The organism is Neolewinella litorea, from assembly GCF_004803465.1.
GTDB classification, from domain to species: domain Bacteria; phylum Bacteroidota; class Bacteroidia; order Chitinophagales; family Saprospiraceae; genus Neolewinella; species Neolewinella litorea.
On sequence record NZ_SRSF01000001.1, the window covers coordinates 1,268,438 to 1,374,567 of the forward strand.

The 106,130-nt window shown below is 60.2% G+C and carries 86 protein-coding genes and 5 tRNA genes; 47 read left to right on the top strand and 44 right to left on the bottom strand.

Going from position 1 to position 106,130, the window contains the following annotated elements; all coding sequences use genetic code 11:
• Positions 1–16: 16 nt before the first annotated feature.
• Positions 17–1,129: an MBL fold metallo-hydrolase gene (locus E4021_RS05280; RefSeq protein ID WP_136457033.1), complete on the top strand. Its 1,113-nt coding sequence runs from the start codon at positions 17–19 to the stop codon at positions 1,127–1,129.
• A 49-nt stretch (positions 1,130–1,178) separates the two neighbouring features.
• Positions 1,179–2,513, top strand: a complete 1,335-nt coding sequence (ffh, locus tag E4021_RS05285) for a signal recognition particle protein (RefSeq protein ID WP_136457035.1) — start codon at positions 1,179–1,181, stop codon at positions 2,511–2,513.
• Positions 2,514–2,969: 456 nt separating this feature from the next.
• Here ffh and E4021_RS05290 read toward each other — a convergent pair whose 3' ends face one another.
• A complete protein-coding gene (locus E4021_RS05290) occupies positions 2,970–6,125 on the bottom strand; it encodes a VPS10 domain-containing protein (protein ID WP_136457037.1) in 3,156 nt (1,051 codons plus the stop codon).
• A 136-nt stretch (positions 6,126–6,261) separates the two neighbouring features.
• Here E4021_RS05290 and E4021_RS05295 point away from each other — a divergent pair, with 136 nt between their 5' ends.
• Both E4021_RS05295 and E4021_RS05300 read left to right on the top strand, forming a co-directional pair.
• The gene (locus E4021_RS05295; protein WP_136457039.1) at positions 6,262–7,107 is read left to right on the top strand and encodes an amidohydrolase family protein; all 846 of its coding nucleotides are present in this window, start codon (positions 6,262–6,264) and stop codon (positions 7,105–7,107) included.
• A gap of 2 nt (positions 7,108–7,109) precedes the next feature.
• The gene (locus tag E4021_RS05300) at positions 7,110–8,576 is read left to right on the top strand and encodes an alpha-L-fucosidase (RefSeq protein ID WP_136457041.1); all 1,467 of its coding nucleotides are present in this window, start codon (positions 7,110–7,112) and stop codon (positions 8,574–8,576) included.
• A 41-nt stretch (positions 8,577–8,617) separates the two neighbouring features.
• Here the strand turns inward: E4021_RS05300 and E4021_RS05305 are convergent, their stop codons facing one another.
• The 20 genes from E4021_RS05305 to E4021_RS05400 all read right to left on the bottom strand — a co-directional run bounded on the left by E4021_RS05305 (position 8,618) and on the right by E4021_RS05400 (position 28,480).
• On the bottom strand, positions 8,618–10,264 hold the full coding sequence (locus E4021_RS05305; protein ID WP_136457042.1) for a hypothetical protein: 1,647 nt from the start codon (positions 10,262–10,264) through the stop codon (positions 8,618–8,620).
• A 207-nt stretch (positions 10,265–10,471) separates the two neighbouring features.
• Entirely contained in the window at positions 10,472–10,819 is a 348-nt protein-coding gene (locus tag E4021_RS05310) for an L-rhamnose mutarotase (RefSeq protein ID WP_136457044.1), read from the bottom strand.
• Positions 10,820–10,830: 11 nt separating this feature from the next.
• The gene (locus tag E4021_RS05315; RefSeq protein ID WP_136457046.1) at positions 10,831–11,607 is read right to left on the bottom strand and encodes an L-fucose dehydrogenase; all 777 of its coding nucleotides are present in this window, start codon (positions 11,605–11,607) and stop codon (positions 10,831–10,833) included.
• Positions 11,608–11,675: 68 nt separating this feature from the next.
• Positions 11,676–12,611, bottom strand: coding sequence for a D-2-hydroxyacid dehydrogenase (locus E4021_RS05320; RefSeq protein WP_168797472.1), 936 nt, complete (start codon positions 12,609–12,611; stop codon positions 11,676–11,678).
• Positions 12,612–12,729: 118 nt separating this feature from the next.
• Positions 12,730–17,085: a DNA-directed RNA polymerase subunit beta' gene (rpoC, locus tag E4021_RS05325; RefSeq protein ID WP_136457050.1), complete on the bottom strand. Its 4,356-nt coding sequence runs from the start codon at positions 17,083–17,085 to the stop codon at positions 12,730–12,732.
• Positions 17,086–17,300: 215 nt separating this feature from the next.
• Positions 17,301–21,125 (bottom strand): DNA-directed RNA polymerase subunit beta, encoded by a 3,825-nt coding sequence (rpoB, locus tag E4021_RS05330; RefSeq protein ID WP_136457296.1) that lies wholly within the window; start codon positions 21,123–21,125, stop codon positions 17,301–17,303.
• Positions 21,126–21,407: 282 nt separating this feature from the next.
• Complete coding sequence (rplL, locus tag E4021_RS05335; protein WP_136457052.1) at positions 21,408–21,788, bottom strand: 50S ribosomal protein L7/L12; 381 nt, start codon at positions 21,786–21,788, stop codon at positions 21,408–21,410.
• A gap of 192 nt (positions 21,789–21,980) precedes the next feature.
• A complete protein-coding gene (gene rplJ, locus E4021_RS05340; RefSeq protein ID WP_136457054.1) occupies positions 21,981–22,511 on the bottom strand; it encodes a 50S ribosomal protein L10 in 531 nt (176 codons plus the stop codon).
• An 18-nt stretch (positions 22,512–22,529) separates the two neighbouring features.
• A complete protein-coding gene (gene rplA, locus E4021_RS05345; RefSeq protein ID WP_136457056.1) occupies positions 22,530–23,222 on the bottom strand; it encodes a 50S ribosomal protein L1 in 693 nt (230 codons plus the stop codon).
• A gap of 80 nt (positions 23,223–23,302) precedes the next feature.
• On the bottom strand, positions 23,303–23,746 hold the full coding sequence (gene rplK / locus E4021_RS05350) for a 50S ribosomal protein L11 (RefSeq protein WP_136457058.1): 444 nt from the start codon (positions 23,744–23,746) through the stop codon (positions 23,303–23,305).
• Between the two features lie 78 nt (positions 23,747–23,824).
• Positions 23,825–24,370, bottom strand: coding sequence for a transcription termination/antitermination protein NusG (gene nusG, locus E4021_RS05355; RefSeq protein WP_099105035.1), 546 nt, complete (start codon positions 24,368–24,370; stop codon positions 23,825–23,827).
• Positions 24,371–24,388: 18 nt separating this feature from the next.
• A complete protein-coding gene (secE, locus tag E4021_RS05360; RefSeq protein WP_136457060.1) occupies positions 24,389–24,580 on the bottom strand; it encodes a preprotein translocase subunit SecE in 192 nt (63 codons plus the stop codon).
• Between the two features lie 79 nt (positions 24,581–24,659).
• Positions 24,660–24,732 (bottom strand) — tRNA-Trp (locus tag E4021_RS05365).
• 192 nt (positions 24,733–24,924) lie between these two features.
• Positions 24,925–26,121, bottom strand: a complete 1,197-nt coding sequence (gene tuf / locus E4021_RS05370; RefSeq protein WP_136457062.1) for an elongation factor Tu — start codon at positions 26,119–26,121, stop codon at positions 24,925–24,927.
• A gap of 109 nt (positions 26,122–26,230) precedes the next feature.
• Positions 26,231–26,302 (bottom strand) — tRNA-Thr (locus tag E4021_RS05375).
• 49 nt (positions 26,303–26,351) lie between these two features.
• Positions 26,352–26,424: transfer RNA gene (locus E4021_RS05380), tRNA-Gly, on the bottom strand.
• Positions 26,425–26,549: 125 nt separating this feature from the next.
• Positions 26,550–26,631, bottom strand: a tRNA-Tyr gene (locus E4021_RS05385).
• 38 nt (positions 26,632–26,669) lie between these two features.
• Positions 26,670–26,742 (bottom strand) — tRNA-Thr (locus tag E4021_RS05390).
• A gap of 195 nt (positions 26,743–26,937) precedes the next feature.
• Positions 26,938–27,858 (bottom strand): tyrosine-type recombinase/integrase, encoded by a 921-nt coding sequence (locus tag E4021_RS05395; protein WP_168797473.1) that lies wholly within the window; start codon positions 27,856–27,858, stop codon positions 26,938–26,940.
• A gap of 115 nt (positions 27,859–27,973) precedes the next feature.
• Positions 27,974–28,480, bottom strand: coding sequence for a hypothetical protein (locus E4021_RS05400; protein ID WP_136457066.1), 507 nt, complete (start codon positions 28,478–28,480; stop codon positions 27,974–27,976).
• Positions 28,481–28,499: 19 nt separating this feature from the next.
• On the opposite strand from E4021_RS05400, the gene E4021_RS05405 reads away from it, so the two are divergent.
• From E4021_RS05405 to pckA, 7 genes are all read left to right on the top strand, one after another.
• Positions 28,500–29,495, top strand: coding sequence for a long-chain-fatty-acid--protein ligase (locus E4021_RS05405; protein ID WP_136457068.1), 996 nt, complete (start codon positions 28,500–28,502; stop codon positions 29,493–29,495).
• Positions 29,496–29,602: 107 nt separating this feature from the next.
• Positions 29,603–30,649, top strand: coding sequence for a LacI family DNA-binding transcriptional regulator (locus E4021_RS05410; protein ID WP_136457070.1), 1,047 nt, complete (start codon positions 29,603–29,605; stop codon positions 30,647–30,649).
• A 213-nt stretch (positions 30,650–30,862) separates the two neighbouring features.
• Positions 30,863–31,960, top strand: a complete 1,098-nt coding sequence (locus tag E4021_RS05415; protein ID WP_211096965.1) for an endo-1,4-beta-xylanase — start codon at positions 30,863–30,865, stop codon at positions 31,958–31,960.
• 30 nt (positions 31,961–31,990) lie between these two features.
• Positions 31,991–33,469, top strand: a complete 1,479-nt coding sequence (locus tag E4021_RS05420) for an MFS transporter (RefSeq protein ID WP_136457074.1) — start codon at positions 31,991–31,993, stop codon at positions 33,467–33,469.
• 25 nt (positions 33,470–33,494) lie between these two features.
• Positions 33,495–34,505, top strand: coding sequence for a glycoside hydrolase family 43 protein (locus tag E4021_RS05425; protein WP_136457076.1), 1,011 nt, complete (start codon positions 33,495–33,497; stop codon positions 34,503–34,505).
• Positions 34,506–34,532: 27 nt separating this feature from the next.
• Positions 34,533–35,348: an SDR family oxidoreductase gene (locus E4021_RS05430; protein ID WP_136457078.1), complete on the top strand. Its 816-nt coding sequence runs from the start codon at positions 34,533–34,535 to the stop codon at positions 35,346–35,348.
• Positions 35,349–35,476: 128 nt separating this feature from the next.
• Positions 35,477–37,042, top strand: a complete 1,566-nt coding sequence (gene pckA, locus E4021_RS05435) for a phosphoenolpyruvate carboxykinase (ATP) (protein WP_136457080.1) — start codon at positions 35,477–35,479, stop codon at positions 37,040–37,042.
• 69 nt (positions 37,043–37,111) lie between these two features.
• Here the strand turns inward: pckA and E4021_RS05440 are convergent, their stop codons facing one another.
• The gene (locus E4021_RS05440) at positions 37,112–38,068 is read right to left on the bottom strand and encodes a lysophospholipid acyltransferase family protein (RefSeq protein ID WP_136457082.1); all 957 of its coding nucleotides are present in this window, start codon (positions 38,066–38,068) and stop codon (positions 37,112–37,114) included.
• A 20-nt stretch (positions 38,069–38,088) separates the two neighbouring features.
• Complete coding sequence (locus E4021_RS05445) at positions 38,089–38,427, bottom strand: MerR family transcriptional regulator (protein ID WP_136457084.1); 339 nt, start codon at positions 38,425–38,427, stop codon at positions 38,089–38,091.
• 153 nt (positions 38,428–38,580) lie between these two features.
• Here E4021_RS05445 and pxpB point away from each other — a divergent pair, with 153 nt between their 5' ends.
• Both pxpB and E4021_RS05455 read left to right on the top strand, forming a co-directional pair.
• Positions 38,581–39,255, top strand: a complete 675-nt coding sequence (gene pxpB / locus E4021_RS05450; protein ID WP_136457086.1) for a 5-oxoprolinase subunit PxpB — start codon at positions 38,581–38,583, stop codon at positions 39,253–39,255.
• The gene (locus E4021_RS05455) at positions 39,252–40,112 is read left to right on the top strand and encodes a 5-oxoprolinase subunit C family protein (RefSeq protein ID WP_136457088.1); all 861 of its coding nucleotides are present in this window, start codon (positions 39,252–39,254) and stop codon (positions 40,110–40,112) included. The genes pxpB and E4021_RS05455 overlap by 4 nt, the downstream gene beginning before the upstream one ends.
• Here E4021_RS05455 and E4021_RS05460 read toward each other — a convergent pair.
• A complete protein-coding gene (locus E4021_RS05460; RefSeq protein WP_136457090.1) occupies positions 40,096–40,305 on the bottom strand; it encodes an AtpZ/AtpI family protein in 210 nt (69 codons plus the stop codon). The genes E4021_RS05455 and E4021_RS05460 overlap by 17 nt on opposite strands.
• A 51-nt stretch (positions 40,306–40,356) precedes the next feature.
• Entirely contained in the window at positions 40,357–41,403 is a 1,047-nt protein-coding gene (locus E4021_RS05465; protein ID WP_136457092.1) for a PorP/SprF family type IX secretion system membrane protein, read from the bottom strand.
• Between the two features lie 321 nt (positions 41,404–41,724).
• Here E4021_RS05465 and E4021_RS05470 point away from each other — a divergent pair, with 321 nt between their 5' ends.
• Positions 41,725–42,615, top strand: a complete 891-nt coding sequence (locus E4021_RS05470) for a bile acid:sodium symporter family protein (RefSeq protein ID WP_136457094.1) — start codon at positions 41,725–41,727, stop codon at positions 42,613–42,615.
• Here the strand turns inward: E4021_RS05470 and E4021_RS05475 are convergent.
• From E4021_RS05475 to alaS, 4 genes are all read right to left on the bottom strand, one after another.
• On the bottom strand, positions 42,602–45,346 hold the full coding sequence (locus E4021_RS05475; protein WP_136457096.1) for a gliding motility-associated C-terminal domain-containing protein: 2,745 nt from the start codon (positions 45,344–45,346) through the stop codon (positions 42,602–42,604). The genes E4021_RS05470 and E4021_RS05475 overlap by 14 nt on opposite strands.
• Positions 45,347–45,460: 114 nt before the next feature.
• Complete coding sequence (locus E4021_RS05480) at positions 45,461–45,757, bottom strand: SCP2 sterol-binding domain-containing protein (protein ID WP_136457098.1); 297 nt, start codon at positions 45,755–45,757, stop codon at positions 45,461–45,463.
• 60 nt (positions 45,758–45,817) lie between these two features.
• On the bottom strand, positions 45,818–46,549 hold the full coding sequence (locus tag E4021_RS05485; RefSeq protein WP_136457100.1) for a class I SAM-dependent methyltransferase: 732 nt from the start codon (positions 46,547–46,549) through the stop codon (positions 45,818–45,820).
• A gap of 7 nt (positions 46,550–46,556) precedes the next feature.
• Entirely contained in the window at positions 46,557–49,202 is a 2,646-nt protein-coding gene (alaS, locus tag E4021_RS05490) for an alanine--tRNA ligase (RefSeq protein WP_136457102.1), read from the bottom strand.
• A 259-nt stretch (positions 49,203–49,461) separates the two neighbouring features.
• Here alaS and E4021_RS05495 point away from each other — a divergent pair, with 259 nt between their 5' ends.
• The 9 genes from E4021_RS05495 (at position 49,462) to E4021_RS05535 (ending at position 58,391) form a co-directional block, all read left to right on the top strand.
• Complete coding sequence (locus E4021_RS05495; RefSeq protein WP_136457104.1) at positions 49,462–50,499, top strand: rod shape-determining protein; 1,038 nt, start codon at positions 49,462–49,464, stop codon at positions 50,497–50,499.
• Positions 50,499–51,317 (top strand): rod shape-determining protein MreC, encoded by an 819-nt coding sequence (gene mreC / locus E4021_RS05500; protein WP_136457106.1) that lies wholly within the window; start codon positions 50,499–50,501, stop codon positions 51,315–51,317. The genes E4021_RS05495 and mreC overlap by 1 nt, the downstream gene beginning before the upstream one ends.
• Complete coding sequence (locus E4021_RS05505; RefSeq protein WP_136457108.1) at positions 51,314–51,838, top strand: hypothetical protein; 525 nt, start codon at positions 51,314–51,316, stop codon at positions 51,836–51,838. The genes mreC and E4021_RS05505 overlap by 4 nt, the downstream gene beginning before the upstream one ends.
• Before the next feature lies 1 nt (position 51,839).
• Complete coding sequence (gene mrdA, locus E4021_RS05510; protein ID WP_136457110.1) at positions 51,840–53,720, top strand: penicillin-binding protein 2; 1,881 nt, start codon at positions 51,840–51,842, stop codon at positions 53,718–53,720.
• A gap of 143 nt (positions 53,721–53,863) precedes the next feature.
• Positions 53,864–54,322 carry a ferritin-like domain-containing protein gene (locus E4021_RS05515; RefSeq protein WP_136457112.1) on the top strand — a complete coding sequence of 153 codons (459 nt, stop codon included), beginning with the start codon at positions 53,864–53,866 and terminating at the stop codon, positions 54,320–54,322.
• Positions 54,323–54,438: 116 nt separating this feature from the next.
• On the top strand, positions 54,439–55,296 hold the full coding sequence (gene purU, locus E4021_RS05520) for a formyltetrahydrofolate deformylase (RefSeq protein WP_136457114.1): 858 nt from the start codon (positions 54,439–54,441) through the stop codon (positions 55,294–55,296).
• Position 55,297: 1 nt separating this feature from the next.
• Positions 55,298–55,948, top strand: coding sequence for an ABC transporter ATP-binding protein (locus tag E4021_RS05525; protein WP_136457116.1), 651 nt, complete (start codon positions 55,298–55,300; stop codon positions 55,946–55,948).
• On the top strand, positions 55,948–57,390 hold the full coding sequence (locus E4021_RS05530; RefSeq protein WP_136457118.1) for a DUF389 domain-containing protein: 1,443 nt from the start codon (positions 55,948–55,950) through the stop codon (positions 57,388–57,390). The genes E4021_RS05525 and E4021_RS05530 overlap by 1 nt, the downstream gene beginning before the upstream one ends.
• 44 nt (positions 57,391–57,434) lie before the next feature.
• Entirely contained in the window at positions 57,435–58,391 is a 957-nt protein-coding gene (locus E4021_RS05535) for a mechanosensitive ion channel family protein (RefSeq protein ID WP_136457120.1), read from the top strand.
• 38 nt (positions 58,392–58,429) lie between these two features.
• Here E4021_RS05535 and E4021_RS05540 read toward each other — a convergent pair whose 3' ends face one another.
• The 6 genes from E4021_RS05540 to E4021_RS05565 form a co-directional block, all read right to left on the bottom strand.
• Positions 58,430–58,837 carry an Hsp20/alpha crystallin family protein gene (locus E4021_RS05540; protein WP_136457122.1) on the bottom strand — a complete coding sequence of 136 codons (408 nt, stop codon included), beginning with the start codon at positions 58,835–58,837 and terminating at the stop codon, positions 58,430–58,432.
• Between the two features lie 211 nt (positions 58,838–59,048).
• Positions 59,049–59,447 carry a LysM peptidoglycan-binding domain-containing protein gene (locus E4021_RS05545; protein WP_136457124.1) on the bottom strand — a complete coding sequence of 133 codons (399 nt, stop codon included), beginning with the start codon at positions 59,445–59,447 and terminating at the stop codon, positions 59,049–59,051.
• Positions 59,448–59,496: 49 nt separating this feature from the next.
• Positions 59,497–61,125, bottom strand: coding sequence for a carboxypeptidase regulatory-like domain-containing protein (locus tag E4021_RS05550; RefSeq protein WP_136457126.1), 1,629 nt, complete (start codon positions 61,123–61,125; stop codon positions 59,497–59,499).
• 60 nt (positions 61,126–61,185) lie between these two features.
• On the bottom strand, positions 61,186–61,893 hold the full coding sequence (locus tag E4021_RS05555) for a CDP-alcohol phosphatidyltransferase family protein (RefSeq protein ID WP_136457128.1): 708 nt from the start codon (positions 61,891–61,893) through the stop codon (positions 61,186–61,188).
• Positions 61,894–61,912: 19 nt separating this feature from the next.
• On the bottom strand, positions 61,913–62,788 hold the full coding sequence (locus E4021_RS05560; protein ID WP_136457130.1) for a hypothetical protein: 876 nt from the start codon (positions 62,786–62,788) through the stop codon (positions 61,913–61,915).
• Positions 62,788–63,075 (bottom strand): hypothetical protein, encoded by a 288-nt coding sequence (locus E4021_RS05565; protein WP_136457132.1) that lies wholly within the window; start codon positions 63,073–63,075, stop codon positions 62,788–62,790. The genes E4021_RS05560 and E4021_RS05565 overlap by 1 nt, the downstream gene beginning before the upstream one ends.
• Before the next feature lie 128 nt (positions 63,076–63,203).
• Here E4021_RS05565 and E4021_RS05570 point away from each other — a divergent pair, with 128 nt between their 5' ends.
• From E4021_RS05570 to E4021_RS05580, 3 genes are all read left to right on the top strand, one after another.
• Positions 63,204–64,457 (top strand): acetyl-CoA C-acyltransferase, encoded by a 1,254-nt coding sequence (locus E4021_RS05570; protein WP_246050229.1) that lies wholly within the window; start codon positions 63,204–63,206, stop codon positions 64,455–64,457.
• Positions 64,454–66,595: a 3-hydroxyacyl-CoA dehydrogenase NAD-binding domain-containing protein gene (locus E4021_RS05575; RefSeq protein WP_136457134.1), complete on the top strand. Its 2,142-nt coding sequence runs from the start codon at positions 64,454–64,456 to the stop codon at positions 66,593–66,595. The genes E4021_RS05570 and E4021_RS05575 overlap by 4 nt, the downstream gene beginning before the upstream one ends.
• Positions 66,596–66,668: 73 nt before the next feature.
• Complete coding sequence (locus tag E4021_RS05580) at positions 66,669–68,477, top strand: sigma-54 interaction domain-containing protein (protein WP_136457136.1); 1,809 nt, start codon at positions 66,669–66,671, stop codon at positions 68,475–68,477.
• Here E4021_RS05580 and E4021_RS05585 read toward each other — a convergent pair.
• From E4021_RS05585 to E4021_RS05595, 3 genes are all read right to left on the bottom strand, one after another.
• Positions 68,449–71,739, bottom strand: coding sequence for a CheR family methyltransferase (locus E4021_RS05585; RefSeq protein WP_136457138.1), 3,291 nt, complete (start codon positions 71,737–71,739; stop codon positions 68,449–68,451). The two genes, E4021_RS05580 and E4021_RS05585, sit on opposite strands and share 29 nt — an antisense overlap.
• A 179-nt stretch (positions 71,740–71,918) precedes the next feature.
• A complete protein-coding gene (locus E4021_RS05590; protein ID WP_136457140.1) occupies positions 71,919–72,281 on the bottom strand; it encodes a hypothetical protein in 363 nt (120 codons plus the stop codon).
• A 156-nt stretch (positions 72,282–72,437) separates the two neighbouring features.
• A complete protein-coding gene (locus E4021_RS05595; protein ID WP_136457142.1) occupies positions 72,438–73,502 on the bottom strand; it encodes a chemotaxis protein CheB in 1,065 nt (354 codons plus the stop codon).
• Between the two features lie 108 nt (positions 73,503–73,610).
• Here E4021_RS05595 and E4021_RS05600 point away from each other — a divergent pair, with 108 nt between their 5' ends.
• From E4021_RS05600 to E4021_RS05630, 7 genes are all read left to right on the top strand, one after another.
• A complete protein-coding gene (locus E4021_RS05600) occupies positions 73,611–74,711 on the top strand; it encodes a mandelate racemase/muconate lactonizing enzyme family protein (protein WP_136457144.1) in 1,101 nt (366 codons plus the stop codon).
• A complete protein-coding gene (fumC, locus tag E4021_RS05605; RefSeq protein WP_136457146.1) occupies positions 74,708–76,090 on the top strand; it encodes a class II fumarate hydratase in 1,383 nt (460 codons plus the stop codon). Before E4021_RS05600 ends, fumC begins: the two co-directional genes overlap by 4 nt.
• Before the next feature lie 67 nt (positions 76,091–76,157).
• Complete coding sequence (locus E4021_RS05610) at positions 76,158–78,176, top strand: BatA domain-containing protein (protein WP_136457148.1); 2,019 nt, start codon at positions 76,158–76,160, stop codon at positions 78,174–78,176.
• Positions 78,177–78,231: 55 nt separating this feature from the next.
• The gene (locus E4021_RS05615; protein WP_136457150.1) at positions 78,232–79,500 is read left to right on the top strand and encodes a dihydroorotase; all 1,269 of its coding nucleotides are present in this window, start codon (positions 78,232–78,234) and stop codon (positions 79,498–79,500) included.
• Positions 79,485–80,438 carry a glycosyltransferase family 2 protein gene (locus tag E4021_RS05620; protein ID WP_136457152.1) on the top strand — a complete coding sequence of 318 codons (954 nt, stop codon included), beginning with the start codon at positions 79,485–79,487 and terminating at the stop codon, positions 80,436–80,438. The genes E4021_RS05615 and E4021_RS05620 overlap by 16 nt, the downstream gene beginning before the upstream one ends.
• Positions 80,431–80,874 carry a nucleoside deaminase gene (locus E4021_RS05625; RefSeq protein ID WP_136457154.1) on the top strand — a complete coding sequence of 148 codons (444 nt, stop codon included), beginning with the start codon at positions 80,431–80,433 and terminating at the stop codon, positions 80,872–80,874. The genes E4021_RS05620 and E4021_RS05625 overlap by 8 nt, the downstream gene beginning before the upstream one ends.
• Before the next feature lie 78 nt (positions 80,875–80,952).
• Positions 80,953–81,486 (top strand): hypothetical protein, encoded by a 534-nt coding sequence (locus E4021_RS05630; protein ID WP_136457156.1) that lies wholly within the window; start codon positions 80,953–80,955, stop codon positions 81,484–81,486.
• Here E4021_RS05630 and gmk read toward each other — a convergent pair.
• Positions 81,483–82,064: a guanylate kinase gene (gene gmk / locus E4021_RS05635; protein WP_136457158.1), complete on the bottom strand. Its 582-nt coding sequence runs from the start codon at positions 82,062–82,064 to the stop codon at positions 81,483–81,485. The two genes, E4021_RS05630 and gmk, sit on opposite strands and share 4 nt — an antisense overlap.
• The gene (locus E4021_RS05640) at positions 82,054–82,947 is read right to left on the bottom strand and encodes a YicC family protein (protein ID WP_136457160.1); all 894 of its coding nucleotides are present in this window, start codon (positions 82,945–82,947) and stop codon (positions 82,054–82,056) included. The genes gmk and E4021_RS05640 overlap by 11 nt, the downstream gene beginning before the upstream one ends.
• Positions 82,948–83,207: 260 nt before the next feature.
• On the opposite strand from E4021_RS05640, the gene E4021_RS05645 reads away from it, so the two are divergent.
• The 3 genes from E4021_RS05645 to E4021_RS05655 all read left to right on the top strand — a co-directional run bounded on the left by E4021_RS05645 (position 83,208) and on the right by E4021_RS05655 (position 86,572).
• Entirely contained in the window at positions 83,208–83,525 is a 318-nt protein-coding gene (locus tag E4021_RS05645; RefSeq protein WP_136457162.1) for an HU family DNA-binding protein, read from the top strand.
• The gene (locus E4021_RS05650; protein ID WP_136457164.1) at positions 83,526–84,320 is read left to right on the top strand and encodes a tetratricopeptide repeat protein; all 795 of its coding nucleotides are present in this window, start codon (positions 83,526–83,528) and stop codon (positions 84,318–84,320) included. It begins immediately after the preceding gene.
• A 698-nt stretch (positions 84,321–85,018) separates the two neighbouring features.
• Positions 85,019–86,572 carry an Rne/Rng family ribonuclease gene (locus tag E4021_RS05655; RefSeq protein WP_136457166.1) on the top strand — a complete coding sequence of 518 codons (1,554 nt, stop codon included), beginning with the start codon at positions 85,019–85,021 and terminating at the stop codon, positions 86,570–86,572.
• A 41-nt stretch (positions 86,573–86,613) separates the two neighbouring features.
• Here E4021_RS05655 and mscL read toward each other — a convergent pair whose 3' ends face one another.
• Positions 86,614–87,036 (bottom strand): large conductance mechanosensitive channel protein MscL, encoded by a 423-nt coding sequence (gene mscL / locus E4021_RS05660; protein WP_136457168.1) that lies wholly within the window; start codon positions 87,034–87,036, stop codon positions 86,614–86,616.
• Positions 87,037–87,100: 64 nt separating this feature from the next.
• Positions 87,101–87,532, bottom strand: coding sequence for a DUF4293 domain-containing protein (locus tag E4021_RS05665; RefSeq protein WP_136457170.1), 432 nt, complete (start codon positions 87,530–87,532; stop codon positions 87,101–87,103).
• Positions 87,533–87,610: 78 nt separating this feature from the next.
• Here E4021_RS05665 and E4021_RS05670 point away from each other — a divergent pair, with 78 nt between their 5' ends.
• From E4021_RS05670 to rsmA, 4 genes are read left to right on the top strand one after another with little or no spacing between them, the layout of a single operon-like run.
• Complete coding sequence (locus E4021_RS05670; RefSeq protein ID WP_136457172.1) at positions 87,611–89,611, top strand: peptidylprolyl isomerase; 2,001 nt, start codon at positions 87,611–87,613, stop codon at positions 89,609–89,611.
• A 10-nt stretch (positions 89,612–89,621) separates the two neighbouring features.
• Entirely contained in the window at positions 89,622–90,308 is a 687-nt protein-coding gene (nfi, locus tag E4021_RS05675) for a deoxyribonuclease V (RefSeq protein WP_136457174.1), read from the top strand.
• A gap of 33 nt (positions 90,309–90,341) precedes the next feature.
• Positions 90,342–91,520, top strand: coding sequence for a M20 metallopeptidase family protein (locus tag E4021_RS05680; RefSeq protein WP_136457176.1), 1,179 nt, complete (start codon positions 90,342–90,344; stop codon positions 91,518–91,520).
• 36 nt (positions 91,521–91,556) lie between these two features.
• A complete protein-coding gene (gene rsmA / locus E4021_RS05685; RefSeq protein WP_136457178.1) occupies positions 91,557–92,339 on the top strand; it encodes a 16S rRNA (adenine(1518)-N(6)/adenine(1519)-N(6))-dimethyltransferase RsmA in 783 nt (260 codons plus the stop codon).
• Between the two features lie 80 nt (positions 92,340–92,419).
• Here the strand turns inward: rsmA and E4021_RS05690 are convergent, their stop codons facing one another.
• On the bottom strand, positions 92,420–96,025 hold the full coding sequence (locus E4021_RS05690; RefSeq protein ID WP_136457180.1) for a M4 family metallopeptidase: 3,606 nt from the start codon (positions 96,023–96,025) through the stop codon (positions 92,420–92,422).
• A 564-nt stretch (positions 96,026–96,589) separates the two neighbouring features.
• On the opposite strand from E4021_RS05690, the gene E4021_RS05695 reads away from it, so the two are divergent.
• The 4 genes from E4021_RS05695 to E4021_RS05710 are packed head-to-tail and all read left to right on the top strand — an operon-like array spanning position 96,590 to position 100,832.
• Positions 96,590–97,051, top strand: a complete 462-nt coding sequence (locus E4021_RS05695; protein ID WP_136457182.1) for a hypothetical protein — start codon at positions 96,590–96,592, stop codon at positions 97,049–97,051.
• A gap of 60 nt (positions 97,052–97,111) precedes the next feature.
• Positions 97,112–98,269: an HlyD family secretion protein gene (locus E4021_RS05700; RefSeq protein ID WP_136457184.1), complete on the top strand. Its 1,158-nt coding sequence runs from the start codon at positions 97,112–97,114 to the stop codon at positions 98,267–98,269.
• A gap of 4 nt (positions 98,270–98,273) precedes the next feature.
• Positions 98,274–100,451, top strand: a complete 2,178-nt coding sequence (locus E4021_RS05705) for a peptidase domain-containing ABC transporter (protein WP_136457186.1) — start codon at positions 98,274–98,276, stop codon at positions 100,449–100,451.
• A 48-nt stretch (positions 100,452–100,499) separates the two neighbouring features.
• A complete protein-coding gene (locus E4021_RS05710) occupies positions 100,500–100,832 on the top strand; it encodes a hypothetical protein (RefSeq protein ID WP_136457188.1) in 333 nt (110 codons plus the stop codon).
• Between the two features lie 805 nt (positions 100,833–101,637).
• On the opposite strand, the gene E4021_RS05715 is transcribed toward E4021_RS05710, so the two are convergent.
• Complete coding sequence (locus tag E4021_RS05715; protein WP_136457190.1) at positions 101,638–102,699, bottom strand: flavin monoamine oxidase family protein; 1,062 nt, start codon at positions 102,697–102,699, stop codon at positions 101,638–101,640.
• 1,090 nt (positions 102,700–103,789) lie between these two features.
• On the opposite strand from E4021_RS05715, the gene E4021_RS05720 reads away from it, so the two are divergent.
• The 3 genes from E4021_RS05720 (at position 103,790) to E4021_RS05730 (ending at position 105,803) form a co-directional block, all read left to right on the top strand.
• On the top strand, positions 103,790–104,026 hold the full coding sequence (locus E4021_RS05720) for a hypothetical protein (RefSeq protein ID WP_136457192.1): 237 nt from the start codon (positions 103,790–103,792) through the stop codon (positions 104,024–104,026).
• A 55-nt stretch (positions 104,027–104,081) separates the two neighbouring features.
• Positions 104,082–104,870, top strand: a complete 789-nt coding sequence (locus E4021_RS05725; protein ID WP_136457193.1) for a CPBP family intramembrane glutamic endopeptidase — start codon at positions 104,082–104,084, stop codon at positions 104,868–104,870.
• Positions 104,871–105,014: 144 nt separating this feature from the next.
• The gene (locus tag E4021_RS05730) at positions 105,015–105,803 is read left to right on the top strand and encodes a CPBP family intramembrane glutamic endopeptidase (protein WP_136457195.1); all 789 of its coding nucleotides are present in this window, start codon (positions 105,015–105,017) and stop codon (positions 105,801–105,803) included.
• Positions 105,804–106,130 lie beyond the last annotated feature (327 nt).

Consider the following 106,130-nt stretch of genomic DNA (forward strand, 5'->3'; position numbering starts at 1 on the left):
CCCGAGATTCCCAACCATGAAACCACACTGGCTCGTTGGCCTGGCGCTGCTGCCCGTCGGCTACGTTGCGCGAAAGCTCCGCAACGACCCACAGTTCGGGGCTACCTTGGAGGATATGCTGCGGGACGACTACCAGGGTACGGTAGCGTGGAAGATGGGGCGCTTCCGCAACCTCGACAAGACGCGGCTGCAGGAAGACCTGGGCAGTTTGCTCGGCGACCTTCTGGGGTATCTGCAGGCCAAGAACACCCAACCGACCGCTCCGCTCCCCGTGGCGGTCGCGGAAACCCTCGACGTGACGGATAAAGAGGGCGACTACCTGACGTGGTACGGGCATTCGGCCCTCCGCCTGGAGTCCGGGGGGCAGATCATCCTTATTGACCCGATGCTGGGGGAATGGGTGGCGCCGGTTCCCTTTCTGGGGCACCGCTTTCCTTACCGTGATTATCACCCCCTGGAGGCCCTGGGCGAGATCGACTGTATCCTGTACTCGCACGACCACTACGATCACCTCGACTACGATACGCTGATGGCCCTGAAGGACCGGACGAAAGCCTTCGTGGTGCCCCTGGGTATCGGCGCGCACCTCCGCAAGTGGGGCATTCCACCGGAGCAGATAACCGAGATCGACTGGTGGCAAACCACCCATGTGGGCGGACTGAGCATCACCGCCGCGCCGGCCCGCCACTTCAGCGGGCGCAGCCCCTCCACCCGCAACAAAACGCTCTGGTGCTCCTTCGTGATCCAGACCCCCATGCACCGTCTGTTCTTCGGCGGTGACAGCGGATACGGACAGCACTTTGCGCAGATCGGCGAACGGTTAGGGCCGTTTGCGTTGACCATGCTCGACTGCGGGCAGTACCACGACCGCTGGAAGAATGTGCATATGCAGCCGGAAGAAGCGCTGGTGGCGCACCGGGAACTAAAGGGACGTTGGCTGATGCCCATCCACTGGGGCGGCTTCAGCCTGTCGGACCACCCCTGGGCCGAACCCGTGGAACGCCTGCTGGCCGCCGACCGACAGGAATGCGTACTGACGCCGATGATCGGACAACGATTTGCCGTCGGCGATCCTTCGCCGTGTCGGGAGCGCTGGTGGGATTGGGAAGAGGTAGTAAGCAACACCTGACGGCTCGGGCCACCGGTATTTTGTACCTTCGCGGGTAAAATTTACCGACATGTTCGATAACCTTAGCGACCGCCTCGAAGGAGCCTTTAAATCATTGACCGGTGACAACCGCATCACCGAGATCAACGTAGCCACCAGCCTGAAGGAAATTCGCCGGGCACTGGTAGCGGCCGACGTCAACTACAAGATCGCTAAAGAATTTACCGACAAGGTTAAGGAAAAGGCTCTCGGCACCGAGAACGTGCTAAAGGCTGTTAAACCCGGTCAGCTGATGGTGAAGATCGTCCAGGACGAACTTACCGAACTGATGGGCGGACAATCCGTCGGCATCAATGTCAAAGGAGATCCGGCCGTGATCCTGATCGCGGGATTGCAGGGTTCCGGTAAGACCACCTTCAGCGGCAAACTGGCCAAGTTCCTGCAGGAGAAGCGTAAACTAAAGGTACTGCTCACCGCCGGCGACGTTTACCGCCCGGCGGCCATAGATCAGCTGACGGTACTGGCCGGACAGGTCGGCGCCGAGATCTACAAGGAACCCGACAACAAGAACCCGGTAGAGATCGCCCTGAAGGCGATCGACCACGCCCGCAAGAACAAGTTCGACGTCGTCATCGTGGATACCGCCGGCCGCCTTTCGGTCGACGAGAAGATGATGCAGGAGATCAGCGACGTGCGTCAGGCCATTAACCCCAACGAGACGCTCTTCGTCGTGGACTCCATGACGGGACAGGACGCGGTCAATACCGCCAAGGTGTTCAACGAGCGCATCGACTACGACGGGGTGGTCCTGACCAAACTCGACGGCGATACCCGCGGCGGTGCGGCCTTGTCAGTGAAGTACACGGTGGGCAAACCCATCAAATTCGTCAGCACCGGCGAAAAGATGGACGCCCTGGACGTCTTCTACCCCGACCGAATGGCCCAGCGCATCCTGGGCATGGGCGACATCATCTCCTTCGTGGAGCGCGCTCAGGACCAGTTCGATGAGGAAGAGGCCAAGCGCCTCGAGAAGAAGATGAAGAAGAACAAGTTCGACTTCAACGACTTCCTCAGCCAGCTGGCCCAGCTCAAGCGGATGGGCGATATGAAAAGCCTCCTCAACATGATTCCCGGTATGTCGAAGGCGATGAAAAACATCGACATCGACGATACGGCCTTCTCCCGCGTAGAGGCCATCATCTACAGCATGACCCCCGAGGAGCGCGCCAGCCCGGAACTCCTGAACCTGAGCCGCAAGAAGCGCATCGCGCGGGGCTGCGGACAGGGGATGGACGACGTCAACCGCTTCGTGAAGCAGTTCGATCAGATGCGCAAGATGATGCATAAGCTGTCGAATAACCCGATGATGGCCCAGATGGCCGGCAATTTCCGCGCTAAGCGGTAATTGCCTCACCCGCACCACAAGATTTTTTTGAAAAATGTCCCCACCCGGTGTATACCGGCGTGGGATGCTTTCTCACGCTTTGTCCGTTGATCGTAAGGGTCGGGAATGAGTAAGGATATCCCAAGGCCCCCGAATTTTTGACACTTTGGGAATAAATGTCAAAAACACAGGCCTAGTTGACAACCTGCTTAACCAACTGTTAAACAGTCAGTTACACCCTATTTTTGATTGCTGGCGGAACATCGTGGCATTTTAACACTAAGAGTCTTTCTCCTTTGCAAAATAAAGACCCTAAGCGCCCGTTCTAAGTACAGATTTTGCAAATGTGGAATCCGGTTACTGAGCAAATGCTGCAGTAACCACGTGTTTTGTTCATAGTGTCTCTCTATAGTGTCGATGCTCTATCCAGCTTAAGATTAGCGTTAGTTTTCCTGGATCAGAGCATCGACCCCACTACTACTCCAACACCCACAGGGCTCCGATGCCCGCCTCCCACAATTTCCGGTTCAGTTCCGCCACCCGCTCATCACGCAGCGTGATTCCCTGCTGTCGCAGCGTTTGCCACCGGGCCTCCATCTCCTCCATCTCCTGCCGTGTCGGCTCATTCACCCTGGGCAACCCACTTTCTGCGTGGTTCAGCACGAAGAGGTAATCGGCGGTAAACTTGTTGGGGAAATTCTCGACGTCGTCGTAGGCCTGCGATTTGCGCTGCACCATTTTCTCGTCCCAGCTCCGCAGGTCCTCCAATAGGGAACGGGTCGCCTCCTGCACCTCAGTGTTCCCCTCCTCGTCGAGGCGTTCCGACAGCTTCTCCAGTTGTTCCCGAACCGCCAGCAAATCGTTGACCAGCTTATGCATTTCGTCTACCGACGCTTCCCCCTTCCGCATGAAGGCGTGATAATCGGCATAGTCGGCGTCCGTGAGTTCGTAAAGTGGGTTGGGCAGGATGGTCATGGATTCCGTTAGCGTTGTCCCGCCGGCTGAGAGCGTCGCGCGGTATTTACCCGGTGCCACCCGGTGGCCGCGGAAACTAGCCTCGATGTACACTGAGGGTACCCCCGTGAGATCACCGTGCCGCATATCCCACACGAAGCGGTTCAGACCAGGCTTGGCGGGAATCACCGTCTGGGCCGGGGGCCCACCGGGATAATCATGCCGGTCTTCGTCCTTCTGATTGCTCAGCGTACGCACTACCTCGCCCGCTTCGTCGGTGATGGTCAGGATGACCTCGGTGGAGTCTCCGACTTCAGGCAGGTAGTAGTACAGCACCACCCCACTGGCGGGATTCACTCCTTCCAGCGTCTCGGTACCGTCAAACTCAGCATTGCTGGAATTGAGCGGGCTGCCCCCACCCCCAATGACTGCATCATCCGGAGCGAAGAACCGCGCCTCCCCCGCCGGCTTACGGTACTGCCGCACCAGTTCGAGATCGTCCAGCACCCAGAAGGCCCGGCCGGAGGTAGCGACGATGAGATCGTCGTGCGCCACCATGAGATCGGTAATGGGCGTGATGGGTAGGTTCAGGTTGAAGCGCTGCCAGTTGGCGCCGTCGTCAAAGGAGATAAAGATGCCCGTTTCCGTCCCGGCGAACAGCAGCCCCTTGCGCTCGGTATCCTCGCGCACTACGCGGGTGTAGGAATCCATCGGCAGGTTCCCGGTGATCTCCTTCCAGGTAGTGCCATAGTCCGTTGTTTTGAGCAGGCGCGGACGGTGGTCGTTAAATTTATACCGGGTCGTGGCCACGTAGGCGGTGCCGGCGGCGTGGGGCGATACATCAATGGCGTTGACCAGGGTTTCCCCCTGCCCGGACGGCGTAACGTCGGTCCAGGTTTCGCCGCCGTCGCGCGTTAGTTGTACGCGTCCATCGTCGGTACCCACCCAGATCACCCCGGCGGCGTGGGGAGAGTCGGTGACGTAACTGATGGTACCGTAGTTCTCTGCGCCCACGGCTTCGTTGGTGTACGGACCGCCCCCGAGGCCTTGCTTGTCGTCCTGGTCGCGGGTGAGGTCCGGACTGGCTTCCTCCCAGGTCTTGCCCAGGTCACGGGTGCGCAGCAGGTGCTGGGCGGCGTGGTAGTAGGTATCCGGCTCGTGGCGCGACCAGATGATGGGCGCGTTCCAGTTGAAGCGGTATTTCATGTCGCGGGCTGCCCGGCCCAGGTACTGGATGGGGGCGGCCATGATGTTGGTGCTGGCTCCGGACTGGTTGTCGAGCACCTCGATCGTCCCCAGGTAGCTTCCCCCCAGCACGTAGCGGGGATCGTCGGGATCGAAGGCGAGAAAGGCGCTTTCGCCGCCCGCGGAGGCTTCCCAGTTGGAAGCGGAAATACCGGAACCGTTCAGGTTACGGCTGGCGATCTTTACGGAGGTGTTGTCCTGCTGGCCACCGTAGATGTTGTAGGGGAATTCGTTGTCGACGTTGATGCGATAGAACTGACCCGTGGGCATATTATCCTGGGTGGACCAGGTCTGGCCGTAGTTGAAGCTAATCGCTGCCCCACCGTCGTTGGCGATGCAAAGGTTGCGGGGATTGTCGGGATTGATCCACAGATCGTGGTAATCGCCGTGGGTTCCCCCCAGGGTTTCCCAGCTCTTTCCGCCGTCGATGCTCCGCAGCGGAGAGGCGCTGAGTACATACACCACGTCGTCGTCCGTGGGGTCCACGAATACCTCCAGGTAATACCATGCGCGCTGTACGAGCCGGTGGTCCTTGCTCACGCGCGACCAGGTGGCACCCGCGTCGGAAGATGCAAAGAGTCCGCCCTTCTCAGCGTTGGAGTCGCTTTCGATGAGGGCGTACACCTTGTCGGGGTTCGATTGGGCAACGGCGATGGCCATCTTGCCCTTCTCCTCGGGCAGCCCCTCGGTCATCTCCTCCCAGTTTTCGCCGCCGTCCGTCGATTTATAGAGTCCGCTGCCGGGGCCACCGCTCATCACCTGCCAGGGGAAGCGCTGGTGCTCCCACATGGCGGCGTACAGTACGTCTGGGTTGGAATGATCCATGCTCAGTTCCGCAGCCCCGGTGAGGTCGTTGACGTACAGTACGCGTTCCCAGCTGGCACCGCCGTCGGTGGTGCGGTAGACCCCCCGCTCCTCGTTGGGCCCGAAGAGTTGTCCCTGCGCCGCCACGTATACCAGGTCGGGATTGGTGGGATGAATAATGATGCGCGAAATGTGCTGGGTTTCCTTCAGCCCAAGGTGTTTCCAGCTTTTGCCGGCGTCGTTGGAGCGGTAAACGCCGTCGCCGTGGGAGGTCATGACACCGCGCGGCGCGTGTTCTCCCATACCCGCGTAAACCACTTGCGGATTACTGCGCGAGACGGCCACTGCCCCCACCGATCCGGTGCCCACGTATCCGTCGCTGACGTTCTCCCAGCGCTGGCCCGCGTCGGTCGTTTTCCAAATGCCGCCGCCCGTGGTACCCATATAATAGGTGAGCGGATCGTTGACCACCCCGGTGGCCGTGACCGAGCGCCCACCCCTAAACGGACCGATGTTGCGGTACTTCAGCGGGGAAAAAAATCGGGTCAACTCGGATGTGTCGACCGGAGCCTGGGCCGTAGCGGCAAAGGAGCAGAAAACGAAAAACAGGAGAAATAGCTGGTAACGCATGGGCGGCAATGGTTTGGGCCGATAAGGTAACCTAACCACGGTAATTCGTGTACCATTTGCGGACGGCGCGCGGGTGCCATATTTTTCAAGGCCACCGTGCTTCCCGGTTACTGCCCAAAAGCGTATCCTTGGGGGCATGACCATCGACGCCCACCAGCACTTCTGGAAATTTGACCCCGTGCGCGACGCCTGGATCGATGAATCCATGACGGCCCTGCGCCGCGACTTTCTGCCGCATGATCTGGCCCCCGCATATGCCGCCAACGGCATCGACGGCTGCATCGCCGTACAAGCCGACCAGTCGCTGGCCGAAAACGACTTCCTGCTGGATCTGGCCAACCGTCACTCCTTCATTCGTGGCGTCGTAGGCTGGGTTGACCTGTGCGACCCGCAGGTGGAGGAGCAGTTGGAGCGCTACGCCGCCCACCCCAAGTTCGTGGGCGTGAGACACATTGTCCAGGCGGAACCGTCGGGATTCCTGGCCCGCCCGGCTTTCCGCCGGGGCATTGGGCGACTGCTACAGTACGGACTGACCTACGATCTCCTCGTCTATCACCACCAGCTGCCGGATGCCCTCGAGCTGGTACGGGCCTTTCCCGGTCAGCCCTTTATTCTCGACCACCTGGGAAAGCCGGTCATCCAGGGGGTGCCCGACCCGGATTGGGTGGCCAACCTGCGCGCGCTCGCCCAATTGCCGAACGTGCATTGCAAACTGTCTGGTCTGGTGACAGAAGCCCCCGGTTATCATTGGACGGTGGATGGTATGCGACCCTATCTGGAAGAAGCGGTACTGGCCTTCGGTACTCGCCGGCTGCTTTACGGCTCGGACTGGCCCGTGTGTCTGCTGGCAGCGGACTATGCCTCACAGCTGGAAGTATACCGCCAGCTGTTTTCCGGATGGCCGCCTTCGGAAATCGACCATTTTTTCGGTTCCAACGCACGCCACATCTATCGCCTCCCACTTTCGACCCCCAACGCATAAATATGTCCCTGCTCCGCCCCCCCGTACCGCCCGCCTGCCTGGCACTATTGCTCAGCCTGGGCACCTGCGCGCCGCCGCCCCCGGAACCGCCCGCCCCCTTTGGTCCCGTACCCACCGAAGCCCAGCTCGAGTGGCACGAGATGGAAATCAACGCCTTTATCCACTTCACCACCAATACCTTCACCAATAAGGAATGGGGCTACGGTGACGAAAGCCCGGATATCTTCAACCCCACCGACCTGGACGTGGATCAGTGGATCACCACCCTGAAAGAGACCGGGTTCCGCGGAGTTATCCTAACGGGTAAGCACCACGACGGCTTTACGCTCTGGCCCAGCGCCTACACCGACCACTCCGTAGAGCAGAGCCCCTGGGAGAACGGTGAGGGCGACATTGTCGGCCTGGTAGAAGACGCCTGCCGGCGTCACGGACTGAAATTCGGGGTGTACCTCTCCCCCTGGGACCGCAACCGCGCGGATTACGGGGATTCGACCTACATCACCTATTACCGCAATCAGCTTACGGAAATCTTTGAGCGCTACGGGCCGATCTTCGAAATGTGGTTCGACGGGGCCAACGGTGGCGACGGGCACTACGGTGGGGCCGACGAGAAGCGCAGCATCGACGGTCAGCACTACTACGACTGGCCAACCACCATCCAGATGGTCCGCGAACTGCAGCCGGATCCGAAAACCATCATCTTCAGCGACGCCGGGCCCGATATTCGCTGGGTCGGCAACGAGCGGGGCTACGCCGGCGAACCGAACTGGAATACCATCGACCCCGATACACTCTACGCCGGCAAGGCGGGGATCACCGAACTTCTGAACCACGGCACCCCCGGCGCGGACACCTGGATGCCTGCGGAAGTGGACGTTTCCATCCGGCCCGGCTGGTTCTACCACGCCGAGGAAGACAGCCTGGTAAAAACCCCCGATCAGCTGTTCGAAATCTACCTTACCTCCGTAGGCCGCGGATCGGTGCTGTTGCTCAACGTACCGCCCGACCGCCGGGGACGCATCCACGAGACCGACGTTGCCGCCCTGCGCGACTGGCGCGCCAGGATCGATTCCACCTTCGCCACCGACCTGACCGACGGCGCCACAGCCAGTGGTGAGCTTTACCGCGGACAACACGACGACTACTCGCCCAGCCGCGTCCTCGACAATGATTCGGACACTTTCTGGGCCACCGACGACGGCGAAACAACGGGCACCCTGACCCTGACGCTAGCGGAGCCCAGGGAGGTGAATTACGTGCTCCTGCAGGAAAATATCCGCCTCGGCCAACGCATCGCCCGCTTCCGCGTGCTCGCGAAAACCGACGGTGGTCTGAGGGAAATCGGCAGCGCACAAACCGTGGGCTACAAGCGGATTTTACCTGTAGAGCCGGTGGTGACCGACAAGCTGGTGATCGAAGTGACGGAAGCCCTGGCGCCCCCTACCCTTTCCAGGGTAAGTCTGTATTAAGTAGGGGGCGCGGTGGGACTTCCTGGTAACGGTGCGGCGCATTAGAGTAAGGACCTTACGGTGCCCATCTGACGTTTAAAGCTATCCTTGCCCAGGTCAATGCCACGTTGGGCACCCTCAAGGAACACCCGGCGGATCTCTTCGTCCTCGATTTGGTCCGGCTCAAAACCCCGGTCGTTGAACTTCTCGCGGATAGCCAGCAGCCCCGCACCTATGATGATCCCGTACAGCGGTTCTAGGTTGATCCAGGGCAGCAGCGGGTCCTCTTCCTCGTCCTGGCGGAAAACCCAAGGATCGATAGAGGGAATGAGGTCGCGCAGGGGATCGAATTCGTAAAAGATTTCAAAGATCAGTTCCAGGCGTCGACACTGCCCGGCCCTCCGGCCAAGGACGTCGATGGCATGGGTGCCGATCTCGTAGAGCAGGCTGGGTTTGTACCGGTCGAAGGGAAGGTCGGCATAGTTGGTTGTGGCCTCAATGACCCGGTGGTGGAAAGTCAGGTGCCAGAGATAGTGAGAATTAAAGCACCGCCGCTGGGCCTTGCGCGCCAGCCAGACCGCGGTATTGATGAAATAGTGCTTGATCTGCTGAAGGTGTTGCTGGCCGCTGGCGGTGCTCAGGAAGCCGGTCAGCTTGCTGGGGTGCTCGGTGGTGCCCCGGTTGCCCTCGATGTCGGCTTGTTCTCCGATCAGGTTAACGTTCACGTTGTGATGCCAGGTAGCATCAGTAACCACCCGCCCTACGTCGGCCAGATATCCGTCGTAGGCGCTGATGGCACCGAAACTGTGGTGCTGGGTAGCCTGCTTGGAACCCGAGGTATTACCGGCGGGGACGGTGGAGTGGGCAATAACTTCGGGGGCTATGCCACCGGGGAATTCGGCCGACCCGTCGATGTAAGTCGTGGATAAATCAGTCGGGGCAATACACTCCCCCTCGTGCGGGTGATCCGGCAGTACCGTAATGCGGCCCAGGGGGCTGCAGAGAATGGGATGGGGATAGGTTTCTTTCCAGAAGAAATTGAGCCGATTGCTGTACAGCTTAGGTGCAATAGTCTGCGGAATATCGTCGGACTGATCATCGAACTGGGAACCAACATCGTGGCCGAGGCGGTTGGTGTCGTTGCGTTCGGGATCGGTCATTCCTACCTTTCCGCTTGTGTTGCCCCACAGGCGCATGGCCCGTACCCGCAGGACGTTACCGCAGAGGCCCTTGCCGAGGCTGCCGTGGTCCCCCGTAGCAAAGACGCCGCCACCGCCGTTCATGAAGGCGGCCAGGGCAAGCAGTTCGTTGTCGTCAAGCGGATTGGATCCGGAATCGGCCCCGAACAGCCACACTTCGTCGTACATGTCGGCCGCAAAGTGGTCGGCAGTGGTAAAGCGGAAATCCGGGATGCTGCGCTCCACAGCTACGCCTGGGTCTCCCACAAAACTGCTGCGGTGGGCCAGCGTAATCTCGAAGCGGACGTAGTACCGCTGGTCATTCACCAGCATATTAACGAAGGTCGACAGGCCAAAGTCTCCGGTTCCAAAATCCAGGAAGCTATCGGTAACCAACAACAGCCGAACGCGGCAGGGGAACCGCCACCAGGGATAGATCAGTCGGGGGTTTTCGGCAAAGATTTTGTCGCGGTATCCCAACTGCTCGATGAGCGCGGCATGAGGGGTGTAGGAAGGGGTGATGGTAGGCATGGGAAGGTGTGTTTTAGGTAGTGATCACGGTCGTCTGGCCTGGCCCACAAGAGGGCCGGCCACGTACCGCGTATTCCCGGTTTATCTACCTGCCGACATTCGAGTTACGGTCGCCCAAACATTGTTTTTATCGCTATGTCCTCCACCCTCGTGCACACGTCATTACTTCCGCCAATTCAGAAAAATATGACCCCAAAAGGGGTGACTTCAAGGCTGATCGCGCAGGCTGAATATCTGGTGCAGGCGAACCCACTTTTGCCCGGCTTCGGCAAAGGGCAGCCGTTGCTGGAAGGTATCCATCAGCGTCTCCCATTGCTGCACGACGGGGTTCTCTGCGTCGGCTGTGGCCTTCTGTTCCCCATCGTATTCCGGGCCAGTTTCCATAACCATGACCAGCCGGTTGCCTGCCCGCAGAATCTGCATGTCGCGAATCCCCGCGCTACGGATACTCTCGACGACCTCCGGCCAGACGTTTCCCGGAGCATGGTGGGCTTCGTAGGCAGCGATTGCCGCGGCATCATCCTTTAGGTCGCACAGAAAATAATGTAGGGGCATGCTGTTCTGGTTTACAGGGCGCGGTCGAGGTGAACGTAACCACCGTCCACGAAGATCCACTGCCCGGTGGTATGACTGCTCCGCGGGGAAAGCAGGAAAGCGGCGGTGTCCGCTATCTCTTCAGCGGTGGTCATACGCTGTCCCAGGGGGATACGACCGACGATCTCCTCGCGCTTCCGTTCGGGGTCGTCGAAGGTCGCCAGCCAGTTTTCGTACAGCGGCGTCCTCACTTCCGCCGGCACGATGGCATTGACGCGGATGCCAAAGGGAGCGAGTTCCGCGGCCCATTCCCGCGTGAGCGCCAGCTGCCCGCCCTTGCTGGCCGCGTAACCCGAGGTACCGCCCTGGCCGGTAAGGGCCGTTTTGGAAGCGATATTCAGGATGGCACCCCGGCTTTCCTTCAGGGCCGGCAGGGCGTAGTGGGCCATATCGAAATAATGGAACAGGTTCCGGCGCAGGGAGCTGCGGAAGGCTTCGGGACCGTTGGCAAGACCGGCCCCGTCGTTCACTCCAGCGTTGTTGACCAGCCCGTCGAGGCGGCCGAAGCGGTCGTCCACTTCCCCTAAGACCAACTCGCAGTCGGCCGGGGTACCCAGGTAGCGTTTGATATAGTAGCTGCGCCCCCCAGCGGCGTTGATTTCCCGGACCAGAGCCTGGGCTTCCTCCCCCGCATCGCCCACGATCGCGGCTATTGCCCCCTCACGGGCCAGTACGCGTACGATGGCCGCGCCGATCCCTCGGCCACCGCCGGTGACGACTATTACCTTATCCTTCAGTTCGAGGTCCACGGGCCGGGGGCGTTGATCATGACACCAAGTATAGCAATTTCGCTGCTGCCTACCGTATCCACTGCTGGTTAGTAGCCGCGCTCTAGTTCGATAACGTGCTTGAGGGGTTGGCCGGACCGGTACCGCACCAGGTTATCCACGAAGCGATCTATGATGCGCCGGTTTTCATCCCAGGCACCTCCCGCACTGTGCTGGGTGAGCAGCGTGCGGGGTGCCCGCCACAGCGGATCGTCGGCCGGTAGGGGTTCTTGTCGCGTGACGTCCAGTACGGCCCCACCCAGCCGCCCGGCCTGCAGTTGAGCCAAGAGCGCTGTCTCATCGACCAGGCTACCCCGTCCGACGTTCGCAAATATGCAGGTAGGGGAAAGCAGCGCGAGGCGTTGCGCATCGAAGAGCCCTACGGTTGCTTCGGTTTCCGGCAGGGCCGCCACCACGATATCCGCGGTTGGCAGACGGGCGTCCAGTTCATCCCGGGTATAGAAATCTGCATCCCCGCGGCGCCCCATGGTTTCGATGCGGCAATCAAAACCGGAGAGTAACTTCCGGAACGTGCCGCCGATGGAACCCGATCCGAGAATGATCACCCAGCTGCCGGTAAGCTTCCCGAGTTGCGGCCGAATATCGGCACCCCGCCACCGCTGCATATACTTGTCCTGGACGAAGGTGGGAATCTCCCGCAGTAAGGAAAGGATGCCGGCCAGGGCCGTTTCCGCGACCGGCACCCCGAAGAGGCCCGTGCAATTGGTGATTGTAAAGGGCAGATCCGCTTCTTGTAGTTCGGTGTATTCGCTGAACCCGGCCGACTTCAGCTGCAGCCACCGCAGCCGCGTAGCCTCTCGCAGCCATTCCACGGGCGGGTTACCCAGAATGATGTCGGCTTGCAGGGCCAGCCGATGCTCACCTTCAGACGCACTTTCCGCACCAAGGTTAAAGGTCTCGGGGCCCAGGCGCTTACGGAGGTAATCGGCATCGTCGTTTTCGAGGGGCAGGTGAACGTAGATCATGAGTGGCGTTGAAGCTGGATAACGCATCGGCGCCGACCAGCGTTCTCTCCCGCACGCAAGAACGCCCCGCCGGACAGGTCCGACGGGGCGTTCAATATATCAATGCAACGGAATCGGCTTATTCGGCCGGCTCCTCGGAGGCCAGTTCGGCTTCCTCGGCGGCGCGGGCGGCGGCTTCCTCCTCGGCGAAGGCGGCTTGCCGGGCTTCCCAGGCCTCTTGCTGCTCCTTCGTGGTGACGAAGAGGCGGTCGTAGCGACGCATACCGGTACCGGCGGGGATCCGCTTACCGACGATGACGTTCTCCTTCAGGCCTTCGAGGTAATCGCGCTTGGCGGCGATGGCGGCCGTAGAGAGCACCTTGGTCGTCTCCTGGAAGGAGGCGGCACTGATCCAGCTCGGTGTACCGAGGCTCGACTTGGTGATGCCCTGCAGCAGCGGGAAGCTGGTAGCGGCCTGGGCGTCGCGGTAGGCCACACTCTTCAGGTCGTTGCGCTTCAGGTAGCTGTTCTCCTCGCGGACCTGACGCATGGTCACGATCTGACCTTCCTTGAGCTTCTCGCTTTCACCGGCGTCGGTGATGACCTTCTTGTCGAAGATCCAGTCGTTCTGCTCGAAGAATTCGTAGCGCTCGACGGCTTCTCCTTCGAGGAAGCTGGTATCGCCGCTGTCCACGATCTGCACCCGGCGCATCATCTGGCGGACGATGGCTTCAATGTGCTTGTTGTTGATCGTAATACCCTGCGAACGGTACACTTCCTGCACGCCGTTGACCAGGTGGGTCTGTACGGCAAAGGGGCCCTTGATGTCGAGGATATCGCGGGGAGCGATAGCACCGTCGGACAGGGGCATACCAGCGCGCACGAAATCCTGATCCTGTACCAGGATGTGCTTGCTCAGGTTAATCAGGTACTTGCGCTTCTGTCCGTCCTTCGCTTCGACGATCAGCTCGCGGTTACCGCGCTTGATCTTCTTGGAGAAAGTGACTACACCGTCGATCTCGGAGACTACGGCCGGGTTGCTGGGATTACGGGCCTCGAAAAGCTCCGTTACCCGGGGCAGACCACCGGTGATATCCGCAATCTTACCCAGCTTCCGGGGGATCTTGACGATCTTCTCGCCCACGACCACTTCGGCACCGTCTTCGATGCTGATGTAGGCACCGACGGGCAGGTTGTAGCTGCGCAGTTCTTCACCGTCCTTGCTGAGGATCGAGATGGTCGGGATCTTCTTCCGGTCGCGGGTTTCGATGACCACCTTCTCTTCGAAGCCGGTCTGGTCGTCACGCTCGGTGCGGAAGGTCACGCCCTCGTCGATGTCGGTAAAGCGGGCAATACCCTTGAATTCGGAGATGATCACAGCGTTGTAGGGGTCCCACTCCACGATCACGTCGCCTTTCTTGATGGTCTGACCGTCCTTGACATGGATGGTACCGCCGTAGGGCAGGTGATGGGTAGCGAATACCTTACTGGTTTCGGGATCCACGATCTTGATCTCGCCCGAACGGGAAAGAACAACATCCTGCTTGTCACCCATATCATTCTCAGCGGTTACGATGCGTACGCCGTCGAAAACGAGCTTGCCGTTGAATTTCGAGACCAGCTCGCTTTCCTGCCGGGTCACCGAAGCAATACCACCGACGTGGAACGTCCGCAGGGTAAGCTGGGTACCGGGTTCACCGATCGACTGGGCTGCGATGATACCAACGGCGTCGCCGATTTCCGCTTGCCGGCCGGTGGCCAGGTTCTTGCCGTAGCACTTGGCGCAGACACCGCGCTTGACCTCACAGGTGAGGACCGAGCGGATGGTTACTTCCTCGATGCCTTCGTCGTCGATGTACTTGGCCGTGCGGTCGTCGATGTATTCGTCGGCTTTGACGATGACCTCGTCGGTGACGGGGTGCACGATTTCGTGGAGGGCAAAGCGTCCGGCGATACGGCTGGACAGGCTTTCCACCACTTTGTCGTTCTCCTTCAGGGCCGAGGTGTCGATGCCACGGAGGGTTTCACAGTCGTTTTCCATAACCACTACGTCCTGGGCCACGTCGACGAGTCGACGGGTGAGGTAGCCGGCGTCGGCCGTCTTGAGGGCCGTATCCGCCAGACCCTTACGGGCACCGTGGGTGGAGATGAAGTACTCGAGTACGGAGAGTCCGTCGACGAAGTTGGAAAGGATCGGGTTCTCGATAACGGCGGGGCCGCTGTCGTTCGATTTCTTCGGCTTGGCCATCAGACCCCGCAGTCCGCAGAGCTGCTTGATCTGCTGGGTGGAACCACGGGCACCGCTGTCCAGCATCATGTATACGGAGTTGAAGCCTTGCTTATGCGTAGCCAACTCCTGCATGAGGGTGTTGGTAATCTGGTTATCCGCGTACGTCCACTTGTCGATGATCTGGTTGTAGCGCTCGTTGTTGGTGATCAGACCCATGTTGAAGTTGTCCATCACCTCGTCCACTTCCGTACGGGCCTGGGCCAGTACGTCCTGCTTGACGGAGGGGGAGATCAGGTCACCGAGGTTGAAGGACAGACCGCCCTTGAACGCCCAGGTGAAGCCCATATCCTTGATCTTGTCAAGGAAGGTGGCGGTGATGGCGAAGTTGGACCGCTCGAGGATATCGGCGATCACGAGCTTCAGGTTCTTCTTGGTCAACAGCACGTTCTGGAAGGGCATGCCCTCGGGAACTGCGGAGTTGAACATTACGCGACCCGTGGTGGTCTCGATGAGCTTCATCTTGAGCGAACCGTCTTCCTGCTCTACCGGTACCCGGCAGTGGATGACGGCGTGGAGTTCGAGTTTGCCCTCGTTGTAGGCAATCATGACCTCCTCGGAACTGTAGAACTTGCGTCCCTCGCCCTTAACCTTGATATCGCCTTCACTGCGACGCTGCTTGGTGATGTAGTACAGACCGAGTACCATGTCCTGGCTGGGCAGGGTCACCGGCGTACCGTTCTGGGGGTTCAGCATGTTGTGGGCCGAGAGCATCAGCACCTGGGCTTCCAGGATAGCGGCCTGGCTCAGGGGCACGTGCACGGCCATCTGGTCACCGTCGAAGTCGGCGTTGAAAGCCGAACACACGAGCGGGTGCAGCTGGATCGCCTTGCCTTCAATCAGCTTGGGTTGGAAGGCCTGGATCGAAAGACGGTGCAAGGTAGGGGCCCGGTTGAGCAGCACGGGGTGGCCGCGCAGGATGTTCTCCAGGATCTCCCAGATAACGGGCTCTTTGCGGTCGACGAGCTTCTTGGCCGACTTTACGGTCTTAACGATGCCGCGCTCGATGAGCTTGCGGATGATGAACGGCTTGAAGAGCTCGGCGGCCATGCCCTTGGGCAAACCGCATTCGTGCAGTTTCAGCGTGGGACCAACCACGATCACCGAACGACCGGAGTAGTCTACCCGCTTACCGAGCAGGTTCTGACGGAAACGGCCCTGCTTGCCTTTCAGGATATCGGACAGCGACTTCAGCGCGCGACCACCTTCGGCCTTTACGGCGTTGGATTTGCGGCTGTTGTCGAACAGACTGTCGACGGCCTCCTGCAGCATCCGCTTCTCGTTGCGCAGGATCACTTCGGGAGCCTTGATCTCGAGCAGGCGCTTGAGGCGGTTGTTCCGGATGATGACGCGACGGTAAAGGTCGTTGAGGTCGGAAGAAGCGAAGCGGCCACCGTCCAGGGGAACCAGCGGACGCAGTTCCGGTGGAACTACGGGCAGGTACTGGATGATGGTCCATTCGGGCTTGTTGGTCACGTTAGACTGGGCGTCCCGGAAGGCCTCGACCACGCGCAGGCGCTTCAGCGCTTCGCTCTTCCGCTGCTGGCTGGTTTCGGTGTTGGCCTGGTGGCGCAGTTGGAAGCTGAGCTCGTCTAGCTTAAGTCCTTCCAGCAGGTCGCGGATGGCCTCGGCACCCATCTTGGCGACAAATTTGTCGGGGTGGCCGTCTTCCAGTTGCTGGTTCTCGGCGGGCAGGGTCTCGAGGATATCGAGGTACTGCTCCTCGGTCAGCAGCGTCTTGTGCATGATCTCCTCACTCTCCCGGATGCCGGGGTTGATGACCACGTAACGCTCGTAATAAATGATGCTCTCCAGGTGCTTCGAGCTGAAGCCGAGGAGGTAGGCGATCTTGTTGGGGAGGCTCTTGAAGAACCAGATGTGCACCACGGGTACCACCAGACGGATGTGTCCCATGCGCTCGCGACGCACCTTCTTTTCGGTCACCTCGACCCCACAACGGTCACATACGATGCCCTTGTAACGGATTCGCTTGTACTTACCGCAGTAGCACTCGTAATCCTTCACCGGGCCGAAGATCCGCTCACAGAACAGACCATCTCGTTCCGGCTTATAGCTGCGGTAGTTGATGGTCTCGGGCTTCAATACCTCACCGTAGCTGCGCTCCAGGATATCGTCCGGGCTCGACAGGCTAATGGTGATCGCATCGAAGTCCTGCTTCTGGAGGTTGTTACTCTTCTTAAATGCCATAGTTAATTTTATAGGGAAGTTTCAGGCGGCGGTGCGCGGGTGCCGGGCCACGGGACTGGGCCGGGCTTTGGTGGTTACCACCCCCGGTACTCAGCACCGAAAGCAGTAACCCCGGAGCGGGGCTGGACCGGGAAATCCCGGCACCTGCGCACGCGCCTAAAACTTGATTTTCAACATATCGCCGGCCGCGTTCGGACGACGGAGGGATCAGGTGACTAGTCGAACTTGACGTCCAAAGCCAGGCCGCGAAGCTCGTGGACCAGTACGTTGAACGACTCGGGGATATTCGGCTCGGGAAGGTTATCTCCCTTGACGATGGCCTCGTAGGCCTTGGCCCGTCCCTGAATATCGTCAGACTTGATCGTGAGCAGCTCCTGGAGGATATTGGAAGCTCCGAAGGCCTCGAGGGCCCACACTTCCATCTCACCGAAGCGCTGTCCACCGAACTGCGCCTTACCACCCAGCGGCTGCTGCGTAATGAGGGAGTAGGGTCCGATCGAGCGGGCGTGCATCTTGTCGTCCACCATGTGGCTGAGCTTGAGCATGTAAATCACTCCTACCGTAGCTTGCTGGTGGAAGCGGTCGCCCGTTTCACCGTCGTACAGGTAGGCCTGACCCAGGCTCGGCAGCTTGGCCTTCTGGATGTACTCCTCGATCTCGTCCTGGCTGGCACCGTCGAAGATGGGGGTGGCGAACTTCATGCCCAGTTTCTCTCCGGCCCATCCGAGGACGGTTTCGAAGATCTGCCCCAGGTTCATCCGTGAGGGTACACCAAGGGGGTTGAGGATGATGTCGACCGGGGTACCGTCTTCGAGGAAGGGCATGTCCTCATCGCGGACGATGCGGCTTACGATACCCTTGTTTCCGTGACGACCGGCGAGTTTGTCGCCCACCTTGAGCTTGCGCTTTTTGGCGAGGTACACCTTGGCGAGTTTCAACACGCCGGCGGGCAGTTCGTCGCCCACGCTGATGTTGAAGGTTTCGCGCTTGTAACGGCCGACTTCCTCGTTCACCTTAATGCTGAAGTTGTGCAGCAGGCGGGCAATGAGGGCGTTCAGCTCGTCGCTGGTGGTCCAGCCACTGTAGTCGATGGTGGTGTAATCCACTTCGCGCAGCAGGCTCTGGGTGAACTTCTCTCCCTTCGGCACGACGACCTCACCGTAGATGGTATTGACGCCCTGGCTGGCGCGTCCGCGGACGAGTTTGTCCAACTTGTCGACGAGTACCGTCTTAAGGTTGTTGAGGTTGACCTTGTGCTCGTCCTCCAGTTTCTGGAGTTCCAGCTTTTCGGCGTCCTTCTGCGACTGCTCCTTCTTGGTGCGGCTGAACAGGTCCTTTCCGATGACCACACCCTTCAGGGAGGGGCTGGCCTTCAGCGAGGCATCCTTTACATCTCCGGCCTTATCGCCGAAGATCGCGCGCAGCAGCTTCTCTTCCGGAGTGGGGTCGCTCTCCCCTTTCGGGGTGATCTTGCCAATCAGAATGTCGCCTTCCTTCACCCAGGCACCGACGCGGATGATACCGTTCTCGTCGAGGTCCTTAGTGGCTTCCTCACTTACGTTGGGAATGTCGTTGGTTAGTTCCTCCTCGCCCAGTTTGGTGTCGCGCACGTCCAGTTCGAAGTGCTCGATGTGGAGGCTGGTGAAGATGTCTTCCCGCACGACGCGCTGGCTGAGCACGATGGCATCCTCGAAGTTGTACCCCTTCCACGGCATGAAGGCCACTTTCAGGTTCTGTCCGAGGGCCAGTTCGCCCTTTTCCGTAGCGTAGCCGTCACAGAGGATGTCACCCTTGCGGACTTTCTGTCCGCGGCGGACGATTGGCTTAAGGTTCACGCAAGTGCCCTGGTTGGTACGCAGGAACTTGGTGAGGCGGTAGGTCTTGGTATCGTCGTCGAAGGAAACCTGGCGGTCCTCCTCGCTACGCTCGTAACGCACGATGATCTCGTTGGCGTCCACGTACTCTACCGTGCCGTCGCCTTCAGCGTTGATGAGCATGCGGCTGTCCCGGGCCACCTTGCCTTCAAGGCCGGTACCCACGATGGGGCTGGTCGGCTTCAGCAGGGGGACGGCCTGGCGCTGCATGTTCGAGCCCATCAGGGCGCGGTTGGCGTCGTCGTTCTCCAGGAAGGGAATCATGGAAGCGGATACCCCGACAATCTGGTTGGGGGCCACGTCCATGAATTCAATCTCGGAAGGCTCGAGTACGGGGAAGTCACCGTGGTCGCGGGCCTTGACCCGGTCGCTGGTGAAGGCACCTTCTTCGTTGATCGTGGCGTTGGCCTGGGCAATCTTTTTGAAGTCTTCTCCTTCAGCACTCAGGTAGATGGGGTCTCCGTCCATTACTACCTGGCTGTCGGCGACGGCCCGGTAGGGGGTTTCCAGGAAGCCCATCTTGTTCACCTTGGCGTGTACACAGAGGGTGGAGATGAGTCCGATGTTGGGTCCTTCCGGGGTTTCGATCGTACACAGGCGGCCGTAGTGGCTATAGTGAACGTCGCGTACCTCGAAGCCGGCCCGCTCACGGCTCAGACCTCCAGGTCCGAGGGCCGAGATGCGCCGCTTGTGCGTGATCTCGGAGAGGGGGTTTGTCTGGTCGAGGAACTGGCTCAGCTGGCTGGTTCCGAAGAAGGAGTTGATGACGCTGGACAGCGTCCGCGCGTTGATCAAGTCGATCGGAGTGAATACCTCATTGTCGCGGACGTTCATCCGCTCGCGGATAGTCCGGGCCATACGGGCCAGACCTACGCCAAACTGGGCGTAGAGCTGCTCACCTACCGTGCGGACGCGGCGGTTGCTGAGGTGATCGATATCGTCGATCTCGGCGCGCTGGTTCATCAGGCCCACGAGGTACTTGACGATGGCGATGATGTCTTCCTTGGTCAGTACCAGGGTTTCGTCGTCGGTACCGGCGTTGAGCTTGCGGTTGATTTTGTAGCGTCCTACTTCACCCAGGTTGTAGCGCTTGTCGCTGAAGAACAGCTTGTCGATGATACCGCGGGCGGTCTCTTCGTCGGGCGGATCACTACCGCGCAGCTGGCGGTAGATGTACTGTACCGCTTCGATCTCACTGCTGGAGGGGTCCTTCTGCAGGGTATTGTAGATGATGCTGTAGTCCATGGCGACATCCTCCTTCTGCAGGATGATGTTCTCGATGCCATCGGCGGCCAGGATGTCCTCGATGTTGTCTTCCGTGAGTACGGTATCGCGCTCGAGGATAATCTCGTTACGCTCCAGTATCACCAGTTCGCCGGTGTCTTCGTCTACGAAGTCTTCCGTCCAGGCGCGCAGGACGCGAGCGGCCAGTTTGCGGCCGATGGCGGCGGTAAGGGCTTCCCGGGTGTTGGCTACTTCGTCGGCCAGGTCGAACAGGTCCAGGATGGACTTATCCGAATCGTAGCCGATGGCCCGCAGCAGGGTGGTTACGGGGAACTTCTTCTTCCGGTCGATGTAGGTGTACATCACCGTGTTGATGTCGGTGGCGAATTCCATCCACGCGCCCTTGAAGGGGATAACACGGGCCGAGTAGATGGCCGTACCGTTGGGGTGGAAGTTCTGACCGAAAAATACCCCGGGGCTGCGGTGCAGCTGGGATACGATGACCCGCTCGGCCCCGTTGATCACGAAGGTACCCTTGGGGGTCATGTAAGGGATGTTTCCGAGGAATACATCCTGAACGATGGTCTTGAAGTCGACGTGCTCCTCGTCGTTACACGACAGGCGGAGCTTGGCCTTCAGCGGGACGCTGTAGGTGAGGCCACGCTGCATGCACTCCTCGATGGTGTACCGTGGGGGGTCAACGAAATAATCCAGGAACTCCAGATTGAAGATGTTCCTGGTATCAGAAATGGGGAAGTTCTCCTGGAAAACCCGATAGAGACCCTCAAGCGCCCGGTTTTCCGGGGTGGTCTCTAACTGGAAGAATTCCTGGAAGGATTTTAGTTGTATTTCGAGAAGATCGGGAGAATGATCGGTTAGCTTGATCTTGCCGAAGCTTACCCGTTGCTCTTCGGCATTAAGAATTTGGCCGTTTGACGTCATTAGCATTCCTTGGTTTTATCCGGGCGGTGGCCTTCCGCGGTGGCGTTGGCCCGGATGGTATAGTATGGATTCCGGCGAAATAATCTCCGGAGGTATGGGGTACTGCGAAGTATGTTAACAGGACGGTCCCCATTAAAGTTGCAGCCCTCAGGCAATTTCTTATACGCGAATGGCCCAGCCGGACCGTTGTCCGCTAAGCCTATGGTAAAAGGAAGAAGCGGGGGGCACCACCGGCTGGCGGCAGCGCCCCCGCGCTTGTATCCTGGATAGAAGGGTACCTAATTACTTAAGTACAACCGTGGCACCAGCCTCCTCGAGAGCAGCCTTGATGCTTTCGGCTTCTGCCTTGTCTACGCCGGACTTCAGGGTGGCGGGAGCACCGTCAACCATTTCCTTTGCGTCTTTCAGACCGAGACCCAGCAGGGTCTTGACCTCCTTAACGACTTTGAGCTTGCTGCCACCGGCAGATTCCAGTACGACTTCGAACTCGGTTTGCTCAGCGGCGGCTTCGCCACCAGCCTCGCCACCTCCTCCACCGGCTACCGCTACTGCGGCGGCTGCGGGCTCGATGCCGTGTTCGTCTTTCAGGATCTGCAGGAGCTCGGTAACGTCCTTGATGGTAAGTTCTACGAGCTGGTCGGCAATTGCTTTTACGTCTGCCATAATATAAATGTATTTAATAGTGATGTACGATAGAGTATCGCGTATCAGCTTGGAAGCCAAAATGGTTAGTGCGGTAGGCGGGTGACGATCCGCACCGACAGGTTATTGGGAGAAGGCCGCCGCACCGGGGTTTTCGCCCGCGGGGTTGGCCCTGCACCCGACTACCTACTGTCGGTCCGGGGGATGGGAAAACTAGGCTTCCCGCTCCTCCAGCGTCTTGAGGGCACCGGCGAGCTTGCTGCCCTGTCCTTTCAGGCCGCCGAGCAGGTTCTGCATGGGGCTCTGGAGGAGGGTCAGGATGTCGGCGAGTACCTCGTCGCGTGACTTCAGCTTAACCAGCGTTTCGAGCTGATCGTCGCCGGAGTAGACGGAGCTGGCGATGTAGGCGGCCTTGAGCACGGGGCGTTCGCCCTTGTCCTCACGGAATTCCTTGATCACCTTGGCGGGGGCGTTACCCACTTCGGAGAACATGATTGCCGACGGGCCCTTCAGGGCGTCGAACAGCGCTGCGTAGTTGTTCTCTTCGGGCAGCTGCTCCAGGGCCTTGCGGGCCAGGGTATTCTTCACTACCTGCATGCTCACGCCGCGCTTGTAGCAGATACCCCGCAGCTTGTTTACTTGCTCGACCGAGAGGGTCGAGGCGTCGGCGATGTAGAAGTACTCGTTGTTCTGAAAGCGTTCTTTCAGAGACTCGATGGCCGTCGCTTTTTCTTGCTTATTCATGATTCTTAGTTTGGACGGTTAGGCAATGGTCTTCGGATCGACCTTGATGCCGGGGCTCATGGTAGAGGCGACGGTCACCGATTTCATGTAGTTGCCCTTCGCGCTGCTGGGCTTCATGCGTACCAGCGTTCCAAGCAATTCGTTGGCGTTGTCCTTCAGCTGGTCGGGGGTAAATTCTACCCGGCCGATGCTGCTGTGGACGATACCGAACTTGTCGACCCGGAAAGCAATCTTTCCTCCCTTGACGTCGGAAACGGCTTTGCCCACTTCCATGGTTACCGTTCCGGTCTTGGGGTTGGGCATGAGGCCGCGGGGGCCGAGAACGCGTCCGAGGCGTCCAACCTTGGCCATGGTCTGCGGCATTGCCACTACCACGTCGAAGTCGGTCCAGCCGTCGTTCACTTTGGCCACCAGATCGTCGAGTCCAGCGTAGTCGGCACCGGCATCCAGTGCTTCCTGCTCCTTGTCGGCGGTGACGAAGGCGAGTACGCGCTTGGTCTTGCCGGTTCCGTGGGGAAGGGTGACCGTGCCGCGGAGGGCCTGGTCAGCTTTGCGGGGGTCGATCCCCAGACGTACGTGTACGTCAACCGATGCGTTAAACTTGGCAGTGTTCACCTCCTTGACGAGGGCGAGCGCCTCCTCGAGGCTGTACTGCTTCGTAGCATCGACTTTCTCAGTGGCGGCTTTGCGCGCCTTACTAAGTTTAGCCATGAGTAATGATTTTGAGGTTTATAGCGCATACCGGGGGGTATGCTCCCTACTTGATAAATGGTGTGATTGTGGGGGTTGCCTTAGGCTTCCCAGGGCGGGGTGCCCTCTACGGTGATTCCCATGGAGCGGGCGGTGCCGGCTACCATCTTCATGCCGCTCTCCACGCTGAAGGCGTTGAGGTCGGGCATCTTGTTCTCCGCGATGGCGCGGACCTGCTCCCAGCTTACCTTGGCTACCTTGTTGCGGTTGGGCTCCTTGGAACCGCTCTTGAGCTTGGCGGCTTCGAGCAACTGGACGGCTGCGGGCGGGGTCTTGATGACAAAGTCGAACGACTTGTCTTTGTACACGGTGATGACCACGGGCAGGATCTTACCCTGGTTGTCCTGGGTAGCGGCGTTGAAGCGCTTACAGAACTCCATGATGTTGACGCCCTTGGCACCCAGTGCCGGACCGACCGGGGGGGCCGGGTTGGCCGCGCCGCCGCGGACCTGTAGTTTGATAAAGGTTTCTACTTCCTTAGCCATGCTGACTTATTTGTGTCGTACCAACGGACCGGGTCTTTTTGGGATCGGGCCCTCCGACGTGTGGAATGATTAGTATACTTAAGACTGTTTCTCGACCTGCATGAAGTTCAATTCCACTTCCGTGCCGCGGCCGAAGATCTTGACGATCACTTTCAGTTTTTTCTTCTCCTCGTTCACCTCCTGGATATCGCCCACGAACTCGTTGAACGGTCCGTCGATGATTTTGACGGTCTCCCCCTCGATGAAGGGTTCGATCATGGTGTCGCCGGCTTCCAGGCTTTCGTCCACCTTACCGAGAAGTCGGTTGGCTTCGGATTCGCGCATCGGTACCGGCTCGCTCTTGCCCAGAAAATGGATCACGTTGGGCAGACTGGTAATGGCGTCGACCACCTCGGCGTTGAGGGCGTAGGGGTCGGCTTCGACAAGAATGTAACCGGGCAGGATGTTGCGGTCGGAAATCACTTTCTTGCCGCTGCGGATCTTGTAGACTTTCTCGGTGGGCACGACAATCTTGGTCACCAGGTCACCCCAGTTGTTGCGCTCGATTTCCTTCTCGATACGCTCCTTAATCTTTTTTTCCTTGCCGCTGATTACCCGCAGCGAATACCATTTGTTGTCTGCCATGCTGTGCTTATACTGTACTTACCCTGCTGAGTAGATGAAGTCTACGACGTTGTTCCAAACAAAGTCCATGACCAGGATGAGCAGCGCAAAGATTGCGGAGCCGGTAAGCACGAGGATCGTATTCGTTTGTAGCGTGGAATACGGCGGCCAGGTCACGTTGTGCACCAGCTCGTTGTAGCTTTCCCGCAGGTATAATCCAAACCTATCCATTGTTGGAGATTGAGTTAGTGGGTTGGTAAAGGTGGCGTTGTTGCCGGGCAAAACGTCGTCGTCGACCAACTCATTTATGCACGGGTGGAGAGACTCGAACTCCCAGCCCCTGGTTTTGGAGACCAGTGCTCTGCCAATTGAGCTACACCCGTGGATGAAGTACGAAATCAAAAGAAAAAAAGACGAAGGTCAAAGGCATCTAACAGGTTAACCATAACCTTTGTCCTTTGTATTTCCGCTTACGTATTTCGTACTTTCTAAATGAGAAAGTTAAGCACCCTCATTCGAGCGCTTAACTTCCACTTTCGATGAGTAAACCTTGGGGCTTTGCGGCCCGGGGGGTCTTACTCGAGAATTTCAGTTACCTGACCAGCGCCTACGGTACGACCACCTTCGCGGATAGCGAAGCGGAGGCCTTTCTCCATAGCGATGGTATTGAGCAGCTTCACTTCCAGGGTGACGTTGTCGCCGGGCATTACCATCTCCACGTTCTCGGGGAGGGTGATGTCGCCGGTTACGTCGGTGGTACGGAAGTAGAACTGCGGACGGTAGCCGTTGAAGAAAGGCTTGTGACGGCCACCTTCTTCCTTCGACAGTACGTAAACCTCACACTTGAAGTGGCTGTGGGGCTTAACGCTGCCTGGCTTACAGATTACCATGCCGCGCTTGATGGCTTCCTTGTCGATACCGCGGAGCAGCAGACCGGCGTTGTCACCGGCTTCACCGCGATCGAGCAGCTTGCGGAACATCTCTACACCGGTGATGGTGGAGGTCAGGGGCTTGGCGTCAGCGGCCTGCATACCCAGAATCTCTACGGAGTCACCTACGTTGATAACACCGCGCTCGATGCGACCCGTAGCAACGGTACCGCGACCGGTGATCGAGAATACATCTTCGACGGGCATCAGGAAGGGCTGGTCAACCAGACGCTCGGGCTCGGGGATGTCGCTGTCTACGGCGTCCATGAGTTCCATGATCTGCTTCTTGCCTTCGGCGTCTCCTTCGAGGGCCTTCAGGGCCGAACCGATGATGATGCTGGCGTTGTCGCCATCGTACTCGTACTGGCTCAGCAGTTCGCGTACTTCCATCTCAACCAGCTCGAGCATCTCTTCGTCGTCGACGAGGTCGGCCTTGTTCATGAAGACCACGATGTTGGGTACACCTACCTGGCGGGCCAGGAGGATGTGCTCGCGGGTCTGGGGCATGGGGCCGTCAGTGGCGGCCACTACGAGAATAGCACCATCCATCTGGGCGGCACCGGTTACCATGTTCTTGACGTAGTCGGCGTGACCGGGGCAGTCCACGTGAGCGTAGTGACGGTTGGCCGTCTCGTACTCTACGTGAGCGGTGTTGATGGTGATACCACGCTCCTTCTCCTCGGGAGCCGAGTCGATGGTGTCGTAGTCCATTTTCTTAGCGCCGCCGGCCTCCGATAGTACGGTGGTGATAGCTGCGGTGAGAGTGGTCTTACCGTGGTCAACGTGACCAATGGTACCCACGTTAACGTGGGGTTTATTTCTTTCAAATTTTTCCTTAGCCATCTTAGGATAACCTATTTTGAAATTAAAAAATGGTGCTTATTCAGGGTGCCGACCGCAACCCCGGCCGCCCCTATCTCCGCCCACGAAGGACGAAAAAGTATTACCCTTGAGCCAACGGTGAGATTTGAACTCACGACCCCTTCCTTACCATGGAAGTGCTCTACCCCTGAGCTACGTCGGCAACACGGTTGCAGTAAAAAACCTCGACCCACCATCGTGGGCCGGTTTAGAGCGGAAGACGAGATTCGAACCCGCGACCCTCAGCTTGGAAGGCTGATGCTCTACCAGCTGAGCTACTTCCGCGACTGGTATGTTTGGTAACAATGTACGGTTTTGAAGTTCCCCCGGCTCACCCTCCCAACACGCATCCCTATAAGGAAATGGTAAAGGAAAAACTCATCAGCGGTATATAACAAACCCGTATGGTGTGGGGGTGGTAGGATTCGAACCTACTCAGCCGAAACACTGGATTTACAGTCCAGCCCACCTCTCCAACTGTGGCGCACCCCCATTATTTATTACTACAGATCCCGAATAACGCGTCCTTGAGCCGATGGACGGACTCGAACCGCCGACCAGCTGATTACAAATCAGCTGCTCTACCAACTGAGCTACACCGGCTGGTTGGGCCCTCAGACCGAAATCCCATCAACTGCCGCCAACCCGAATGCTATCGGGAAGCGAGACACCGGACGAAAATTCCGAGATCTTAACCGTTTTTCAAGTCAGCTTCAGGACGTTTTCCCAAAGCGATTGCAAAGGTAAGTTGTTTGCTACAATTGACAAAGCACTACCGGACGAAATTTTATCATCCATCTATTCACCCCCTTCCGGGTGCGCCTTGCGGTACACTTCCCGCAGCCGTTCCAGGTTGCTGTGGGTATACAGCTGCGTGGCCGCCAGACTGGCGTGGCCAAGCAGTTCCTTTACGGCGTTCAGATCGGCTCCCCCCTCGGTCAGGTGCGTGGCAAAACTGTGGCGGAGTACGTGCGGACTTTTCTTCTCTTCCCGCGTGACCCCCGACAGGTAGCGCCTTACCCTGTTATATACGTATTTGGGATACAATCGTTTACCCCGCTCGGTGATGAACAGGGAATCCGACTCCCCGGTGAGGTTGATGTCTGTATCGTCGCTGGGGGGCTCGGGGCGCAGGTGCTGGGCCCGGTCGAACAGCTCGGCCAGTCCGGTTCCGAAAGGCAACATTCGTTCCTTGTCTCCCTTTCCCCTGACGCGCAGTTTGCGCCGGTCAAGGTCCACGTCCCGCCGCCGCAGAGCGATAAGTTCGGCACGCCGCAGTCCGGTCTGGTAAAGCAGGGCCAGCATGAGGTGGTCTTGCAGCAAAAAATAATCTTCCGTCTCGGCGGGGTCCGGAAATGCGGCAAAGAGTCGCCGCAGGTCGGCGACCGGCACGGTGGCCGGCAGGCGCCGGCCCACTTTTGGGGTGGGAATACGTACGGTTGGGTTATCTGACTGCTGCCCACGCCGTTGCCGATAATGGTAAAAGGCCTTGAGGGCGCTGAGCTTGCGGCGGATCGAGGTCGGTGCCCGCCCCTCTTCGACCAGGAGCGCCAGCCAACTTTTGACCATTTCCCGGCTTACCTCCCCGGCCCGTTCCACCGCATACTGCTCGCGGCAATACGCACCAAACTGCACCAGGTCACCACGGTAGGCGGCCACAGTGTGTGCGCTCAGGCGGCGCTGGTGGGTTAGGTGGGCGAGAAATTCGGTGGCCTGCATGGTATAAAAGTACGGTCTTCGGAGCCGGTAGCCAGCGGACCTGGCCTCGTATATACGGTACGGCACCCGCGCGCCGCCGGCCGCGTTATGCCTACCATCTTTGTCAAATGATGGGTTACTGCCCCAGGCACAGCACCCGAATCTGCTCGGTGCGTATGGTGTTGCTCTGGTTACCGGCCTGATCGAGGATGTAGATCTCATAGGTCAGGGTATCGGCCGGGAACCGCTCGTCGGCTACGCAGAAGCGATCGTTGAAGATGCAGCACACGCCCTGTCCGGAATTGATGACCGTGAAGAAGACGTCGCCACTGATGCCGTTGCCGGTCCCCTCGGCGGGAATGGGTGGGAAGGCCCCGACGATGGTGGGGGGCAACTCCGGGAAGCGGCTGTCCTTGATGAAGATGTCGGTACTGTCCTCAGAGGAGATGTTCCCGTCGCCGTCGGTGAAGGAAAAGTGGATAACGATGCTGTCCTGCGGCCCGTTCGTGAACTGGTAGATGGTATTCTTGCTGATGCCCTCGTACTGGATCACCGGCTCCTCCGGATATTCCGGCGGGTTCACGCAGCCGGTCAGGAAGGCAACGGCGGCAAGCAACCAAAGAACGAAGCGGGTGTATTGCATGGCAGATAAACGGTTTACTATGACGCGCGACCAACTCGCCGGGCGGATTGCGGAGGTTACACCCGCCGGATTCGGGGCGCTGGCCCTGGACGTATTCCGGTACCAGGCGGCCAACAACCAAATCTACGCGCAATACCTCGAATTGTTGCGGGTGAACCCCCGCACGGTACACCGCCGGACCGACATTCCCCACCTTCCCATTGCCCTGTTCAAATCGTATCGCCTGCGCAGCGGCGACTGGCAGCCGGTGCAGACCTTCACCAGCAGCGGCACGACCGGCGCGGCCACCAGCCGGCACGACCTGCGGGATGCCGACTGGTACCGGGACAATGCCGCCCGCACCTTCGAACGGCAATACGGTCCCCTGCGCGGGCGGGCCGTGCTGGCCCTGCTGCCGGCCTATCTAGAGCGGGGCGGGTCCAGCCTGGTCTTTATGGCCCGCGATTTTATGGACCGCAGCGGCCACCCGGATTCGGGATTTTTCCTGGACAACCTGCCCGAGTTGGCCGCCCGCCTGGCGAGGCTCCGGGAAACGCGCACCCCTACCCTCCTGCTCGGCGTCAGTTTTGCCCTGCTGGAACTGGCCGAACGCTTTCCCCAACCCCTGGGCGACGCCCTCGTCATGGAAACCGGGGGGATGAAAGGCCGGCGGCGGGAGCTGACACGGCGGGAACTGCATGCTCACCTCATCGGGGCATTCCAGGTACCGGCTATCCATAGTGAATACGGCATGACCGAGTTGCTTTCCCAGGCTTACGCTCCGGCACACGGCCGGTTTTACCCCGCCCCCACCCTGTCGGTCACTCCCCGCGACATCACCGACCCCCTGTGCCCGGCCCCCCGGGGCCGCTCCGCCGCCCTAAACCTTACCGACCTGGCTAATCTGGATACCATCAGTTTCATCGCCAGCGACGACCTGGGTCGGGTGTACGCCGACGACAGTTTTGAAGTCCTCGGGCGGTTGGACCATTCTGACATCCGGGGCTGTAACCTGCTCGTAAGCGCACTCGCGTAACTCCCGGCCGCGCACTCCACTTGGAGTGATCCGGCTTTCACCGTATTTGAAATGTATCTTGCCGGCAATGAGCGGGGCCAAGGCTCTGCCGGACATCGGGAAGCGGCATGAGTAACAAACGGAAAAAGCAGGTAACCATTTACGATCTGGCCACGGAACTCAACGTAGCCCCTTCCACTGTTTCCCGGGCGCTCAAGGACCACTTTAGCATCGGCAAGGAAACCATAACCGCCGTAAAGGACCTGGCCCGCAAGCGCGGCTACCGCACGAATACCCTGGCATCCAGCCTGCGCACCCAGGAATCCAAAACCATTGGGGTGCTCGTTTCCTGGATCAACCGGCCGTTCATCTCCTCCCTTATCCACGGGGTGGAGGCGGCAGCCCGGGAATCCGGTTACAACGTGATCATCTCGCAGTCACAAGACTCCTACGAGAATGAGGTTGCCAACGCCAAAACATTGTTCAGCAGCCGTATCCACGCACTGGTGGTCTCCCTGGCGGTGGAGACCACTCAGTACGATCACCTGCAGGAGATCATCACCAGCGGCACCCCAGTGGTGTTCGTCGACCGCGTGCCCACCGACCTGGAAGGCGACCGCGTAATGATCGACAACGAGAAAACCGCCCGCATGGCGACCCAGCACCTGATCGACCAGGGCTGCCGCCGCATTGCTCTCTTCCGGGGTTCGGCGCAGCAGGTGATCTACCGCGACCGGGAAGCAGGCTACCGCGCCGCATTGGAGGCCGGCGGCCTGGAAATAGACGAGTCCCTGATCATAGCCTTTGACCGGCTTACCGTAGAAGAAGGCACCCGGCTAACGGAGCAATTGTTCCAGCTCCCCAATCCGCCCGACGGCATCTTCAGCTCCAACGACAGTGCCGCGGTGGGCGCCATCAAGTACGCCCGCGCCAATGGTATCGACGTACCCCGGCAACTGGCGGTCATAGGATTCAACGACGATCCGGTTTGTGAGATCATCGAGCCGCAGCTGTCATCCGTTACCCATCCGGCGGTGGAAATGGGACGCCTGGCGCTGCACCAGGCCCTGCGCATTGCGGACCCCGAGACGCCGGTCGCGGACCGGCTGGTCAAACTCGAAACGCAGTTGATCCCCCGGGCCTCCTCCCTGCGCAAGCCTTTGATAGACGGATAAGCCGCCCCGGAGCCCGGCTTTATCGACCACCCCGGCACCTGCGCCCCGACGCAAATAAAAGGACGCAATCGATTTCGTTACTGTCCGACAAAGTGTACATTAGGCCCGGCGGCGGCCGAGTTCGGTTCCTCCTATCGTAACCATGTCCCGCCAGATTGCTCACACTCACCCCTGCTGATGTCTCATTCACTTCATCTTTTCCTGCTATTTTCTATGCTTTGGCTGCTTGCGGGTTGTGCCGACAATTCCCAAGCGGAAGAGGCGGTTACTGTGCCGGAACCGATTGGTCTGGGAGCAGCCTACGCCGATCATTTCTACATCGGGGCGGCCATAAACCGCGATCAGATCCTGGGCAGCGATACGGCCGCCCTGCGGGTGCTCGAACGCGAGTTCACCTCCATCACGCCGGAAAACATTATGAAGTGGGAGAACATACAGCCAGGCCCCGAGGAGTTCGATTGGGCCCCGGCCGATGCCTACGTCGACCTGGGCGAGCGGCTAAACATGTGGATTGTGGGCCATACCCTGGTCTGGCATAGCCAACTGCCGGACTACGTAAGCGAAACTACCGACCCGGCACTGCTGCGCCGGTACATGGAAGAACACATCCGGGCCGTGGCGGGCCGCTACGCCGGGCGCATCGACGGGTGGGACGTCCTCAACGAAGCGCTCAACGAAGACGGCAGCTACCGCGAATCGGTCTTTTACCGGCTGCTCGGCGAACAGTATATCCTGGACGCCTTCCGGCTTGCCGCGGAGGCTGCCCCCGGTACGGAACTGTACTACAACGACTACAACCTGAACAACCCCCAGAAAAGAGAGGGGGCCGTCCGCATCGTCAAGTTGCTCCAAGACAATGGCCTGCGCATAGACGGAGTGGGCATGCAGGGGCACTACAACCTGAACGGTCCGCCGATCGAGGAGGTGGAAGCCAGCATCGAAGCCTACGCCGCTACCGGCGTCCACGTCATGTTCACCGAACTCGACCTCACCACCCTGCCCAATCCCTGGGACCTGGAGGGCGCCGAGGTGAGCCAGAATTTTGAAGGCGACCCGACGATGGATCCTTACGCCGCCGGACTGCCGGACTCGGTATCAACCCGCATCGCCGACCGGTACGCCGACCTGTTCAACCTGTTTTTGAAACACGACGAGGCGATCACGCGCGTAACCTTCTGGGGAATCAACGATGCCCAAACCTGGCTCAACAATTGGCCCATCCGGGGGCGGACGAACTACCCCCTCCTGTTTGACCGCCAATCGCGGCCCAAAGCCGCCTACGACCGCATCCTTTCGCTGCGGCCGGAATAAGAACAGCCACCGTAAATGCAATTGCCGGGTATGTCCATTGAAAACCACAAACTGTCCGTTTCCGAAAAGGTAGGATACGCCCTCGGCGACCTGGCCGCTAACCTGATATTCCAGACGCTGGTCACCTTCATTGCCTTTTTCTATACCGACGTCTACGGCATTCCCGCCGGATGGGCGGCCATGATCATCTTCTGGGCCGGCATCCTGGGCGGTGCCGTGTTTACCCCGGTTATGGGCGCTATCGCCGACCGCACCCGTACCCGCTGGGGCAAGTTTCGCCCGTGGGTCCTCTGGACGGCCCTCCCCTTCGGTGGCATCGTGATGCTAACCTTCGCCACGCCGGACTTCGCGCCGACGGGCAAGCTGATCTACGCCGGTGTAACCTACCTGCTGCTCGTGATGATCTATTCGGCCAACAACCTCCCCTACAGCGCGCTGAGCGGAGTGCTGACGGGCAGCATGGCGGAGCGGAACAGTCTCTCCAGCTACCGCTTCGTAGCGGTGATGGTAGCGCAGTTCATCATACAGGTACTCGTCCTGCCCATCGTGCTCATCCTGGGCGACGGCGACAAGGCCGTGGGCTTCGAACGCACGATGACCGTGCTGGCCTGCGCCGGGGTGGTGATGTTCCTGATCACCTTTCTTACCACGCGGGAGCGGGTCATTCCGCGTCCGGAGCAGGAATCTACCGTCAAGGCCGACCTGCAGGACCTCATGCGCAACCGGCCCTGGGTCATTATGCTGTGCCTCACCACGCTGGTCTTCGTGGCCCTCGCCCTGAAAGGTGGATCGTACATCTACTACTTCTCCGAATACCTGAGCGAGCCGGCCCTGGTCGCCTTTCTGGAAGGGATCGGCTTCAACGGTTTCATTAAAGGATTGAACCGGACGCTGACCGGGATGGGGCTAACCGAATTCCGGTGGCCGGAAGACCCCGCCACCTCAGCTTTCAGCCTCTTCAACGCCACCAGCATCATCTGTCAGATCATCGGCATCTTTTTCAGCAAGGGACTGGCCGACCGGTACGGCAAACGCAACGTTTTCGGTACGGCCCTATTCGTTTCCACCCTCTTCTTGCTGGTCTACATCGTCTTTCCGCCGGATGCCGTCGGACTGATATTCCTGGCGCAGGTCGGGCACGGGCTGGCATACGGCGTCACCGTACCGCTACTCTGGGCCATGATCGCCGACGTGGCCGATTTCTCGGAGTGGAAGAACAACCGCCGGGCTACGGCCATCATTTTCTCGGCCATGATCTTCGGCTTGAAGGTTGGACTGGCGATCGGCGGTGCCCTGGTGGCGAGCCTGCTGTCGTACTACGGGTACCAGGCCGGGCTCAGCGCGCAGGCTCCGGAAACGGTGGCCGGCATCCGCCTGCTGATTAGCGTATTCGCCTCCCTGCCCTTTCTGATTGGCGGCGGACTGCTCTTCTTCTACCCCATCAATAAGCAAATGGAGGACCGGATCGAGACCGACCTGCTCGTCAGCCGGGCTCAGAACGTAGCCTGATTACCTCCCCTCATCAACGCCCGATATGGATCAAGCACCCGACTACGAAGAACTGGAACGCGCGGCCCTTTCGCCCCCGCTTGTCCGCCACATTTACACCGCCGACCCTTCCGCGCATGTCTTTGAGGGGCGGATCTACATCTACCCCTCCCACGATATCGATGCCGGGATCCCGTTCAACGACAACGGCGATCACTTCGGCATGGAGGACTACCACGTCCTTTCAATGGACGAACCCTTCGGCCCGGTGCAGGACCATGGGGTAGCGCTGCACCTGCGCGACATCCCCTGGGCCTCCCGCCAGTTGTGGGCCCCGGACGCCGCGGAGAAAGACGGTACCTACTACCTCTTCTTTCCGGCCCGGGACCAGCACGGGCGTTTCCGCATCGGCGTGGCTACGGGTGATCGGCCCGAGGGTCCGTTCCGTGCGCGGCCCAGTGCCATACGTGGCAGCTACTCCATCGATCCGGCGGTGTACGCCGACGAGGACGGTGCCTACTATCTCTACTTCGGCGGCCTGTGGGGCGGGCAGCTGCAGGAATACCGCCACAACCGCTACGACAAGGTATACGCGGAGCCGGCCGACGAAGAGCCGGCCCTTGGCCCGCGGGTAGCCCGGCTGACCGACGACCTGCTGGAGTTTGCCGAGGTGCCGCGGGAGATCAAGTTGCTGGACGAGCAAGGCGAGGTGCTGAAGGCCGGCGACCACGACCGGCGGTTCTTTGAGGCGGCCTGGATGCACCGCTACCAGGGCACCTACTACTTTTCCTATTCCACGGGCAATACCCACTACATCTGCTACGCCACGGGCAGCTCCCCCTATGGGCCATTCACCTACCGGGGGCGCATCCTCTCGCCCGTCATCGGCTGGACCACCCACCATTCGATCTGCGCGGTGGGCGACCGCTGGTACCTTTTCTACCACGATTCCGTACTTTCCCGGGGCATCACCCACCTGCGGTCGGTCAAAATGGCCGAGATCCGCTACCGCCCCGACGGGTCGATCGAAACCCTGGACCCCTACCCGGGCCGATAACCACGTCATCCAGATAACTACCCCGATATGTCTACTCTATTCGATCTTTCCGGCAAGCACGCGCTTCTCACCGGCGGTACCGGCGCGCTCGGTACTGCCATGGCCCGCGGTCTGCTTGCCGCCGGGGCGCGGGTTGCCCTGCTTAGCCGTAATCCGGAGAACCTGCAGAGCGCGGCGGATGAACTGGGCGCGGACGCGGGTGCCGTGATCCTGCTGCGCGGCGACGTCACCGACCGCCAAAGCCTGGAGGCCGCCCGCGATGAGCTCAAAAGCAAATGGGGAAAGCTGGACATCCTGGTCAACGCCGCCGGCGGCAACCGGGCGGGGGCCACCATTGGTCCGGAGCAGACCTTTTTCGACCTCAACCTGGAGGACTTTGCCGGCGTGAGCAAGCTGAACCTGGACGGAACGGTAATCCCAAGCCTCATCTTCGGCCAGCTCATCACCGAAGGGGCGGGGGGCAGTATCGTGAACATCTCCAGCATGGCCGCCGACCGGGCGATCACGCGAGTGGTCGGCTACAGCGCCGCCAAGGCCGGTATCGACAATTTTACCCGCTGGCTGGCCGTGGAAATGGCGCGTAAATACGACGGCAGGGTCCGCGTGAATGCCATCGCACCTGGGTTTTTCATCGGAGAACAGAACCGGCGGCTGCTCCTGGAAGAAGACGGCTCGCTCACCGCCCGGGGAAAGACAATCATCGCCAGCACCCCGATGAACCGCTTCGGTAAGGCGGAAGAATTGATCACGACCCTCGTGTACCTCTGCGCCGATGCCAGCAGTTTCGTTACCGGCATCGTTGTACCCGTTGATGGCGGCTTCAGCGCCTTCTCCGGAGTGTAGGGTCAGGCGGATAATTCCGGCCAACATCGCGAACCGCGCTCACCCAGGTCCAATTAGCACAGAGATATCAGCGGGAAAGTCCTGACGCAATTCTTACCTTGCACACCCCTAACTAAAGCTTTGCGTTCATGCAACACCACAATCTGCGCGAGAACCTCAAGGTGGCCGCCCTGGTAGAAGATACCATCACCAAGGGCCAGGGTCACCTGAGCGACACCGGCGCCCTCATCATCAATACGGGCAAGTTTACCGGCCGTTCCCCGAAGGACCGCTACATCGTCGAGGACGATATCACCCGCGACACCGTCGACTGGGGAAAGATCAACATTCCCATCGGCCAGCAGACTTTTGACCAGCTGCTGGAGAAAACCCGGGAGTACGCCAAGGGCCTCGACGCCGTTTACGTCCGCGACGCCTACGCCTGCGCCAGCCGCAAGTACCGCATTAACATCCGGGTATTCACCGAGTACCCCTGGCAGAATATGTTCGCCTACAACATGTTCCTCCGCCCCGACGATGAGCGCATCACCAACCTGCTCACCGACGAGTGGACGATCTACGCTTTCCCCGGCGTGAAGGCCGACCCCGCCGTTCACGGTACGCGGCAGGACAATTTCAGCATCATCAACTTCACCAAGAAGATGATCCTGATCGGCGGCACTGCCTACACCGGCGAAATCAAGAAGGGCATCTTCTCCGTACTCAACTACGTGCTGCCCACCCGCCGCGATGTGTTAAGCATGCACTGCTCCGCCAACGTGGGCACCAAGGGCGATACGGCCCTGTTCTTCGGCCTGTCGGGAACGGGAAAGACCACCCTGAGCAACGACCCAGACCGCCGGCTGATCGGCGACGACGAGCACGGCTGGAGCCAGGCTAACGTCTTCAACCTCGAAGGCGGCTGCTACGCCAAGGTGATCGACCTGAGTGAATCGAAAGAGCCCCAGATTTACCGCGCCATCAAGTTCGGTGCCCTGCTGGAAAACATCGGCCTCAAGGAAGACGGACACACCCCCAACTACGAGGACGACAGCATCACCCAGAACACCCGGGTAAGCTACCCCATCGATCACATCGAGAACATCATGTACAACAGCCGGGGCGACATCCCCCGGAACATTTTCTTCCTTACCTGTGACGCGTTCGGCGTACTGCCTCCCATCAGCAAGCTGACGCCCGAGCAGGCCATGTACCACTTCATCAGCGGGTACACCGCCAAGATCGCCGGTACCGAGACGGGCATTACCGAGCCCCAGCCGAACTTTTCGGCCTGCTTCGGCGCGCCGTTCATCCCCCTGCACCCCACGCACTACGCGGATATGCTCGGTAACAAGCTTAAGCAATCCGCCGACGACGGAGAACCCATCAGCGTGTGGCTGGTAAATACCGGCTGGACGGGCGGCGGCTACGGAGAGGGTTCGCGCATTGAACTGGCCTTCACCCGCGCCATGATCAAGGCGGCCCTGACCGGTGCGCTGGATGATGTGGAATACGTCACGGACCCGGTCTTCGGACTCAGTCGCCCCACGAGCTGCCCGGACGTCCCCAATGCCATCCTCAATCCGCGCGATACCTGGCGCAACGAGAAGCAGTACGATGAGGCCGCAGAGAAGCTGGCCCACTTGTTCCACAAGAACTTCTCCAACTACGCCAAGGAGGCAGACAAGGCCATCGTCAACGCCGGCCCCGAATAGGTACCGCGCTAAGGCAAAGTTTCAGGCCGGTGGCCGGGAGGGTAGCTTACCCTTCCGGCCACCGCTGATTTAGGGCAAAGGGTGATCTTGTTCCCGCAACGCCCGATCGTACTCCGCCGGCAGAAAGGGTGCTTCTCGCAGGGCCTGCCGGGCCTCCTCCGGCACCTCCCTTTTCCAGCGGCGGTGGCTCCACAGCCAGGGCACGGGATCGCGGAGGATCTCCTGCTCCAGTTGACGGGCGAAGGCTTCCGTGATGAACCCCTGCGGTTCGCGCCGCGGGTGGTCGGTGACGGGAATCAGCTCGGCGAGGTATTCCCCGCGTCTTTCCCGGCGGAGGGTCATGTAGTAGACCGGACGGTTGTACCGTACCGCGTACCGTTCGGGGCCGGCCATGAAACCGGTAGTGCGGCCCAAAAAGGTGGTCCAGTGCAACTTTTCCCAGCGGGCATTGCTCGGGGCCTGATCGGCGACGAAGAAGTCGACGGTTGGGCTGACGGGTGGGTGTGCGTAAAAGTCGCTAACCCAGGACCGCGGTACCATCAGAACGCCCGTCCGCTGGCGGTTGGCGGTGATGAGGCGGTCCATCACCTTGTCCTTCAGTGGGGCGTAGATCGCCATGAGGGTAAAACCCCGGAGTTGGGAGGGGAAGGAGATGCCGGCTATTTCCCAATTGCTGTAGTGCCCCCCGTAGGCAATGAAACTGCGGCCTTCGGCCCGGAGGTGGTCCACCGCTTCGGGGTTGAGGATACGGCACCGGCGCACCGCCGCCCGCTCGCTCAGGGAGAACAGCTTGATGCTTTCGACGATCGTCTCGAAGAAGTAGGAATAGTACGCTTTGGCCAGTGCCATGATCTCGGCCTCACTACGGTCAGGTAAGGACCCACGGAGGTTATCCAGGACCACTTCCCGGCGGTATCCCACCCAGTGCCAATTGACCCAGGCCAGCCCCGAAGCGACTCCGTAGAGCACCGGCCACGGCAGGTAACTGAGGGGAAGCAGAACGAGATAATACAGCAGGTAGGCCAAAGGGAGGGGGAGCGGGGGATTTACAGTTTGTTCTGCAGTTGCTCCAGGCGCCGTCGCACCTTCTGCAGGCTATCGACGATTTCCTGTTTATCGGCCGAGGGTTTGTTTCCGGAAGCTATCTCCCGACGCGCACCGTCAAGGGTGAATCCGCGCTCCCGTACCAGGTGATAGACCTCGCGGAGTTGCTGGATATTTTCCTTGGTGAAACGGCGGTCGCCGCGGCTGTTCTTGTTCGGCTTGATGTGGCTGAATTCGTTTTCCCAGAAGCGGATCAGGGAAGTATTCACGTCCAGTTTCTTGGCCACTTCACCGATCGAATAGTAGCGCTTCAGGTCGTCGTCGTTCTTATCGTTCGGCATAGGGGAAGGCTTGGTTGTTCAGGGCCGAAAAGTACGACCTTTTGGCAATAGCGCAGGGTGGCCCACGCTACCTGCCGTTCCCGGGTCAGATGGCCGCAGCCCGGCGGGGGCGGGATTGCGGGTCATCCAGTTGCCGATGCCTAACTTTCCCCGGTGCGCCTACCCCGCCATATACGCCCTTACGGTCCCTCAGCCCTGTTGCTGGAATGGGAGCCGCGGATCGACGAACGCATCAGCCGCAGCGTGCACGCCTACGCCGCTGCCATCGCCGACCATCCGGCCATAACGGAATGCGTACCGGGATACGCCTCCCTTCTGATCATGTATCGACCGGAGGCATGCTCAGCTTACACGCTGCGGGAATACGTATACGGCCTTTCCGTGGAGGAAGGTGATCTGGAGACGGGCAGGCAGCACCTTATTCCGGTGCTGTACGGGGGGGCGTGGGGACCAGACCTGGATGCGGTAGCCGTCGCGACGGGCAACTCGGCGCAGGAGGTGATCGATCTGCACGCCGGCCGCGAATACCTGGTGTATATGCTGGGGTTCCGGCCGGGCTTTGCCTTCCTCGGACCCACCGACGAGCGGTTGCGGGTGGACCGCCGCCCCTCACCCAGGGACCGGGTGCCGGGCGGGGCCGTGGGGCTGGCGGGCCAACAGACGGGCATCTACCCCGGCGAGGGACCGGGTGGGTGGCAACTCATTGGGCGCTGTCCCCTGCCCCTGCTCGACGGAGGCGGCCACCCACGCCTACGCGCCGGTGACCGCGTGCGGTTCCAATCGGTAGACGAAGCGACGTTCTTCCAGTATCAAGATCAACACCCATGAGCCGTCTTCTTAGCGTAACTGCGCCAAAGCGGGGCGGCGGCTGGCGATTCGTCGATGGTGGCCGGCCGGGCCTCCGTCACCTGGCCATCCCCGGCGGGGGCCCGGCCGACCGGGAAAGTGCCGCAACCGGCAACCTGCTGCTGAAACAGGCGGCGCTGTCCCCCTGCATCGAGATTACGCTCAGCGGCGGGCGATGGCGATTCAACGGCCAGGGTACGCTGGCCCTGACCGGTGCCGACTTCGGCTGGCAACTGGACGGCCACCCCGTGGACCGGTACACTACCCTTCCTCTGGAAGGTGAACACGAATTGCGGGGCGGATTCGCCCGACGGGGGTGCCGGGGGTATCTATGTGTGCGAGGCGACTGGCAACTGCCCAGGGTAATGGGCAGTATCGAAGCAGGTTTGCCCGGCGCGGTGATGCCGCAGCCGGGATTTTCCTTCCGAGTATCGAGCGACGACCACCAACCCCGACAGCAGGAGGCTCCACCGGTTAGCTTCGGGATGGAAATGGTTGCGGTTGACGTGGTAGCCGGCCCGGAATGGCACTGGCTCGACCGCAGGCACCGCGATATGCTGTTGAACACCCCTTTCCGGGTCGGGCCCGCGTCGGACCGGCAGGGGGTGCGACTGGAATTACCCGCGAGCTACGACACTACCCTACCCTCCCTGTTAAGTTCCCCGGTACTGCCCGGCACGGTTCAGTGGACGCCGTCCGGACCGATATTGCTCGGGCCGGATGCCCAGACCGTGGGGGGTTATCCCCGCGTGCTGGTGGCCACTGCTTTGCCCGATGCAGTATTTCAGCTGCGGCCGGGGGGCGAGATAATCTTTCGGATGGTCAAAGGAGATCCTTAACGCTGATGTAGAGTCCTCCAATCACACCGATCAGGCTGAGCAGAATGGTGAGCCAGGGGTTGGTTCCGAATTCCCCGTCGAGCCAAATACCAATGAAGAGACACACCCCAATGGTGCCGATGAGTTGGGCACCAATGCCCATGTACTTCGTCCAGGCCCGGGCGTCGTTGGTATTGCGTTTGGGGGTGGACATATCCAGGGGTAGGTTGAACCGCGGGTAACCCGATCAAGGCCCCGGGAAGGTTTAGAAGGTGGGGCAGTATACGCCGCGCCGCTGGTTACCGCAGATTTTGTACTGCAGGGAGAGTTCGAAACCTCCGTTGCCGTCGGTGGCCACCTTCAGGTCACTGGTGTTGATGTCGTAGCTGAAACCGAGGGCGAAGTTCTCGTAGTCGAACCGGGTGCTCAGGATGAGGGCGTCGGTTAGGACGCTGCTGTCGAGGCGGTTGCTGACGCGGGTCCACATTCCGACCTGGAAAGCCTGGGTGGCGGCGTTGCGGCCACCGTCGAGGAGGAATTTAAGGTTGGTACCGGCGTTGACCTGGAAGCTGGGTCCCTGGTTCATGATGATGACGCCGGGTACGAGTCCGAAGCGGCTGTTGAGCATGAATTCACCACCGGCGTGGGCCGTGAAGCGGCTGTACAGCAGGTCTTTGCCTTCGTTGTCAAAGCTTTGGTTGGCCCGGTTCAGGTGGTGGAAGGCACCGCCAGCGTAGAGACTGTTGTTTTCGTCGAAGACCATGAACCAGAGGAGGCCCACGCCCATATCGGCGAAGAGGAACTGATCGCGGTCGAGTCCGTTCTCCCCACTCGGCGCGCTGGGGTCGAAACCACCGTCGCCATCGTGTTGGGAGCCCCACCGTAAGGCCAGGAAGTCGAGGCTACGCTGTGCGGCGCCGAGTTCGGCCCCGGCTACGAGGTAGTTGCCGTACTTGCGGCTGCCGCCCATTTTCTTGGAGTAGCTGGCGCTCACCTTACCCGTGGTGGTAGCGAAGCTGGCTTCCCCGGCGCGGTCTCCCCAGAAGGTGCCCCCGATGCCGAAGAAATCACTGCGGCCCACGGCCACGCGCTGGTCGTAGCTGACGCTGTAGGTCTGAAAGGCGTTTTCGCCCAGTACGGAGGCCCACTGGCTCCGGTAGTTTACCGCAATGCGGCTGTTACAGTTCATCACCCCCGTCATCGCCGGGTTCAGGTTGAGCGGCGACATGTAGAACTGAGAAAAGTGGATATCCTGAGCCTGCAGCGCCGTGGCGCAGCAGAGCAGAAACAGCAGGGTATGGACTAACTTCATATCAAGGGGCGGTTTAAGCTTTTTTTGAGAGACGAAAGGCCGGGCAGAAGGGAAGACGAAAACAGTCGAAAAAAATGCAGCGGGGCCCTTTTGCAATGTAACGTGCCCTCATTCAAAATTAGTCTTATGCGATAAAAAAAGACCGGTCGCGCAAGCGCAGCCGGTCCGGAAATAAACACCTAAAACCCTATTATTCTATTTTGGCGAGGATCCCGCCGTACAGTGCAACTGATTGATGTTGGCTGGCCGACACAACTAAAAGTTTGCCTGTGCCACAAAAATAGGAGTAAAAGTTCATACGCAAAAATCCTTGCGGAAAAAATGGTTGATACATTAATTACCGCCGTATTGGCCCTGATCATGTTTTCGATCGGGCTCAGTATGCAGTACGGTGATTTTGGTCGACTGTTTTATGCACCCCGTGTACTGTTTCTGGGGCTTTTCCTGCAATTGGTGGCCCTACCCTGTACCGCTTTCGTGGTCGCCTCATCGCTTCCGCTACCGCCCTCCTTCGCCCTGGGATTTCTTATTTTAGCTGCTTGTCCGGGCGGACTTTCCAGTAATTATATTTCCTACCTCCTGCGGGCGAATACAGCACTTGCGGTCAGTTTGACAATTAGCAATTCCTCCCTTGCCCTGCTGACCGTACCCATCATCGTTAATCTGGCTTTGGAATACTTCCTTCCCGGGGCCGGCGCAGCCCTACTGCCGCTGCTACCGACGGCCTTTCGCATCTTTCTCATCGTGCTGGTACCGGTACTGGCCGGCATGGGATTCCGGCACCTGCTCCCGCGCACCGCCGCCCGTCTGCAACCCTTCCTGCGCAAGGGCACCCTGGTGTTGCTCGCTCTGGTATTTCTGCTGAAAATTGCCGCCCCGCCGGAACAGGGGGGCAGCGCCTTGACCCTGGAGGAAGTAGGGACCATCCTGCCCGCCGCGCTGCTGATCAACGGCGTGGCCCTTTCGTTTGGAACGGTTTTCGGTGGCCTTTTTGGGATGAACCGTGACAACCAGCTCACCCTGGGCGTGGAAGTAGGCATCCAGAATACCTCGCTGGCTTTCGTCATCGCGGGCAGTTTCCTCGACAACGAGCAGGCGCTTAAACCCGCCCTGGTGTACGCCATGTTCACCTTCTTTACAGCCCTGGGCTATGGCTTACTGCTGAAACCCGACCGGTATCATCACCTCCGCCGGGAATTTACCGGCTGGTGATCAACTCGATGTACCCGCTGACCGGCGTATCTCCGGCGACGATGCCCTGCAACTGACGCTCGAAGACCGTGCCCACGTAGTAGTAGGTGCCCGAGGGAAGCGCCTCGCCGTTGAGGTTGGTGCCGTCCCACCGAATTGCCGGATCCTCGGTTTCAAAGACGAGTTGTCCCCAGCGATTGAAAATCTTGAATTCCACCCGTTCCACGAAACACAGTCCACGCGGTACGAAGAGGTCGTTCTGGTTGTCGCCGTTGGGGGTAAAAGCGTTTGGCAGGTCGTAAATGGGACAGTTGGTGACGCACACCCGGTTGCTGGGTTGGCTTTCGTTGCCGTTGCCGTCGATGGCGGTGATGGTGTAGCACCCCACGATGCCCGCAGTGGGGAAGTGGTCGAATGCGAGCAGGTCGTCGCTGTCTACCTGCGCCACCAACTCCGGCGCGCCCGTACTGTCGGGGGCAAAGAAGATCCGGTAGCCGACAACGTCGTCATCGCCGCATACCTCTTCGGACGATTTCCAGAGCAGGGTATTGAACAGGTTCTCTTCCTCCGTACAGTCCACGCCGCGATCGCAGACCGATTCTACGGTAAGCTGGGGCGGACAGGGGGCCACGTTATCGTCGGTAACGGCGCAGACCTCCTGACTGCGGTTCAGCAGGGGGGAGGGAATTTCGTCCAGATTGTAGCTGCCTATGGAGCGTACGTAGTAGCAGTATTCGAGTCCGTTGACCAGTCCGGTGTCGCGGTACATCTGATCGGCTACCGTGACGACGCTTTCGTAGGTACCGGCACCGGGGGCCCGGCGGAATACCTCGTAGGCCTGGTTGGTCCAGGGTACCAGTTCGGTCCAGCTCAGGTCCACGGCTCGGTCAGTGGGGGCTGCAGTCAGGCGCACGCTGCTGGCGGGTTGCGCCTCCCCTACCGGCTCGTTCTCCCCTTCGACGAAGAGTTCAATGCGGTAGCTGTAGGCCTGGGCCTGGGTGTTCAGGTTATTGTCGGTGTAGCAGGTATCGACGGGGTCGCCGAAGAATGGTCTTTCGTAGGTCTGAATGGCCTCGAAGGCAGCGGGGTCGGCCGCTTGTCCTACGGCGCGACTGAGTACGTAGCTGTACGGACCGGTGTTGAGCAGCGTGTCGAGGCTTTGGGCGTCGGGCAGTATCCAGCATACTTCGATCTGGCCGGAGGTAGTGTTGGTACTTACTACATCGACCTTCGTCAACAGCGGGATGTCCCTGGCTAGTTGGACACATATCTCCTCCGAAGCCAGCGATTCTATCTCTTCAAAGATCAATCCGGTACTCGCCGTACGGCGTACCATCACGGCTACGACCCGGTAGCAGTAGGTACGGCCCCGCTCAACGTCGGTATCGGTGAAAACATACCGGCCATCGGCTATGTCCCGGACTTCCGTATCCGTGATCTGGGTGTACCCCCTGCCGGCCAGGCCGGTCTGGCAGGTATCGGGCGTAAAGTTGTTGCTACCCTCCCGTCGCCATACGGTGAAGCCCAGAAAATCCGGGTCCTCGTTCTGCTCGCAGGCGTAGGGGTTGGCCCAGCTCACGGTGATCTCTTCCTCGCCGACCGCAGCCCGCAGGTCGGTGGGGGGCGGTGCCACGACCTTGATGGCTACGGTACGCAGGGTAGCCAGGCCGGAAGGACGGGGCTCGCCGGTATCTACCGCCCGGATCACCACGAAGTATTCCTGGTTGCTGATGTCGTTGCAGGAGGTTTGCCAGCGAAAGGTCTTACGGACGGGATCTTCCTGTGGACTGTTGGATTGCGGCAGGAAGGTGGCGGGGTTGCCGGTCAGGTCAAAGGGGCGGCCGCTGGCCGTGAGGGTGACGCGCTGGTCGGTATCGGTGAGCGGTGCCGTGCCGATGACATCAAATTCCACGACCTCGCCGGCCACCACGCAGATCTGTTCGCGGGCCAGCTCGATCACGGGCGGATCGTTGGAGCAATCGTCGACAAAGATCTGCATGTCGCGCACGAGCGTATCCAGGGGTATGCCGTTGCGGTACGACTTCACCATGAAGGCCAGGTTATACTCCCCGGGAATGGTCGGGGTATCCCAGGTGATCTGTCCCGTCTGCGGGTCAATCTGCAAACTGCCGCTGGAGCCGCTTACCGCGTTGGGCAGTACGTAGTTAGCGATGGGCGCCCGCGGGGCGAAGGTGGGCACCGTGAATTCGAAAGCCAGGCTGTCGCCGTCCACGTCAAAGGCTCCGGGGTTGTGGGTCCAGACGGAGCCGATACAGGCGTTGTCGATGGGGTCCTGGCTCAGCTGCGGAGTGGTATTGCATCCGTTGACGATGGGATTAACCAGGGCAAAGGAAGTAAAGACGCTGAAGGGAATATTGACCGAGCCGGGAATATTGCGCACGTTGCGCACGCGGTTGACGTCCTGAAAACTGAGCACGTAGCGCCCGAAGGCCGGGTACCGGTGGCAGAAGGTGTACTCGTTGCGCTGAATGCCGGGCGCTACAGGGGTTATGCTGGTACGCCCGATGCGTTCCGTGATGCCGTCGCCCCAGTTGAGGTCCAGACTATCGCGGTCCACCTCCGTTTGGGCCGTTTCCGTATAAGTGATGATGGTAGCGCAGGCGCGCAGCTGGTCGCCGGGATTGGAGCAGTCGCCCGCCGCCCGGACGATGATCTCGCCGGCGCGGTTATGGGTGGCGGTCACCAGGGCGGGGAGCAAGACAAGTAAGGCGAGTAACAGGCGCAGGCGCATGGGCGGTCGGTTGTTCTGGGCGCGACAACGACATGCCGCTACCGGAAGTAACGCATAATTCAGGAAATTGCTTCGCCGGGTCAGCACCGACGAGCCCAAATGTCTTGGCCTGCGCTAACTCAGCAAGCCCTGCAACTTCATGGCCAGACCCATGTCGCCCTTGATCTTGACCTTGCCGCTCATCATGGCCATCATGGGGTTCAGCTTACCGCTGCGCAGTTGCTCAAGGATGTCCACCGAGGTGATCACCACGGTATCGGCGTCCTTGTCTTCGTTGGTCACCTTGGCGGTATCGCCGGTCATATCGATGAAGATGACCCCCTCGTCCAGTTGCAGTTTGATGCTTTTGCCGAGGTTGGGGGCGTTGGCGGCCGCTTTGGTTACGCCGTCGTTGAGTTCCTGAAAGGTCATGGTCAGATGATTTGCGGCAAGGTAGGCATTGTCGGCGGGCCGGTGGCGCAGGTCCGCATGCTACCCGCGCCGGAGTACGTGGTATACGGTAGTGTAGGTGGTAAATTCAAGATCCCTGCCGGATGCTCCCTCATCCAGTCTCTCTGACAGTGCTTGCGCCAGAGACTCCGGCAATTCAGCGGCGCCAAAGCGGGCATCCAGTACCGGCCGCAGTGCGGCCTCGGAAAGGAACAGGGAAGCGAGTTCGGCGGCATCTACCCGGACATTCAGGGTAGCGGTCTGGGAGGAGATTTTCCGGATGGCCGACTCCTCCAGACCGGAAAACGTCACGGCGGGGTCGTAGCCGTCGTCCTTGCGATCGGCAACGGCGATGCCCAGCAGTTCGTGACAATAATCGTGCAGGGGTGCGGTAAAATCGTACACCACTACCGTGGCCCCGGGGCGACCCACTCGCGTGATTTCGTCGAGCAGGAGCTGGGATTTGGCGTAGCAGAGCGACCCGGCGAAGGTCACCACGTCGAACGACTTGTCGGGGAAGTCCAGGCGGCGTCCTCTTTGCAGGCGGTAGTCGATTCCCGGGCTTTTGGGTGCCAGTTCCAGCATGGCGGCGCTGGGGTCGGTGCCCGTCACCCGGTCGCAGAAACGCCGCAGCGCGCGGGCGCTGTGCCCCGTGCCGCAGCCGACGTCGAGTCCGCTGGCGTAGCGACCGTGTAAGCAGTGTTCCAGGAGTTGACCGTGCAGGGGCGGTCGGTAGGCGGCGTAATACCGCGCGGTTGGTTCGTCGTAGTTCATATGTGGATTAGGACGAAGCCGCCAGTTGTCCGACCTGCTCCCGGGCCTGTACCAGCACGGCCGGAATACCGCCCGGCTCCTTGCCGCCCGCGGTGGCGAAGAAAGGCTGACCGCCGCCCCCGCCGCGGATGTGCCGGGCGAGTTCGCGAATCAGGGCACCCGCGTCCAGCGCCCCCTCCCCTTTTCCGGCGAGCCCCTTGCTGATGGCTAGGGTGAGCAGGGCTTTTCCGTCGTCTTCGCTGGCGAGCAGCACGAAAGCATTGTCGTTTTCCCCGGTAAGCTGGAAGGCCAGGTTCTTGATGGCGGCGGCGTCCGAGAGCGGCACCTTCTGGGCCAGAAAGCGCACTCCGTTCAGGTCTTCGAAGGCCGATTCCAGTTCCCCCTTCAGGTCACCGGCTCGCTCGGCCTGCAATTTGTCCAGTTCCTTCTTCAACTGGCGGTTTTCTTCCTGCAGGTTGCGGACGGCGTCGGCGGGACTGGGGTTGCCCTTCAGCAGGCCGCGTACTTCTTCCAGGGTACCCAGGCGGTCGTTCACGTAGCGTTCGGCGGCCTGGCCGGATACGCCCTCGATGCGCCGTATGCCGGCGGCCAGGGCACTTTCGCTCGTAATCTTGAAGAGGCCGAGCTCCCCGGTGTACTTCACGTGGGTGCCCCCGCAAAGTTCGGAACTGAACTCGGGGTCGAACGTGATGATACGCACCGTGTCCCCGTACTTCTCGCCGAAGAGCATCATGGCTCCGCTGTTGCGCGCCTCGGCGATCGGCACATCGCGCTGCTCGAGCAGGGGGATGTTGGCGCGGATCTTCTCGTTTACCAGCTGCTCGATGCGCTGCAGTTCTTCGTCGGTGGGCCGCTCGAAGTGGCTGAAGTCGAAGCGGAATTTGCCGGCGCGCACGTCCTGCCCCTTTTGCACGGCGTGCTTGCCGAGCACCGCGTGGAGAGCGGCATGGAGCAGGTGCGCCGCTGTATGGTTGTTGCTCACGGCCTGCCGCTCCAGGGCGGTCACTTCGGAATAAACTTCCCCCTGGGGATCGGCCGGGAGCCGGTCGACGACGTGTACCGTCAGGTCATTTTCCTTCTGGGTATCGGTCACCTGCAGCATCTCCTCCCCTACCCGGATGCGGCCGCGGTCGCCGGCCTGGCCGCCGCTTTCGCCGTAGAAGGGGGTGCGGTCGAGTACCAGCTGGTACTGCGGCTTGTCCTTCACCTTCACGGTACGATACTTCGTGATGCGGGCCCCGGCGTCCGAGAGGACATCGTAGCCGATAAACACGGAGGGCTCGTCGCTGAGCACCGTCCAGTCGCCCACTTCCTTGGCCGCGTCGCGGCGGCTGCGGTCCTTTTGCTCCTGCAGGGCGGCGCGGAAACCGGCTTCATCTACGCTCAGCCCACGCTCCTCGGCCAGCAGGCGGGTCAGGTCGATGGGGAAGCCGAAGGTGTCGTAGAGTTCAAAGGCATCGCGGCCGTTGATTGTACCGCCTGTGGTCTCCAGGGCCGCGAAGCGCTGCAGTCCGTTTTCGAGGGTCTGCAGGAAAGACCGCTCCTCACTTTGGATAATGCGTTCGATCTGTTCGTGCTGCCGGGCGAGTTCCGGGAAGGCGTGGCCCATCTCCCGCACCAGTACCGGCATGAGCTTGTGCATGAAGGGTTGCTGCTGCCCCAGGAAGGAGTAGGCGTACCGTACGGCCCGGCGCAGGATGCGGCGCACCACGTAACCGGCACCGCCGCTCCCGGGGAGTTGTCCGTCGGCAATGGTGAAGGCCACCGCGCGCAGGTGGTCGGCCACCACCCGCATGGCCATGTCTGATTGGGCATCCGGGGCGTAGCTGCCGCCGTAACGGTGGCCGCTCAGCCGTTCGATCTCGGCCAGGATGGGCGTAAAGATGTCGGTATCGTAGGTAGCATCCTTGCCCTGCAGCACCATACAGAGGCGCTCGAATCCCATGCCCGTGTCGACGTGGCGCTCGGGCAGGTTGCCGAGGCTGCCGTCGGCGCGGCGGTTGAACTGAATAAACACGTTGTTCCAGATCTCGACCACCCCGCTGCCGTCGACGTTGACCAGTTCCCGGCCGGAGGTGGCCGCGCGGGCCTCATCGGGGCGCAGGTCGACGTGGATCTCGGTGCAGGGGCCGCAGGGGCCGGTCTCGCCCATCTCCCAGAAGTTATCCTTTTTGTTGCCGTACAAGACACGGTCTTCGGGTAGGTAACGCAACCAGAACTGCCGGGCCTCATCGTCGACGGGGATTCCCTCGTCGGGTGCCCCTTCAAAGATCGTGGCGTAGAGCCGGTCGGGGTCGATGCCGAGGCGGTCGGTGAGCAGCTCCCAGCTCCAGGCGATGGCCTCATCCTTGAAGTAATCGCCGAAGCTCCAGTTGCCCAGCATCTCGAACATGGTGTGGTGGGTGCCGTCGCGGCCCACGTCGTCGAGGTCATTGTGCTTGCCACTGACGCGCATGCATTTCTGCGTATCGGCTACCCGGCGCTTGTCGGGCACGCGGTCGCCCAGGAAGTAGTCCTTGAACTGGTTCATGCCGGCGTTGGTGAACATCAGGCTGGGGTCGTCCTTATTGACGATCGGCGCGGAGGGCACGATTTTGTGGTCTTTCTCGCGGAAAAAATCGAGGAAGGCCCGGCGAATTTCGGTAGCAGTCATGGGGCAAAGGTAGTATAGCCCGCAGCTACCCGGCAAGGTAATCCGCGGCCGGAGGGCGGGACGGCTCCGGGGGGCGGCGGCGCGCCGGTGCAATGAATCAGGTACCCCGGCGTTGAGATAGTGGGTGTGGGCGTGGGTGGCTTCGAAAAACACCCTTCGGAAACCCGGGAAAAGGTAGCATGGCATGACCTATCTCCCGGACTATTTTACGACCTTTGCCAACCGAACTCTGACCCTCACCGGTCTGCAACATAGGGGAATGCGATTTTTAAACTTTTTTAAGCAGGAGCTGGCCGTGGATCTCGGTACAGCTAATACGCTCATCATGCAAAACGGGGAGATCGTCATCGACGAGCCCTCGATTGTTGCCATTGACCGCAAGTCGGAAGAAACCATCGCCGTGGGTCGTCGGGCGATGCAGATGCACGAAAAAACCCACGAGAATATTCAGACGGTCCGCCCCCTCAAGGATGGGGTGATCGCCGATTTCCGGGCCGCCGAGCAGATGATCAAGGGATTGATCGACATGATCGGCCGCCGTCGGGCCTTCTTTTCCCACCTGAAAATGGTGATCTGCATCCCTTCGGGCATCACGGAGGTGGAGAAGCGCGCCGTATTCGAAAGCGCCGCCCGGGTGGACGCCAAGGAAACCTACCTGATCTATGAGCCCATGGCCGCCGCCCTCGGCATCGGCCTCGACGTGGAGGAACCCGTCGGCAACATGATTATCGACATCGGGGGCGGTACCACCGAGATCGCCGTCATCGCCCTGTCGGGGATCGTGAGCGACCAGTCGATCCGCATCGCCGGTGATGAATTGACGGAGAACATCGTCAATTACATGCGCAAGACCCACAACATCCTCATCGGCGAACGCACCGCCGAGCAGATCAAGATTCACGTCGGCAGTGCCCTGCCAGAACTGGACGACCCACCGGCCGACTTCTCGGTCAACGGCCGCGACCTTCTGAACGGCATTCCGCGGCAGATTACGGTCACCTACCAAGAGATCGCCGGTGCCCTCGACGAGGCGGTAGTGCAGATCGAGGACGCGGTCATCCGTGCCCTGGAGACCATCCCGCCCGAGCTGGCCAGTGACATCTACAGCACGGGCCTCTACCTGACGGGGGGCGGCGCCATGCTGCGCGGCCTCGACCGCCGCCTGAGCAAGAAGACCCAACTGCCGGTCCACGTGGCCGAAGAGCCCCTGCTGGCCGTCGTACGCGGTACCAGCAAGGCCCTGCAGGACACCCAGCGCTACAAAGCGATTCTCGTACCCGCCAGCAGTGTCAGTTGATGGGTAGACTGCTGAGAATACTCCTCAACAGCAGCGGCTTATTCACCTTTGCCGGCCTACAACTCCTTTGTCTTTACCTCATCGTCAACCACAACGATACCCAACGCCAGATCTGGGCGGAAACCAAATCCGTCTACGGCTCCACCCTGTCGGAATTCATTTCCGACAAGCTGGCTTTCCTCGACGTGGCCCGGGAAAACGAGATCCTGCGCCGCGAAAACGCCGCCCTGCTGGCCCGCATTCCGGGGTCCGGCTACGATACTTCCGTGGATACACTTCCCGTACGGGATTCCCTGCTGCAGCAGCGCTTCACTTACCTGGCCAGCCGGGTGATCAACAAATCGCCCTACGGCCCCTATAATACCCTGGTGATCGACCGCGGCTCCAACCTCGGAGTAGAACGCGGTCAGGGCGTAGTATCCGACGGCGGCCTGCTCGGCATCATCAGCGAAGTGACCCCGCGGCACGCCCGGGTGATCAGCATCCTGCACCTGGATACGCGCATCAGTGCCGGCCTGGACAACAGTGCCTTCGGGACCCTGAAATGGAACGGCCGCGACCCCCGGCGGGTCACCATCACCGATATGCCCGATTACGTGCCGATCGCGCCGAACGATACCATTTATACCACGGGTTACTCCAACGTATTCCCTACCGGTCTGCCCATCGGCACCGTCGAATCCAGCGAGCCCCTGCCCGGCACCGGCAGCCAGGACCTCACCGTGGTGCTCCTCAACGATCCCCTGCTTGCCGCTAACGGCTATATCGTACGCGATCTTTTCAAGGAGGAGCTGGACCAACTCAACCGGGTGCGATGACGACGGCGGCCCTGGTCAATAGCGTCCTCCGGTTCTTCCTGTTGCTGGTGGCGCAGGTCTTCGTCTTTAACCAGATCGCCTGGGGCTGGTCGGGCAAGGATTACCTCTTCGTTTTCGTTTACCCCCTGTTTGTGGCTCTGTTGCCCATGCGCACGCCGCGGCCCCTGGTGATCCTGCTGGGCTTTTTGCTGGGAATCTCGATTGACTTCTTCAGCGAAACCCTGGGCCTGCACGCCGGTGCCCTGACGTTCACGGCCTACTGCCGGCCCCTGATCCTGCGCCTGGTGCAGCCCCGCGACGGGTACAGCATCAAAGCCTACCCTACCGCGGCGGACCTCGGCAGTGGCTGGATGTTTCGTTATCTTGCCTTCCTGTTGCTGGCCCACCTGCTGGCCTTCTTTTCACTACAGACCTTTTCCGTGCTGTTCCTCACCGATATCATCATCAAGACCCTGCTCTCCCTGCCGGCCAGCTTGCTCGTACTCGGTGCCCTGATCCTCATTTTCAATCCCCGCGCCTGATATGGCAGCCAGCAAACTCGACGTACGGACCATCAGCATTCGCACCATCATGGTGGCGATCACGCTGATGCTGCTCGGCAAGGCCTTCCACCTCCAGGTGGTGAGTGATGCCTGGCGGACCCGCGCCGAAAGCGTGGGCAATAGCCAGATCGATCAGTATCCGGCCCGCGGCCTGATGCTGGACCGCAACGGGAAACTCCTCACCATTAATGAGCCGATCTACCAGATCGAACTTACCTATCATCAGTTTGCCGCCCATGCGGCCACCTTCGACACCCTGCGGTTCTGCGAGTTGCTTGGCATTACGCGTGATTATTTCGAGGAGGCCATCCCGCAGGAGTGGGGCGGGAAGTACAGCAAATCGAAGCCCTTCACCTTCCTTTCGAACGTCTCCCCGGCCGTTTACGCCACTTTCCAGGAAAACCTCTTCCAGTTTCCGGGCTTTTCGGCCAGCTTGCGGTCTTCCCGCAATTATCCGCACACCGTAGCCGCCCACTTACTCGGCTACATGGGTGAAGTAAGCCAGCGTACGATCGACCGCGGCGAAGGCCGCTACGTTTCCGGTGATTACCACGGCATTTCCGGCCTGGAATACCAATACGAGGATTTGCTGCGCGGCGACAAGGGCCGCCGCCTGGTGTACCGCGACCGCCTGGGCCGGGAAGCCGGCGAGGTGCTCGACGGGGCACTCGATGTGAACGCCACCGTGGGTACCGACCTGGTAACCACCATCGACCTCGACCTGCAGGAATACGGAGAGGAACTGATGGTCAACAAGATCGGCAGCATCGTAGCCCTGGAGCCCAGTACGGGAGAGGTGCTGGCCATGATCTCGGCCCCGACCTACGATCCGCGTTCCCTCCGCATAGGTCGCGATCGCGGGCGTTCTTTTACGCGGTTGCAGCGCGATACCCTGCAACCCCTGCTCAACCGGGCCATCAACGGCAAGTACCCCCCCGGCTCGCCCTTCAAGACCCTCGTGGCCCTGATCGCCATGGAAACCGGCACCCTGGAAGCGGACCGCGGGATCTCCTGTTACGGCGGGTTTGCCAGCGGCGGCCGCGTACTTCTGGGATGCCACAGCCACCCCTCCTGCCGCACCGTCGAGGATGCCATCGCGCAGAGTTGCAATGCCTACTTCGTGACCGCCTGGCTGGAGAACATCAACCGCTACGGTAGCCTCACCCCGGAGCGCGGGCTGGACGAGTTCAACGAATACCTGTATCAGTTTGGGCTCGGGCAGAAGCTGGGCATTGACTTTCCCGGCGAAATCGCCGGCAACGTCCCAACGTCGGAATATTACACCAAGCGCTTCGCCCGCGATCAGTTCTGGCGCGCCATCTGGATCCGCTCACTGGCCATCGGACAAGGGGAATACGAGCTCACCGCCCTGCAAACCGCCAACATGGCCGCAGCCATCGCCAACCGGGGACACTGGTACACGCCCCACCTGGTCAAGGAAGTGCAGGAGGGCGATCAGGGCCTTACCCGCGAACTGACCCCGGAACGTCACGACATCGACATCGACCGCGACCACTTCGAAACCGTCGTGCGCGGGATGCGCAAAACCGTAACCGAGGGTACCGCCCGCATCGCCAACGTTCCCGGAATTGAGATTTGCGGCAAGACGGGCACGATCCAGAACTCCCACGGCGACCACTCCAGCTTCGTGGCCTTCGCCCCCGCCAACAATCCGAAGATCGCGATCATGGTCTACGTTGAGAACGGCGGCTTCGGCGGAACCGTCGCGGCACCCATCGCCAGCCTGATGATCGAAAAGTACCTCACCGGGGAAATCTCCGAAAACCGCAAGTGGCTGGAGCAGCGGATGCTGGACAAGGATATGACCCAGCGCGGCGAAAGCACCATCCGCGTCAAGTAGCCTCCGATATTTTTTTGCCGGGACCGAACGTCTGTACCATGAGGTACGTTATATTAGTGTAAACCCGGTGACCACTGGGTTTTATACATTTTATTTAATTTCATTCGTAGGAGAGTTTTCTCCACGCACAAAAATTTAACCGCATGGACACTATCAGCAACAAACAGACCAAAGGACTTAACCGACTCATTACCACCCTCTACGACGGAGAGAATGGTTACAAGGAGGCTGCCGAGGAAGTAGACAGCGTATCGCTGGCTACCAAATTCCGTGAGTTGAGCCAACAGCGTTACAACTTCGGACACGAAATCAAGCCCTTTATTACCAAACTCGGTGGTAAAGTCGACAAGGGAGGCAGCACCGGAGCCGCTCTGCACCGCGCCTGGATCGACATCAAGTCGGCCCTCGCTACCCAAGATGAGGCCGCCGTCCTGCAGGAGTGCATCCGCGGCGACGAAAGCGCCATCGAAACTTACCGCGACGTGCTTACCGACACCAGCTATTCCAGCGATGTCCGTCAGGTAATCACCCGCCAGCTGGAAACCTTCGAGCGCACCGTAGCCGAACTGAAGCAGCTCAAGCAGACTTACAAGAACGTCTAAGCAACCGAAAGACTTCACAACGTAATCAACCCTCTTGCCTCCGGCAAGGGGGTTTTTTGTATTCGCGCCGGCCGGGTCGGTAGTGTTATCTTCCCGCCCCTTAATCGTTTTCGCCGGTGTCCAACAGTGCCATTCTTCTCATACATTGTCCCGATCAACCCGGTTTGGTGGCCCAGGTAACGGAGTTCGTCCACCGCAACCGGGGCAATATCATCAACCTCGACCAGCACGTCGACCGGCACGTTGGGCAATTCTTCATGCGCATTGAGTGGGACCTTGAGAACTTTCTCATCCCCGCCGACAAGATCAACGACTACTTCGAAACCCTGATCGGCAAGGCGTACAATATGGAGTGGCAACTGCACTTCAGCGAAAAGCGGCCCCGGATGGCCATATTCGTCAGCAAAGCCAGCCATTGCCTCTATGACCTTTTGCAGCGTCACGGTACGGGCGAATTTGACTGCGAGATCACCGCCATCGTCAGCAATCACCGGCAGCTGGAGTACATCGCCGATCGCTTCGCCATCCCTTTTTATCACATTGCCATCGACAAGCACAATAAGGCGGAACAGGAAGAGAAGACCACGGCCTTGTTGCGCAGCCTGGACACCGACTTCATCGTGCTGGCCCGCTACATGCAGGTGCTTTCCGATGCGTTCTGCCGCACGTGGTCCTACCGCGTGATCAACATTCACCATTCCTTTCTCCCGGCCTTCAAGGGTGCCCGGCCCTACGAGCGCGCCTTTGAGCGGGGCGTAAAGTTGATCGGGGCTACGAGCCATTACGTGACGGCCGATCTTGACGAGGGGCCCATTATTGCCCAGTCCGTCGAGCCGGTCAGTCACCACCACACCGTGGACGACCTGAAGCGGATCGGCAAAGACGTTGAGAAGCGCGTACTGAGCCAGGCCGTTTATCTGCAACTGCGTCACCTGGTCCTGCCCTTTGGTAACCGCACCATTATTTTCAACTGACATGCTGGAGGCAACCAATATCAGAAAGAGTTACGGAGACCTGGAAGTGCTACGGGGGGTCGACCTAAGCATAGGTGCCGCCGAGGTGGTCAGCATCGTCGGCAAGAGCGGGGCCGGCAAAAGTACCTTACTGCATATCCTGGGCACACTGGACCGCCCCGACCGCGGCCGTCTGCTCATTGGTCAGGAGGACGTGTTCGCGATGCGCGACAAGCGTCTGGCCGCCTTTCGCAACGAACGAATCGGGTTCGTCTTCCAGTTTCACCATTTGTTGCCGGAGTTTACCGCGCTGGAGAACGTATGCATCCCCGCCTATATCGGCAACCGCGACCAGGTGGCGGCCGAGCGCCGCGGGCGGGAGTTGCTCAGCTACCTTGGGCTCGCCAATCGGACCACCCATAAGCCCGCCCAGATGAGCGGGGGCGAACAGCAGCGGGTTGCCGTGGCCCGCGCACTCATGAATGAGCCCGCCATTGTCTTTGCCGATGAACCGAGCGGCAATCTGGACTCCGTAAATTCACAGGAGTTGCACGAACTGCTGTTCCGCCTGCGGGAGGATTTCGGTCAGAGTTTCATCATCGTAACCCACAACGAAGAACTGGCCAGCATGAGCGATCGTCGCCTGGAAATGATCGACGGCATTCTGGTGTAATGTCCGCTATGGAAGACAAGGATCCCAAGACGAAGTCCGGAGAAACCACCCCCGGTCGGGGCGGAGTGCGCGAATGGTTCAGTGAGTTCATGAACCTGCGCGAGGGCACCGACCGGGAGGGGGCCGTAAAATCTATTACCAATGGGCGGATCATGCGGGGCAGCAATGCCTGGATGCTGGTATGCTCGATCATGATCGCCAGCCTGGGGCTGAACCTGAACTCCGGAGCGGTTATCATCGGCGCGATGCTCATCTCACCGCTGATGAACCCCATCCTGGGCATCGGCCTTGGGGTCGGCACCAACGACCGGGTCATGCTGCTCATCGCCCTGCGGAACTTCGGCATCGCCATCGCGATCGCGCTCATCACCAGTTCGGTTTACTTCCTGTTTACGCCGCTGGACATCTTTACCTCGGAAATGCGTTCCCGCACGGAGCCAACCGTGCTGGACGGCCTCATAGCGGTATTCGGTGGATTGGCGGGCATCATCTCGGTCACCCGGGCCGACAAGACCAACGCCATACCCGGTGTTGCCATCGCTACGGCCTTGATGCCTCCGCTCTGCGTGGCGGGCTACGGCATCACCGTAGGTCTGAAAACCGGTGGCGACTTCACCATCTTCTGGCGTTCCTTTTACCTCTTTTTCCTCAACTCCTTCTTCATCGCGGCTACGGCCTACGTCATCATCCGCTTGCTGCGCTTTCCCTTCCGCAAGTACATGAACAAGCAGGAAAGCAAGCGCAGCCAAATGATGATCGGCGTCATCAGCGTCCTGATGATCCTGCCCGGCTACTTTATCCTGCGCGATCTGATGAACCGGCAGCGGGAAACCCGGGCGGTAGAGCTGTTCACCGAACGGTATTTTCCTTCCAGCGCGAGCTCCTCGATTTACGACCGGCGCAATCCCCGCCGCCCCAGGCTAATCTTCCCGGTCACCAACCGACAAATCCCCCCAGACAGCCTGACGATCTACAGTGAAATGCTGCAACGACCGCCCTACAACGTTGCCGGGGCGCGGGTGGTGATCGACACCAGCTTCAGCCCCTCGGAGATAGCCAGCATCAAGGGGGAGCTGGCCACCCTCGACGACATCAACAACCGGCTACACTCTCTGGAGCAGGCCGGTGTAAGGACCGAGCGGGCGCAGAGCCAGATGGCAGAAGCCCTGCGGGGTTACCGCATGGACAGCCTGGATTTCGTCAATTTTTCTCAGCAGTTGATGCTGGCTTTCCCGGCGGTTACGGGGGTCCGCCTGGGGCAGGCCCAGAGTATGCAACGCAGTGGTCCGGACGACAAGATGCCTTACACCGAGCGACTGCCCCTCGTTAGCATAAGGGAGGGGGGCAGCCGGTTGGATGAGGCGGAGGCCGAGCGCCTGCACCAATTTATACAGGGCCAACTGAAACTCGACACCCTGGTACTGGTGCGGGAACACAACTGACCGGCAGCGGCAAACACCCCAGGTAAATATTCGGTTGGGGTGGCATGGGAGATGAAGTACGGGACCTGGGAACCATATTCGTTGAGTCCTGGAACAGTTTCCTGGAAGCGATCCCGGGGCTCATCCTGGCGCTGATCATCGTGATTATCGGTCTGTTTGCCGCCCGCTCCATCGCCCGTTTCTTCGGCTCCAAGATACTGGGCCGAATGGAGGACCCCCTGATGGGCCGGTTTCTGGTGACCACCCTGAAGCTTCTGATCATCATCGGTGCCATTCTGCTGGCCTTACGGGCCGCCGGCCTGGGAGGTATAGCCACCGCCCTGTTCAGCGCACTGGGCGCCAGCGCAATCATTCTCGGTTTCGCTTTTCGCGACATCGGCGAGAATTTCATCTCCGGCATCATCCTCGCGTTCAACCGCCCCTTCAATGTGAACGATACCATCCGCGTGGTTGACCACTTCGGCAAGGTCAAGAGCTTGCAGTTCCGCTATACCCACATCAAGACCTTCGACGGCAAGGATGTATACATCCCAAATTCTGACGTTCTGACGCAGCCGGTGCAGAACTACACCGCCGACGGTTTCATCCGTTACGACTTCATTGTCGGAATTGCCTACGAGGACGACATCCAGGGGGCCAAGGATGTCATTCAGGAAGTCCTGGATACCCACTACCGGATCATCCACGATGGGGACCACATCAGTTTTGTTGCCGAAGATACCCTGGCGGCCAGTACCGTCAACCTGAAGGTGTACTTCTGGCTCGATACCAAAGACTTTCGCGCCGGTGCCCTCCAAGTGCGGGGGGAAGTCATCCGCGACATCAAGAACGCTATCGACGCCAACCACTATAACCTCCCCGCTGACATCACCGAGATCAAGCTCTACGGCAGCGAGCGTGATATCCCGATCCGGGTGGAGTTTGACGATACCCCAAATTCCGAAGCCGAAAACCTTCCACGCCGCGCCCGCCCCAAAAAAAATGAGCCGCCCCGTACGTAACGAAGGCGGCCCACTTGGAGGTTGTTGGATCGGTCAGCCTAAGCAACCGCGATCTGGCGGGTGGTCTTAACGGCCTCTTCCCGCTTGGGAAGGGTCAGGCGCAATACTCCGTCGGTGTATTCGGCAACTATCGACTCGTCGTTGATGACGGTGTCGTTTAGCTTGAAGCGACGCGAGAAGTCCTGCAGCGAAAATTCCTCACGCAGGTAGCTCGGAGTTGCCTCGTCGCCGGTCTTTTCCGAAGTATAGCTGATCTCCAGTATACCATCGTACAGGTCTACGGTAAAGAGATCCTTCCGCCGGCCAGGGGCCAGCATCTCCAGGTAAAACCGGTCTTCTGACTCGCTGATATTCACGGGCGGATGACTGCGGCGCTCGGCCTGTTGATTGTCGTCGAAGAAACGATACGAAGCCGGGAACGGTCGGTTATAATTAATGAGTTTCATGGCAGATGGTTTGGTGAATGAATAATTCAATCACCCCCCAGGCAAATGCCGAACCAATCAACAAGCAGTTGCACTTAATGACATATTGTCACCCTTAATTGTTTTAAATGCGTCAAAATGTCACATCGCAGGAATTCACTCCGCCTGAATACTCGGCGGCCCGCCCTGCAAAGCAGAGCGGGCCGCCGAGTTGGAATCACATTTTCAACCGTTAAACCGGAGTACGCCCTTCCGGAAAGGGAATCACTAGGGTCTGGCCAGGATAGATCATATTGGGGTTGTCCAGTACGTCAGTGTTGGCGTTAAAAATGCGCTTGTAGTCCATGGGATCGCCGTAGTAGGTTTTGGCCATTTTCGACAGGCTGTCTCCTTTTTCTACGGTGTGTTTGGTGTAATACTCAGTATTGGTCACCTTGATATCGGCCTGAATATCGTGCGGATTCTCGCCGCCGACGCGTTTGATCTCGTCCCAGATCAGGTCCTTTTGCCGCTGCGTCTCTACCGTAGCGCCCAAATGGAGTTTGCCGGCAACTTCCTTCACGGTGGCGTTGCGGGCGTTCATTTCCTCGCTCATATTCAGCACACTGCGGTACTTCTGTTGTAGGTTCATTGGCGTTCTGTTGATGTGGTACGGCAACGGCCCGCAGGATTTAGTTGTTCTAGAGGTCGATCGTTTTTTCCACGGTCCAGTTGGCCCGCAGAGGCTCTATCTCAAAGCGTTGGACGGTCTCCGGTTGCAGACCGAAGCGCAGGTCACCTACGTCGTAGCGCTCATTGCCGTTGCTGTCGTAAATCAGCTCCATGCGGTAGGTAGCGGGCCGCAGACTCTTGTACTCGGCGACGTATTCGAATTGCTCATCGATGTATCGCCGGCTGCCCAACACTACCTGGTCGTTGCCGTCTATCAGACGGACGATGTAGTCAATGGTCGGATTCAGGTTGGTGAAGTAGATGACCAGGTCGCCGTACAACTCCCCGGAATCGACGTTCAGGTCAGCTACGATGGAGTCGCGGTTCTGTATGCCGTACCAGTCGCTGACGGCCCCGGGCAAAACCTCCAGTCGAAAGGGCACGGCGCCCGACCACGAGGCCCGCAGGCGCACCTCCGCCGGGTAGAGCGAATCGATCGAGTAGCTGAACGCTACGGGTGCCGGCAGGGTGTCGCGGTACAGGCGCACCCGTGCCGTATCGAGGGAGTCGACCGGACGGTTAAACACCAGCCGAATCCCTTCCCCCGGGTTCACCTTGCCCTTGGTTCGGTTGATCAGGGCCAGGGGTAGCGCATCGTCCACGCTGGCTTCCTCACCGGTGACGATAAGGGTATCCGCCTCAATACCCCGGCGCCCCACCAGCAGGGTATCCGGGCCGGGCTGCCGATAAAACAGCAGGAGGGTGTCGCCAAAGTTGTTGCGGCGGTAGGTTCGGGAAGCGGACAAGTCTACGCCCCCCGCTGCCTGGTTCAGGGTAAGTTTGATGACGCCATATTCCTCCAGATCGGCCTCCACGATCCGGGGGGAAATGGGTACCGGGGAGAGCCGCAGGGCTTCCAGTGCATTCTCCCCGTCGGTCACGGTAATGAGGCTGTCGAGGAAGCCCACGGCCAGCGGCGGAAATACCCCCGTGTAGTCGGCGTAATAACTGCGGGCCGCGGGGTTGCGCTGCAGGGCGACCACGCGGTAGCGTCCGGGCCGTACGTTACTTATGGTGTAGGTGCCGGCGGCGTCGGTCTGGGCAAAGTAGGTTGGATTCTGGGTGAAAACGGCGGTATCCGCCAAGTCGCTGTACAGGGTTACGGCGATTTCGTCGAGCGGTTCACCGGTAAACGCATCGACCACCGTGCCCGTAACGGAAGCGGTATCGAGGACGGGGCCGGTGGCGAAAACGAAGCGGAGGTTTTCGGTGGGGTTGCCCTCGTTCAGGTCCTTAATGGCTCCGCCGATGTTGACCACGTAGGTTACGCTGTCGCGCAGCGTCACGCCCTCCAGGGGAATCAGCAGGGTACGCCGCCGGAGGGTGGGCCGGTTGTCGCCTTCCAGTTCGATGGGCGGACTGATCAGGATTTCCTGCTGGGGGTCCAGTTCCACCCATTCGTCGAAGGTGAGTTCGATCCTGTCCGGACGGAAGTTGGTCTGGAAATTGGGGGTGGATTCCTCGAGCACCAGTACCGGCCCCACGGAATCGACCGGTCCGCCGTTGGGCGGGGAAGGAGTAGCGCAGCGCTGCAAACCAAAAAACTGGGCCAGCGTAAGGAGGGCCAGGGTGGAAAAGAACAGGAACTTGCGGATCAAAGCATCATTACTTGGGGGGTGCTACAAGGACGCCCGAGGGCCTGGCATGGTTGTCGGGATTCACGGCACCCGCGCTCCGGCGCCCGAAAAGGTATCGACGGCGGCAAGGACGGCGTAGTAAAGGGTAGCGACCAGGCAAACGCCCCGCCACAGCGGACTGGGTTCGGGATAATACCAGACGTTCATGATCGCCGCCAGGATAAAGGCCACGGAAGCCAGAAGCGTAAGTACCCAACAGCGACCCCCCCGGCTCGGGTAGGCAAAGAGAATGGGCAAAAAGTGCATCACGGCAAAGCCCAGTACAATGAGTACCAGCCACGTAGCGGACAGGTCCGGCAGGACGAAGACCAGGATGTACACCACCATGTTCCAGAGCACGGGAAAGCCCACGAAGTGCTTGCCGGAGGGGCTCACCATGCCTTCCATTCCGTAATAGAGCGCGGCCGACAGGAGCATGGCGAAGCAGCAAAACAGCCGTACCGCGTGGGGCAGGTCCATTGCCTCGTAAAAGAGATAGGCGGGCAGGATGGCGTAGGAAAAAAAGTCTATAACGTAATCGATCGTCATGCCGCTGACGCGCGGCAGCACTTCACGCACCCGGGCCAGGCGAGCCAGCGAGCCGTCGACGCCGTCAATGATCAGGGCCACCAGGATCCAGAGCATGGCCTGGCGAAAGTCGCCCTCGCTGACGGCCAGCAGTCCCATAAATGCGGCCAGTAGTCCGGAAGCGGTAAAAACGTGGACGGACCAGGCGGCAATTTTCTGCATCGGGGGTGGGTTACGGCGGTCAAGATAGGGACCGCGACGCCTTTCGCTGGGCCTTGCGCTCCCGTTTGGCCGCGCGTGCCTCAGCCTTGCGTTTCTCTTTGGCGCTCATGCGGTACCCTACCAGGTGCAGATCGCTTTTTTCGCGCAGTACGATACCGGCGGCTACCGAAGTGACGAGGGGGCCGAGCAGCGTGCCGAACACCGGTACCTTGAGCATAAGAAAAAGGGGCAGGCCCAACCCCATGCAAATGCCGATGTAGTTGCGCACCAGGTGTCGCATACTCTGCCGGATGGTGAGCCCGAACTGTTCGTTGTAGTTGTCGGCGATGGCGTAACCGAGAATTGTGGATTGCACACCGACGGCGAAGATCCATTCCAGACCGCCGGGAAGCAGCCCCCCTCCCACCCCGAGCAGTACCTCCTGCAGAATCAGGGCCATGATGGAAACCTGGATCATTCGGATCTGGGCATGCAGGAAGGGCCGAAACTGGTGGGCGGCCTCCGTGTCTTTCTGCACGATGATGCGCAGGGTACGGCGCATGAAGTGGTAAATGACCACTTCCAGCAGTACCAGTACTACCCAGTTGAGGGTGCCTTCGGACAAGCTTTGGTAGGCGTCCTGCACCAGTCGCATGATCAGGCTGTCGGAGCCCACGGCCATGGCGTACAGGGGGGCATCGGAATGGCTCTCGAACCAATCGACCACCTCAGTGATCATGAACAGCCCTACTAATACGCCGATCACCACCAGGGCGCGGGCCACCCAGCCGTACTGCCGCAGTCCGTACCAGAGCCGGTGGTTGATCATGAACCGCCACGCCCGGGGGAAGGTCATGAGCGTATAAAAGAACTCGTGGACGCCGTAGCGGAACCTGGTAATGCGGTCTCTTTCCATCAGCTCGACTTCTCGCTGCGGCAGCGGGTGAGCTCTTGTCGCAGGCGTTCATTTTCGGAGCGCAGCTGTTCAATTTCCTGCAGGCTCGCGTCGGTGGCTCCGTTGCCGTTGGGTGGGGCCTGATAGCTCTCCTCACGCGGCTCGGGCTCGTCCATACCGAGCCAACCCTTCACATTGGCCACCGGATCCTCACCGTTGAAGAGGGCCGCGGCGACGTAAACGATCGGCAGGGCAATGAGCAGAAAGATGATAAAACGGCTGAAAACGGTTAATCGGGTTCGTGGCATGGCTCGGTAATTTCTATCAAGATACGGGTGGTTCGGCTGGTTTCCGGTCCGCTACAAAGGTAAGTCTACTAACGCAGTGGGATATTAGACCGGCTGGGGAAGGCCGGGGTCAGAACCTATGGCCTGCCTTGCGTTATATTGCCGAACGAACCTATAAGACCCCGACGCTCTTGCCCACTGAAGCCTTTATCTACGACGCGCTGCGCAGTCCCCGGGGCCGCGCCGTCCACCCCGCCGACCTTTACGAGGTCAAGCCTATTGAAATCCTTTCCCAGTGCCTTTCCGCCTTCCAGCGCCGCAGCGGGCGGGACGACCTTCCGCCGGAAATTGACGACCTCATCATCGGGTGCAACACCCCGGCCGGCGACCAGGGTTACAATATTGCCCGCGCCGCCCTGCTCTATACGGGTTGGGGGCAGGCCCGGGGCGGACTGCAGATCAACCGGTTCAACACGAGCGGATTGGAAGCCATAAACCTGGCCGCCGCCCGCATCACCGCCGGTTACGGAAAGATCATCATCGCGGGGGGGCTGGAGGTCATGTCGCGGGTACCCACCTACCTCAACGGCGGCCCCATGATGAACGACCCGGCCACCGTCATCAACAGCCACTACATTCCCCAGGGCGTGGCGGCCGACCTGGTGGCCAGTACGCATGGGCTACTGCAATCGGACCTCGACGCCTACGCCCTGCGCAGTCACGCCCGCGCGGTTGCCGCCCGCGAATCCGGTTACTTCGCCCCCAGCCTGGAGCCCATCACGGATCAGAACGGGCTGCCCATTCTTTCCGAAGACACCCTCCCCGACGCCGGGCTCGACCTGGAACAGTTGGCGACGCTGGAACCGCGTTTCGCGGAGATGGGCCTGGCCGGCTTCGACGAGATGGCCCTGCACCGCTTCCCGCTCGTGGACCACGTGGGCCACGTACACACCAACGGCAATACGAGTCCGCCCGCCGACGGCTGCGCCCTGTGCCTGCTGGGCAACCGCTCGGCCGGCGAGCGACTCGGATTCAAGGCCCGCGCGCGGATCCGCGCCGTGGCAATGTCGGCCGTCGACGCGACCCTACTCACGGGCGGCGTCAATGCCAGCGACCTGGCCCTGGAGCAGGCGGGACTGAGCCGGCAGGATATTGACCTGTGGGAATTCAACGAAAGCTTCGCGGCCCCTTCCATCCGCTTCCAGCAGCGGCTAGGGATTGACGAAGACCGCATCAACGTCCTTGGGGGAAGCATCGCCCTGGGGGAACCCCTGGGGGCGGTGGGCGGCATGATGCTCTGCCAGATCCTGGACGAACTCGAACGCCGCGACCTCACCCTGGGTAGTCTGACCATCGACGCCGGGGCCGGGCTGGCCGTTTCCACCATCATCGAACGACTATGATCCATTACCGTAAGGACACCGATAATATCGTTACCCTCATCCTGGACATGTCCGGGCGGTCCGGCAACCTGCTGAACCACGAGATCGTGGCGGCATTCGCCCCGGTGATCCACCACCTCAAGCAGGAGAAGGCCGCCGGTAAGCTCAACGGGGTGATCATCACCTCGGCCAAGAAGGATTTCCTGGAGAGCGGCGACCTGGATTACCTGTACCGACTCAACGAACCGGCGCAGGCCTTCGAGGCCGCCCAACAACTCAAGCAGTTCCTCCGCGACGTCGAGGTGCCCGGCGTACCCGTAGCGGCCGCGATCAACGGCGACGCCCTGGGTACCGGTTTCGAACTGACGCTGGCTTGCCACTACCGCATCGTACTGGCGGATTCCGACCTCCGGCTGGGCCACCCGGAGGTCAAGATCGGACTGATCCCCAGCGGCGGGGCCATTATCCGGCTGATGTGGTTGCTGGGCATTGAACGGGCCTACCCCTTGCTGCTGGAGGGCAGGCGGTACAGTCCGCAGGAAGCGCTCAAGGTGGGCCTTATTGACGAACTGGCCGACACCCGCGAGGAGATGCTCATGCGCGCCAAGGCCTGGCTGCTCAAACACCACGACGTACGGCGCACCTGGGACGACCCGGACGGCGACATCCCCGGCGGCACGGCCGCCGACCCAAATTTGGGCCACCGCATCCGTCTGCTGACCGCGCGGCTGTCGGCCAAGACCAACGACCTCTACCCGGCCAAGCGCGCGATCATCGACCTGCTGGCCGAGGCCAGCAAACTGGACTTCGCCACCGCCTATCGCCTCGACAGTCGGTACTACGCGCGGGTGGCTACCGACCCGGTCACCAAGAATATGATCTCCACCTTTTGGTTCGACAAGCAGGCCGTGCGCGGTGGCGTGGGTCGGCCCAAGGGCTACGGCAAGTTCCGCGCCCGCCGGGTGGGCGTGATCGGCGCCGGCATGATGGGTTCCGGAATTGCCTTCCTCTGCCTGCGCAACGGCCTGGAGGTGATACTAAAGGACGTCAGCCAGCCCATTGCCGACCGCGGCAAGGAATACGTGGCCGAAAAGATCGACGAGTATACCGAGCGGGGCACCTTCCAGCCCGAAGACCGGGAGAAACTCCTCAGCCGGATCACCACCACCAACAGCAGCCACCTGTTCAAGGACTGCGATATCGTGGTCGAGGCCGTCTTCGAAAACAAGTCGGTAAAAACCAAAGTGACCCGGGAAGCCGAGGAGCACCTGGATGAGTATTCCATCTTCGCCACGAATACCCTTTCCATCCCCATCACGGAACTCGGCCGGGAAAGCCTGCGTCCCGAAAATTACGTAGGGCTCCACTTCTTCTCCCCGGCCGAAAAAACCTCCGTCGTGGAGGTTGTGGTGGGCGAGCAGACCAGCGACGAAACCGTGGCCCGGGCCTTCGACTTTGCGATCGCCATCCGAAAACTGCCGATCGTGGTCAAGGACAGCTGGGGCTTCTTTGCCGCCCGCGTGCTCAATACCTACATCCTGGAGGGCGTCACCATGCTGCGCGAGGGCTACCCCGCGGCGCTGATCGAGAATATGGGACGGCAGGCCGGCATGAAAAAAGGCCCCTTGGCCATGGCTGATGAGCTGGGACTGAAGCTCGTGCTGCGCTACGAACAACAAGCCGCCGAGCACTACGGCAAAAGGTACAAGCAGCATCCCGCGGTACCCGCCCTGACCACCATGCGGGAAGAGCTTGAACGCAGCGGAAAGAGCAAGCGCGCTGGCTTCTACGACTACGACGTGGAGGGTCAGGCCCGCCTCTGGCCCGGTCTGGCCGAACATTTCCCCGTGACAAAGGACGATTACAACCGGCGCCGCATGAAGGATCGCTTCCTCTTCGCCCAGGTTATTGAAGCCGGGTGGTGCCTACAAGAGGACGTCATCGAGCACATCGAAGCGGCCAACCTGGCCAGTGTGTATGGCTGGGGATTCCCGGGCTATACCGGCGGCGTCATGCGATATATCTACAGTTACGGACAGGAAAATTTCAAACAACGTTGCGCCGAACTGAAGGACCGCTACGGGCAGCGGTTTACTGTTCCCAAGTACCTGCGTGAACTGGACGCCGACAAACTCATTCCCCGTTCGCTATCACGCTGATGCGTGCTTGTCGATCACATCTGCCTATATTCAGGATGGATTATTGTAGATTTGGTTACGAACCTCCCTATTAATGCCGGATAATGCTTGCGATATTGGAGAGATCCTTGAAACGATCCCTATTCCCGGCTTCTTAGCCCACCTGGATGGTGGTATCGTCTACGCAAACAAGGCCATGATGGCCATTTCCGGACAGCCTGCCCTGGTGGACATGGACCGAACGGTCTTTGGGCTTGGTATTTTTCATAATCCCGCGGAATTCCGGGGATTCATCCAAAGCTTCAAACTCGGCGGCAGCACGCGACGCCTGGTTTTGCCCGTGGGTCGGCTCACCAACTCAGGGCGTCCGCTGGTACTCTTCGCCAGCCGGGTCAGCTACCGCCAGCACCCCGCCCTCTTCGGCGTCATCAGTCCGGCCACCTCGACCGGGGATGAGATCCTGCGCAGTGAACCCGACGATAACCTCGATGCACTGCTGGACAAAGTCGAGACCTACACGCTGCGGGTGCATCGCTCCGGACGGCTAATCCACCTGAATCTACCCCTGCTCATCGAACTCGGATACGACCGTAGGGAGCGCACCCCTCCACTGCGTCAGATCGACGCGGAAAACGACGCTCAGCGGCTTACCCAATTGATGGATTCCGCCCTGGTAAGGGGGGATGCCACCTACGAAACCTCCTTTCAGCGCAAGGACGGCACCCTCTTTCCGGTCAAGGTGGTCGTGAAACCCATCCGCAAGGTTGAATTCAAGGACCAGTTCATGCTGACCGCCTACGACCTCACTGAGCGGCGCAACCAGCAGCAACGCGAACAGGCCATGGAGATCAAGCTGGAACGCATGTCCAAGGAGTTGGAGCGCAGACAGCTCCTCATCAAGGAAAAGTTCGGTACACCGTCCGATTTTACCATCATCAGCAAGAGCCCAGCTTACGCCCGTGTCCTGGAGCAAGTCAATCAGGTGGCCGCCACCGACAGTACCGTGCTGATTACGGGAGAAACCGGTACGGGCAAGGAGCTCATCGCCCGGGCCATCCATGCCAAAAGCCTCCGGGCCAACCGCCCCTTGCTCATCCTCAACTGCGGGGCGCTCCCGGCCGACCTCATCGAAAGCGAGCTGTTTGGATACCGGCGGGGTGCCTTCACCGGGGCCCGGGCCGACCACCTCGGTCGTTTTGAACTGGCCGACGAGGGAACGCTATTCCTCGATGAGATCGGGGAGATGCCTATGCTGCTGCAAACCCGCCTGCTGCGCGTATTGCAGGATGGCGAATTCACCCCGCTGGGCGCAACCGAAAGCATACAAACGGACGTCAGGATCATCGCGGCCACCAACCGCAACCTGCGCAAGCGGGTCGCGGAGGGAACCTTCCGGTCCGACCTGTATTTCCGACTGAACGTCTTCCCCATTCACAGCCTTCCCTTGCGTGAGCGCCGCGAAGACATTCCCGCGCTGATCGACCATTTCATCCAGAAACACGCTCCGCCGAACCGGCCGCTTCCCCGGCTGCGGCCCCAGGACTTGGAGAAGTTGATCAACTACGATTACGAGGGCAACGTGCGGGAACTGGAGAACATCATCCAGCGCGCGCTCATCATCAGTACGGGCGACATACTGGAGGTTAACTACGAACGCCACGCCCGGTCATCCGCAGAACCTGACGGGGCGCCGGACAGCATTCCGGAGCCGGAGGTTTTGGATTTCGAGGAGATGCAGCGCCGTCACATCATGGCCGTACTGAGCATGACGGAAGGCAAAGTGAGTGGAAAGGGCGGGGCCGCGGAGTTGCTCGGGTTGAACGCGCAGACACTGTTCAGCAAGATGCGCAAACTGGGCATCAGCCGGCAGTCCACTAAGTATTCTCCACCACCTCAAAACTGATGTAGCGTAGGCGGCCACTGATGTAGACCGGACGGTAAAGTACCCGGCGCGGGTGGGCATCGTCCACCAGTTCATCTTCAGTGAAACGAATCTCTTCCATTGGGCTACCCTCCTTCAGTCGGTTCAACGCACGGCGAAACCGTTCCAGACCCGCGGGGCGAATGAAATCGCTCAGGTAACGATCTGGGTATTGGTCCGGTGAACGGAGGTGCGTGGGCATGTGATTGACGAGGATCAACTGTTCGTCGAGGTTGATAAGCCCCGCGTCCTGCTGCAGGTAGCTGAGCGTTTTCTTGTACTGGTCGATGATGGCGGTAGACTGCCGGCGTTCCACCTCGAACTCGGTAATGTCCTGAACCATTACCATTACCTGATTGACCTCGTTGTCTTCCGGCCGGCTGCCGACCTTGACGATGGGCAGCAGTTGCAGCTTTAAATAGAGCAGTTGGTCGTCCGGGTCACTGATCGTGATGGACAGCTGACCAATCTCCTGGTCGTTAAAGGTTGCCCGGAGGGTTTCACTGAATTTGACCTTGTCCTCAACTTCCGTGATCAAATCGGCGAAGTAAATACCGACCAAGTCCTCCCTCGACCGCCCGGCCAGCGGCCGGTTGATTTCCTCGATGCGGCTGTTCTCGCGCATGATCCCGATCGTCTCCTCGGTATTGTTAAAAATGGCGGCGTACTTCTGCGCCATGTCGGTGAGGCGCCGGCGCGTAGTTACCAGGTCGTTGATGTCCACGAAGGTGATCACCACGCCTTCCACCCGGTGCTGATCAGTGACGTAGGGCAGCATGCGCAGCAAGTAGAAATTGCCATGGCGGTCCTCGATCTCCTGATCGTGCCGGGAATTGGTCTGCAGGACGAAATGGCAGAGTTCCTCGATATTCAGGTTATCGAAGGGGGTAGAGAAGGAGGTGATCGGCCTTCCCAGGTCCGTCACGTGCAGGTCGAACTGCTGCCCCATGCCAGGGGTGAAGCGACGTATCCGGAGTTGATTGTCCACGAAGATCGTACTGATCTGCGTGCTCTTCATCAGGTTGTGAACGTCGTTATTGATGTTATTAAGCTCCTCGTTCTTGCGTTGAAACTCGGCGTTGACCGTATAAAGCTCCTCGTTTACCGACTGAAGTTCCTCATTGGCGCTATGCATTTCCTCGTTGGAAGCCAGCAACTCTCGGTTGCTGGACTGCAGTTCCTCGTTGGTGGCCTCCAGCTCGTTGTACAATTTCTGCGCGCGTTGCTCGCTGAGCATCAATTGATTCTCCAGCACTTCGATCTTCTCCCGCAGTTGCCCGTCGGGAGTAAACACTTCCTCGGTACTAGAATGGCTGGCTACCTCCTCCGGCTCCACGGCAGCGGGAAGAAACTCGATCATGGCGACCGGCGATTCAGGCTGTGCAACATCCTGCAGGCTGAAGCGTACGCGGAGGTACCGCGGGGCAGACTTGGAATCGGCAACGTTTATCCGCTCGAACGCGCCACTCTTGCCGGTACGCAGAATGCGGTCGACCCCGGCGGTCAGCAGGTTGCGAGCCTCGTCATTCACCACGGATTGCAGGGTGAGGTGGGCATTAAAGCGGGGCAACCGCAGCATCCCGTTAAAGTCTCCGTTCAGATAAAGGATGGTGTAGTGCTGGTCCACAAACAGCGTGGCCGGCGCGTACCGCTCGGAGAGAAATCGGGCAAATTGGTCCATAATCGTGGGGCCGAGCTTAGCGGCCGGCCAGGCAGTCGAATTCTCCCCGTCCGGAGCGTCCTTCAGCCGGTAAGGCGTGAGCGGCAGTTGCCGGCCCCGAGGGAGCGGGTTCTCCTGTGGCGGTTGAATCCGTTGGGCGGATCGGGCATGTTCGCCCTGGCGCTTGCGGTAGATCTTCCAGCGGCGGTTGATGTCGGTAAATGCCCGTTGCAGGCTACCCAGGCTTTCGCTGGGCCCCAGCATCAGCACCCCGGTCGGATTGAGGCTGAAATAGAAGTTGTTCAGGATCCGTTGCTGGTCCTCCCCGTTAATGTAAATCAGGAAATTGCGGCAGGAAAGCAGGTCGATCCGGATGAAGGGCGGATCATCCAGCAGGTTCTGTACTGCGAACAGGACGTGCTCCTTCAGTTCCTGACACACTGTGTACCCTTGGGGCGAGCGCACGAAATACCGCTGCAGCCACTCCGGCGGCACGTCGGCCGCGATATGGTCCGAATAGACTCCTTCCGCGGCGGTAATGATGGCCCTGCGGTCCACATCCGAGCCGAAAATTTTGAAGGGGCGGGAAATGCCGTGGGTCGTTAGGTAGTCGTGCATCAAAATGGCCAGGGTATAAACCTCTTCGCCCGTAGAGCAGGCGGGTACCCATATCCTCACCTCCCGGTCTTCCGCTACGGCGCATAACTCGGGCAATACGTCGAGCCGGATGCTGTTAAACGCTTCCTGATCGCGGAAAAAGCGGGTGACGCCAATCAGGAAGCTTTCGCGCAGCAACTGCAGTTCCTCCTCGTTGCCGAGGGCAAAGTTCACGTATTCCCGCAAACTGGAAAAGGAGCTCAGTAGGATCCGCTTTTCGATCCGACGCAGGATCGTACCCGGGCGATAGCGATTAAAATCAACTCGGGAGCTTTCGTTGACGCGGTCCAGGAGCGCCTGGCGCAACTCCGTCGGGCTGTAGCGCTCGGGTTCATCGGATGCATTGCCGTTGGGACTCCCCGTCTTCTGGATGAACGCGGCCAGGCGTCGGGCCAACTGGTCCGGCGGGAGCACCAGGTCCGGCAACTGGTCGCGCAGGGCGGCGCGGGGCATGTCCTCGAAGCGTGCCGTCTCCGCGTCCTGAACCATGACCATTCCGCCCCGGTCCTTCACTTCCAGCAGCCCCCGACTTCCGTCGGAGCCCATGCCGGACAGCAAAATCGCGATGGCGTCCTCCCCGTGCGCAGTGGCTAGTGTGGTAAAGAAATCGTCGATGGGTCGGTAGTATTCCGATCTGTCCGTAGGCCGGGGCAGGGTGCGAAGCGCGTATTTGTCCACCTGAACTTCCAGATCAGGCGCCCGCACGTATACGTGATCGGGCACGGGCACCGTAGTTTCCAGGAGCGGCACCACGCGTAGGGAGGTGACCCGTTGGAGGATCTCGGTAGAATAGCTTTCGTGGTCCGGCGACAAATGCTGGACCACCACGTAAGCCAGCCCCAGGCCGGACCGTAGTTCGGAGAAGAAGGATTCCAATGCCTCCAGGCCGCCGGCAGAGGCTCCAATGCCAACGATTCTTGCGGACATTAATCTAGTTTAAACGATTCACCTGACTGGTACGGCCTGCTCGGCGTCCTGGCCGGTGATTCCCATTACATACCAACATTGAAAACACCCACGATTCCCTTGGCCCTAACGATATGTTAAGGCAGGAGGTCGTAAACATAACAAATTCACCTCACGGAAGGGTATACGCCCCGATAGGTTTACAGCTTGAAGTTGGCCCAAATGGCCTTCCAGCGGTTCAGATACCGCCGATCGGTGCAAGTATCTGAGATCATCATGGCGCCCAAACGAACCTGATAAGAAATCACTTCGGGCAACAGCGCGTTATGGAGTTGCTCAAGTTCGCGCTTGAAGCCACCGTCGGCCCGCTCCAGCTCCCGCCGAAAATACGCCAGCTTCTGCCGCGTAATGCGCCAACTCTGCTGGAGTTCCAGCCGGAGCGGCAGGGGCATCGGCAGATCCTCCGCCAAGGCTACTACCTGGGCGCTCTGCTGGTCAAGAAGGTTGATGTAGTCGAGGGTGTTGTGCTGAAAGTCAGAGGAAGTATCCTGAATACTGGACATAGGGTGGTGTATTTCTGAACCTGCAGCTTTGCAAAAATCATGCCACATTCTTACATTACTCTATAACAGATATATAAACATCGATATTACAAACATATATTCTCCATTATCAAATCCGATACAATTCGAGAGCCGGTTTTTATTACATTTAGAGTTTTACGAAATATCGTATCCGTCCTCGTCCCCCGTCTCCCCCGCCTGCTCCCCCGCTACCACCCGACGGGTACGGCCCAATTGTTCCTGGATATCCTGCGCCCGCCGCCGATACCGCTTGACCACCGCCTCCGTCTCCGTTCCATCCAGTTGCTCGGCCATGCGGCTGAGTAAAAACCGGGTTTCCTCCAGCCACCGACTGATTTCCCCTATCGCCCGCTCGGTTTGGTCGCGCGTGAGGTTCAGCAGGGCCTCGGCCGTAAACACATGACCCGATGCACAGTCAAATTCCAACTGCCGGCGCGGCCCCCGCTGCTGCAGGGCGTGATGACATTCCGGGCAGGTAAGGGGTACGCTGCCCCCCTTATTGTCGTCCGATGGCGACGACGTTGAAGATCCGGTGCCGGTCGGCGCTGCGGATGATTCCCCCACCCCCTGCGCCGGCGCGGGGGAGTTGGCCTTCGGCGGACCAGTCACCGGCGTGATTTTTTCTCGGCTCAGCCTGCTCAGCAACGTACCGATCTCGGAAGTGGATATTACGTAATCCACGGAGGTATACCGCATCACCGCTTTCGGCATGTCGGGGAACCTTGCCTCGGCCGGATCCTGCACCACCGCGATCCCGCCGTTGCGTTTGACCGACCACATCCCCGCCGCTCCGTCGCTGAGGGCCCCGCTCAGCACAACCCCAATGACCCGCTCGCGGTACGTAAAGGAGGCCGAGCGGAAAAGGGCATCCACGGCCGGTCGGAAGCGGTTCTCCGGGGGGCCCATAGCCACCCCAACCCGATCTCTTTCCACGAGGAGGTGCCGGTCGGCGGGGGCCAGGTAGATTATCCCCGGCTTGATGACCTCTCCGTCCCGCGCCTTTCTTACGGTCATGCCGGTATGGGGCTGGAGCACGACGTCCAGGTTACTGTAATTATTGGCGGGCAGGTGCTGCACGATAAAGATGGCGATGTGCAAGTCATCCGGAATGCCCTTGACCAGGGTTACGAGTGCTTCAATCCCTCCGGCTGATGCGCCTACCACCACTACGTTTCGGAATGTCGTCTCGAGTAAATTCATAGTTGGGTTCAGGCGGCGGTGCGCGGGTTTCGTGAAAATACAACAATGCCGGCAAGGCGGGTGCTGCCAAGCCGCTACCTTCACGCCCGCCCCAAGTTTGGCCCCCTTATGCTGATTCGCGAAATCACCCTTTTTCCGCTTCGCCTGCCCCTCCGCAAGCCCTTCGTTATTTCCCTGGGCGCGCTGACCCACGCCGAGAACCTTTTCGTGCGGGTGCGCACCGTCGACGGGCGGGAAGGCTGGGGAGAGGCCAGTCCCTTTCCCACCATCCACGGCGAGACACTGGACGGGGCGGTGGCCATTGGTCGCCACCTCGCGACCCGGCTGTTAGGCACGCCGGCCGATGCGGCACCCGCGTATACCGCCCTGATGGCCCGCGCCCTCCACGGCAACCACGCTCTGAAATCTTCCTTCGACCTGGCCCTGCACGACCTGGCCGCCCAGGCCGCCGGCCTGCCCCTCTACCGGTACCTGGGCGGAAGCGTTAACCGGACCCTGTACACCGATTACACGGTCAGCCTCGGCAGCAGGGAGCAGATGACCGCCGACGCCCGGGATATTGTGGAGCGGGGTTTCCCCGTGATCAAGATCAAACTGGGGGAGGATCCCCAGGCCGACATCGAACGGGTTGCCGCCATTGCCGCCGCGGTAGGACCCGACATCCCCTTGCGCCTGGACGCCAACCAGGGCTGGACCTTCGACGCAGCCGTGGTGGCGCTGCGGGGTATGGCCCCCTTCAACGTCCAGCACTGCGAGGCCCCCATCGACCGCTACGAATGGACCCGGCTGCCCGAACTGCGGCGGCTGAGCCCCATTCCGCTGATGGCCGACGAGAGTTGCTGGGACCACCACGACGCCCGACGCCTGACCGCCATCGGGGCCGTCGACCGCATCAACATCAAGCTGAGCAAATCGGGTGGCCTGCACACCGCCCGCAAGATCATCGAAACCACCGACCTGCCCCTGCAGGTAGGCGGCTTCCTGGAGTCGCGGCTGGGCTTCACGGCCGCCGCGCACCTGGCGTTGAGCAGCCCGCGGGTGGAGTTCTGCGATTTCGATACACCGCTGATGCACGCCGAAGATGTAGTGGAGGATGGCATTTCCTACGGCCCCGGCGGCACCGTTACGGTCCCGGAAGTGCCAGGGCTCGGCGCCCGGCTGCGCCCGGAATATCAATTACCTTCGTCCTGCCAAATAACAATTGCATGAATACCCGCCAGGAAAAAGACAGCATCGGCTACGTAGACGTACCCGCCGAGCGCTACTGGGGCGCACAGACCCAGCGCAGTTTCACCAATTTCGAGATCGGAGGCCAGTTGATGCCCCGCGAGGTCATCCACGCCTTCGCCGTCCTCAAGAAGGCCGCCGCCCGCACCAATGCCTCCCTGGGCGTACTGGAGCGTGGTAAATCAGACCTCATCGGGCGCGTTGCCGACGAGATCCTCAGTGGACAGCTCGACGAAGAGTTTCCGCTGGTGGTCTGGCAAACCGGTTCCGGCACCCAGTCCAATATGAATGTCAACGAGGTGATCGCCAACCGCGGGCACGTCCTGCAGGGGGGAGACCTGGCCGATGACCGGAAGGTGCTCCACCCCAACGACGACGTCAACAAAAGCCAATCGAGCAACGACACCTTCCCTACCGCCATGCACATCGCCGCCTACCAGATCCTGGTGGAGAACACCATTCCCGGGGTGGAACAGCTGCGCGATACCCTGCACGCCAAGGCGGAGGAGATGAAGGACGTCGTCAAGATCGGCCGCACCCACTTCATGGACGCCACGCCGCTTACGCTGGGCCAAGAGTTCAGCGGCTACGTCAGTCAGCTCGATCACGGTCTGCGGGCTCTGCGCAACACCCTGGACCACCTTTCGGAGCTCGCCCTGGGCGGTACGGCCGTCGGCACCGGGCTGAACGCACCCGAAGGTTACGCCGAGGCGGTGGCTCAGGAGATCGCCGACCTTACCGGTCTCCCCTTCCGGACGGCGGATAACAAGTTCGAAGCCCTGGCAGCCCACGACGCGATTGTCGAATCACACGGTGCGCTCAAGACCCTTGCGGCCAGCCTGACCAAGATCGGCAACGACATCCGGATGCTTTCCAGCGGACCGCGGTCCGGCATCGGCGAGATCATCATCCCGGCCAACGAGCCCGGCAGCAGCATCATGCCCGGCAAGGTGAACCCCACCCAGAGCGAAGCCCTGACGATGGCCATGGCCCAGGTGATGGGCAACGACGTAGCCATCAACATCGGCGGCATGACGGGGCACTTTGAGCTCAACGTCTTCAAACCCCTGATGATCTACAACTTCCTGGTCAGCGCCCGCCTGATCGGCGATGCGGCCCGCAGCTTCGAACAGAATTGCGCGGCCGGCATCGAACCCAACCGCAACCGGATCACCGAGCACTTGAACAACAGTCTGATGCTGGTGACCGCCCTGAACACCAAGATCGGCTACGACAAGGCCGCGACCATCGCCAAGAAAGCCTACGCCGAGGATACGACGCTGAAGGCCGCGGCGTTGGACCTGGGCTACCTGACCTCGGAAGAGTTCGACGCCTGGGTAAAGCCCGAGTCGATGATCTGATCCGGCAACCCGACGGTCCGTTCGGGCATTACACGCCCGACGGACCGTCGGAACAGCCCCACTCCCCATGGCATTTCTCTACCCTTCCTTTTTGTGGGCCCTTGCGCTGATCGCCATTCCGGTGATTATCCACCTGTTCTATTTTCGCCGGTTCCGCAAGGTGTACTTCAGCAACGTGCGCTTCCTGCGGGAAGTGAAGGAAGAGACGAGCATGCGCAGCCGGCTGCGCAACCTGCTGATCCTGCTGATGCGCTGTCTGGCCGTGGCCGCGCTCGTGCTGGCCTTTGCCCAACCCTACCTGCCGGTGCAGGACGGGGTACTCAGGGGGCGCAAGGCAGTCAGCATCTACGTAGACAACAGTTTCAGTATGGGCGCGGAGGGCGATCGGGCACCCCTGCTGCAGGTGGCCAAGGACCGGGCGCGCGACCTGGTGGGGGCATACGGCCCCGAAGACCGCTTCCAGGTGCTCACCAATGCATTCAGCGGCGGCACCCAGCGGCTGGTAGGTCAGCAGGAGGCCCTCGATGCCCTGGAGGCCATTCGGATCGGTCCGGAAAGCCGGCCACTGTCGCGGGTGCTCGACCGGCAGGTCTCGGCCTTCGGCACCGAAACCCTCGACCACCGGCTGGTGTACCAGATCTCTGACTTTCAGCGGAACGTCACCGACCTGGAAAACCCCGATACCAGCCTGTCGGTCAATCTGGTCCCCCTGCAGGCCGTACAGGAACGCAACCTGGCCATCGACTCGGCCTGGTTCGACGCCCCGGTGCCGCAATTGAACCAGAATAACCTGCTGCTCGTCCGCGTACGCAACTTCAGCGACCAGACCCTGGACAACGTGCGCCTTAGCCTCACTTACGACGGACAAACCAAACCCGTGGGTACACTATCCCTGCCCCCGCGGGGCTCGGTGATCGACAGCGTCTTTCTGAACATCACCCAGGGGGGAAGCGGCACCGCACGGCTGACCATCACCGATTACCCGGTGGAGTTCGACGACGACTACTTTCTGGCCTTCCGGACCACCGATCGGGTTCGCGTGCTCAACATCAACGGCGATGAGGCCTTCGACCGCAACCTGAGCGCTGCCCTGCGGCTGGGGGTTTTCGAACCTACCCAGGTGCCGGCCCAGCGCATCGATTACGGTGGCCTGTCCGGCTATGATCTGGTGGTGCTGACCGATATGGACGCGATCGGCAGCGGTCTGGCCGAACAACTGCGACAGTACGTTCGCGACGGCGGCAACCTACTGGTCTTTCCGCCCCGCAACGCCGACCCGGGCAGCTACAACGCCTTCCTGCAGTCACTGCCCGCCGACGAACTCCTCGCCTACCAGGAACAAAGTCGGGAAGTAAGCGGCCTCAACGACGAAGCCTTCATCTTCGGTGGGGTGTTCGAGAACCGTCGCTCGGCACTGAACCTGCCCACCACCGCCGGCAACTTTCCCCTTACCCGCTACGGGGCCCGTGCCCAGGAAGCCCTGCTGACCTACCGCGACGGCAGTACCGCCCTGGCGAAGTATTCCGTCGGCGAAGGCAACCTCTACCTGAGCGCTGCCCCCCTCGCTACCGGCATAAATAACCTGTCGCTCAACGCCGAGGTCTTCATCCCCATGCTGTACAAGATGGGCATCAGCAGCGGTCGGCGGCGGCCCGCGGCCTACACCATCGGGCGCGATGAGGTGATCGAAACAGGCCGGCGGCAGTCGTCGGGGGAGATAGTCTACAAACTTCGCGGCCCCGGCGGAGAATTCATCCCCGAGCAGCGCGCCATCGGCAACCGGGTGGCCCTGGGCCTGGGTGGCCAGGTACCCGAAGCGGGCATCTACGAACTGGTCATCAACGACGAAGTCGTCGAGTCCTTCGCCTTTAACTACGACCGGACGGAGTCGGACCTGAGCTACACCCCCCTCGACAAACTGGAAAACATCGCCAACACCTCGGTGCTGGACGCCGACAGCCAGGCCGCGCTCCTCGAAGAGGTGCGCAGCCGCAACGAAGGCCGGCCCCTGTGGCGCTACTTCATCTGGGCTGCCCTGCTCTTCCTCCTGGCCGAAGTGCTCCTGCTGCGGTTCTGGAAGGTGTAGCACTCCCCTGCCCTGCCGCCCGGAATTGCGGCCGCTTTGATACCTTTGCCCGCCTATGCTCCTCCGTTCAGTACTGATCACCGATCCCGCCAGCCCCCACCACGGGAACACCCGCGACCTGCGGATCACCGGCGGGGTCATCCGCGCCATTGCCGAAGCGCTGGAACCGGAAGGGGATGAAGAGGTGGTGGCCTACCCCGACGCGCGCGTCTCTCCCGGATTCGTCGACATCGGTGCCTACCTGGGTGACCCCGGCCACGAGGAACGCGAAGACATCGCCAGCCTGACCGCCTCGGCCCGCGCCGGCGGCTACGTGGCCGTGGCCGTCCTGCCCAATACGGAGCCCGTACGCCAGACGGTGGCCGACATGACCTACCTGCGCAGCCACAACCGCGACGGCGCCGTTGACCTGCTCCCCCTGGCCGCCCTCAGCCGCGATACCGCCGGCCGCGACCTCACGGAAATGATGGAGCTGGACGCGGCTGGCGCGCTGGCCTTCACCGACGGTCCGGGCCGCAACACCTCCGGCAGTCTGCTGAAGCGGGCGCTCGAATACACCAGGACCTTCGGGGGCGTCATTCTTGAATCTGCCTACGACCCCGAACTGGCCGAGGAAGGTCAGATGCACGAAGGTGCCGTCAGCGTGCAGCTTGGCTTGCGCGGCATTCCGACAATGTGCGAGACAATCCCCCTGCGCCGCAACCTCTCCATCCTAGAGTACACCGGGGGGCGAATGATCACTCACCTGCTCAGTTCGGCGGACGGACTGGAACTGCTGCGCGAATTCGGGATCGGCACCAATGGCCTGGCCGGCTGCACCGTCGGGGCCCACCACCTGACGTTCACGGATGCCGACCTGGCCGCTTTCGACCCCAACTTCAAAGTGCTGCCGCCACTGCGGTCGGAGGAAGACCGCGAGGCCCTGCGCCAAGGCGTCGCGGACGGCAGCATTGCCGCCATCGTGAGCCACCACCGGGCCCGCCACCGGGAGGAGAAAGACCTGGAATTCAGCTACGCCACCTTCGGGGCCCTGGGCCTGGAGACCGCTTTCCGGCAGCAACTCCGGTGGGCCGACGACGAAGCAAAGCTTTCGGCCGTGATCGCGGCATTGACGGCCGGGCCCCGCCGGCTCCTCGGGCTCGAACCCCTGCACATCGACACCGGAGCGCCGGCCCGGCTGACGCTCTACACCATCAGCGGCGAATCTACCTTCACCGCCGCCGACCTGCCGGGGAAGACCACCAACCACCCCTTGCTCGGACAGTCGTTGCCCGGCCGTATCCTGGGTACCGTAAACCACGACCGGCTATGGACATCAGCGTAGTCGTCCCCCTCTTCAACGAGGAAGAATCCCTGCGGGAACTTACCGAGTGGATCGACCGCGTCATGCGGGCCAACGGCTTCACCTATGAGGTGTGGCTAGTCGACGACGGCAGCACCGACGACAGCTGGGCGGTGGTGCGCGAACTTACCGCCCATAACGACTGCCTCAAGGGCATCAAGTTCCAGCGCAACTACGGCAAAAGTCCGGCACTGAACGTGGGCTTCCAGCACGCTACGGGCGACGTGATCGTCACCCTGGATGCGGACCTGCAGGACAGTCCGGACGAAATTCCGGCCCTCTACCGAATGATTGTCGAGGAAGGCTACGATGTGGTCTCCGGATGGAAAAAGGAGCGGCGCGACCCCATCGGCAAAACTATCCCCTCCCGCTTCTTCAATATGGTCACCCGGCTCGTGAGCGGCATCAAACTGCACGACTTTAACTGTGGGCTCAAAAGCTACCGGCGCAACGTCGTGAAGTCGATCGAGGTCTACGGCGACATGCATCGTCACCTGCCCCTGCTGGCCAAGTGGGCCGGTTTCCGCAAGATCGGCGAAAAGGTCGTCGAGCACCGCCCACGCAAGTACGGCTACTCCAAGTTCGGTCTCTCGCGGCTCGTGACGGGCTTCCTGGATCTGCTGTCGCTCATGTTCGTCGGCAAGTTCGGCAAGCGCCCGATGCACCTCTTCGGCACCCTCGGCACCCTGATGTTTCTGATCGGTTTCGTTTCCTCGGTCGTCATCGGCACCACCAAGGTATACGCCCTGGCCAATAACATGCCCAAGACCCTGGTGACCGACAATCCCTGGTTCTACATCAGCCTTACCACCATGGTGATGGGTACCATCCTGTTCGTCACGGGCTTCCTGGCGGAGCTGGTGGCCCGCTCCAACCCCGACCGCAACTATTACCTCGTAGAAGAAGTGCTGGATGCTTGAGGTATACGACGATGCCTACTTCATGCGGCAGGCCCTGGCGCAGGCCCGCCTGGCGGCCTCCATGGGCGAGATCCCGGTGGGCGCCGTAGTGGTGTCCCACAACCGCATCATCGCCCGGGGCCACAACGAAACCGAACGGCTCAACGACGTCACGGCCCACGCCGAGATCATCGCCCTGACCGCGGCGGCGAATCACCTGGGCGACAAGTACCTGCTGGACTGCACGCTCTACGTGACCCTCGAACCCTGCCCCATGTGCGCCGGTGCCCTGGCCTGGGCCCAGACCGCCCGCATCGTTTACGGGGCCAGCGACGACAAGCGGGGCTTCATGCGCTTCGGCCGCGAACTCCTGCACCCGAAAACGAAGCTGGAATTCGGAATCCTGCACGATGAATGCGCCGAACTGATGACGGGATTCTTCCAAAACCGGCGTTAAACTTGGATTAAACCACCCTTCCCCTGCACCCGCGTACGCGCCCCGACCGTACTATTGGTGATCCATTGCCCCCGACCAATGCTACGTATCCTGCCCCTGTTGCTGTTCTCCCTGCTTTTCCTCACGGGCTGCGGCCCCCGATTGCGACCCTTCACCCAAGACCTTTACGCAGAGCAGCAGTGGGACGAGGCCGACCTGCGGCGGATCCAGTTCTACCTCTCTGAGGACGTGGTGCTGCAGCGGGAATTGCGCAGCGGCAGTTCGCGGATCCGCAACGGTTCGGTGCAGGTGATCAACGGGCGCGAGGTGGAGCAGGTGGTTTTTCGCCGCAATACGCCGGGTGTATTCACCTTCAGTCCGAAGGATCAGCGGGTGGCCATTTCCTTTGAGGACGACGACGACAACTACCTGATCTTCGGGCCCAATCCGAAAAACGGCAACCGCTACTCGCTGCTGGCCAGCGACTGGACGCGCAACAGCGGGACGGTCAACTACGCCGGCCGCGAATGGCGGGTCTCGAGCGACGACGCTTACGCCAGCTTGCTGATCCCCCTCAAGCGTATCCGGGACGAGGACACCCGCGGTCGCGTGGTGCGGGGGCGGCGGCTCTAGATATCGAGGAATTCGCGCGCGATGAGTTCGGCCTCGGCCAGTGCCGCTTGCAGGTCGTCGTTCACCAGCACCCGGTCGAAGCGATCGGCGTACAGCAACTCCTCCGCCGCGCGGGCGATCCTCACGCGCAGGCTTTCCGAATCTTCGGTCGACCGGTCGCGCAGCCGCTGAAACAGAATTTCCTGCGACGGCGGCGCGACGAACACGGCCAGGCTGCCCTGCGGGTACTGCCGCTTGATGGTCGTGGCGCCCTTCACCTCAATGTCGAAGACCACCGTGCGCCCGGCGTCCCAGATGCGGCGCACCTCCGAGTGGAGGGTGCCGTAAAAGCGCCCCGGGTATACCTCTTCGTACTCCACGAACTCGCCGCGCGCCACTTTGGCCAGGAACTCCTCCGGGCTCAGGAAGTAATAGTCTACACCGTCGCGCTCTCCCGGCCGGGGCGGGCGCGTGGTGGCGGACACCGAGAAGGCCAACTCCCCGAATTTTTTCAGGAGGTGGCGCACCAGGGTGGTTTTTCCGGCGCCGGAGGGGGCGGTGAAGATCAGTAGTTTTCCGTGGGGCGGCTCAGGCGACATTGGCGAGCTGTTCTTTCAGCATTTCGAGGTGTTCCTTCATGGCGACGACCAGTTTTTGCAGGTCGGCGGAGTAGGACTTGGCCCCCAGTGTATTGATTTCGCGGCCCATTTCCTGACCGATGAAGGCGAGTTTGCGCCCCTTCACCTCATCCTCGTTATTGAGGATTTCGAGGAAGTACTCGCAGTTCTGCGCCAGGCGTACCTTTTCCTCGTTGATGTCCATCTTTTCCAGGTAGAAGAGCACTTCCTGCTCGTAGCGGTTCTTGTCGACGTTGGCGCGGCCCATGTATTCGGCCAGGTGGCGTTCCATGCGGGTGCGTACGGCTTCGATGCGCTGGTCGGCATAGTCGTCGACCTGACCGAGCAGTTCCAGTATGGCGCGGACGCGGGTGCCGAGGTCATCGGCGAGGGCGCTGCCTTCCTGGCTCCGGTATGCGTGCAGGCGGTCCAGGCAGGCTTCCACCACGGCCTGCACGTTTTCCCAGTCGCCCGCTTCCAGTTCGGCCAGTCCGGTCTCCACGATACCGGGGGTGCGCAGCAGGGCGGGTACGAGTCCGTCCATCGTATGCTCCGGCAGGGGCCGTTTGCCGTGGTCGTTGAGGCGGAAGTAGACTTCCTGGCTGATGGCCGAGAGCAGGGGCAGGTCGACCTTGACCTTGCCGGCGCCGGATTCGTCGGCGATCTCGACGTTCATTTCCAGCTTGCCGCGTTTGGCCGCGGCCAGTACCCGCTTGCGCAGTTCCAGTTCGTGGGCCTGCAGGTTGAGGTTAGTGCGCAGGCGCAGGTCGGTCTGCTTGCTGTTCAGCCCGCGCAATTCGGCGGTATAGGTTTTGCCGCCATCGGTACGGACGGCGCGACCGTAGCCGGTCATGGAAAGGAGCATGGGTGGGGTGTTGATAAGGGGTGCGAATATAGGAGGAATTGCCGGGGCGCCCGACCCGTGATCGCCGCGATGGTTTGGTGGCTCGGAGCTCAAAAGGTGACAATCGCCAAAGGAACCGGAAATAAAGTACCAGTATTACGAAATAATTACCTAAGTGATTGATTACAAAAGAAATAGTGTTGTTAGTTGGGTAAAAGTCACCGAAAATCAGATATTTGCACCGCTTTTGAAAACCCGCGCTCGGGAACAAAAATACCAGAATGAGAAAAGCTGATTTAGTGGCAAATATTGCCGACAAGACAGGCATCGCGAAAGTCGATGTACTGGTCTCTCTTGAAAGTTTCTTCAAAGAGGTCAAGGGAAGCCTCGCAGAAGGTGAAAACGTTTACATCCGCGGCTTCGGCTCTTTTGTAGTCAAGAAGCGCGCCAAGAAGATTGGTCGCCACATTCAGAAGAACAAGGCCATCGAAATTCCCGAACACTACATCCCGGCCTTCAAGCCGGCTAAAATCTTCGTTGAACAGGTCAAGGACAAGGTGGCCTCCCTGCCCGACGACGACGAGAGTGACCTGGACTAAATGAGAAAAGCACAGTGGATCGCGGCCGGTATCGCCTTTGTACTCGTACTCGTGACGTATTGGGGCTGCCCGGTACGCCCACCCGAGATGGAAGACGGTTTCCGCCGCGGTCCGCTGCAGGCTACCGGAGTGCAATCCCTGATCCGGGAAGCCCACGACGACCTCAACCCGGCCCAAGCCGCTACCCTTTCCGGGCTGGAAGAGCAGCTGCAGGAGGCGGAAGACGATAGTCTGCGCGTCGAAGTCCTGCGCCAACTGGCCCGCGAGTGGTACCAGGTTGGCAAGCCTTCCATTTCCGGCGCCTATGCCGCCCAGATCGCCGAACTGGAGAACACCGAAGAGGCCTGGGCGATCACGGCCACGACCTTCAGCCTCTGCCTGCGGCAGGAAGGCATCGACGACAAGACCCGGCAGTTCTGCGGCGCGCAGGCGGAACAGGCCTACCAGGCCGCCATCAGCCTCAACCCCGGCAACGCCGAGAACCGCATCAACCTGGCGGTGACCTACACCGATAATCCACCGCCCGACAACCCCATGAAGGGCATCCTCATGCTGCGGGAGCTGGAGCAGCAGTACCCCGACAATCCTCGGGTGTACATCACGCTGGCCCAGTTGGCCATCCGCACCAACCAGCTCGATCGGGCCGCCGAGCGCCTGCGCAAGGCCGACGAGCTCGACCCCGGCAATCCCGACGTAGTGTGCCCCCTCGCCAAAGTGTACGAAGACCTCGGCCGGGCAGGGGAAGCCGATATCTTTGCCCGAAAGTGTTCGGATTTGTTGGGGCAGGAAGGCTGAATGCCGCGGCTAACGGAAATATAACTACCTTTGCGGCCCTTGTTCGCCCCCGCGCGGGGGCTTACTACAACTTATGTTCCTCCCAATTTGTATTAATGGGAGAGCATCGCCTCAATCACCCCATTTTTTTAACCTAAACGACTCTAATATGCCGTGTGGAAAAAAGCGGAAGCGTCATAAGATTGCTACCCACAAACGGAAGAAGCGCCTGCGCAAGAACCGTCACAAGAAAAAGAACCGCTAGAAACACTCTAGCAGCATACCCACTGCGACCGGGGCGAGCAAAGCGTCCCGCCCCGGTCGTGACCGGTTTGGCAGCTACCCCGTTTCGGCGCCTACACTACCCCTCTTTCTGAGACAGCTGCGGAGCCTTTGTGAATACCGCAGTCACTAACGTCTACTTTTACTGCCTTTTTAGTCCACTTTTAAGTTGTGGCATCGGCTGGCAAATGCGCCGATGTAACCGCCAAGAGACTTTCCGCCACCTGCCGTGTTCGAACACGTGCGGCGGACTTACCCCGGACTTCCCGCGCTACGACGTTTCCCTATTCGCCTCAGTTCAGCAGGATACCTGGCACCGAGCGGCCCCAGCCCGCCCCCGGTAACCGGTATGTTTTAGTGTATCGGATGCACCCGCATCCCTCCGTCTACTTTTTACGGCGGGGGGAATTCGTGTATCTACCCAACCCTGTTGCACAGTGGAAAAAGAAATGATCGTCTCGAGTACGGGCAAAGAAGTTGAAGTTGCCTTACTCGAAGACGGAAAACTGGTGGAGATCCACCGTCAGCGGTCTACCGACCAATTCACCGTCGGGGATGTTTTCCTCGGCCGCGTGAAACGGGTGACCGCCCCCCTGAATGCCGCCTTCGTCGATATCGGACACAAAAAGGACGCCTTCCTGCACTATACCGACCTCGGCCCGAAAGTGCGCACCCTGCAGAAGTACGCCGACGCGGCCATCAAGGGAAAGCTGTCGACCTCGAAACTCGAAAAGGTCGACTACGAACCGGAAATCGTCAAAACGGGCAAGATCGACGAGGTCTTCTCCAAGAAGCAGGTCGTACTCACTCAGGTCCTCAAGGAGCCGATCAGCACCAAAGGCCCCCGCCTGAGCTGCGAGATCACCATCCCGGGCCGGTACCTGGTCATTACGCCCTTCAGCGAAACCGTAGCGGTATCGAAAAAGATCAGCACCAGTGAGGAGCGCAAGCGCCTGCAGTTGCTGGTGGAAAGCATCCGCCCGGTCAACTTCGGGGTCATCGTCCGCACCGCCGCCGAAGGCAAGGGGGTAGGTGAACTTCTGGAGGAGATCAACTCCCTGATGGACAAATGGAAAGCCATCGTTGAAGGAGCCAAAAACGCCACGCCACCGGCCAAGCTGCTCAGTGAAGTGGACAAGACCACGGGTCTACTGCGTGACCTCCTTACCCCGGATTTCACGAAGATCGTGGTCGACGATAAGGACCTCTACGATACCATCAAGGAGTACGTAAAGGACATCGCCAAGGACCGCCCCAATCTCGTTCAGTTCCACAAGGCGAGCAAGCCGGTCTTCGACGCGCACGGCGTGACCAAGCAGATCAAAAGCAGCTTCGGGAAGACGGCCACCATGGCCAGCGGCGCCTACATCGTCATCGAACATACCGAAGCGATGCACACCATCGACGTCAACAGCGGCAACAAGATGCCGAGTCAGAACCAGACGGAGGCGGTACTGAAGATTAACCTGGAAGCCGCCGAGGAAATCGCCCGGCAACTGCGCCTGCGTGATATCGGCGGCATCATCGTGATCGACTTTATCGATATGCGCGATGCAGAGCACCGCAAGAAGCTCGCTCAGACGATGCGCAACGCGATGAAGAACGACCGCGCGCAGCATACGATCCTGCCACTGAGCAAGTTCGGCCTGATGCAGATCACCCGTCAGCGGGTACGTCCTGAGGTGAAGATCACCACCGCCGAGAAGTGTCCGACCTGCAACGGCACCGGCAAGGTGAACGCCACGATCCTGCTCACCGACGAGATCGAACGCGACCTAAACTTCATTATGGAAGCGCGACCCAAGGCCAAGTTGAAACTTAAGGTGCACCCTTACATTTCCGCTTACCTGAAGCGCGGATTGCCCAGCGCCCAGATGAAGTGGTACATGAAGCACTACCGCTGGCTGGACATCCAGTCCGACAACGACTTCCCGATCACGACCTTCAAGTTCTACGACAGCAAAGACGACGAGATCAAGCTGCAGAATTAAAGAAAGGGGCCTGAACGCTAGCGTTCAGGCCCCTTTCCCGTTTAGAGCGGGCGCTTGACCAGTTCGTCACGGATCTGAAGCAGGATGTCCTTTTCCGACGGGCCGGGGGGCGGCGCGGGGGCGGCAGCGGGCTTCGGTTTTTCCGTCATCCGGTTGTAGCTGCGGATGAGCAGGAAGATGGCGAAGGCGATGATGATGAAGTCGATGATGCGCTGGATAAAAATGCCGTAGCGGATGGCCGCTCCGGCCTCAACTACATTTCCTTCGGCATCGTACACCGTCTCGGACAGCGGGATGGTCAATTCCGAGAAATCAACCCCGCCCAGCAGCTGTCCGATGGGCGGCATGAGGATGTCGTTGGTGAAGGAAGTGACAATGGCCCCGAAGGCGCCGGCGATGATGACCGCGGTGGCGAGCTCGAGCACGTTGCCCTTCATGATGAAGGTCTTGAACTCCTGAAACATGGGTGTAACGTTGTGTAGTCCGAAGGACTACCGGTGAGTGATGGTACACCCCCAAGATAGCGTACTAGCGCAGACGGTCGGCGCTGCGCACCAGCTTTTCATCCTTGCGGACGTAGCGGGCCGCCAGGGCGGCAAAGAGCATCGTCAGCACCGGCAGCAGGGCCCCGAAATCCACCTGGGCCTGGGCGGCCGCGGAATCGGTATACCAGAGCACCCCACCGTACACGGCGTAGGCCAGGGTAATCATAAGCGCTACGTTACACAGCACCACCTGTAGCTTGCGGTTGGTGAACAGGAATATGGCTATGAGGAGCAGCAGACCGGCCGCCAATACGCCGCCGGTGAGGATCAGGCTGTCGTAAACGTCGTACTGGGCATCCGCGAAGACCTCGCTGCCGGCTACGGGAACTTCGGTTTCCGCGGCGTCGGTACCGAAAAGGCCGAAGGAAGTGATGGCGCCGAGGGCCAGGAATACGGACTGGATGCGTTGGATCATGGAGTAGGGAATTTCGCGGCCGCAAAGGTAGGCAGCAAAGCGTACATCGGCTTGCTTCCGCCGCGTTACCTTTACGGTATGCGGTATCGATTGGCGACCGGACTGGTGCTCTGGATGATTTTCACGGCGTGTATACCCCCTTCGGAGCAGGGGGAAGCGGCGGTGGTGACCACCGACTTGAGTGACCCCGACGTCCAGCGGGTCTACGAACTGCAGAACGGGCGCGCGGAGGACAGCCTGCTGACCTATCTCTCCCACCCCGAAGCCCGGCTCCGCTACCTCGCGGCGCGCGCCCTGGGCAGTTTCCCCACCGTGTCCAGCGCTGCCGTGGACTCCCTCGGCACCGTATTGGGTGACCCCAATGAGAGCGTGCGTACCCAGGCCGCCTACGCGCTGGGCCAGTCGGGCCAGCCCGCGGCCGCCGATCTGTTGATGGCCAACTTCGACCGCAGCGGCACCTACCCCGCCTTCAACGCCGCCGTGTTGGCCGCCGCCGGCCGCACCGGGGATGCCGCTACCGTAGACCTGCTGGCCGGGATATCCACCTATACCCCCGCGGATACCGCCCTGCTGGCCGGACGGGCCTGGGGACTCTACTACGCCGGACTAAAGGGAAACCGCTCCGCTGCTTCGGATGCCGTGATGATCAACAGCCTGCTGGACCGTTCCCTCGCCCCGGCCGTTCGTCATCCGGCCGCCCATTACCTGTACCGCATCGAGTTTCCGGTGGATACCGCCGCCGAGCGGCAATTGCACGAGCAGTTGCGGCGGGAGAAAGACCCCGTGGTGGCTATGGGAATCATCCGCACCCTGGGCCGCAGCGGACTGCTACCCGCAAGGGTATCCCTGCTGCGCTTTTATGAGAACAGTACCGACTGGCGCGCCCGGGTGGAAGTGCTGCGGGCCTTTGAAGGTTTCGAGTACGCCGCGGTGCGGGAATCGGTGATCGAGGCACTTCGCGACCGACACCCGCTGGTGGCCCGCACGGCGGCCGATTACCTGATCGCCAGCGGAATCACGGCCGATGCACCCCTCTACCTTCAGCTGGCCGAAGCCGGCCTGCCGCACGACCTGAGCCCCCTGCTCTACCGCGCCGCTAACCGCCACCTTTCTCCCTTTCTGACGGACTACCGGGACCGCATCAACGACGGCCTGCGCCGGGCATACCGGGACGAGGAAAACGTGTACGTACGCGCCGATATCCTGCGCGCGCTCGGCGAGTTCCCCTGGCTCTACCGGGAGATATACAACCTCTACCTGGATAGTGATTCGCCGGTGGTGCGGACCGCGGCGGCGGAAACCCTGCAGGCGATTAGCGACCGGGAAGATTTCGCGGCCTTTTTCCGGTGGAGCAGCCGTCGGGTGCGGGACGAACTCGCCGGACAGTTCCGTCAAATCATCGAGGGTGGCGAGGCCGGACCCGCCTACCATGCCGGTCTGGCCCTTACTTCCGGAGCGGACGCCTATCGCGGAGCCTACGCGAACCTGGACTGGCTGGATGCCAGCCTGGAACGATTCGACCTGCCCCGCCAGATAGAAACCTACCGTGAGGTGCTGGCTGCCCGCAATGCCCTGGGCCAGTCCGACCTGCCGGTGCCTCCCCTGAACGCCGCGAAGGTGCGCCCGATCGATTGGCAACTAATCACCAGCCCCGACCCCGTAGAGGTGCAAATAGAAACCTCGGAAGGCCCCATTCGCCTGCGGATGTGGCCTGAGGTGGCTCCCGCAACGACCTCCAGTTTCCTGCGGCTGGCCGGTGAAGGATATTACGACGGAAAGGTTTTCCACCGGGTGGTGCCGAATTTCGTCGCCCAGGGGGGTGGACCGCGAGGTGACGGGTTCGGGTCCGAAGACTTTATCGTCCGGACCGAAACACCGATGGTCCACTGGGATCGTGCGGGTCTGGTAGGCATGGCCAGTGCCGGCAAGGATACCGAGGGCGTCCAGTTCTTCATCACCCACCGCCCCACCCCGCACCTCGACGGTGGCTACACCATCTTCGCCGAAGTGATTGAGGGTCAGGAAGCAGTGGACCGGCTCGTGCCCGGCAGCCGCATCAACCGAATCACCACCCCCTGAAGCCGTTTCCATGCCCTCAGCCGTTGAGCACCCCTGGGATCTCTCCCCGACGGAAGCCGTCAAAATGCAGCGTGAACTCCGCGACCGTATCGTACTGCAACCGCTGGAGATGCCTGTACGTCGCATCGCCGGCGCGGACATATCCTTTAATATGTATTCCGACGTGTTCTTCGCCGCCATCGTGGTCCTGGATTACACCACCCTGGAGGTAATAGAATCCGCCTACTTCACCGAAACCGTGTCCTTTCCCTACGTTCCCGGGCTGCTATCCTTCCGCGAGATCCCCACCCTGCTCAAGGCCTGGCAGCAACTGAAGGAAAAGCCCGACGTGACCATGGTGGACGGCCACGGGATCGCCCATCCGCGCCGCATGGGGATCGCTACCCACTTCGGTCTGGCCACGGGATCACCCACCCTGGGCTGCGCCAAGAAAATCCTTTCGGGCCATTTTACCCCTCCCGCCCAGGAGGCCGGCTCGACCAGCCCCATTCTCGACAAGGAGGAGGTGATCGGCTACGCCCTGCGGTCCAAGGCCCGCACCAACCCCCTGTTCATCTCGCCGGGCCACTTGCTGGACCTGGAGGGCGCGCTGGCCATCGCCCGTCACTGCCTGGGCAAGTACAAACTGCCGGAACCGACACGGCTGGCCCACCAGATGGTGAATGCCTACCGCCGGGAGCACGGCGCTAACGACTGAAGCCCGGTGACTGAACCGCCTATCTTTGCCGGTATGACCGAACTCCGCACCCGCGTCCGCGCCCTCGCCGAAGAACACACCCCCGCAACGGTGGCGGACCGCCGCCACCTGCACGCGAACCCCGAGTTGAGTTTTGAGGAGCACGAAACGGTGCGTTACGTAGCCGGGCAATTGGAAGAACTGGCCATTCCCTACCGTCGCCTGGCGGGAACGGGACTGGTGGCCGAGATCCGGGGCGGTAGCGGACCAACCATTGCCCTGCGCGCCGACCTCGACGCGCTGCCCATCCAGGAGGCGAACCAGGTGCCTTACCGCTCGCAACGTGCGGGCGTCATGCACGCCTGCGGACACGACGTGCATACCGCTTCCCTGCTGGGTACCGCCCGCATTCTGAAGGGTATCGAACAGGAGCTGCCGGGTACGGTGCGCCTGCTGTTCCAGCCCGGAGAAGAACAACTGCCCGGCGGAGCGACACTGATGATCCGCGACGGTGCCCTGCGCGACCCGGCCCCGGCGGCCCTGTTCGGACAGCACGTACACCCGCCCCTGCCGGCCGGCACCGTAGGGTTCCGACCGGGGATTTACATGGCCAGTACGGATGAGCTTTTCCTGACCGTCCGTGGGCGCGGCGGACACGGCGCGATGCCCCACCAGGCGGTAGACCCCATCGTGGTCACGGCTCAAGTGATCACGGCCCTGCAGCAGCTCGTGAGCCGGGAAAGTGACCCGACCCTGCCCGTCGTCCTGACCTTCGGAAAAATCAACAGCGAGGGGGGCGCTACCAACGTTATTCCCAACGCCGTACACCTGGAGGGGACCCTGCGCACCCTCGACGAGGATTGGCGCCGGGAACTGCACCGCCGGCTGAAGCGGACGGCCGAGGGCATCGCCGCGGCCCTGGGCGGCAGTGCGGAACTGGAAATCCGGCACGGCTACCCCTTTCTGAAGAACGACGAGCCGCTGACGCACTGGGCGCAGTCCGCCGCCCGCGAACTGCTGGGGCCGGAACGGGTGGTCGACCTGCCGATCCGCATGACCGGCGAGGATTTTGCCTTCTATACCCACCACCTGCCCGCCTGCTTTTACCGCCTCGGCGTGGGGAGTCCGTCTCCCGTACATACCGATACTTTCGACGTGGACGAGGACTGCCTGACCACCGGCAGCGGACTGATGGCCTGGCTGGCGCTGCGCCGCTTGCAGGGGGAGGGCTGAGCGGGTACCGTCGGGCGGCACCTTATCTTCGCGGCCATGCGCGCCAAGAAATCCTACGGTCAACACTTCCTCACGAACGAGCATTACGCCCGGCAGATCGCGGAGGCCCTGCAGCTTACCGACCAATACCAGCACGTGCTGGAGGTGGGGCCCGGTCAGGGTATGCTGACCAAGCACCTGCTGGACCGCCGCGATGCCTTTCATCTGAAGGTCTCCGAGGCCGACCAGGATATGGTACACTACCTGAAGGTCCACTATCCGGAACTGGCACCCGACATTCTCGAGGGTGACTTTTTGCGGCAAGCGCTGGAGCGAGTATTCGAAGGAAAGCCGTTCGGATTGGTGGGCAATTTTCCCTACAACATCTCAAGTCAGATCCTGATCAAACTGCTGGATAATTACCACCTGATCCCCGAAATGGTGGGCATGTTCCAGAAGGAGGTGGCGGATCGGGTGATCAGTGACCACGGCAGCAAGGTGTACGGCGTGATCGGCGTGCTGGTACAATCGCGGTACTCCCCTTCCCTGGTGATGAACGTAAGCCGGGGGAACTTCGCGCCCCCTCCGAAAGTAGAAAGCGCGGTGATCCGCCTGGTGCGCCGGGAGCATCCGCTGGTGCCGGACGCGCATTACGGGCTCTTCAAACACGTGGTCAAGAGTGCCTTCGGTCAGCGCCGGAAAATGCTGCGCAACAGCCTGAAGTCTATTTTCCCCCCGGAAGTCATGGCCGACCTTCCGCTCTTCGAGCGGCGCCCGGAGCAGGTGAGCCTGCATGACTTTGCCGACCTGACCGAGCGGGCCGTTCCCTACCAGGCATAAAAAATCCCGCCCCTGCGGTTGCAGGGGCGGGACGGAATAAATTAGCATTAGGTGAATACTTCCTTACGGAGTACTGCGGGCTAGTGCTTGATCACGCGTTCCTCGTGGTGCTCGCCGTTGTCCAGTTGCAGGCGCAGCAGGTAAGCGCCGGCGGGCAGATCACTGACGGCCAGGTTGGTGCGCTGGCCGGTCACTACGGCCTGCTTGACCATTTGGCCGGTCAGGCTGAAGAGGCGAATGATTCCGGCGGGGTTGTCGCCCGGAGCCATGATCGTCAGTTCATCGGTGAACGGGTTCGGGTAGGTTCCTACGGCGGCGGGGCTGCCGTCGGTGCGGGCCTGCAGGAAGGGCAGGCTGGTGTCGTCGGCACCGATCGAGAAGTACTGTCCACCGCTCTTCAACTCGGCCACGAAGGCGATGCCGCCGTCGAAGGTCTCGATGTAGGTAAGGGGTGCTTTCTCGGTCTTGGTACCGGGCTGGCAGACATAGGAGTCGCTGTGGTAGACGGACAGTTCGTGCCGCGACTTGCCGGACAGCTGCTCAAAGTTCTCGATCTCTTCGTTGGTCAGGAAGAAACGGACGGTGATCGGCCGTTCCTTCTTGTAGTTGGTGGCCTCGAGCTTGTAGGTTTTATCCATGAAGATCCCACCGGAGCAACGGTTCTTGCCGCTACCGGCCGTGAGCAGTTTCATCGTGGTACAACCGAAGATCTGGGCGCTGCGGCTTTCGAAACCGCCGATCACCTTCTTGCCGCCGTCCGTGAGGAAGTAGACGTTCTCGTTGCCGCGCATCCGGCGCTCGGCCGAGGTTACTTCGGTAGCGATACCCAGGTGCTTGGCCGTGACTTTCACGTTCTCGAAGCTGAAGCTGTAGGCGGTATTGACCAGGACGTCGTTGCGCCAGCGCCAGCCGAGGTAGAAGGTGGTGCCTTCCAGGAAGTCGGGCAGCGTAGCGGCGAAAGATCCTTCGGCGATCGTGCCGGCGGGGCCGACGAAGGGCTCGAAGTCGCGGAAGTCGTTCCAGGTCTTGCCGTCGAAGGAGTAGGCCAGGTTACCGTAGTCGAAGGGAACGGCTACCGGCTCGAGTCCGGAAACGCCACTCGGAACGTCGGTTTCACCACCGGCTTTCCAGTCGAAGCTGACGTCGACCGTGTGCAGGCCGCGGGCGTCGATGCGGGGAGAAGACAGGACGAAGTCGTCGCCGACCTGGTCATTGCCGTCGTAAGTGGGTACGGGAGACAGGTTACCCAGGGCAACCGGGCTGACCATGGCACCGTGGACTACGGAGGAGAACCAACCGTTGGTACCGTTCTTGAGCAGGGAGGTCGTGGACCAACCGGAGGGCAGGCTGGAGTTGCGCATGTTGTTTTCCAGCAGTACCTCGGTACCGTTGCCGATGGTGAGGGGAACCTCATCGTCCAGGATGGTGATTGTGTGGGGCGTACCCTGACCGAGGCTCATGATGATGGTTTCATCGCCTTCGATGAAGCCGTCGTCGTAGATCTCAACCTGGAAGGTATGGACGGCAAAGCCTTTGCCACGGGTGAAGAACAGCTTGTTCAGCACCTGGTAGTCGACACCCTCCTTGGCGGTACCGCCGAGGCGGACGAAGCCGTCCTTGACGACCGAAGCCTGTACTTCGATGATCTTGCCGACGTTGCAACCGCTGGCATCGGTGATGCGCTCGCTGACGAAGGACACGGGCTCGACGAAGGAGGCTACCTGCTCGCAGTTGAACTGGTCGCCGACGCCGACGCCGTACCAGGCGTTGGTGAGTTCCTTTTCGTAGTTGCCGCAGCTTCCGCCGCCGCTTTCGGTCATGCTGCGCACGAAGGCAATGGAGGCCGCACGGGCTTCCGCGAAGGTGGCGTTGGGGGTCAGCAGCAGCAGGGTACCGTAAGCGATGCGCTCGGATACTTCAAAGCCTAGTCCGCTGACGCTGTAGTTGTCGCCGTTGTCGTTGGTTCCGTCTTCACCCTCGGTGAGCAGGTAGAACCACTTGTTCAGGACGCCGGAGTTGGTGTGAACGCCACACTGGTCGTTGGCGAGGTTGGGGGAACAGTCCTGGCTGACCCAGAAGGCTCCTCCGTAGGTGTCGGGGTCGCCGGCCCGATTGGGCTCGTCCATGTAGCGGAGGGCACGCCATCCGCTATCGGGGTACTGTATACCGCCGTCGCGCTCGTCGATTTGCTCGCCGATGCCCCAAGGTGCCATAATACCGGCCAGGGAAGGATCGACGGCACGGGCCGCGTAGGCTTCGATCGCTGCGCCCCAGATGTCGGAGAAGCCTTCGTTCATGGCACCCGATTCGCGGGCGTAGACAAGGTCGCTGGTGTTGCTGCAAACGGCGTGGCCGATTTCGTGGCCGCAGACGTCGAGGCTCATGAGGGGGGCGAAAGTACCGTCGGGGTTCAGGCCGCCCTGGTAGCTGCCGTCGCCGTAGGTCATGGCCGAGCCGTTCCAGAAGGCGTTATCGTAGGCTACCCCGTAATGCAGGAAGCTCTTGATGGCGATATCGTTGTCGTCGTAGCTGCGGCGACCGTGCACGTCGAGCCAGTAGTCGTATACCATCTGGGTTCCCCAGTGGGCGTCCCAGGCGATGTCATCATTTTCGGCCTCGTTGAATTCTCCACCGCGGCGGTGCTCGGCGACGGTCCAATTCAGGTCGTCGTCGGTAAAGGCCTTACCCTGGGCGTAGAGGGCGGCGATGCTCAGCGGAATACCACCCTGACCGTTCAGGTCGTAGGTTTCCAGACCGTTGCCGCGGGTGTCGTCACGCAGTACGTAGAGCGGGCCGGTAGCCGGAAGGTTGGTGCGGCTGTCGGTCAGGGGCAGTCCGCTGTGGGGGTCGGTGAGCCGGGTCTGCTGGTCGACGAGAATGGTCCGGTTGCCCGCGTAACGGGTTTCCACATTAACGGGCGTGGAGGCATGCTTGATGATGGGGTTCTTGAGCATGATCTTGCCGGTGTGGGCGTTCACGTAGATCCAGGCGCGGCTGAGCGGCTCGCTGGCGTATACGTTGAACTTCCAGGCCAGATCGGGGTCGGCGGCCTCGGTGTCGTAGTCGTCGACGATCACGAGCTCGCCGCCGGGGCGTACCTCATCCAGTTCCCGCTGTACGTGGGACAGGAAGTCGGCGGACCACGCCAAACGAACGTACTGGTCGGCGATGTATTCCCAGGCGTACTGCTTGGCACCGACAAAATCCAGGGCGCGCTGCAGCGCGGCCTCCCGGTTGAGGGTGGGGCTTACGTTTACCGACTGATCAAACTCGTAGTGCTCGCTGCTGAGCAGCTGGAGCCCTTCGGCGTTGGAGACGGCGTTGTAGCGCCCGTGCTCCACCTTCACGCCTTTGTAGTATTCCTGAAAGCGCTCAACGGTGAGGCCGGACTTGTCGCGGGTGGTGTGGTCCAGGGTAGTGGTGATCCCCTGGTCGGCCAGTCCGAAAAGATCGGAGATGACTGCGTCCGTCGCACGACGGGACTGCTGCGCTTTTTCCGTAAATCGCACGAGCGCGGGAGTCTGACGCTCCTCGCTCATGATCATTTCCGCTACTTCGGGGCGAGCCTGAAGTTGTTGGTACTTGTCGGGAAGGGGTTGGGACTGAGGTTGAGCGGAAAGCAGCGAGCAAAAAGCGACGCCCACAGCCAGCAGGCCGGGTCGCGGCGAAAGTAAAGTTCGAAGCATTAGTTCGGTTTTATGGATTTGGAAACGAATTCTAGGGTTGCCGCGAATCGCACGGCTGATTGGTTTTCACTGAGGTGTTTAGTTCCGGAACTGATGGAGGTACGAAAGACCGGGGCCGATCAGATTCCGACTGCCCGAAATTAATTGCACTGACAATAAAAAACCTCATGCTATATGTTGTACCTACAGCAATTTTCCGAATAAATGATGTATCTACACCATTTATCCCAACTAAGCCAAAACCCAGTGATAACAAGGATTTTGGCACCCCACCGCAGGGCCAACACCTCGGACGAGAGGGCCATTTCCGAGGCCGATCAGAGGCCAAAAAAAACCAAAAGTTTTTTCAAATCTTTTCGTCAGATCGCCCACTTTCACCGACAAACGGATAAACAACAACACATTCGTTGTCAGTACATTATAATTATCTGAGTCAATGCAATCGGTGTAAACTCTCAGAACGCCAGGGCGGAAACCGTCCTTTTTAGGGCGTGAACGGGCCCGGATATTTGTCGATGTAAAAGGGAAGGCACGCTTCCCGATTTCCTCGAACAGCCCAAACGAATGTCACTTCTACCCTCTTCCCTCACGACTTACCACCGCGCCTGCCGGTCCGGCCTTTCAGTAGACGTCCGCCTGGGTTCGCCCGACCTTCGGAATTGCGCGGGACTCGGTATCTGCAGCATCCTGCTTCGGGAGGAAATGCCGGCCCGGCCCGCTTGCCCGGACGGACTACCGGCCTACCTGCGGCTGGAGCCGGTCACCGGTCGCCTGCTCCTGCACCTGCTGACCGCCGCGGTCACCCCCTTCCTCCACCGTCGGCACTTTCCGGACGGTTGCCTGACGCTGCCGCAGGACTACGCGCTCCCCCGCGCCCTGACCGATGCTCTTGGACTGCCGGAAGGACCCCACGACATCGCAGCGGGCACCTACCCGATCCTGCAAGACGAGGTTTTCGTCACCTGCTCCTTCCGCCTGGGCGCCGCGCACCTACAGGACGGCCACCTGCGCCGGCCGGCCGCCTGATCGCCACTTCTACTACCATCATTTTCCGGGCCACGGCCCTACACCCTTAAATTTCTTCAGATGCCTACTGAAGCCCCCCCGCTCTATCCCTTTCCCCTCGTGGAGGGCGTGGAAGGACTCTACGCCCGCCACGGCCGCACCAGCCGCCTCCTCTACCTCACCGTCGTCCTGGCCCTACTCATCGCGGCGGCGGCCTTGCCCCTGATCCAGATCGACGTTAACACTCGTAGTCGGGGCATGCTGCGGCCGGGGCTGCAACTGAGTCCGGTCGCGGCGGCGGTCAGCGGTCGCGTCCTGACTTCCAACCTCCGGGAGAACGCGGAAGTCTGCGCCGGCGATACCCTGCTGCGGCTGACTACGGACGAACTGGGATCCGAGGCTGATCACCTCCGGGCCCAGGTCCGCGAACGCCGGCAACTGCTGGCCGATCTGCACGCGCTGGAAGCGGCAACACACCCGGACTACCCTACCCTCGGTACGGCCATCTACCAGCGCGACTACCGCGAGTATCGCCGGCGGCACGACGAGGCTACCCTGAAACTCGACCACGCCCGCCGCCACGCGGAGCGGCAACGCGAACTGCTGGCCACCGGCTCGGTAGCCCGGATGGAGGTGGAACAGTCGGAATACGAACGGGAACTACTCGCCGGACAGCTGCAACAACTCACCGAACAACAACAGCGCAGCTGGACGCAGGACCGCCAGCGCCTGAATCGGGAAGTGGCCGACCTCAGACGCGAACTCCACCGCCTGGACGAGCGCAGCCGGCAGTATGTCGTTACGGCACCGCTGGACGGTCAGCTCACCCAAACGGGAGGATTGCAGGCCGGGACCTTCGTTTCCGCCGGTCAGTTGCTTGCCCAGATCTCCCCCGACGGGGAACTACGGGCGGAAGCTTACGTCAGCCCGGCCGACATCGGCTTGCTGCGGGAAGGATTGCCGGTACGGTTGCAGCTGGATGCCTTCAACTATCAGCAGTGGGGCCTGGCCAAAGCCACCCTCAGCGAGATCGGCACCGACGTGACCGAGATCGACGGCAGTGCGGCCTTCCGCGTGGTTTGCACGCTCCGTGACCGTGAACTGCGACTGCGCAACGGGTACCGCGGCACCCTGCGTAAGGGCATGACCCTCACCGCCCATTTCACCCTGGCCCGCCGCAGCCTTTTCCAGTTACTGCGCGATCGGGTGGACGACTGGCTGAACCCCCTCTACTACTAAAGTCATGAAGAAAACACGCAAACAACACGACGTCACCGACTGCGGTGCCGCCTGCCTGGCCTCCGTAGCCGCGCATTACCGCCTCGACCTGCCCATCGCCCGAATACGGCAGCTGGCGAGCACCGATCAGAAGGGCACTAACCTCCTCGGCATGATCCAGGCGGCCGAAAAGCTTGGTTTCACCTGTCGCGGCGTCCGGGCCGAAGAGGCCGCCCTGCGCACCGAAGCCGAATTTCCGGCCGTAGCCCACGTGATAGTGGGCGGTCGGCTCCACCATTTCGTGGTGGTGTATAAGGTTACAGACAAGTACATACAGGTAATGGACCCCGCCCGCGGCCGGATGGAAAGGTGGACGTGGAAGCGGTGGCGCGAGGAATGGACGGGCGTACTGCTCCTGCTGGCCCCCTCGGCTGATTTTAGCGCCGGTACGCACCGGGTATCCACGCTGTCGCGCTTCCGGGCCCTGCTGCAGCCCCACCGATCGACGCTCGTACAGGCCCTGTTCGGTGCGGTGGTGTACACGATCCTCGGACTGAGCACCTCCATCTACCTGCAGAAGATCACCGACTTCGTCCTGATCAACGGCAACACCCGCCTGCTCAACCTGCTGAGCCTGACCATGGTCGGATTGCTCGCGCTGGCCATCTTTATCGGCACCACGAAGTCGGTGCTGGTCATGCGGTCCGGGCAGCTCATCGATGCGCGGCTCATACTGGGCTACTACAAACACTTGCTGCGCTTGCCCCAACGCTTCTTCGATACCATGCGTACTGGCGAGATCATCTCGCGGATCGGCGATGCGGTCAAGATCCGCGCCTTCATCAACGACGTGGCCATCAACCTGCTGGTCAACGTATTCATCGTCGTCTTCTCCTTCGGGCTGATGTTCACCTACTACTGGAAACTGGCCCTGGTGCTGCTGACCGTCGTGCCGTGCTACGTAGCCATCTACTGGGTTACCAACCGACTCAACCGCCGCCGGGAGCGCGAGCTCATGGAGCGGGCCGCCGACCTGGAAAGCCAGCTGGTGGAAACCGTCAACGGGGTGCGCACCATCAAGCAACTCGGACTGGAAGACTACGCCAACCAGAAAACGGAAACCCGCTTTGTGCGCTTGCTGCAGACCACCTTCCACTCGGGCATGAACGGTATTTTCAGCGGCAATGCGTCGGAGTTGGTCAGTCGCCTCTTCACCATCATCCTCCTTTGGGCGGGTAGCTACTACGTGATCGAAGGCGTGATCTCCGCCGGAGAGCTGCTGGGGTTTTACGCGCTGGTCGGCTACTTCACCGGTCCGGCGAAGGGACTGATCGGCATGAACAAAACCATCCAAAACGCCCTGATCGCAGCCGACCGCTTGTTCGAGATCATCGACCTGGAAAGTGAGGAGGCACCTACCGCGACGGTGGATCTTAAGCCCGCAAGTCTGGGCGATATCCGCTTCCGGGGCATTCACTTCAGCTACGGCTCCCGCAAGAATGTATTTGACGATTTCCATCTTACCCTACCCGCCGGTCAAATAACCGCGCTCGTCGGGGAAAGCGGATCGGGCAAGTCCACCCTGGCCGCCCTGCTGCAGAAACTGTACCCGGTTGACGGGGGCAAGGTATTCGTCGGCGATATCGATCTTCAGTACGTAAGCAACCAAAGCCTCCGCGCCCGCATAGGAGTGGTCCCCCAAAACCTGACCCTCTTTGCCGGCTCCCTGATCGAGAATATTGCGATCGGTGATTATTCTCCCAACCTGGAACGGATACTGACCATCTGCCGCGAACTGGGTTTGCTCCCCTTCATCGAATCCCTGCCCGCCGGCTTCGCTACTTCGATTGGAGAACACGGTACGAACCTGAGCGGCGGACAAAGACAGCGCCTGGCCATCGCCCGGGCGCTTTACCGCGACCCCGATATTCTGATCCTGGACGAGGCCACCTCGGCGCTCGACAGCGGGAGTGAGGAATTTGTACAACAAACCATTCACCGGCTACGGGCCGAGGGCAAGACCATCGTCATTATCGCACACCGTCTCAGCACGGTCATGGATGCCGACAAGATCGCCGTACTCCACGAGGGGCAACTCGTCCAGGAAGGTACCCACGATACCCTACTCGCCCAACCGGGTGCCTACCGGGAACTGTGGGACAAGCAATTCCCCACCCGGGTCCTTCGCCGCCTGGCTGCCTGACCCGATTGGCCACCCAAACAATTATAAACACCAGACAACACTACCACCATGTCCATGATCAAGCAACTCGATCGGCTTCGCCGCATGCACACCCTTATCAAGTTTCGCCGGACCGGCACCCCCGAAGACTTCGCCGAGCGACTCGGCATATCCCAAAGCCTGCTGTTTCGCCTCCTGAATGAGCTGAAAAACCTGGGCGCCCCGATCGCGTACTGCCACCTGCGCCGCAGCTATACCTACCTCTATTGCGTGGAGCTGCAACTCGGCTTCGCCGCCGTGCCGGACAATGTTCCGCCAGATCGTCCACTAGAAGCTCCGGGTGCCAAAGTGCGTTCCCTCCACCCCCCACGTCCGAGCGAGGTAACCGCCATGCGTCGATGACCCCGGTTTTGGACACAATCTACCGCCATGCAAACCTCATTCCTCCCTCCAAAATGCGGCACGCCAGCCGCTGCGCCTACCCGCTCTTTCACCCTCGTGCCCACTGCGTTGGACCGCCACAATACTGCCCCTGATCAGTTCCGCTGGCCGCAACAGATGCGCACCACCGACTAGCGAAGATTTAACCTCACTCCACTCCCAGTGGAGTGGTGCTTCCGATCCTTGCCTTATCGCTGCAACCACCGTCGGGGGCCGCAGAAAGGTTCACCCGGCTCACTACCGATACCCATCGGGGCCAGCCTACTGGACCCTCCATACTATCCGATAAATCAACTCCCCATCAATAATCATTCTATCATGTCAAAACAAGAACTTCGATCCACCTTCGGCGGCTTTACCCCGGTACTCACCTGCGTATTCCCCGCCACCCGCTGGCCCGCGGTTGCGGTTAGTCCCGTAATCGCAGAACCGAGGGAGCCCATCATGGAACCTCCGGCAGTAACCTACTTTGGATTCAGATTCTGAGTTGTACGACGGCTCAGGCTTCGGCCCACAGCCCGGCCAAAGTAAAAAACATAGTACAGCAACCCACCGCTTAATCCCGCACAACAACTCAATAATGCATACTCAAAAATATTCTGCTACGCTCAGGTCTGCTACCAAGTACACCATCCGTTTGGTGGCCATTATTGCACTGATCACCCTTTGTTACAACGGTATCCGAAGTCCCTTCTTTGAATTGGGCTACCAGTTTGGGCGATCGTTCTTTCCGCAGTCGGAGTGCCCGCCCGTGGAATAGCCCGGGTTACTGGGCGATAGCGCGGACGAGGGCTTCCGCACTCCTTACCGCTCCCTCCATATATCCCGGATACTGCTCGGCCGTTTCCGTCCCCGCCAGGTACAATCTACCGCCCCACCGGGCTTGATGGTACAGGGGATGGCCCTGCAGCTGGTGGGGCAAAAGATCAGCGGCAGTACTAGCTGTGGTGTAGGTTTCTTCCGCCCACGGCATATCATAGTAAGCCAGATAATTCCTGATATTTGGCCCATAATATCGGGTCAACTGCCCCAGCACCTTTTCCCTGCGCTGCTGGCGGTCGAGGCGTAAAAAAGTCGGGTCCAGGAAGCCTTTAAGGGCATAGCCCTTGTCCTCCGCATCACCATGGTCGTACAGTTCCGTTACTGGCCCCGCATTGGAAAAGAAGGTCGCAGAATGTCCGTTACGGCGCCAGAAAGGTTCCGGGTAGGTCAACGCGACCTTGATCGACTTACCCATCCAGGTATCCGTGCGCTGCGCAAGATTCACCAACTCCGGGGGCAGAGCGGGATCAAAACATACGGTCCGCAGCAACAAGTCCGGCGGCAGCGTAGATACGACCACCCCAGCCGTAATAGGACCGCCGGCTGTGGAAACCACTATCCCGTCCAAGGTTTGCTGTAGTCCGGAGACCGGTCGTTGCAGATGAATTTCCGTACCCCTCAGCTTCTCTGCTAAGGCCTTGATCAGAATACTACTTCCCCCGGCAATCCGGTAAGTTGGTGCGTCCTCGGGCGGCAGGCGGAGTTGCTGCAACGGCTCGTTCGGCCCGGCCTCAAATATCACCCCTTCATCCCGCCGTTGCTCGAATACGGGCAACCCCAGCTCTTCGAGCAGACTCCACAGTGCTGAATGTTTCTGCCCCAGCCAGGTGGCCCCCATTTCCACGGGCGGGCCCTGCTCGGGGTACAGGGTATAAATCCGACCGCCGAGTCGCTCCTGGGCTTCCAGCACGGTGATGGAGTAACCGCTGTCCCGTAGGCGGTAAGCGAGGGTGAGGCCGGTCAGACCGCCGCCAAGAATCACAAGATCACGATAAGAATGGTTCATAGGGCGCGGCCGCAGGTGCAAGGAAGTGGAAGAGAAGCGCCGGACTAACGGGTTTCCCCGCTTTATGGTTGCCCTCGGATGCAGGCTCGGGCCCGGATTTGGTCAACCACTAATTTCGTTAATCATGTATGGCCTGAGTTTCCGCCGGTGGTACACCAGTACCCCCCGGAGTAAGCCTTCACTTATCCGGCCAGACCGTAATCCTTTCTCGCCCCGCGCAGCGGTATCGGTAAGGATTGGGCAATCCATATAAGAATCAATTCACCAAAAAAATCATCAACCAAGCAAGATTTAACACCACTCCACCCCCAGTAGAGTCAGGCTCCTGAACATTGCAATATCAAAATACACCGGAACGCCGGTGGTGGAAAAGCCAGCTGAATAATCCTCTTAGGTGATGCAGTTTTCCCTCCGATAGCAGCCGATAAATCAATCGATCAAAAAATGAAATGTCGGGCAGATTTAAAACCACTCCACCCCCAGTAGAGTAGCCCTTCAGAAATTTACACCATCAAATCATTCGGGCATACGCCCTCCAAAATTATTTTAAACCCGGTGACGGTCGAGACCCTGCAGCTTATATATTCATCGCGGCACGTCCTCCACAGCACCACTAACTTCATCAAAATGAACGATTACGATATTTTCAAACCCTCCTCACCGGATAGCCGCATCCTTATCCCTCACCTCCCCCTTGACTGGAACGAAAACCTGTCGCTGGAGGAGTATTTAGAACGGTTGGAACGGCGGCGGAAGGCTAATCAAAGATGTCGCTAAAACTTCTCTAGATGCAAGGCCTCAATGTATATGAACTGGGGTTTTACAAAAATCTATCCAAGGTCCATTTAAAGCTTCAGCATTTATTCGCAGTAAAACATCTATGTCTGACTAGCCTATGGCACATTGAGTGTTGAAAGGCTCTTTGCTAAGATTAACATTTTTCATTATTAAATTATTCTTATTATGAATCAGCTTTGTAAATTACATCAGCAGTCCATCTCCGGTGGTTTTGGCTATTATCCCGGTTACAATTATGACGATCACCTCCGTGCAAATAAATTTGCAGCCGGATTAGCCATGTCATCCGTTTATGGATTTTTTGATGGCCTTTGGTCAACCCTCGTTCAAAACGCCAGCTAAACATATCCCGATGAAAGACTTACATGCACAAGCAGTGATAACAATTACCGGCGGTACCTCCGATGATGGACTTGAGAAAGGTCTTGAAGTTGGTTACCTCATTGGCAACTGGGTAGGAACTAAGGTCGGCGAAGCCATCGACGTGACTTTCTATCTCATGAAAGGGTTCGGCTCCTTTTTTAATTAGCACCTTAGACGGTCGCGGTTTAGACCGCGACCGTTATTCATTCTGTCCGCCCAATATGACTTGGAAAAACTACCTATCCCTGGCGCTGATTATCCTGGTGTACATTCTCACTGAAGAAGCAAGGGCATTGTTGATTTCAATTCTGGAAATCCAAGATACACTAGTACAGAACTTGCTGTTCCAATTCCTGACGCTCGGGGGTATCGTGGTCACCTTGTTCTCGTTTCATCAGCCTTTTGAAAAGGAATGGGCACAAATTGGGCCACAGCCCAAATTATACCTTTGGGCATTAGCGGGTACGTTCTTGTTGTCGGCTGCGACAGCGACAGTGGCAAAAATAATTTTCGGGGATGCTTCTTTAAATTCTATTCCCCCAGACCATAACTCAATGTTGCTGTCCTTTCTATCGGTAGTAATCGTGGCCCCCGTATTAGAAGAAATATTATTCCGGTTGTTCATCTTCAACAACGTGTCCGCAATTTTTAATTCTTCCATCTCAATCCTGCTAACCAGCTTACTGTTTGCGGGTCTCCACGGCGTTGGAAAATATGCTTTGGCGGTACTTGGAATGTCCTTCGCGACAACTTACGTCTACGCCAGGACGCGATCTTTAAGATTGGCAATCTCCATTCACGCTTTTTTCAACCTTTTGGGCTGGATGAGCACCCTTTCAAGAGGCACATCAGCCCGGCATGATCTGGAATTCCCAGCCGAATTCGCAATAGTGGCTAACTCCGCTCTCGCCCTCGCATTTGTGGTTCTCGGCTGGCTGATACTGAAGAACAAGGTCCAGCCTTTTCGGCCTTCAGATGGGTGTGTGGGATTCAATTCCAAAACTGGATAGGATTTATGAATGGAGCTACCCTGATCCCCTATCTCATCCTAATACTAGCCGCGGCCATCTTCCTCTACGCCATGCTCAAGCCATCTACCACGGGTGAAAAATGAGCTCTTGGCCCATACTCCAGTTTGCCACCGGTATTCTCCCATGACTCCCGTAACCGTCCGGCAGAACGGCACCATTCTCCTCACGGTGGGGTGGGTCAGTTACGCCCTCATTATGGGCTTTTTATCCAATCTACTGGCGAATGGGATTGAGGGAAAAGGAACGATCATTCATTTTTCCTTTCGGGTCCTTGCCCTGCTCCCCCCAGTTTGTTATCTGGTTTACCGCGTATCACGCCGCCGGTGGCGGCCGCGACAGTCAATGGATTTTTCCCTGGTTTTCCTTTTCGCGGTTGCCTTATTCCTCTTTCTGGCTATCCCGCTATTCAAACTGGAATTCCCCTTTCACCCAGGCTGCATGGTTCTGGCCACGACCGGCACACTGGTGTTGGTCACCTTTGAGGAGCTGGTCTTCCGGGTGCTCCCCTTCCGGCGCCCCGTCCTCGGCGGACTCCGGCGGCGGCAGCACACCTACGCCCTCCTCTTCGGTCTGGCCCACCTCGGCAACCTCCTCTACACCGGCGACCTAATGCTCACCCTCAGCCAGGTATGCCTTGCCTACGGCCTCGGCATGATCCTTTCGGCCGTGTACCTGCGCTACGGCCGGGTGCGCCACGTGGTGGTCTTCCACTTTCTGGTCAACATCACCAAAGAGTACGATTTGCTCTGCAGCCGGGAGGCCGTCCCGCTGGTGCCCCTTCAGGACATATCCTGGGCGGTGCACGAACTACTGCCCTTCAGTGTATTGCTGGGCGGATTGCTGGCCGCGGCGTCCCATGCTATTCTGCCCGCCGACACGGTGACGCGGCTCCAGCGGGCGCCGGCCACCTAATCCCAATAATCCAGCGGTGGCTTCCGGTCGCTGGATATTCCGATCGGTCTGACCCCCCTATTCCGAAAACCTTTGACCCCCTGATTCCGGAGCTTTGACCCCCCAGAATGTGGAAAACATTCCGGAGGTCTGACCCCCTGGCGGATAGCCGCGCGCTTTGCCACCTTGAGCGATCACCAACCGCTCCCGTCGTGGCTACAATCAAGCGCATGGACCAGATCAGACGCATTCTCCAGACCCTGCACCAGCTGGGTTCTATCAAGGCCACCGCCGCCCGCCTGGGCGTGTCCAAAAACACGGTGCGCGAGTACAAACGGCGGGCCGAAG

Coding starts and splice junctions, on each gene's coding strand:
- E4021_RS05280 (WP_136457033.1), top strand. CDS start 17: ATGAAACCACACTGGCTCGTTGGCCTGGCGCTGCTGCCCGTCGGCTAC.
- ffh (WP_136457035.1), top strand. CDS start 1,179: ATGTTCGATAACCTTAGCGACCGCCTCGAAGGAGCCTTTAAATCATTG.
- E4021_RS05290 (WP_136457037.1), bottom strand. CDS start 6,125: ATGCGTTACCAGCTATTTCTCCTGTTTTTCGTTTTCTGCTCCTTTGCC.
- E4021_RS05295 (WP_136457039.1), top strand. CDS start 6,262: ATGACCATCGACGCCCACCAGCACTTCTGGAAATTTGACCCCGTGCGC.
- E4021_RS05300 (WP_136457041.1), top strand. CDS start 7,110: ATGTCCCTGCTCCGCCCCCCCGTACCGCCCGCCTGCCTGGCACTATTG.
- E4021_RS05305 (WP_136457042.1), bottom strand. CDS start 10,264: ATGCCTACCATCACCCCTTCCTACACCCCTCATGCCGCGCTCATCGAG.
- E4021_RS05310 (WP_136457044.1), bottom strand. CDS start 10,819: ATGCCCCTACATTATTTTCTGTGCGACCTAAAGGATGATGCCGCGGCA.
- E4021_RS05320 (WP_168797472.1), bottom strand. CDS start 12,611: ATGATCTACGTTCACCTGCCCCTCGAAAACGACGATGCCGATTACCTC.
- rpoC (WP_136457050.1), bottom strand. CDS start 17,085: ATGGCATTTAAGAAGAGTAACAACCTCCAGAAGCAGGACTTCGATGCG.
- rpoB (WP_136457296.1), bottom strand. CDS start 21,125: ATGACGTCAAACGGCCAAATTCTTAATGCCGAAGAGCAACGGGTAAGC.
- rplL (WP_136457052.1), bottom strand. CDS start 21,788: ATGGCAGACGTAAAAGCAATTGCCGACCAGCTCGTAGAACTTACCATC.
- rplJ (WP_136457054.1), bottom strand. CDS start 22,511: ATGAATAAGCAAGAAAAAGCGACGGCCATCGAGTCTCTGAAAGAACGC.
- rplA (WP_136457056.1), bottom strand. CDS start 23,222: ATGGCTAAACTTAGTAAGGCGCGCAAAGCCGCCACTGAGAAAGTCGAT.
- rplK (WP_136457058.1), bottom strand. CDS start 23,746: ATGGCTAAGGAAGTAGAAACCTTTATCAAACTACAGGTCCGCGGCGGC.
- nusG (WP_099105035.1), bottom strand. CDS start 24,370: ATGGCAGACAACAAATGGTATTCGCTGCGGGTAATCAGCGGCAAGGAA.
- secE (WP_136457060.1), bottom strand. CDS start 24,580: ATGGATAGGTTTGGATTATACCTGCGGGAAAGCTACAACGAGCTGGTG.
- tuf (WP_136457062.1), bottom strand. CDS start 26,121: ATGGCTAAGGAAAAATTTGAAAGAAATAAACCCCACGTTAACGTGGGT.
- E4021_RS05395 (WP_168797473.1), bottom strand. CDS start 27,858: ATGCAGGCCACCGAATTTCTCGCCCACCTAACCCACCAGCGCCGCCTG.
- E4021_RS05400 (WP_136457066.1), bottom strand. CDS start 28,480: ATGCAATACACCCGCTTCGTTCTTTGGTTGCTTGCCGCCGTTGCCTTC.
- E4021_RS05405 (WP_136457068.1), top strand. CDS start 28,500: ATGACGCGCGACCAACTCGCCGGGCGGATTGCGGAGGTTACACCCGCC.
- E4021_RS05410 (WP_136457070.1), top strand. CDS start 29,603: ATGAGTAACAAACGGAAAAAGCAGGTAACCATTTACGATCTGGCCACG.
- E4021_RS05415 (WP_211096965.1), top strand. CDS start 30,863: ATGCTTTGGCTGCTTGCGGGTTGTGCCGACAATTCCCAAGCGGAAGAG.
- E4021_RS05420 (WP_136457074.1), top strand. CDS start 31,991: ATGTCCATTGAAAACCACAAACTGTCCGTTTCCGAAAAGGTAGGATAC.
- E4021_RS05425 (WP_136457076.1), top strand. CDS start 33,495: ATGGATCAAGCACCCGACTACGAAGAACTGGAACGCGCGGCCCTTTCG.
- E4021_RS05430 (WP_136457078.1), top strand. CDS start 34,533: ATGTCTACTCTATTCGATCTTTCCGGCAAGCACGCGCTTCTCACCGGC.
- pckA (WP_136457080.1), top strand. CDS start 35,477: ATGCAACACCACAATCTGCGCGAGAACCTCAAGGTGGCCGCCCTGGTA.
- E4021_RS05445 (WP_136457084.1), bottom strand. CDS start 38,427: ATGCCGAACGATAAGAACGACGACGACCTGAAGCGCTACTATTCGATC.
- E4021_RS05455 (WP_136457088.1), top strand. CDS start 39,252: ATGAGCCGTCTTCTTAGCGTAACTGCGCCAAAGCGGGGCGGCGGCTGG.
- E4021_RS05460 (WP_136457090.1), bottom strand. CDS start 40,305: ATGTCCACCCCCAAACGCAATACCAACGACGCCCGGGCCTGGACGAAG.
- E4021_RS05465 (WP_136457092.1), bottom strand. CDS start 41,403: ATGAAGTTAGTCCATACCCTGCTGTTTCTGCTCTGCTGCGCCACGGCG.
- E4021_RS05470 (WP_136457094.1), top strand. CDS start 41,725: ATGGTTGATACATTAATTACCGCCGTATTGGCCCTGATCATGTTTTCG.
- E4021_RS05475 (WP_136457096.1), bottom strand. CDS start 45,346: ATGCGCCTGCGCCTGTTACTCGCCTTACTTGTCTTGCTCCCCGCCCTG.
- E4021_RS05480 (WP_136457098.1), bottom strand. CDS start 45,757: ATGACCTTTCAGGAACTCAACGACGGCGTAACCAAAGCGGCCGCCAAC.
- E4021_RS05485 (WP_136457100.1), bottom strand. CDS start 46,549: ATGAACTACGACGAACCAACCGCGCGGTATTACGCCGCCTACCGACCG.
- alaS (WP_136457102.1), bottom strand. CDS start 49,202: ATGACTGCTACCGAAATTCGCCGGGCCTTCCTCGATTTTTTCCGCGAG.
- E4021_RS05495 (WP_136457104.1), top strand. CDS start 49,462: ATGCGATTTTTAAACTTTTTTAAGCAGGAGCTGGCCGTGGATCTCGGT.
- mreC (WP_136457106.1), top strand. CDS start 50,499: ATGGGTAGACTGCTGAGAATACTCCTCAACAGCAGCGGCTTATTCACC.
- E4021_RS05505 (WP_136457108.1), top strand. CDS start 51,314: ATGACGACGGCGGCCCTGGTCAATAGCGTCCTCCGGTTCTTCCTGTTG.
- mrdA (WP_136457110.1), top strand. CDS start 51,840: ATGGCAGCCAGCAAACTCGACGTACGGACCATCAGCATTCGCACCATC.
- E4021_RS05515 (WP_136457112.1), top strand. CDS start 53,864: ATGGACACTATCAGCAACAAACAGACCAAAGGACTTAACCGACTCATT.
- E4021_RS05525 (WP_136457116.1), top strand. CDS start 55,298: ATGCTGGAGGCAACCAATATCAGAAAGAGTTACGGAGACCTGGAAGTG.
- E4021_RS05530 (WP_136457118.1), top strand. CDS start 55,948: ATGTCCGCTATGGAAGACAAGGATCCCAAGACGAAGTCCGGAGAAACC.
- E4021_RS05535 (WP_136457120.1), top strand. CDS start 57,435: ATGGGAGATGAAGTACGGGACCTGGGAACCATATTCGTTGAGTCCTGG.
- E4021_RS05540 (WP_136457122.1), bottom strand. CDS start 58,837: ATGAAACTCATTAATTATAACCGACCGTTCCCGGCTTCGTATCGTTTC.
- E4021_RS05545 (WP_136457124.1), bottom strand. CDS start 59,447: ATGAACCTACAACAGAAGTACCGCAGTGTGCTGAATATGAGCGAGGAA.
- E4021_RS05555 (WP_136457128.1), bottom strand. CDS start 61,893: ATGCAGAAAATTGCCGCCTGGTCCGTCCACGTTTTTACCGCTTCCGGA.
- E4021_RS05560 (WP_136457130.1), bottom strand. CDS start 62,788: ATGGAAAGAGACCGCATTACCAGGTTCCGCTACGGCGTCCACGAGTTC.
- E4021_RS05565 (WP_136457132.1), bottom strand. CDS start 63,075: ATGCCACGAACCCGATTAACCGTTTTCAGCCGTTTTATCATCTTTCTG.
- E4021_RS05575 (WP_136457134.1), top strand. CDS start 64,454: ATGATCCATTACCGTAAGGACACCGATAATATCGTTACCCTCATCCTG.
- E4021_RS05580 (WP_136457136.1), top strand. CDS start 66,669: ATGCCGGATAATGCTTGCGATATTGGAGAGATCCTTGAAACGATCCCT.
- E4021_RS05585 (WP_136457138.1), bottom strand. CDS start 71,739: ATGTCCGCAAGAATCGTTGGCATTGGAGCCTCTGCCGGCGGCCTGGAG.
- E4021_RS05590 (WP_136457140.1), bottom strand. CDS start 72,281: ATGTCCAGTATTCAGGATACTTCCTCTGACTTTCAGCACAACACCCTC.
- E4021_RS05595 (WP_136457142.1), bottom strand. CDS start 73,502: ATGAATTTACTCGAGACGACATTCCGAAACGTAGTGGTGGTAGGCGCA.
- E4021_RS05600 (WP_136457144.1), top strand. CDS start 73,611: ATGCTGATTCGCGAAATCACCCTTTTTCCGCTTCGCCTGCCCCTCCGC.
- fumC (WP_136457146.1), top strand. CDS start 74,708: ATGAATACCCGCCAGGAAAAAGACAGCATCGGCTACGTAGACGTACCC.
- E4021_RS05610 (WP_136457148.1), top strand. CDS start 76,158: ATGGCATTTCTCTACCCTTCCTTTTTGTGGGCCCTTGCGCTGATCGCC.
- E4021_RS05615 (WP_136457150.1), top strand. CDS start 78,232: ATGCTCCTCCGTTCAGTACTGATCACCGATCCCGCCAGCCCCCACCAC.
- E4021_RS05620 (WP_136457152.1), top strand. CDS start 79,485: ATGGACATCAGCGTAGTCGTCCCCCTCTTCAACGAGGAAGAATCCCTG.
- E4021_RS05625 (WP_136457154.1), top strand. CDS start 80,431: ATGCTTGAGGTATACGACGATGCCTACTTCATGCGGCAGGCCCTGGCG.
- E4021_RS05630 (WP_136457156.1), top strand. CDS start 80,953: ATGCTACGTATCCTGCCCCTGTTGCTGTTCTCCCTGCTTTTCCTCACG.
- gmk (WP_136457158.1), bottom strand. CDS start 82,064: ATGTCGCCTGAGCCGCCCCACGGAAAACTACTGATCTTCACCGCCCCC.
- E4021_RS05640 (WP_136457160.1), bottom strand. CDS start 82,947: ATGCTCCTTTCCATGACCGGCTACGGTCGCGCCGTCCGTACCGATGGC.
- E4021_RS05645 (WP_136457162.1), top strand. CDS start 83,208: ATGAGAAAAGCTGATTTAGTGGCAAATATTGCCGACAAGACAGGCATC.
- E4021_RS05650 (WP_136457164.1), top strand. CDS start 83,526: ATGAGAAAAGCACAGTGGATCGCGGCCGGTATCGCCTTTGTACTCGTA.
- mscL (WP_136457168.1), bottom strand. CDS start 87,036: ATGTTTCAGGAGTTCAAGACCTTCATCATGAAGGGCAACGTGCTCGAG.
- E4021_RS05665 (WP_136457170.1), bottom strand. CDS start 87,532: ATGATCCAACGCATCCAGTCCGTATTCCTGGCCCTCGGCGCCATCACT.
- E4021_RS05670 (WP_136457172.1), top strand. CDS start 87,611: ATGCGGTATCGATTGGCGACCGGACTGGTGCTCTGGATGATTTTCACG.
- nfi (WP_136457174.1), top strand. CDS start 89,622: ATGCCCTCAGCCGTTGAGCACCCCTGGGATCTCTCCCCGACGGAAGCC.
- E4021_RS05680 (WP_136457176.1), top strand. CDS start 90,342: ATGACCGAACTCCGCACCCGCGTCCGCGCCCTCGCCGAAGAACACACC.
- rsmA (WP_136457178.1), top strand. CDS start 91,557: ATGCGCGCCAAGAAATCCTACGGTCAACACTTCCTCACGAACGAGCAT.
- E4021_RS05690 (WP_136457180.1), bottom strand. CDS start 96,025: ATGCTTCGAACTTTACTTTCGCCGCGACCCGGCCTGCTGGCTGTGGGC.
- E4021_RS05695 (WP_136457182.1), top strand. CDS start 96,590: ATGTCACTTCTACCCTCTTCCCTCACGACTTACCACCGCGCCTGCCGG.
- E4021_RS05700 (WP_136457184.1), top strand. CDS start 97,112: ATGCCTACTGAAGCCCCCCCGCTCTATCCCTTTCCCCTCGTGGAGGGC.
- E4021_RS05705 (WP_136457186.1), top strand. CDS start 98,274: ATGAAGAAAACACGCAAACAACACGACGTCACCGACTGCGGTGCCGCC.
- E4021_RS05710 (WP_136457188.1), top strand. CDS start 100,500: ATGTCCATGATCAAGCAACTCGATCGGCTTCGCCGCATGCACACCCTT.
- E4021_RS05715 (WP_136457190.1), bottom strand. CDS start 102,699: ATGAACCATTCTTATCGTGATCTTGTGATTCTTGGCGGCGGTCTGACC.
- E4021_RS05720 (WP_136457192.1), top strand. CDS start 103,790: ATGGATTTTTTGATGGCCTTTGGTCAACCCTCGTTCAAAACGCCAGCT.
- E4021_RS05725 (WP_136457193.1), top strand. CDS start 104,082: ATGACTTGGAAAAACTACCTATCCCTGGCGCTGATTATCCTGGTGTAC.
- E4021_RS05730 (WP_136457195.1), top strand. CDS start 105,015: ATGACTCCCGTAACCGTCCGGCAGAACGGCACCATTCTCCTCACGGTG.